95 protein-coding genes and 1 pseudogene are annotated in these 103355 nt (G+C 73.2%); 52 read left to right on the forward strand and 44 right to left on the reverse strand.

What is annotated here, in order from left to right:
• Positions 1–190: 190 nt before the first annotated feature.
• The 3 genes from ABZ444_RS30870 to ABZ444_RS30880 are packed head-to-tail and all read right to left on the reverse strand — an operon-like array spanning position 191 to position 7415.
• Positions 191–2959, reverse strand: a complete 2769-nt coding sequence (locus ABZ444_RS30870; protein WP_358004304.1) for a hypothetical protein — start codon at positions 2957–2959, stop codon at positions 191–193.
• The gene (locus ABZ444_RS30875) at positions 2956–6090 is read right to left on the reverse strand and encodes a hypothetical protein (RefSeq protein WP_358004307.1); all 3135 of its coding nucleotides are present in this window, start codon (positions 6088–6090) and stop codon (positions 2956–2958) included. The genes ABZ444_RS30870 and ABZ444_RS30875 overlap by 4 nt, the downstream gene beginning before the upstream one ends.
• Entirely contained in the window at positions 6087–7415 is a 1329-nt protein-coding gene (locus ABZ444_RS30880; RefSeq protein WP_358004310.1) for an SWIM zinc finger family protein, read from the reverse strand. Before ABZ444_RS30880 ends, ABZ444_RS30875 begins: the two co-directional genes overlap by 4 nt.
• Here ABZ444_RS30880 and ABZ444_RS30885 point away from each other — a divergent pair.
• Positions 7390–7656 (forward strand): hypothetical protein, encoded by a 267-nt coding sequence (locus tag ABZ444_RS30885; protein WP_357972357.1) that lies wholly within the window; start codon positions 7390–7392, stop codon positions 7654–7656. The two genes, ABZ444_RS30880 and ABZ444_RS30885, sit on opposite strands and share 26 nt — an antisense overlap.
• Positions 7657–7711: 55 nt before the next feature.
• Complete coding sequence (locus tag ABZ444_RS30890; RefSeq protein ID WP_358004313.1) at positions 7712–9391, forward strand: tetratricopeptide repeat protein; 1680 nt, start codon at positions 7712–7714, stop codon at positions 9389–9391.
• Between the two features lie 42 nt (positions 9392–9433).
• Here the strand turns inward: ABZ444_RS30890 and ABZ444_RS30895 are convergent, their stop codons facing one another.
• Positions 9434–10984 (reverse strand): alpha/beta hydrolase, encoded by a 1551-nt coding sequence (locus ABZ444_RS30895; RefSeq protein WP_358004316.1) that lies wholly within the window; start codon positions 10982–10984, stop codon positions 9434–9436.
• Between the two features lie 128 nt (positions 10985–11112).
• Positions 11113–14289: an amidohydrolase family protein gene (locus ABZ444_RS30900; RefSeq protein ID WP_358004319.1), complete on the reverse strand. Its 3177-nt coding sequence runs from the start codon at positions 14287–14289 to the stop codon at positions 11113–11115.
• 349 nt (positions 14290–14638) lie between these two features.
• Between ABZ444_RS30900 and ABZ444_RS30905 the strand changes: the two genes are divergently transcribed.
• Positions 14639–15079 carry a hypothetical protein gene (locus ABZ444_RS30905; protein WP_358004322.1) on the forward strand — a complete coding sequence of 147 codons (441 nt, stop codon included), beginning with the start codon at positions 14639–14641 and terminating at the stop codon, positions 15077–15079.
• A 27-nt stretch (positions 15080–15106) separates the two neighbouring features.
• On the opposite strand, the gene ABZ444_RS30910 is transcribed toward ABZ444_RS30905, so the two are convergent.
• Complete coding sequence (locus ABZ444_RS30910; protein WP_358004566.1) at positions 15107–15754, reverse strand: TetR/AcrR family transcriptional regulator; 648 nt, start codon at positions 15752–15754, stop codon at positions 15107–15109.
• A gap of 290 nt (positions 15755–16044) precedes the next feature.
• On the opposite strand from ABZ444_RS30910, the gene ABZ444_RS30915 reads away from it, so the two are divergent.
• The 4 genes from ABZ444_RS30915 (at position 16045) to ABZ444_RS30930 (ending at position 20065) form a co-directional block, all read left to right on the forward strand.
• A complete protein-coding gene (locus ABZ444_RS30915; protein WP_358004325.1) occupies positions 16045–17268 on the forward strand; it encodes an oxygenase MpaB family protein in 1224 nt (407 codons plus the stop codon).
• Between the two features lie 177 nt (positions 17269–17445).
• Positions 17446–18345 (forward strand): aminoglycoside phosphotransferase family protein, encoded by a 900-nt coding sequence (locus ABZ444_RS30920; RefSeq protein ID WP_358004328.1) that lies wholly within the window; start codon positions 17446–17448, stop codon positions 18343–18345.
• Between the two features lie 95 nt (positions 18346–18440).
• A complete protein-coding gene (locus ABZ444_RS30925) occupies positions 18441–18980 on the forward strand; it encodes an RNA polymerase sigma factor (RefSeq protein WP_358004331.1) in 540 nt (179 codons plus the stop codon).
• Positions 18977–20065 carry a CU044_5270 family protein gene (locus ABZ444_RS30930; RefSeq protein WP_358004334.1) on the forward strand — a complete coding sequence of 363 codons (1089 nt, stop codon included), beginning with the start codon at positions 18977–18979 and terminating at the stop codon, positions 20063–20065. Before ABZ444_RS30925 ends, ABZ444_RS30930 begins: the two co-directional genes overlap by 4 nt.
• Positions 20066–20113: 48 nt before the next feature.
• Here ABZ444_RS30930 and ABZ444_RS30935 read toward each other — a convergent pair whose 3' ends face one another.
• From ABZ444_RS30935 to ABZ444_RS30945, 3 genes are all read right to left on the reverse strand, one after another.
• Complete coding sequence (locus ABZ444_RS30935; RefSeq protein WP_358004337.1) at positions 20114–21343, reverse strand: alpha/beta fold hydrolase; 1230 nt, start codon at positions 21341–21343, stop codon at positions 20114–20116.
• Between the two features lie 13 nt (positions 21344–21356).
• Complete coding sequence (locus ABZ444_RS30940; RefSeq protein WP_358004340.1) at positions 21357–21815, reverse strand: MarR family transcriptional regulator; 459 nt, start codon at positions 21813–21815, stop codon at positions 21357–21359.
• A gap of 116 nt (positions 21816–21931) precedes the next feature.
• Entirely contained in the window at positions 21932–23107 is a 1176-nt protein-coding gene (locus tag ABZ444_RS30945) for an ROK family protein (RefSeq protein ID WP_358004343.1), read from the reverse strand.
• Positions 23108–23308: 201 nt separating this feature from the next.
• Between ABZ444_RS30945 and ABZ444_RS30950 the strand changes: the two genes are divergently transcribed.
• From ABZ444_RS30950 to ABZ444_RS30995, 10 genes are all read left to right on the forward strand, one after another.
• Entirely contained in the window at positions 23309–24949 is a 1641-nt protein-coding gene (locus ABZ444_RS30950; RefSeq protein WP_358004346.1) for a beta-N-acetylhexosaminidase, read from the forward strand.
• Positions 24946–27318: a phospholipase D-like domain-containing protein gene (locus ABZ444_RS30955; protein ID WP_358004349.1), complete on the forward strand. Its 2373-nt coding sequence runs from the start codon at positions 24946–24948 to the stop codon at positions 27316–27318. Before ABZ444_RS30950 ends, ABZ444_RS30955 begins: the two co-directional genes overlap by 4 nt.
• An 89-nt stretch (positions 27319–27407) precedes the next feature.
• Positions 27408–28655: a sugar ABC transporter substrate-binding protein gene (locus ABZ444_RS30960; RefSeq protein ID WP_358004352.1), complete on the forward strand. Its 1248-nt coding sequence runs from the start codon at positions 27408–27410 to the stop codon at positions 28653–28655.
• Positions 28656–28658: 3 nt separating this feature from the next.
• Positions 28659–29588, forward strand: a complete 930-nt coding sequence (locus ABZ444_RS30965) for a sugar ABC transporter permease (protein ID WP_358004355.1) — start codon at positions 28659–28661, stop codon at positions 29586–29588.
• On the forward strand, positions 29581–30390 hold the full coding sequence (locus ABZ444_RS30970) for a carbohydrate ABC transporter permease (RefSeq protein ID WP_352322804.1): 810 nt from the start codon (positions 29581–29583) through the stop codon (positions 30388–30390). Before ABZ444_RS30965 ends, ABZ444_RS30970 begins: the two co-directional genes overlap by 8 nt.
• A 46-nt stretch (positions 30391–30436) precedes the next feature.
• Positions 30437–32185 carry a bifunctional metallophosphatase/5'-nucleotidase gene (locus tag ABZ444_RS30975; protein WP_358004358.1) on the forward strand — a complete coding sequence of 583 codons (1749 nt, stop codon included), beginning with the start codon at positions 30437–30439 and terminating at the stop codon, positions 32183–32185.
• 80 nt (positions 32186–32265) lie between these two features.
• Entirely contained in the window at positions 32266–32709 is a 444-nt protein-coding gene (locus ABZ444_RS30980; protein WP_358004361.1) for a helix-turn-helix transcriptional regulator, read from the forward strand.
• Entirely contained in the window at positions 32706–33659 is a 954-nt protein-coding gene (locus tag ABZ444_RS30985; RefSeq protein WP_358004364.1) for a hypothetical protein, read from the forward strand. Before ABZ444_RS30980 ends, ABZ444_RS30985 begins: the two co-directional genes overlap by 4 nt.
• Positions 33660–33680: 21 nt before the next feature.
• Positions 33681–34427, forward strand: a complete 747-nt coding sequence (locus tag ABZ444_RS30990; protein WP_358004367.1) for an alpha/beta hydrolase — start codon at positions 33681–33683, stop codon at positions 34425–34427.
• Between the two features lie 24 nt (positions 34428–34451).
• Positions 34452–34703 carry a hypothetical protein gene (locus tag ABZ444_RS30995; RefSeq protein ID WP_358004370.1) on the forward strand — a complete coding sequence of 84 codons (252 nt, stop codon included), beginning with the start codon at positions 34452–34454 and terminating at the stop codon, positions 34701–34703.
• A 48-nt stretch (positions 34704–34751) separates the two neighbouring features.
• Here ABZ444_RS30995 and gdhA read toward each other — a convergent pair whose 3' ends face one another.
• Entirely contained in the window at positions 34752–36092 is a 1341-nt protein-coding gene (gdhA, locus tag ABZ444_RS31000; RefSeq protein WP_358004373.1) for an NADP-specific glutamate dehydrogenase, read from the reverse strand.
• Positions 36093–36263: 171 nt separating this feature from the next.
• On the opposite strand from gdhA, the gene ABZ444_RS31005 reads away from it, so the two are divergent.
• Both ABZ444_RS31005 and ABZ444_RS31010 read left to right on the forward strand, forming a co-directional pair.
• Positions 36264–36503, forward strand: coding sequence for a DUF2945 domain-containing protein (locus ABZ444_RS31005; RefSeq protein WP_357972288.1), 240 nt, complete (start codon positions 36264–36266; stop codon positions 36501–36503).
• Positions 36500–36826 carry a DUF3140 domain-containing protein gene (locus tag ABZ444_RS31010; RefSeq protein ID WP_358004376.1) on the forward strand — a complete coding sequence of 109 codons (327 nt, stop codon included), beginning with the start codon at positions 36500–36502 and terminating at the stop codon, positions 36824–36826. The genes ABZ444_RS31005 and ABZ444_RS31010 overlap by 4 nt, the downstream gene beginning before the upstream one ends.
• 23 nt (positions 36827–36849) lie before the next feature.
• Here the strand turns inward: ABZ444_RS31010 and ABZ444_RS31015 are convergent, their stop codons facing one another.
• The 4 genes from ABZ444_RS31015 to ABZ444_RS31030 all read right to left on the reverse strand — a co-directional run bounded on the left by ABZ444_RS31015 (position 36850) and on the right by ABZ444_RS31030 (position 40571).
• The gene (locus ABZ444_RS31015; RefSeq protein ID WP_358004379.1) at positions 36850–38019 is read right to left on the reverse strand and encodes an MFS transporter; all 1170 of its coding nucleotides are present in this window, start codon (positions 38017–38019) and stop codon (positions 36850–36852) included.
• A 146-nt stretch (positions 38020–38165) separates the two neighbouring features.
• On the reverse strand, positions 38166–38855 hold the full coding sequence (locus ABZ444_RS31020; RefSeq protein WP_358004383.1) for a GNAT family N-acetyltransferase: 690 nt from the start codon (positions 38853–38855) through the stop codon (positions 38166–38168).
• Positions 38856–38997: 142 nt separating this feature from the next.
• The gene (locus ABZ444_RS31025; RefSeq protein WP_358004386.1) at positions 38998–39411 is read right to left on the reverse strand and encodes an SRPBCC family protein; all 414 of its coding nucleotides are present in this window, start codon (positions 39409–39411) and stop codon (positions 38998–39000) included.
• A gap of 47 nt (positions 39412–39458) precedes the next feature.
• On the reverse strand, positions 39459–40571 hold the full coding sequence (locus ABZ444_RS31030) for a hypothetical protein (protein WP_358004389.1): 1113 nt from the start codon (positions 40569–40571) through the stop codon (positions 39459–39461).
• A gap of 184 nt (positions 40572–40755) precedes the next feature.
• On the opposite strand from ABZ444_RS31030, the pseudogene ABZ444_RS31035 reads away from it, so the two are divergent.
• A pseudogene (locus ABZ444_RS31035) lies at positions 40756–41103 on the forward strand (pyridoxal-phosphate dependent enzyme); the annotation flags it as partial.
• A 23-nt stretch (positions 41104–41126) separates the two neighbouring features.
• On the opposite strand, the gene ABZ444_RS31040 reads toward ABZ444_RS31035, so the two are convergent.
• Complete coding sequence (locus ABZ444_RS31040; protein ID WP_358004392.1) at positions 41127–42026, reverse strand: LysR substrate-binding domain-containing protein; 900 nt, start codon at positions 42024–42026, stop codon at positions 41127–41129.
• A 105-nt stretch (positions 42027–42131) separates the two neighbouring features.
• Here ABZ444_RS31040 and ABZ444_RS31045 point away from each other — a divergent pair, with 105 nt between their 5' ends.
• The 3 genes from ABZ444_RS31045 to ABZ444_RS31055 are packed head-to-tail and all read left to right on the forward strand — an operon-like array spanning position 42132 to position 45451.
• A complete protein-coding gene (locus ABZ444_RS31045) occupies positions 42132–42560 on the forward strand; it encodes a hypothetical protein (protein WP_358004395.1) in 429 nt (142 codons plus the stop codon).
• On the forward strand, positions 42553–44163 hold the full coding sequence (locus ABZ444_RS31050) for a multicopper oxidase family protein (protein WP_358004398.1): 1611 nt from the start codon (positions 42553–42555) through the stop codon (positions 44161–44163). Before ABZ444_RS31045 ends, ABZ444_RS31050 begins: the two co-directional genes overlap by 8 nt.
• Before the next feature lie 40 nt (positions 44164–44203).
• Complete coding sequence (locus ABZ444_RS31055) at positions 44204–45451, forward strand: FAD-dependent oxidoreductase (protein WP_358004401.1); 1248 nt, start codon at positions 44204–44206, stop codon at positions 45449–45451.
• Between the two features lie 13 nt (positions 45452–45464).
• Here the strand turns inward: ABZ444_RS31055 and ABZ444_RS31060 are convergent, their stop codons facing one another.
• The gene (locus ABZ444_RS31060; protein WP_358004404.1) at positions 45465–47756 is read right to left on the reverse strand and encodes a polysaccharide lyase 8 family protein; all 2292 of its coding nucleotides are present in this window, start codon (positions 47754–47756) and stop codon (positions 45465–45467) included.
• Positions 47757–47947: 191 nt separating this feature from the next.
• Between ABZ444_RS31060 and ABZ444_RS31065 the strand changes: the two genes are divergently transcribed.
• From ABZ444_RS31065 to ABZ444_RS31075, 3 genes are all read left to right on the forward strand, one after another.
• Entirely contained in the window at positions 47948–48178 is a 231-nt protein-coding gene (locus ABZ444_RS31065; RefSeq protein WP_358004407.1) for a DUF6289 family protein, read from the forward strand.
• A 75-nt stretch (positions 48179–48253) separates the two neighbouring features.
• Positions 48254–48829, forward strand: a complete 576-nt coding sequence (locus ABZ444_RS31070; protein ID WP_358004410.1) for an RNA polymerase sigma factor — start codon at positions 48254–48256, stop codon at positions 48827–48829.
• On the forward strand, positions 48822–49688 hold the full coding sequence (locus ABZ444_RS31075) for a hypothetical protein (protein WP_358004413.1): 867 nt from the start codon (positions 48822–48824) through the stop codon (positions 49686–49688). The genes ABZ444_RS31070 and ABZ444_RS31075 overlap by 8 nt, the downstream gene beginning before the upstream one ends.
• 5 nt (positions 49689–49693) lie before the next feature.
• On the opposite strand, the gene ABZ444_RS31080 is transcribed toward ABZ444_RS31075, so the two are convergent.
• Together ABZ444_RS31080 and ABZ444_RS31085 are read right to left on the reverse strand one after the other, a co-directional pair.
• Positions 49694–50707 (reverse strand): NAD(P)-dependent alcohol dehydrogenase, encoded by a 1014-nt coding sequence (locus ABZ444_RS31080; protein WP_358004416.1) that lies wholly within the window; start codon positions 50705–50707, stop codon positions 49694–49696.
• Positions 50707–51090, reverse strand: coding sequence for a nuclear transport factor 2 family protein (locus tag ABZ444_RS31085; protein ID WP_358004419.1), 384 nt, complete (start codon positions 51088–51090; stop codon positions 50707–50709). The genes ABZ444_RS31080 and ABZ444_RS31085 overlap by 1 nt, the downstream gene beginning before the upstream one ends.
• Positions 51091–51181: 91 nt before the next feature.
• Here ABZ444_RS31085 and ABZ444_RS31090 point away from each other — a divergent pair, with 91 nt between their 5' ends.
• Entirely contained in the window at positions 51182–51745 is a 564-nt protein-coding gene (locus tag ABZ444_RS31090) for a TetR/AcrR family transcriptional regulator (protein ID WP_358004422.1), read from the forward strand.
• Positions 51746–51782: 37 nt separating this feature from the next.
• Here the strand turns inward: ABZ444_RS31090 and ABZ444_RS31095 are convergent, their stop codons facing one another.
• The 6 genes from ABZ444_RS31095 to ABZ444_RS31120 form a co-directional block, all read right to left on the reverse strand.
• The gene (locus ABZ444_RS31095) at positions 51783–52652 is read right to left on the reverse strand and encodes a MaoC family dehydratase N-terminal domain-containing protein (protein WP_358004425.1); all 870 of its coding nucleotides are present in this window, start codon (positions 52650–52652) and stop codon (positions 51783–51785) included.
• 97 nt (positions 52653–52749) lie between these two features.
• Positions 52750–52956: a hypothetical protein gene (locus ABZ444_RS31100; RefSeq protein ID WP_358004428.1), complete on the reverse strand. Its 207-nt coding sequence runs from the start codon at positions 52954–52956 to the stop codon at positions 52750–52752.
• 81 nt (positions 52957–53037) lie between these two features.
• Complete coding sequence (locus ABZ444_RS31105; protein ID WP_358004430.1) at positions 53038–55038, reverse strand: sensor histidine kinase; 2001 nt, start codon at positions 55036–55038, stop codon at positions 53038–53040.
• Between the two features lie 103 nt (positions 55039–55141).
• A complete protein-coding gene (locus ABZ444_RS31110) occupies positions 55142–55507 on the reverse strand; it encodes a hypothetical protein (RefSeq protein WP_358004433.1) in 366 nt (121 codons plus the stop codon).
• Positions 55508–55592: 85 nt separating this feature from the next.
• Positions 55593–56480: a TIGR03620 family F420-dependent LLM class oxidoreductase gene (locus ABZ444_RS31115; protein ID WP_358004436.1), complete on the reverse strand. Its 888-nt coding sequence runs from the start codon at positions 56478–56480 to the stop codon at positions 55593–55595.
• Between the two features lie 104 nt (positions 56481–56584).
• Entirely contained in the window at positions 56585–56899 is a 315-nt protein-coding gene (locus ABZ444_RS31120; protein WP_358004439.1) for a metalloregulator ArsR/SmtB family transcription factor, read from the reverse strand.
• A gap of 219 nt (positions 56900–57118) precedes the next feature.
• Between ABZ444_RS31120 and ABZ444_RS31125 the strand changes: the two genes are divergently transcribed.
• Entirely contained in the window at positions 57119–58339 is a 1221-nt protein-coding gene (locus tag ABZ444_RS31125; protein ID WP_358004441.1) for a cytochrome P450, read from the forward strand.
• Between the two features lie 71 nt (positions 58340–58410).
• Positions 58411–59076, forward strand: coding sequence for a helix-turn-helix domain-containing protein (locus tag ABZ444_RS31130; protein ID WP_358004444.1), 666 nt, complete (start codon positions 58411–58413; stop codon positions 59074–59076).
• Here the strand turns inward: ABZ444_RS31130 and ABZ444_RS31135 are convergent.
• Complete coding sequence (locus tag ABZ444_RS31135) at positions 58996–59580, reverse strand: phospholipase (RefSeq protein ID WP_358004447.1); 585 nt, start codon at positions 59578–59580, stop codon at positions 58996–58998. The two genes, ABZ444_RS31130 and ABZ444_RS31135, sit on opposite strands and share 81 nt — an antisense overlap.
• A 168-nt stretch (positions 59581–59748) precedes the next feature.
• Positions 59749–60273: a hypothetical protein gene (locus tag ABZ444_RS31140; RefSeq protein WP_358004450.1), complete on the reverse strand. Its 525-nt coding sequence runs from the start codon at positions 60271–60273 to the stop codon at positions 59749–59751.
• Between the two features lie 652 nt (positions 60274–60925).
• Here ABZ444_RS31140 and ABZ444_RS31145 point away from each other — a divergent pair.
• Positions 60926–61420 carry a hypothetical protein gene (locus ABZ444_RS31145; RefSeq protein WP_358004453.1) on the forward strand — a complete coding sequence of 165 codons (495 nt, stop codon included), beginning with the start codon at positions 60926–60928 and terminating at the stop codon, positions 61418–61420.
• 32 nt (positions 61421–61452) lie between these two features.
• On the opposite strand, the gene ABZ444_RS31150 is transcribed toward ABZ444_RS31145, so the two are convergent.
• The 4 genes from ABZ444_RS31150 to ABZ444_RS31165 form a co-directional block, all read right to left on the reverse strand.
• Positions 61453–61875 (reverse strand): hypothetical protein, encoded by a 423-nt coding sequence (locus ABZ444_RS31150; protein ID WP_358004456.1) that lies wholly within the window; start codon positions 61873–61875, stop codon positions 61453–61455.
• Between the two features lie 54 nt (positions 61876–61929).
• On the reverse strand, positions 61930–63183 hold the full coding sequence (locus ABZ444_RS31155; RefSeq protein ID WP_358004459.1) for an alpha/beta hydrolase-fold protein: 1254 nt from the start codon (positions 63181–63183) through the stop codon (positions 61930–61932).
• Positions 63184–63286: 103 nt separating this feature from the next.
• Positions 63287–64852, reverse strand: a complete 1566-nt coding sequence (locus ABZ444_RS31160) for a sulfatase (protein WP_358004462.1) — start codon at positions 64850–64852, stop codon at positions 63287–63289.
• A gap of 329 nt (positions 64853–65181) precedes the next feature.
• On the reverse strand, positions 65182–65754 hold the full coding sequence (locus ABZ444_RS31165; RefSeq protein WP_358004465.1) for a TetR/AcrR family transcriptional regulator: 573 nt from the start codon (positions 65752–65754) through the stop codon (positions 65182–65184).
• Positions 65755–65843: 89 nt separating this feature from the next.
• Between ABZ444_RS31165 and ABZ444_RS31170 the strand changes: the two genes are divergently transcribed.
• From ABZ444_RS31170 to ABZ444_RS31220, 11 genes are all read left to right on the forward strand, one after another.
• On the forward strand, positions 65844–66254 hold the full coding sequence (locus ABZ444_RS31170) for an organic hydroperoxide resistance protein (protein ID WP_358004468.1): 411 nt from the start codon (positions 65844–65846) through the stop codon (positions 66252–66254).
• A gap of 70 nt (positions 66255–66324) precedes the next feature.
• Complete coding sequence (locus ABZ444_RS31175; RefSeq protein ID WP_358004471.1) at positions 66325–68562, forward strand: immune inhibitor A domain-containing protein; 2238 nt, start codon at positions 66325–66327, stop codon at positions 68560–68562.
• 116 nt (positions 68563–68678) lie between these two features.
• Complete coding sequence (locus ABZ444_RS31180; RefSeq protein ID WP_358004474.1) at positions 68679–69332, forward strand: hypothetical protein; 654 nt, start codon at positions 68679–68681, stop codon at positions 69330–69332.
• A 65-nt stretch (positions 69333–69397) separates the two neighbouring features.
• Positions 69398–69928 carry a PadR family transcriptional regulator gene (locus ABZ444_RS31185; protein WP_358004477.1) on the forward strand — a complete coding sequence of 177 codons (531 nt, stop codon included), beginning with the start codon at positions 69398–69400 and terminating at the stop codon, positions 69926–69928.
• The gene (locus ABZ444_RS31190) at positions 69925–70605 is read left to right on the forward strand and encodes an ABC transporter ATP-binding protein (RefSeq protein WP_358004480.1); all 681 of its coding nucleotides are present in this window, start codon (positions 69925–69927) and stop codon (positions 70603–70605) included. Before ABZ444_RS31185 ends, ABZ444_RS31190 begins: the two co-directional genes overlap by 4 nt.
• The gene (locus ABZ444_RS31195; protein WP_358004483.1) at positions 70602–72821 is read left to right on the forward strand and encodes an FtsX-like permease family protein; all 2220 of its coding nucleotides are present in this window, start codon (positions 70602–70604) and stop codon (positions 72819–72821) included. Before ABZ444_RS31190 ends, ABZ444_RS31195 begins: the two co-directional genes overlap by 4 nt.
• Before the next feature lie 7 nt (positions 72822–72828).
• Positions 72829–75132 carry a penicillin acylase family protein gene (locus ABZ444_RS31200; protein ID WP_358004486.1) on the forward strand — a complete coding sequence of 768 codons (2304 nt, stop codon included), beginning with the start codon at positions 72829–72831 and terminating at the stop codon, positions 75130–75132.
• 42 nt (positions 75133–75174) lie between these two features.
• Positions 75175–75957 carry a neutral zinc metallopeptidase gene (locus ABZ444_RS31205; protein ID WP_358004489.1) on the forward strand — a complete coding sequence of 261 codons (783 nt, stop codon included), beginning with the start codon at positions 75175–75177 and terminating at the stop codon, positions 75955–75957.
• An 82-nt stretch (positions 75958–76039) separates the two neighbouring features.
• Complete coding sequence (locus ABZ444_RS31210) at positions 76040–77377, forward strand: GAF domain-containing SpoIIE family protein phosphatase (protein WP_358004492.1); 1338 nt, start codon at positions 76040–76042, stop codon at positions 77375–77377.
• Positions 77378–77458: 81 nt separating this feature from the next.
• A complete protein-coding gene (locus tag ABZ444_RS31215; RefSeq protein WP_358004495.1) occupies positions 77459–78439 on the forward strand; it encodes a helix-turn-helix domain-containing protein in 981 nt (326 codons plus the stop codon).
• A 71-nt stretch (positions 78440–78510) separates the two neighbouring features.
• The gene (locus ABZ444_RS31220; RefSeq protein WP_358004498.1) at positions 78511–79119 is read left to right on the forward strand and encodes a cysteine hydrolase family protein; all 609 of its coding nucleotides are present in this window, start codon (positions 78511–78513) and stop codon (positions 79117–79119) included.
• An 18-nt stretch (positions 79120–79137) separates the two neighbouring features.
• Here the strand turns inward: ABZ444_RS31220 and ABZ444_RS31225 are convergent, their stop codons facing one another.
• Positions 79138–79575 carry a hypothetical protein gene (locus ABZ444_RS31225; protein WP_358004501.1) on the reverse strand — a complete coding sequence of 146 codons (438 nt, stop codon included), beginning with the start codon at positions 79573–79575 and terminating at the stop codon, positions 79138–79140.
• A 244-nt stretch (positions 79576–79819) separates the two neighbouring features.
• Here ABZ444_RS31225 and ABZ444_RS31230 point away from each other — a divergent pair, with 244 nt between their 5' ends.
• Positions 79820–80197, forward strand: coding sequence for an STAS domain-containing protein (locus tag ABZ444_RS31230; RefSeq protein WP_358004504.1), 378 nt, complete (start codon positions 79820–79822; stop codon positions 80195–80197).
• Positions 80198–80225: 28 nt separating this feature from the next.
• On the opposite strand, the gene ABZ444_RS31235 is transcribed toward ABZ444_RS31230, so the two are convergent.
• The 3 genes from ABZ444_RS31235 to ABZ444_RS31245 all read right to left on the reverse strand — a co-directional run bounded on the left by ABZ444_RS31235 (position 80226) and on the right by ABZ444_RS31245 (position 85546).
• Positions 80226–80588: a cupin domain-containing protein gene (locus ABZ444_RS31235; RefSeq protein WP_352360762.1), complete on the reverse strand. Its 363-nt coding sequence runs from the start codon at positions 80586–80588 to the stop codon at positions 80226–80228.
• A gap of 126 nt (positions 80589–80714) precedes the next feature.
• Entirely contained in the window at positions 80715–82253 is a 1539-nt protein-coding gene (locus ABZ444_RS31240; protein WP_358004507.1) for an alpha/beta fold hydrolase, read from the reverse strand.
• Positions 82254–82408: 155 nt separating this feature from the next.
• Positions 82409–85546, reverse strand: a complete 3138-nt coding sequence (locus ABZ444_RS31245) for a S8 family serine peptidase (RefSeq protein ID WP_358004510.1) — start codon at positions 85544–85546, stop codon at positions 82409–82411.
• A gap of 83 nt (positions 85547–85629) precedes the next feature.
• Between ABZ444_RS31245 and ABZ444_RS31250 the strand changes: the two genes are divergently transcribed.
• The 3 genes from ABZ444_RS31250 to ABZ444_RS31260 are packed head-to-tail and all read left to right on the forward strand — an operon-like array spanning position 85630 to position 87907.
• Positions 85630–86226 carry an RNA polymerase sigma factor gene (locus tag ABZ444_RS31250; RefSeq protein WP_358004513.1) on the forward strand — a complete coding sequence of 199 codons (597 nt, stop codon included), beginning with the start codon at positions 85630–85632 and terminating at the stop codon, positions 86224–86226.
• Positions 86219–87349, forward strand: a complete 1131-nt coding sequence (locus tag ABZ444_RS31255; RefSeq protein ID WP_358004515.1) for a CU044_5270 family protein — start codon at positions 86219–86221, stop codon at positions 87347–87349. The genes ABZ444_RS31250 and ABZ444_RS31255 overlap by 8 nt, the downstream gene beginning before the upstream one ends.
• A 60-nt stretch (positions 87350–87409) precedes the next feature.
• Positions 87410–87907, forward strand: a complete 498-nt coding sequence (locus ABZ444_RS31260) for a transglutaminase-like domain-containing protein (RefSeq protein WP_358004517.1) — start codon at positions 87410–87412, stop codon at positions 87905–87907.
• A gap of 28 nt (positions 87908–87935) precedes the next feature.
• Here ABZ444_RS31260 and ABZ444_RS31265 read toward each other — a convergent pair whose 3' ends face one another.
• From ABZ444_RS31265 to ABZ444_RS31275, 3 genes are all read right to left on the reverse strand, one after another.
• Entirely contained in the window at positions 87936–89024 is a 1089-nt protein-coding gene (locus ABZ444_RS31265) for a serine hydrolase domain-containing protein (RefSeq protein ID WP_358004519.1), read from the reverse strand.
• Between the two features lie 100 nt (positions 89025–89124).
• Positions 89125–89886, reverse strand: a complete 762-nt coding sequence (locus tag ABZ444_RS31270; RefSeq protein WP_358004522.1) for a 3-keto-5-aminohexanoate cleavage protein — start codon at positions 89884–89886, stop codon at positions 89125–89127.
• 65 nt (positions 89887–89951) lie between these two features.
• Positions 89952–90938, reverse strand: a complete 987-nt coding sequence (locus ABZ444_RS31275; protein ID WP_358004525.1) for an aldo/keto reductase — start codon at positions 90936–90938, stop codon at positions 89952–89954.
• Between the two features lie 132 nt (positions 90939–91070).
• Between ABZ444_RS31275 and ABZ444_RS31280 the strand changes: the two genes are divergently transcribed.
• The 6 genes from ABZ444_RS31280 (at position 91071) to ABZ444_RS31305 (ending at position 96106) form a co-directional block, all read left to right on the forward strand.
• Positions 91071–91859 carry an SDR family NAD(P)-dependent oxidoreductase gene (locus tag ABZ444_RS31280; protein ID WP_358004529.1) on the forward strand — a complete coding sequence of 263 codons (789 nt, stop codon included), beginning with the start codon at positions 91071–91073 and terminating at the stop codon, positions 91857–91859.
• Between the two features lie 26 nt (positions 91860–91885).
• Positions 91886–92434 (forward strand): TetR/AcrR family transcriptional regulator, encoded by a 549-nt coding sequence (locus ABZ444_RS31285; protein ID WP_358004532.1) that lies wholly within the window; start codon positions 91886–91888, stop codon positions 92432–92434.
• 201 nt (positions 92435–92635) lie between these two features.
• Positions 92636–93355, forward strand: coding sequence for a CrcB family protein (locus ABZ444_RS31290; protein WP_358004535.1), 720 nt, complete (start codon positions 92636–92638; stop codon positions 93353–93355).
• On the forward strand, positions 93352–93717 hold the full coding sequence (gene crcB / locus ABZ444_RS31295) for a fluoride efflux transporter CrcB (protein WP_358004538.1): 366 nt from the start codon (positions 93352–93354) through the stop codon (positions 93715–93717). Before ABZ444_RS31290 ends, crcB begins: the two co-directional genes overlap by 4 nt.
• Positions 93718–93825: 108 nt before the next feature.
• Positions 93826–94281: an ATP-binding protein gene (locus ABZ444_RS31300; RefSeq protein ID WP_358004541.1), complete on the forward strand. Its 456-nt coding sequence runs from the start codon at positions 93826–93828 to the stop codon at positions 94279–94281.
• A 76-nt stretch (positions 94282–94357) separates the two neighbouring features.
• On the forward strand, positions 94358–96106 hold the full coding sequence (locus ABZ444_RS31305) for a SpoIIE family protein phosphatase (protein WP_358004544.1): 1749 nt from the start codon (positions 94358–94360) through the stop codon (positions 96104–96106).
• A 29-nt stretch (positions 96107–96135) separates the two neighbouring features.
• On the opposite strand, the gene ABZ444_RS31310 is transcribed toward ABZ444_RS31305, so the two are convergent.
• From ABZ444_RS31310 to ABZ444_RS31340, 7 genes are all read right to left on the reverse strand, one after another.
• Positions 96136–96984: a phosphotransferase gene (locus ABZ444_RS31310; protein WP_358004547.1), complete on the reverse strand. Its 849-nt coding sequence runs from the start codon at positions 96982–96984 to the stop codon at positions 96136–96138.
• Positions 96981–98876, reverse strand: coding sequence for an alpha/beta fold hydrolase (locus ABZ444_RS31315; RefSeq protein ID WP_358004549.1), 1896 nt, complete (start codon positions 98874–98876; stop codon positions 96981–96983). Before ABZ444_RS31315 ends, ABZ444_RS31310 begins: the two co-directional genes overlap by 4 nt.
• A 55-nt stretch (positions 98877–98931) precedes the next feature.
• Positions 98932–99495, reverse strand: coding sequence for a TetR/AcrR family transcriptional regulator (locus tag ABZ444_RS31320; RefSeq protein WP_358004552.1), 564 nt, complete (start codon positions 99493–99495; stop codon positions 98932–98934).
• Between the two features lie 97 nt (positions 99496–99592).
• Positions 99593–99919 (reverse strand): TraR/DksA C4-type zinc finger protein, encoded by a 327-nt coding sequence (locus tag ABZ444_RS31325; protein ID WP_357972142.1) that lies wholly within the window; start codon positions 99917–99919, stop codon positions 99593–99595.
• Positions 99920–99951: 32 nt separating this feature from the next.
• On the reverse strand, positions 99952–100758 hold the full coding sequence (locus ABZ444_RS31330) for a rod shape-determining protein (RefSeq protein WP_358004555.1): 807 nt from the start codon (positions 100756–100758) through the stop codon (positions 99952–99954).
• Positions 100759–100997: 239 nt separating this feature from the next.
• On the reverse strand, positions 100998–101366 hold the full coding sequence (locus ABZ444_RS31335; protein ID WP_358004558.1) for a hypothetical protein: 369 nt from the start codon (positions 101364–101366) through the stop codon (positions 100998–101000).
• A 372-nt stretch (positions 101367–101738) separates the two neighbouring features.
• Complete coding sequence (locus ABZ444_RS31340; protein ID WP_358004561.1) at positions 101739–102170, reverse strand: hypothetical protein; 432 nt, start codon at positions 102168–102170, stop codon at positions 101739–101741.
• A gap of 360 nt (positions 102171–102530) precedes the next feature.
• Between ABZ444_RS31340 and ABZ444_RS31345 the strand changes: the two genes are divergently transcribed.
• Entirely contained in the window at positions 102531–103061 is a 531-nt protein-coding gene (locus tag ABZ444_RS31345) for a GNAT family N-acetyltransferase (protein WP_358004564.1), read from the forward strand.
• The last annotated feature ends 294 nt before the right edge of the window (positions 103062–103355 follow it).

A 103355-nucleotide genomic window follows, 5' to 3' on the forward strand; every position in this document is an offset into this window, starting at 1 on the left:
TTGTGAAATTAACTTCATCAGTCCCAAAAGGTGCCGGGCCGGGCCGACCCCGGCGCCGCTTCGGCATGTCCGGCACTGATCCCGGCGCCGCTTCGGCTTGGTCGGCGTTGATCCCGGCGCCGCTTCGGCTTGGTCGGCGTTGATCCCGGCGCCGCTTCGGCTTGGTCGGCGGGATCGGCGCCGGGCCGGTTCAGGGCTCCCGGGTCAGCGCCTGGTGGAGGCCCCGGCAGGCCCGGGTGAGCGAGGTCGAGCCGCGTCTGTCCGCGTGGGCGGCCACCTCCGGGATCCCGCCGCGCGCGCCGGCCCACATGGCGACCTCCGTGGCCAGCACGACGGCGTCGGTGTGCGCACCCCGGGCCCGCTCGCCCTCGCGCGGGAGGAGGACGGCCAGGAAATGGCGCAGGATCGTCCACACCTCGGCGTGCGCGCCCTGCCGGGCGGCCAGTTCCAGCGACGGCAGGGCGAGGCCGGCCCCTGAGCCGCTGCGGCGGCTCAGCATGCCCAGCAGGCGGCCCGTCTCGGCGGCGGGGAGCGCGCCCCTGGCCGCCAGTTCGAGCAGCGGGGGCACCGCGTCGTCGCCCTCCACCGTGAGCAGGTAGGCCAGTACCAGGGCCGTGGCCGGGCCGGACCCGCCTTCGGCCGGCGCCAGGCCGCGCAGGTCGTCGATGCCGGGCGGGACCGCGTGGTCGAGCAGGCCGAGCGCCAGATGGGCCGCAGCGAGCTCCCGGTGGTGGGGCGTCATGCCCGGCCAGAAGTCACGTGACCCGCGCCGGAAGCCACCCCTCCCGGAGGGCGCGGCCAGCAGGGCGTCGGCGTGGGCGAGGCCGGTGGGCTCGGCAGGCGGCCAGCTCACGGCGGCGATCCCACGCCGGTCGAGGGCATGGGCGTGGGGCGCCGAGCCGAGGTCGGGGGTCCAGGTCACCTCGACCCGCGGGGGAGGGGGCGCGCCGCGGCCGAGCCGGCGGGCCACCGTGGCGGCGGCCGCCGAGCCGATGCCCTTCGCCCGTTCTGCCAGGTCGGGGGCGGGATCGGGCGGGAGGCGCAGCAGGGCCTGTGCCAGATCGAACTGCAGCGGTTCGCGGCCGGAGCGCGCGCACCCGGCCAGGCGGGTGAGCAGGGTCTCGGGGTCGAGGTGGCCGTCGGCGCGGGTGGGCGTGGCCAGCAGGACCGGGGGCAGGGCGCCGGCCTTCGCGGCGCGCAACAGCTCGTCGAGGCGGGACAGCAGGAAGGCGTGGGGGCCGGCGCATCTTTCGGGGCGGGGGAGGCGGTTCCAGTCGGCGGGCGCCGGTCGGGCGCCGGGGTCGTAGGGGTCGGTCTCGACGTCGTCCGTCCGCAGCAGCTCCTCCTGCACGTCGTCGGGCAGCTCGTGCAGCGGGAGCATCGTACGCAGGCCGGGGAGCAGCCGGAAGGCCGTGGCCGCGAGGTTCACCATGCCGTCGTACAGGGCCTGTCCGAGGTCGTCGGGCGAGCCGGGCCCGCTCCGGTACGGCGGCCGCCGCCGCGGCGGACGCGAGCCGGGCGGCCCGGGATCCTCGCCCGGGTTGACGAGCTCCCTGGCCAGCGCGGTGCACCAGTCGCGCGGCGACTCCCACACCGGCATGTCGTAGAGCACCGGCCGCAGCTCCTCGCCGAACCGCCGGGCCAGCGTCTCCCGCAGCGGGCCGGGGTTCGCGTGGGCCTCCCGCACGACCGCCGCCAGCCACGCCTCGACGGCGATCCAGCCGGCCTCCGCCGGCGGTCCGGCCTCCGGGCCGCGGACGGGGAACGGGCCGGGGACGGTGGCATCGGGCAGTCGGCCAGGGGTGAAGTCGCCGGTCCGGCCCGCGCCGAAGCGTTCGTGGAGCCGCCGGGCCGCGGCCGGGGGCAGCAGCTCGGCCCCCTCCAGGATCGCGGCGGTGTCGGTGAGGTGGCCGGCGTACTTGAGGGTGAGGGCGACCGCGCGGTCGCGCACCTCGTGGGAGGCGTGCGCGAACGCGTTGGTCAGCGCCGTGACGTGGTCGTTCACCCGTTCCGGGTGGGCGCCGAGGTCGCGGTCGAGCCAGGTCAGGCCCTTCACCGCGAGCTTGGCCTCCGGGCGGAAGGTCATCGACTCGACGGCCTCGGCGACGTCCGCCGGGTCGAGCCGGGCCCCGCGCACCTGCCGCCAGGCCAGCTCGGCCACCGGGCCCGGCGCGGTGGCCAGCAGCCGCAGGTAGTCGCGCACCCGCCCGGCCGTCTCCGCCGGCGTGGGCGCCACGAGCGTGTGCAGCCGGACGAAGAAGCGCAGGTCACGCGCGTCGCCGCCGAGCAGGAAACGGCGCACGCAGCCCGCGATGACCTGCTCGCGCGGCAGCGCGCGGCCGGTCAGGGCCAGCCAGTGGGACGGCTCGGGGGTGAGCCTCTCCTCGGCCAGCGCCCGGCCCGCGCCGGCCGCCTCGAAGATCCGCGGAAGCAGGTGGGGCGTCAGCGGGTCGTCGGCCACGGCCGCCGCCGACAACCAGGCCGCCACCAGCGGCTCGTGGTCGGGCGGGGTGACCGCGCCGTCGCGCAGCAGCGCCAGGGCCAGCGGTACGGCCCGGTCGTCGGGACGGCGGACGCGGCGCGCGAGCCGGACCGCCAGGTCGGCCCGCCAGGCCGCCGGGCGGCCGGAGACCGCTCTGACCAGCCGGTCCGGGCTCGGCCCGCCGGACGTTCCGGGATCGAGGTCGCGCTTCATCAGCCAGGTGGCCGCGCCGGCCGGGCCGGGAACGGTCGCCGCGCCCACCATCATCAGCGCCTCGGCGGGGCCGGGGAGCTGGTCGAAGGCGTCCCAGCGGGCGGCGAGCAGCCGCGGGCGCAGCTCGCCGAGCAGGCCCGGCAGCTCGGCGGCGACGGCGGCCCGCTCGTCGCCGGTGAGGTTCGGCAACCGCGACGCCAGCCGCTCGGTGTCATGGGCGAGCACCAGGCGCCTGACCTCGGCGCGGACGTCGTCGGCGGTCATGACGTGGCTCCGGTGAGCTGGGCGTGGAGGCGCCGGCACGCGTGGGCGAAGCGGGTCGTCCGGCGGCTGCGCGCGAACTCGGCGACGACCGGGATCTCCCCGCGCGCGCCGGTCCAGAGCGCCACGTCGGTGGCGAAGGCGACGAGCCGGGTGTGGCTCACGGTGACGCGCCGCCCCTCGCCGGGCAACATCACGGGCAGCAGGGCCCGCATGACGCGCCACACCTCGTGGTGGCCACCGGCCTCGGCCAGCCGGGTCAGGGCCGCGATGGCGGGGGTGGTCTCCTGCCAGGTGCGGCGCAGCACCAGCGCGAGCTGGCGGCCGATCGCCTCGGCGGGCAGCTCGCCCCTGGCGGCCATGCGCAGCACCAGCGGGATCATGTCGGGCACGTCGCCGGCCAGGAGGAAGGCGAGGATCACCGCGGTGGACTCGCCCATCGGCCCCTGGGCGATCTCCAGGCCGGTGATCTCCGCCGGAGCGGTCCAGGTGCCCCAGTGGCCGCGAAGCAGGTAGGGCAGGAAGTTGACGGCCACGACCTCGCGGTGGGAGGGCAGAACGGCCGGCCACGCCCCCAGCGTGTGGCCGGACTCGCTGTCCATCCATTCGCGCGGTTCACGCAGCAGCACCTCGTCGATCAGCCGATGACCGGTCGGGGCCGTCACCCGCAGCACGGGCCGCAGCCTGACCTCGGTGAAGTGTTCCGGCTCACCGTCGCCGAACTCGACCATGGACGCGTTGACCATGTGACGCCACACGTGGCCGCACTCGGGGTCGGCCATGCCGTCACCGGCGAGCCGGCGGGCGGCCGACCGTGCCGCCTCCGACTCGACCTTGGCGGCCCGCTCGGCCGCCGCCGGATGGCGGCCCCGCGGCAGCCGCAGCAACGCCTGCGCCAGGTCGGCCGGGAGCGGCTCCACCCCGGCGGCGGCGCACGTCTCCAGCCGGCCGACCAGCACGTCGGGGTCGAGGTGGCCGCTCGTCCAGGTCGGCGTGGCCAGCAGCACCGGCGGGAGGGTGCCCTCGCGCAGGGCCGCGGCGAGCTCGGCGTAGCGGTGCAGCAGGAAGTCGTGGGGCGGGGCGATCCGGCCGAGGAGGGGCAGCCGGTTGCGCCGCCGCCACTCGTCCTGCTCGGACAGCGCCTCGGGCAGGTACGAACGCAGCCGCGGCGGGACGAACACGATGGTCACCTGCGCGAGCGGCTCGTCCGGGCCCGGCGGGGGCACCGGTTCCCCCAGCCGCATCGCCGCGATCCGGGTGGAGTCCACGCCGAGCGCGGCCATTTCGTCGTAGGCGTGGTCGAGGACGTGGTACGGCATGGCCTCCACGGAGTCGTCGTACCGGACGCCGGGCCTCTTCCGCACCGGGTGGAGATCGTCGGGTTCGTTCAGCCGGATCCGGCCTCCGGCGAAGGGGATCTCCTGGTCACCCTCGCGGGCCACCGCCTCGGCCGGGCCCTCGTCGCTGTTCCAGGTGATGACGAAGACGCGCAGCGGGGCGTCGTCGTCGAGGAAACGGCCGGGCCGGTAGCCGCCGCCCATCATGATCCGCCTGGTCGACGGCTCCGGTTCGGGCTCCTGCCCGCGGGTGACGGCGTGCACTCCCATGGAGTGGCCGGCGCGGTCCCAGAACCTCTCCGGCTGGATCGGCGGGAGCTCCGGCACGCTGCCGGGGGTGACGAGCTCGGCGGCCAGCGCCGCCTGCCAGTCGCCGGGATCGAGGCACACGTCCTTGAGCCGCCAGTGGCCGTGGGCCTGCTCGACGTGGAACGCGAGCGTGCTGCGCAGCTGCGCGCGGTCGTCGGCGACACCGGTGACGAAGGCCGCCAGCCAGCGCTCCTGGTCGATCCAGGGCTCGTGCCGGCCGGGGAAGATCGACGGCTCGGGGAAACGCCGCGCCTGCGAAGGTTCAGGCAGCGGCGGGAACTCCTTGGGCTCCAGCAGCTCCTCGACCGGGATCTCCCCGCCGAACCGCCCGGCCAGCTTCGCGCCCAGGTCCGCGGGGAGGTCGCGGACGGCGTCGAGGATCGCCTCGGCGTGCTCGGTGAGCAGGCCGGCGTGTTTGAGCGTCAGCTCGACCGCGCGGTTGCGCACGTCGAAGGACGTGTGCGCGTACGCCGTGGTCAGCGCGGTCACGAAGTCGGCGGCGGTCTCCGGCGTGGCCCGGATCGCCTGGTCGAGCCAGCGCAGGCCGGTGGCGGCGAGCTTGGCCTCGGCCCGGAAGGTGAGGGCGTCGACCGCCTCGACCAGGTCGGCGTGATCGAGCGGCATCGCGGCGCGTACCTGCGCGGCGGCCAGCTCGGCGACCGTGCCCGGCGCCGACGGCAACAACCGCAGGTAGTCGCGCAGGCGGGGAGCCGACTCCGCGGGCGTGGGATCGAGCAGCGTGTGCAGCCGGACGAAGAAACGCAGGTCCTGCTGCTCGCCACCGCGCAGGAACCGGCTCACGCAACCGTCGAGCGCCTGCTCCCTGGGCAGCGTGCGGGCGACGGCGGCCAGCCAGCGGGAGGGCCGGGGCTGCAGCGACTCCTCCCGCAGGACGCGGCCGGCGCCGTCGGCGTCGAAGACCCGGGGCAGCAGCACAGGGGCCAGCGGGTCGCCGGGCACGGTCGGCAGGGACAGCCAGGCGGCCACCAGCGGGTCATGGTCGGGCGGCACCGCGCCGGACTGGCGCAGCAGCTCCACGGCCAGCGGCGCGATGCGGTCGGCGGGACGGCGCACCCGCCGGGCCAGCCGGACCGCGACGTCCCGGCGCCATTCCGGGGGACGGGCGGCCGCCACCCGGCACACCTGGTCGACCCTGACGTCCGGCGCCCAGCGGCGGTTGACGTCGCGGCCGGTCATCCACGTCACCGCGGCGGCCGGGCCGGTGATGAGCCCGACGCCGGCCACCAGCAGCGCCCTGGCCATGCCGGTGAACAGCTTCTCGACCTCCCAGGAGACCATCTCCCCGAAGTCGTCGGGGTGCTCGGCGCGCACCTGCTCGGTGCGGACCCGGCGCAGCTCCTTGACCAGGCCGGGCAGCTGCCCGGCCAGCTCGGCGCGCTCCTGCTCGGTGAGCGTGACCAGCCGGTCGGCCAGGCGGCCGGCCTCCTTGCGGACGACGAGGTCGCGGATCTCCGTCCAGAGGGTCATCGGGAGACCTCCACGGCGGCGTGGGCGACGATCCGGGCGGCCAGCACGTGTTTGCACGGGCCACGGGAGCCGCGATGGTCCCACCACCACTCGCAGGTGCAGGAACCGTCGGCCAGCGAGACCTGACGCGTGCCGCCCGAGGTGCGGACGGTGGCCGACTCGCCGTCGAGCCGCACGGCGCCCGCCTCGACGAGCCTGCGCGCCTTGGCCAGCCGCGGGTTGAGCACGATCACGTTGTCCTTGTCGTAGGGCAGCTCGCGGTGGAAGTGGGCGGCCTCCGCCAGGTCGTAGCCGACCCGGCCGGCGACGCCGAGCTGCGTCAGCGCGGCCCGGACCCGGTCGGCGGGGATGCCGGCGCGGTCGGCCAGCAGGCCGATCTCGACCTCGGGCTCGAAGTTGAGCAGCATGCCGACCAGGTCGGCGTCGTTCTCGGCCTCGTCGGTGGCCAGGTCGTCGAGCACCGCGCCCTCGCCGGAGAAGCCGCGCCAGCGCTCGGGGGAGAGGGTGAGCGTGTAGCGCATGCCCGGCAGCTCCAGCTCCCAGGCGCTGGAGGCGGCGTCGGACGGGCCGTACACCCGCAGGGCCTTGGCGAAGCGGAGCAGCGGCAGGAGGGTGGCGAGCCGGTTGGGGCCGGCGAGCTGGACGGATCCGGGAACCCGGCGGTCGGAGACCTTCAGGTCGCGCCCCGCCTGCGCCACCCACACCGTGCCCTTCCTGGGCAGCCCGCGCAGGAAGCGCACCGCCGCCATGCCGGCCAGCTCGCCGCGCTGGTCCATGCCCGAGGCGATGACCTGCACCTCGGCGAACCCGCGCAGCCAGCGCTCGGGCAGCGGCACCTTCTTCTCCACCACCGCGCCGTCCGTCGTGGTCACGACCAGCTCGTCGAGGCCCACTCCCAGGTGCAGCGAGTCGCGCGCGCCGATGCGCGCCAGCGCCTCCCGCAGCGGGGCGTTCACGTCGACGTTGGTGGTGCCCCGGTCGAACACCTCGCCGTCGAGGGCGCCGTCCAGCAGGTCGAGCCGGGCGTACACGCCGCCGCAGGCCGAGAACGACTCGAACCGCAGACGGTCGCCGTTGCACGTCACCACCGGGTCGCGCACCCAGCCGGGCCGCTCCTGCGGCTGGTGGTAGCGGGCCAGCGCCACGTCGGCGACGCCGAGCAGGGCCGCCGCGGCGGGGGCGGCCTGGGTCACCACGCCGCTGAAGAAGCGGGGGGCCACGGCGGGGCCGGACAGGGCACGGCCGCCGGAGGTCGCGAACCCGAGGCGACCGTCGATGAGGGAGGAGGGCGCGGCGTACGTGTACGCCTGCGTCGCTGAAGTCATGGCCGGGACGATAGATCGCGCCACCGACAAGATCTTCGTGTCGCCTTCCGCCAATCTTGAGGCCAGATCATCTTTAATTCCGGATGGTCTACTCATTTCGGACACGCCGGTTTATGCTCTGGGCATCTTGAAGTGGATCACTCCCCGGGAGGCGCCCATGAAGAAGATGACCATCCGCCGCAAGAGCACGCAGCGCCTGATGTCCGGTGCCCGCCGGCTCTGGATCGAGTGGTGCTGGTAGGTGCCGAGACGGCGGGCGCTCTCGGGTGCCCGCCCCTGCGGCTCCCGGTGCGGCCGTGAACCGCTTCGACTGCCATCGCGGCCACGGTCCCTACGCCGGGGTCGCCGGATTCCTCGCCACGATCGCCGCCGAGCGTCCCCGCCTGGCCGCCCGCCATCGGGTCGAGCTGTACGCGATCGCCCCCTGGCTCGACCGCACGGCGCGGCCGGCCGCCGAGGAGGAGCCGATCAGGTTCCACCCCGCCCGCCGCACCGCCTGCCTGGCGTACGGCGCCGCCGAGTTCGCCGCCGCCTGGGCCGGCACCCTCCGCCGCCCGGTCACCGTCACCTTCGACCACGTCGCGAACGCCGACGAGACCACCGCCGAACTGCTGGACACCCTGGTCCCGCGGACCGCCGCCACCCCGCTGCGCCTGGACCTGCGTGACGACGGCCCCGCCGAGCCGCCGCCGCTCCCCACGGCCCCGGACGCCGTCCGCGCCGCCCTCGGCGACAGCCTGGCCCGCGGCTTCTACCACCACGCGGCCCGCGTCGCCGCCCACGGACGCGCCCTCGTCACCCCGGACGGCGACCTGCGGCAATGGTGGGCCTGCAGCACCGGCCTGGCCACCGCACTGGCGGCGCTGGAGCGCGCCGAGGAGGCGCTCGATCTCTACGACGAGGCCCGCGCCGCCACCGGCGACCTGAAGATCAACATGTCCGCCGCGTACGCCACAGCCATGTTGTACGCCCGCCACCTCCCGGCCGCCCGCCAGGACCCCGCGCGGGCGCGGCACTGGCTGGAACAGGCGCTCGAACTGGCACAGGGCGTGGACGACCCGCGCCACCAGGTGATCTCCACCGTCTTCTACGAGCAGGGCCTGGCCTTGCTGGACGCGAGGGCAGGCGCGCCCGACCAGGCGCTGCGGCTGGTCGACGACGGGCTGGCCAGGCTGACCGCGGTGCTCGCGCCGGGCGAGCACCCGCAGCACCTGGCCCGCCTGCGGCACAACCGCGCCCAGGTGCACCTGGCACTCGGCGACCCGGAGCGGGCCCTGGCCGACCTGGACAGCGTGATCGCCCACGATCCGGACAACAGCGAGTACTACGTGGACCGGGCCGCCCTGCACCGGGCGGCCGGTCGCGTCCAGCCCGCGATCAAGGACTACGGCACCGCCATCAGCCTGGGGCCGCACCTGCCCGAGGCCTACTACAACCGCGCCGTGCTCCACCTGGAACGGGGCCGCGACGAACGGGCCCGCGAGGACCTGGAGCACGCGCTCGCCATCGACCCCGGCCACCTGGACGCCCGGATCGCCCTGGTCAATGCCCACCTGGAGCGCGGCGCGCTCGACGCCGCCGAACGGGACGCGCTGGCCGGCCTCGCGCTGGCCCCCAAGGACCCCGCGCTGCTGTGCACGCTCGGCCTGATCCGCTCCGAGCGCGGCGAACCGGCCGAAGACCTGTTCACCCAGGCGCTGGAGGGCGACGAGACGCTGGTCGAGGCGTGGACCAACCGCGCCGCGGTCCGCTTCGAACGCGGTGAGGTGAGCGCCGCCGTGGCCGACCTGGACCGGGCGGTTGCCCTGTCGCCCGCGCCCGAGCCGCGCTACAACCGGGGCACCGCGCTGGCCCGGCTCGGCCGCTGGGAGGAGGCGGCCCGCGACTTCGCCGACGCGCTCGCCCAGCCCGGCCTGGACCGGGCGCTCCGCCGCGACCTGCGCGCCGAACTGGCCCGCTGCCAACGCTCCGGCTGACCCGCGGCGGGGCTCACCCCGCCGGTCGATCCGCGGCCGGGGTCACCCCCGGCCGGTCCCGTCGCAGGTGGTGTCCTCGCCGGGCAGGACGCCGTCCACCAGGTACCGGTTGACGGTGGCGTCCACGCAGGTGTCGCCCGCGGCGAGGTAGGCGCCGTGGCGGAAGGCGCCGCGCAGGGTGATCATGCGCGAGCCGGTCAGCGCCCGGTGCATGGACCGCTGGCCGGCGAAGGGCGTGACGGGGTCGCCGTCGGCCCCGACGACCAGCAGCGGGACGTCGTTGCCGAGCTCGGTGGGCGCCTCCACCGGTGCGCCCGGCCAGAAGGAGCAGGGGCCGAGGTTGCGGGTCATCGGCCCGAACAGCGGCTCGTCCGCGCGGTGGGCCTGGATGTCGCGGTAGTAGGACTCCAGGTCGCGGGAGGCGGCCCGGTCCGCGCAGAGGATCGGGGTGCCCGACCGGTCCTCGGCCGGCCCCGACCCGGTGAACAGGCCGTCGAGCGTCTCCATCAGCGACGCCGGGACGGTGACCGCGTCGCCGCGGGCGGCGCCGGCCAGCGTCCGCACCTCCGCGGCAAGGCCGGCGTACGCCTTGGCGCTGTCGTCGTAGAGGCGGATGAACAGCAGGTAGGGGACGTGGTGGGCGCCGATCCGGTACGCGCCGACGCGCAGCGGACGACGGGACGCGGCCCGGTTCACCCGCTGCACGGTGGCCAGGACGTCGGCCTCGGTGGCGCCCAGGCCGTACTCGGAGTCGCGGGCGGCGGCCCAGGAGGCCCAGTGCCTCAGCGCGGCGTCGATCGCCGGGCCGTTCGCGGACAGCAGGTCGGGGCCGTAGACGTCCGGGTCCACCGCGCTGTCCAGCACGAACCGGTCGGCGCGGCTACCGAACAGCTGCGCGTAGACGGCGCCCAGGTAGGTGCCGTAGGAGTAGCCGAGGTAGGACAATCTGGGCTCGCCGAGCGCGGCGCGGATGACGTCCATGTCGCGGGCGGTGTTGCGGGTGGAGGCGTGCGGAAGCAGGTCACGGTTGCCCTGGACGCATCCGGCGGCCAGCTCCTTCATGAGGGTCGCGCTCTCGTCGAACGTGCGGCGGGTCGGGCCGGCCGACCGGGTGGGGGTGTCGGTCGTCCACCGGCAGCGGATCGGCGTGCTGCGGCCGACGAAGCGCGGATCCATCCCGATCAGGTCGTAGCGGGCCGCGACGGCGGGCATGAGCCTGCCGAGCAGCGGCTGTCGCAGCCCGCTCCCGCCGGGACCACCGGGATTGATCAGCAGGACGCCCCGGCGCGCGCCGGGATCGGCCGCCTTGATCCGTGAGATCGCCACCGACACGGTCCGCCCCCGGGGCCTGCGGTAGTCCAGCGGGACGGTGACCTCGGCGCACTGGGCGCCCGCCGCGTCCAGAGCCGCGCCGGTGTCGTCGCCCGGACCGGTCGCGCAGCGGTGCCAGGCGAGCGCCTGGCGGTGGAACCTCGTCACGCCGCCGGTCCCGTTGTCACGCATGACGTCCGCCGACGCCTGGCCGGTGACCGCCATCCCCGCCATCAGGGTCGCGCTCGCGGCGACGGCTGTGACGACCTTTCGTGCACGCACAGAAAGCCCCCTCTTCTGATGATGTCGGCACCGACGCTAGGGGGAGTGCGGTTGATCTTGATCGGCCGAACGGCCGACCGGGATCGGCCGTTCGGACATTCCGGCGTCCTGACCCGGGCGGGATCCGTTCAGTGGCCGTCGCAGCAGGCGGTGCGGGCCTGGTCGAGGTGGGCGGGGGCGTTCCACCAGTGGCCCGCCGTGCTCGGATGGACGGGGACGCGGGCCTTGACCCCGCCGCCAGGCGCGGAGACCGCGGAGGCCGCCTGGTCGGTGGCGGTGGCGGACGGGTAGGGCGCGAGAAGCCGCTCGACGGTGTGATGCCTGCCGCCGACGACGACGGCGGTGACGTTGGCCGCGTCCTCGATGCGGGACAACGGGTCGCCGTCGACGATGGCCAGGTCGGCGTACATGCCCTTGGCGATCCGGCCCAGCGGGAGGCCCAGGTACGCCCCGGACGTGCTGGTCGCGGCGGAAAGCGTCTCGCGCGGGGTCAGGCCGTAGCGGACCATGGCCCGCAGGTTCATGTGCAGGCTGAGCCCGAGGTGGTCGATCGGCGCGTCGGTGCCGGCGGTGACCACGCCGCCGCCCCGGATCATCGCCGTGAGCTGCGCGACCTGGTTGGCGAGGTTCGTCCGGACCACCTGGACCGTCGCCGGGTCGGCGGTCTGCGCCGCGGTGACCGTCGCCCGGAGCGCGGCCATCCGCCAGTTCGGGTAGAGCCGGCGCACCCGTTCGTCGGTGACCAGCGAGGTGTCCTCCCGGTACAGGGTCGAGGAGTTGAACAGGGTGGGCGTCCTGGCCATCTTCGAGGCGTTGAACATGGAGATGACGTCGGAGTACGCCGAGCCGACGTTCGTGACGGTGCGCGAGTAGCCGAACCGGTTGGTGGCGCCGACGTGCTCGGTCTGGTCGCCGCCCATGGCGATCGCCGGATAGTGGTAGTGCGAGCTGACCGGCTTGCCCTGGCGGTGGGCCCAGTCGATGACCTCCCGGTGCCAGCCGACCGGCAGCCGCACGTAGCACTTCAGCAGGTCGTAGTCGAGGGCGGCGGCCCGCCGCAGTTCGAGCCGCAACTGCTCGTGCGAGTACGTCGGGCGCATGAAGTTGTAGTAGATGCGCGCCCCGTCGATGGCCTCGCCGGTGCCCAGGTAGCGCGGCGCGAGCCGGGCGCCGGACTGCACCGACTCCCGTTCCTCGACCATGTGGTACGCGGGCGAGCCCGGCGAGCGCGTGGTGGTGACGCCCAGGGCCAGCCACAGCGGCCCCTGCCGCGACCCGTAGGCGTAGCCCTGCATCTCGCGGTGGTGGTGGATGTCGATCAGGCCGGGCATGACGAACCTGTCGCGGGCGTCGATCAGGTCGCCGGGCCGTCCGTCCCGGTGCGGCTCGATCGCGGCGATGCGCTGGCCCCGTACGACGATGTCGACGTCACGGACGACGCGGCCCGAGACGCCGTCCCACATGCGGCCCGCGTGAATGACGACCTGGTCGGGGCCGGGGTCGTTGCGCCAGGTCAGCCGCACGGGGACCGGCCGGGCGGGTCTCCCGTCGAGGCTCGCCCTCTTGAGACGGCCCTCGTTCAGGTAGAGGAGGGTGGCCGAGTCGCCGGCCCAGACGGGGGCGTCGGAGACCTCCCGGGTGACCTGACGGGCCGCGCCGGTGGGCCGGCCGGTCCGGTCGACGGGCAGCACCCACAGGAGCGACTCCATGGCGAAGGCGAGCATCGTGCCGTCGGGTGACCAGACGGGGCCGTCGTCGCCGCGGGTCTGCAGGGACCGGTGGGGCGCGGGGTCGACGTACGTGCCGGCGCCCGTGGCCCGGTCCACGAGCAGGATCTTGGACAGCCCCTCCCGGTAGCGCCGCGAGTACGGCACCACCGCGGCCATCGCCAGGGTCCTGCCGTCGGGCGACCAGGTCGGGCGGCCCGGTTCGAAGGTCGCGTCGTAGATCTTCTGGCGGTCGCCGGTGGAGACCTCCACGACCCACAGGGCGCCGTCCTGGTCCAGGTAGGCGATCTCGTTCCCGTCCGGTGACCAGCGGACCGACAGGGCGGCGGAGTCGGTCAGCCGGGTCACCTGCCGGTCGGCGCCGGTGTCCAGGTCGCGGACCCAGACGTTGAGCGTGCCGGTGCGGTCGGTGACGAATGCCAGCCGCCGGCCGTCCGGGGAGAAATCCGGGTCGGCTTTCCACCAGCGGTCCCGGAAAAGCGGTTCGGGCGTTCCGTCGCCGCGCATGAGATAGATGTCGTTGAGCGCGCGGAAGGCGATGGCCGAGCCGTCCGGTGAAACGGCCGGACTGCCGATTCCGGCGACCGGGAACGAGCCCGGCTCGTCGAATACCCGGACCTTTTTCCGGTACTTGGGAGTGGTCGTCGTCAGCGCGGCGGTGAAGCCGACCGTGCCGGCGGTGGCGGAGCCGAGGCGGCGGACCTTGATGGTGCCCGCGGAGGTGTAGTAATAGCGTCCGTCCGCGGCGAACCGGGCGCGGAACGGGAACACCTCCTCGCCGGTGACCAGGGCGCCCGCGGTGCCGGCCAGGTCGTTGGCGCCCGAGTGGAAGTGGTGGTAGGCGAGGTCGGCGCCGTTCGGCAGCCAGGACGGCTGGTGGACGACCTGCCCGGCGGGCACCGTGACCGCGGTGGCGCGCGTGCCGGTGGCGACCTCGACGACGTCGATCCTGGTGTCGGCGACGACGAAGGCGATCCTGCGTCCGTCCGGCGACCAGGCCGGCTCGTACTCCTCGGCGGCGCCGTCGGTCAGCACGCGGCTCGCTCCGGTGGCGACGTCGAGCAGGTGGATGCCGTAGCTGCCGCCCGCGTCGGAGGAGTACGCGATGGTGCGGCCGTCCGGGCTGTGGCGGGGCTCGCGGTGGTCGAACGGGCCGGTGGTCAGCTTCCTGATCGCGGACCCGTCGGGCCGGATCGTCCACAGGTCGAAGACGCCGTCGCGGTACGACTGGAACACGATCGTCTCGCCGTCGGGGGACCAGTCGGGCTGGGCGACGTCGTACAGGTCGCTGGTGAGCCTGCGGGCGGCGCCCCCGGAGGACGAGCAGACCCACAGGACGCCGAGCAGGTCGAGGGCGAGCAGGCGGCCGTCGGGCGAGGGCGCGACGGCGAAGTCGGTGCCGGAGGTGACGGCCGTCCGGCCGGCGTCCCGCGCCACGCGGGCCCGCGCCGGTGCGGCCGGGACCAGCGCGGCGGCCAGCGCGGTGCCGCCACCCGCCAGGACGGCCCGCCGGGACGGCCCTGACATCGATCCGGACGGGGAGGGGAAGGCGTCGGAGGGAACCGGTGCGTGGGACATCGCGAATTTCCATTCCACTGTTCAGATGGTCGGCGAAAGGCTGAACGTGACGACGCGGATTCATGGTCCCAGGCGAATTGCCCAATCGCCTCGGAGTTCGTCTGATCGGCAATCGCTGCGTGGCTGGAATATGCCATTAGGAAGGTAGATATGTCGGTCAAAAGAATAAGTCAAGAGGGGCGGGCGGGACGGGGGCACTCGATGGGTCTTCCGCGTCCGACGGGGCGGAGGCGCGACAGGCGGTCGCAGAAGTGGGTCCAGCCCCACCCACCCGTACGGCCAGGCCCATGTTCCGGCCCGGCGGGTGCTTCCTAGGCTCGCTGCCACAACGACACGGAGGAGACAGATCATGACGAACACCGGCGACCTCACGACCGCGACGACGGCCCTAGGCGACGCCCGTACCCAGGAGGCCTTCGCCATGGTGAGGAAGTGCGTCACGCTCTTCGGGGCCGTCGGTGTCATCGTCCTCGGCGTGGTCGCGGTGATGGCGTTCACCGGCGGCGAGGCGTCCGCTTTCATGTGGATCCGGGGGGCCGTCCTGGTCGCGGCCGCTCCGCTGATCCACCGGATGACCGTCCGCGCTGCGGAGGGGTCGTACAAGGCGTTCGACCGGGTGCGCACCCTGTCCACCGTGCTGCCGATCGCGATCATCGGCGTGGACCTGATCCCCGGCCTCTGCCCGGCCTGGTACGCCGTGCTCCAGGGCCTGTCGGCGTCGGCCCTGGCCGGCGTCGCCGTCATCACCCGCGGCTCCGCGCTGCGCGCCGCCTTCCCCGGCGAGAAGTGACGCCCCCGGGCCCGCGCGGCAGGGGGGTCAGGCGGGCGGCCGGAGCATGGGCACGAGGAAGCGCCTGGCCACCTCGGCGAGCTGCCCGTCGTCGTCGAGGTCGATGACGGCGCTGGGGATCGCCAGGAAGGAGGTGGAGATGCGCACCATCATCTCCGCCACCAGGTCGGCGTCGAGGCCGTCGGACACGTTGCCCGCGCGTTGCTCCCGGCGGAGCTGGCCGGCGACGAACTGCCGCACCGTGGCGAGGGTCTGGCCGCCGTCGGTCATCATGGACGGCACGAGCAGGTCGGGCTCGGTGGCGATGAGACCGCCGATCAGCGGGTTGCCGCGGATGGCCCGCAACGAGCTGACGAAGCCGAGGACCACCCGGTCGGCCGGGGTGTGGGCCTGCTCTATGTCGATGAGGAACTGGTCGAAGTAACGGCGGAACTCCCGGCGCACCACATGCTCGACCAGCGTGTCCTTGGTGTCGAAGCGCCGGTAGACGGTGATCCGCGACACCTTGGCCAGGCGTGCGACGTCCTCCATGGTGGAGCGCCTGATGCCCATCCGGCAGAACTGCTCGTAGGCCGCGTCGAGGATGCGCGTCCGTAACTCGTCGGGGTCGCCGACGCGTTCGACGGCGTCGACGAAGGCGCGCTCCAGCAACGACTCCGAGCCCGACGGCGCCATGAAGCCGGACAGCACGGATTCCACGATCACCTCCTGGATCGATTCTGCCTCAGGGGCGGGTCTTGTGATGTCCATCACAACGTGCTCTCATGATGATACACAGACTCATGGTTTGTTTCTCAGTATCACCCACTTCTCGGCCCCGGACGAGAAGGAGGAAGCGGCGTGGGAGAACTCAGCAGGCGTGATTCCGGCGACGGCGCCGACACGCGCTCCCTGTTCGGTGGATCTCCGGCGAGCCGATCGAGACTGCCCTGAGCGGGACCCCCCATCTCGAAGGAGTGCAGAGCATGGCAGAGCTGAGCAGGCGCGAGATACTGATCTCGGGCAGCGCCCTCGGAGCCCTCGGCGCGCTGGGGATCACCTCCCCGGCCCAGGCCAAGACCCTCGCCGACGGCTGGGAGTGGCCCGCATCCGGCTCGGTCGAGGGCTCCGGCACCGGCGCCGACCCTCGATGGGTGTGGGACGACGTCGCCGACCCGCTCCTCGCCTCGCTGTTCGACCGCGGGCTCATCCCCGAGGTCAACCGGCTGCTCCACGACTGGAACCGCAACGACCAGCCCCTGCCCGCCGGGCTGCCGGCCGACCTGCGGGCCTTCATCGAGCAGGCGCGCCGGCTCCCGTCGTGGGCCGACCAGAGCAAGCTGGACGCCGCGTCGCGGTTCCACGCGCTCAAGGGCAACTACATCGTCGTGCTCACCATCGTCGGGGCCGGCATGCTGGCCACCGCCATCCCCAAGGAGGCGCGCGCGGTCTACTACTCCGCGGGCGGCGCCGACCTGAAGGACCGGGTCGCCAAGACGAACGTCCTGGCGTACGCGGTCAGGCCCCAGAACGCCTGGGGGCCCGGCGGGACGGCCGTGGTCGAGGCCGTCAAGACCCGGCTGGTGCACGCGGCCGTGCGGCACCTGCTCAAGTCGTCCCCCCACTGGCCGGGGCCCATCCCGATCAGCCAGGAGGACATGCTGGTCACGTGGCACACCCTGGCGACCTACTCCATGCGCGGGATGCGCGAGTGGAAGGTGCGCATCTCGGCCACCGAGTCCGCGGCGTACCTGCACTCGTTGCAACTGCTGGCGCACATGCTCGGCATCAGGGACGAGTTCATCCCCGCCACCTGGGAAACCTCCTACGCCCAGTCGGACATCGTGCTGCCCAGGAACATGGGGCCGACGCCGGAGGGCGTGGAGCTGAACGACATCCTGCGCGGCATGCTCGCGGAGCTGACCAGCCCCGGCAGCATCGACAGGCCGCTCGTCAACGCGTTCTCCAGGTACCTCACCGGCAACCAGGCGGCCGACTGGAACGGCATCCCGCGCCAGCCGCTGTGGGACCCGGTCGTCAAGACCGCCTGGCCGCTGCTGGTGGCGTTCAGGGAGGGCGTGATCGGGCTCCCGCTGGTGCCCGCCGCGGCCTGGCTCCTCGACGAGATGATCAAGAAGTGGACCACGTTCTACCTGACCAAGGGCGCGCAGACCAAGATCGTGATCCCGACCGGCAACCGCCCCGGCTGACCCCGGCGGGTCCGTCCGGGAACGCGTACAGGACAGCCCCGGAGGTCGCGGCGGGCCGGGCCACCGGCCCGCCGTCCCCGGTGGTCCTCGGATAATCGGGTCGACAGGCGGGCTCGCGGTGCACTGTGATGGTCCGGCCGCCCGCCGCACGGAGCGGGCCCGTCGCTGGAGTCGTCCTTGGCAGTCCCGGGCACCGCGCACGTCCGCCCCACGATCGACGCCGCCCTGGTCAGGAGGCTGATCGACACGCAGTTCCCGCAATGGGCCGCGTTGCCGCTGCGGCTGCTCGACCCGGCCGGCTCGGACCACGTGATCTACCGGCTGGGGGAGGAGCTGTCCGTCCGGCTGCCCCGCCACGCCGACGCCGTCGGGCAGGCCGACAAGGAACTCGAGTGGCTGCCCAGGCTCGCGCCGCGGCTGCCCCTGGCCGTCCCGGTGCCGGTGGAGGTGGGCGAGCCCGGCTTCGGCTACCCGTGGCGGTGGGCGGTGTCCCGCTGGCTGGAGGGCGAGGTGGCCACCGTCGAGGCGCTGGCCGACTCGTCCGCGGCCGCCGAGGGGCTGGCGGAGTTCCTGGTCGCCCTGCAGCGGTTCGCGCCCGGGTCCGTCCCGTCGCTGCAGGGCCGCCCGGACCTCGCCGGGCAGCCGCTGGCGGGCCGCGATCGCGCGACGCGGGCCGCCATCGCGGCGCTCGGCGGCGTGTTCGACCGCGCCGCCATGACCGGGCTGTGGGACGCGGCCATGAGCGCCCCCGGCTGGGACCGTGCGCCGGTCTGGTTCCACGGCGACTTCCACACCGGCAACGTGCTGACCGTCGACGGCCGCGTCAGCGCGGTCATCGACTTCGGCGGGCTCGGCATCGGCGACCCGGCCGCCGACCTGATGATCGCCTTCACCCTGATGTCGGCCGGCAGCCGGGCCGCCTTCCGCGCCGCGCTCGGCGTGGACGAGGCCACCTGGACCAGGGGCCGCGGCTGGGCCCTTGCCACCGGCCTGAACGCGTACACCGCCTACGCCGCCGTCAGCCCGAGGGTCGCCGCGCAGACCACCCGCCAAATCACCGAGGCCCTCGCCGGCTAGACCGGTTCGCGAGAGATCCGGAACCAGGATGTAAGAAAGCCGCCCTTCGGACCACATGTTCTACGAACGACTCATCCGCGACCGAAGGACACGGTTTGCCCGACCCACACGAGCGCTTCACCGTGCTCTACGACACCTACCGGCCGCGGGTGTACGCCTACGCGGCCGGCCGCGCCGGGCACCAGCTCGCGGAGGAAGTGGTCAGCGAGACCTTCCTGGTGGCCTGGCGGCGGCTGGACGACATTCCGGCCCACGCCGAGTTGCCGTGGCTCTTCCGCGTCGCCCGCAACGTCCTGCGCGACGACTTCCGGCAGACCGTACGGCGTCAGGCCCTGGAGGCCGAGCTGCGGACCTGGGTCGAGGAGGCCGCACTCGACGCGGGCGAACAGGCCACCGAGCGGGTCGCCGTACTGCGGGCGCTGGCCTCCTTGTCCGAGGCCGACAAGGAGCTGCTGACCCTGACCACCTGGCACGGCCTGTCCACCGCGGAGGCGGCCGAGGTGCTCGGCTGCACCAAGGCCGTCTTCTTCGTCCGGCTGCACCGGGCGCGTCGCCGGCTGCGGTCGGCGATGGAGGCCGGCGGCACCGCCACGTCCCCCCAGCCCGTCACCGTTCCAGGAAGGAAGCTCCGATGAGCCGCAAGCCCGACCCGATGGACCTGCTCGCCAAGGCCCGCCCGGCCTCGCTGGACCGCGGCTCGCGGCTCTCCGCCGCCGACGTGCTCGCCCTGGCCGCCCTCGACTCGCCCGGAGAGCCTGGTCGCCGGCGCCCGCGCCCGAGACGGAGCCTGCCGGCCACCCTGCGCTTCACCGCCGTCGCGGCCGTCGCGGTGGCGGCGGTCGTACTCGTGCGGAGCACGGACCACCGGCCCGCGGCGCCTGCCCCCGTGTCCGCCCGCACCGTGCTGCTCGCCGCCGCGCAGCGCATCGAGACCGCGACCCCGGTGACCGGCCGCTACTGGCACACCGTCGGGCAGAGCATGGCGCTGCAGAGCGCGGGACAGGGGCCCCCCGGCGGCGGGACCCCCAAGAGCGTCAGGTACCGGGTGACGTGCGCCCACGAGCTCTGGATGGCGAAGGCGGCGCGCGAGCCCAGCTGGCTGGTGGTCACCGCCCAGTCGGGCAAGCCGCTCACCCCGGTCGATGAGGAGATCTGGCGCGGGCAGGGCGCGTGGCGGCTCGGCGACTGCGCGGGAGCCGCCGTGCCCGGGGTGGGCGGGGTGCTGCCCGCGCCGCCGTTCGCCAACCGGCTCGACGACAGTCGCAACCCGGAGGTGTCCTACCCCCAGGTCGGTGCCGCGCACGTCACCACGGAACAGGTGATGGGCCTGCCGGACGATCCGGCGGCGCTCAAGAAGGTCCTCCAGCGGTGGACCGGGCCGATCGGTCAGCCGTCCGACGAGTCGTTGTTCGCGCAGGCCACCAGCCTGCTGTCCCAGCTGCCGACCACGCTCAAGGTGCGGGCCGGGCTCTACCGGATGCTCGCGGGCCTGCCGAGCGTGCGGAACATCGGCGCGACCGGCGACCCTCTGGGGCGCGTGGGGACGGGGATCGAGCTGCTGGGCGGATCGCGGCGGATCATCATCGACGACGCGTCCGGCCGGCTGCTGGCCGTGGAGGACCGGCTCTCCGACGGCGACCGGGCGCAGGTCACCGCGTGGACCGCGCTGACGGCGTCCGGCTGGACCGACGCGAGCCCGGTGCTGCCCAGGAAACTCTGACCCCCCGCCGGGACGCCGGCCGACTCGGTCGCGCACGGGAATGCGGCGTCAGCGGTGGGGGCGGAAGGTGCGGCGGAGGTCTGTCACCCATTCGTCGGGGATCTCCCACGGGATGAAGTGCCCGCCGCGCTCGTGGGAGGTGATGTCGGCGTGGTTGTACCAGGCGGCCCGGTCGCCGTCGAGGAAGCTCCGGATCCGCTGTTCGCCGGTCGTCACGCCGGGCGGGTTCTCGAAGTCGACGAACGTGATGCCCGTGGGCGCCTCGACGACCGGCCACCGGTCGTGCGACGGCGTCCAGGGGTAGCGGTTGTTGTTGGCGTAGGTGCGGATCGAGCTGTCGATCGTGTTGCCGGCCCAGAAGATCGTCGCGTGGGTGAGCAGGTCGTCTTTGGTGAACACGTTCTCGACGTCGCCGTGGTTGTCGGACCACTTCGTCCAGCGTTCCAGGATCCAGGCCAGCATGCCGGCGGGGGAGTCGGCCAGGCCGTGGCCGAGCGTGGACGGCGCCAGCATGTGCGCCGCCAGATGCACCGCGAACCGCCGGTCCAGCTCGACGAACCGGGCGTGCACGTCGGCGGGCAGGCCGTCCGGGATGGGCATGCCGCCGCTCAGGTCCCAGGCGCGGTCGCCGTTGAAGAAGGTGAGCTTCTGCGCCGAGCCGATGTGGATCGCGTACAGCTCGTCGGCGTACTTGTGGCCGAGTTGGCCGGTGACCAGCGCCCCGACGTCGCATCCGGCGGCGGCGTACCGGTCATGGCCGAGGACGCCGGTCATCAGCTCGTGCCACACGTCGGCGATCTTCCAGAAGTTCATGTCCGGCCGGCCGTCCAGCGGGGCCGAGAAGCCGAAACCCGGCAGCGACGGCACGATCACGTCGAACGCCTCCGCCGGATCCCCTCCGTGGGCGCCGGGGTCGGCGAGCGGGTCGATGACCTTCGACCAGTGCCAGAACGTCCAGGGCCAGCCGTGGCTGAGGATCAGCGGCACGGGGTCGGGGCCGACGCCGGGCTTGCGCATGAAGTGCACCGGCACGCCGCCGACGTCCACCCGGTGGTGCTCGTAGGCGTTGATCGCCCGCTCGGCCGCCCGCCAGTCGAAGCCGTCGGCCCAGTAGGCGACCAGCTCGCGCAGGTACTCGCCGCGCACGCCGTAGAAGCCGTCGTCGTTCCCGGCGGACGGCGACCATCGGGTCATGGTGAGCCTGCGGCGCAGGTCGTCGAGCACCTCGTCCGGTACGTGCAGCGGCTCCGGGCGCAACGGGAAGGGGCGATTCGTCAAGGGAACTGTCCTCCTAGTCTTCGACACGCGCGGCGATCTCGGTCAGGCGGCCGAGGACGCCCGCGTACCGGGCCAGCTCCGCGCGCTCGTCGTCGCTCAGGTGCGCCACCAGGCGGGCGACCCGCGCCACCCGGTCGGCGCGCCGGGAGCGCACGATGTCCCGGCCCTCCTCGGTGAGGGTCAGCAGGACGGCGCGGCCGTCGCGCGGGTCGGGGCGGCGCGAGACCAGCCCGTCCCGTTCGAGCCTGGCGACCAGGCTGGTGAGCGCGGGCTGCTTGAGCTGTTCCGTCGCCGTCAGGTCGGTGAGCCGCATCGGGCCCTTGCCCGCCAGCGTGTGCAGCACGGACAGGGTCGAGAAGCTGAGCCGCCTGACCGAGGGCAGCCGGATGAAGTACGCGTTGAAGTCCTCGATCGCGCCGACCAGCTCGTCGAGGTCGAGCGCGGGGCCGGGGTCCGCCTGAGAGGATGCCACGCCCTATTCATATCGAACTTCGATATAACTCCACGAAGGGCCCGGCAACGAAAAAGGCGCGAAGGGTCGCCAGGTTTCCCTGGGCCTTCGCGCCTTGGCTCGATATATTCGGTGGACTACACCATTAATGAGGAAGGGGGCTCCGCGACCGACAGGTCGATCTCCGGGTCGAAGAGCACCTTGGCCAGATGCTCGACGCCGTGGCACACGGCCCCGATGGCCACGCACTCGTCCCCGAGGACGGAGGCCCGCAACTCGGGCGTGCGCAGGCACATCGTCTCCAGCTCGACCCTCAGCGGCTCCATGAGCACGTCGGCCGACCGCGAGAACCCCCCGCCGAGCACCACCAGGTCGGGGTCGACGGTGAGGGCCATCGCGGTGGTGGCCAGCGCGAGCACCTTGACGTAGCGCAGGACGGCCCGGCGCGCCTCGACGTCACCCTGCCTGGCGGCCTCGAACACCGCTCCCGCGACCGCCTCCGGCGGCGTGCCGGGCTCGACCGACGGGACAGTCTGCAGCAGCTCGCCCACGTGACCGAGGTTGAACAGCGGATGCACGCCGATCTCCCCGGCGGCGCCGCCGCTGCCGCGCAGGGGGACCCCGTCGAGCACGACGGCCGCGCCGGCCCGGCGGCCGACGTGCAGGAAGATCAGGTTCCGCGCGTCGCGGGCGATGCCCCTGCGGCACTCGGCCAGCGCGGCGAGCCTGCTGTCGTTCTCCACCAGGACGGGGCAGCGCAGCCGGACGCCGAGGTGGTCGGCCAGCGGCACGTCCGACCAGTCCTGGATGGCCCGCGAGAGCACGACGCGCCCCTGCAGGTCGACATAGCCCGTGCTGCCCGCGACCGCGAGCCAGACGTCGGGGCCGGCGGTGCCCGAGCCGGTCAGGCAGGCGTCGATGGCCCGGTCCACGGCGGCCAGCCGCTCGGCGCGCGGCTGCTCGGGGGTGACCGGCTCGCGGGTGGTGTGCAGGACGTTGCCGTCGAGGTCGGCCACGACCACGAGCACCTTGTGCGCTCCTATGTCGAGCCCGAGCACCCGGCCCGCCTCCGCGTGGAACCGGTAGCGGCGCGCGGGCCTGCCCTTCTCGCCGCCGCTCGGATCCATCTGGACCACCCAGCCCAGCTCCATGAGGTCCTTGACCACCACCTTGATGGTGGCCCTGGCCAGGTCGGCGCGCTCGGCGAGCTGGGTCAGCGTCGCCGGCCCGCCGGCGCGCAGGGCCGAGAGCGCGGCGAGCGCGTTGAGCCGCCGGAGCCGCTGAAGGTCGCCGCCGGTCACGGAGAGCGTCACTGATGACCCTTCTTGACGAATCTTAATGGTGAGCTCCATCATAAATCCTGATCGAGGCGCTCACCGAGAAAAAAGAGGCCAGATCACGGGCATGGCCGCGGGCGGCTCGCGGCGACCGGAAGCCGAGCGCCATGCTACGACCCGCCGCCCGCCCTGTCACCGACCGACGATCCCGCCCCCCGAACCCCCCAGGGACCTGTCTTGCTGCTGCCACGACCCGTCCATGTGACCCCAGACGGCGGGGAACCCTTCGCCCTCACCGCGACCACAGTGATCGCCGCCCCTCCCGGACTGTCGCGGGTGGAGGGCTGGCTGCGGGCGGCGCTGTCGCCCGCGACCGGCCTGCCGCTGCCCGCCGGAGCGCCGGGCCCGGGGGCGATCGAGTTCGTCCTGACCGCCGGGCTCGGCCCGGAGGGCTACCGGCTGGCCGTACGCACCGACGGGGTGCGCGTCGAGGCGGGTGACGCGGCCGGGGCGTTCTACGGCGCGCAGACCCTGCGCCAGCTCCTCCCGCACGCGGCCTTCCGCAGGGGTGCGGTCGGCGAGCGGGACTGGCTGCTCGCCCCGGTCACCGTCGCCGACCGGCCGCGCTTCCGGTGGCGCGGCTGCCTGATCGACGTGGCCAGGCACTACCTGCCGAAGCCCGACCTGCTGCGGTACATCGACCTGCTGGCCGCCCACAAGCTCAACGTGCTGCATCTGCACCTCACCGACGACCAGGGCTGGCGGCTGGAGGTCAAGGGGTATCCGAAGCTCACCGAGGTCGGCGCCTGGCGCAGGGAGAGCCCGCTCGGGGACCGCCGGCACGGCGTGTTCGACGGCCGCCCGCACGGCGGCTTCTACACCCAGGACGACCTGCGCGAGATCGTGTCGTACGCGGCCGACCGGTTCGTCACCGTGGTGCCGGAGATCGAGCTGCCCGGTCACTCGCAGGCGGCCATCGCGGCCTACCCGGAGCTGGGCAACCTCGACGAACGACTGGAGGTCGCCACCGGGTGGGGCGTCTCTCCCCACGTGCTCAACGTCGAGGACACCACGCTCGCCTTCTACCGGGACGTGCTCGACCAGGTCATGGACATCTTCCCCGGCGAGTACGTCTGCGTCGGCGGCGACGAGTGCCCCAAGGAGCAGTGGCGGCAGAGCCCCTCGGCCCAGCGCCGCATCGCCGAGCTCGGCCTGCGCGACGAGGAGGAGCTGCAGGGCTGGTTCGTCCGCCAGTTCTCCGACCACCTGGCGGCGCGCGGGCGGCGGCTGCTCGGCTGGGACGAGATCATCGAGGGCGGCCTGCCGCCGGGGGCGACCGTGGCGTCCTGGCGCGGGACGTACGGCGCGGTCGCGGCGGCACGCGCCGGGCACGACGTGGTCACCTGCCCCTTCACCGAGCTCTACCTGGACTTCCGGCAGTCCGACCGGCCCGACGAGCCGGTCCCGATCGGCAACGTGATCTCGCTGCGCGACGTCCACGCCTTCGAGCCGGTGCCGCCGGAGCTGACCGAGGCCGAGGCCGGCCGGGTCCTCGGCGCGCAGGCCAACCTCTGGACCGAGCACATCGACTCGCCCCGCGGGCTCGACTACATGGCCTTCCCGCGGCTGTCGGCCTTCGCCGAGGTCGTGTGGAGCCCCGCCGGAGGCGACTTCGACGACTTCCGGGCGCGGCTGCACCACCACGAGCGCCGGCTCGCCGCGCTGGGCGTGGAGTACCGCAAGGAGACCGGTCCCGAGCCGTGGCAGACCCGGCCGGACGTCCGCGGCCGGCCCCGGGAGCGGGCGGAGACCGAGGCCGAGGTGGCGGCCTGGACCCGCGGCCTGCGGCGGAACCTGAGCGAAGGGAAGCGAGCATGATCAAGCGTCTGTCCGTCGTCCTCGTCGGCCTGTCCTGCCTGCTCGGCCTGGGCATCCCGGCCCAGGCGGCGGCTCCGGAGCTGTCGGCGTACTTCAGCAGGCCGAGCGTCGACGGCACGCTCGCCGATCCCCTGCCCGCGAAGGTGCTGGAGCTGATCGGGCTGGCCGCCCCGGACTCCACGCTGCGCGTGGCGACCTTCGTGCTGGAGATCAAGGCCGTCAAGGACGCGCTGGTGGCGGCGCACGCCCGGCGGGTCGACGTACGGGTGGTGTCCGAGGGTTCGGGGCACAACGCGTTCCTGGACGAGCTGGCCGCGGCCGGCGTGCCCGTCACGCTCTGCGACAAGGGCTGCAACGGGCCGGACACCGACATCAGCCACCACAAGTTCCTCGTGTTCAGCCGGCTCACGGACGGCAGGACCGACGTGGTCGTGCAGAGCTCGCAGAACCTCGCCCCCGACAACGGCCTGCACCAGAACATGCTGATCAGCTCGGGCGACGCCGCGCTGGCCGAGGGCTACCGGCAGGTGTTCGACACGCTCGTCTCCCAGGTGCGCACCTCCTGGCGGGCGCCGTTCACCGCCACCAGCGGCAAGGTCACGGTCTGGATGGAGCCCCGCGACACCGCCTACGACCAGAGCACCTACGGCAGCGCCGACCTGGTCGCGGCCATGATCCGGGACGTGGGCTGCCCCGGCGCGATCCGCGTGGTGCAGTCGCAGTTCGCCACGGACCGGCCGCTGGTCATCGCCGAGCTCAAGGCCAAGAAGCAGCGGGGCTGCGACGTCGAGGTGCTCGTGGCCGAGGGCAACCAGACGGTCGCGACCGCCGCGGAGCTAGCCAAGGGCGGCATCGTGGTGCACACCTTCCGGCCCGGCGGCTGCCACTACCCGGCCGGCGACACCTGCGCGCCGGACAGCATTCACTCCAAGATCATCCTGGTGGACGGGCCGTCGGCGGCGGCGGGCGGCGCGCGGCGCAGCTACGTCTACACCGGCTCCCACAACCTCAACGGCGGCTCCCTGACCGCCTCGGACGACTCCTTCGTCCGCGTCGACGACCCGGCCGTCTACGCGGCCTACGACGCCGACTTCGCCGCCATGAAGGACGAGGTCGTCAAGATCGTCCCCAGGGCCTTCCCCGGGGCCGAACTCCAGATGACCGCCAACGGCCCCGACGACCAGCGCGCGCCCAGGGCCGCCGCCGTGCGGTCCGGCTACACGGCCGTGGCCTGGGAGGACGACCGCGACCGCGCCTCGGTGGAGGGCACCGAGGTCTACGCGCGCATCTACCGCGACGGGCAGCCGGTGACCGGCCCCGTCAAGGTCTCGATGGGCGGCGTCGGCTGCGCCACCGGCTGGAACCACGTGCAGCCGTCGGCCGGCGTCGACGACGCGGGCAACGCCTACGTCGCCTGGGCCGAGGACGGCGACTGCCGGGGCGAGCACAACATCGCGGTGCGCAGGCTCTCGCCGACGGGCACGCTGAGCGCGACGATCTGGGCCAACGACCCGCAGTGGAGCGGCGACCAGACCCGGCCGAGGATCGCGGTCCGCGGCGCCGGCGGGTTCACGGTGGCCTGGGAGGACGGCCCGACCGGGACCGTCCGCGCGGCCGGCTACGCCTCGCTGACCGCCCGTTCCTTCGCGCCGCTCCAGGTGGGCACGGGGGACCGGCCCGACGTGGCCGTCGACGGCGCGGGCACCGCGACCGTGGTCTGGCAGCAGGCGCCCGACGTGTACGGCAGGCGGATCTCGGCGACCGGCGCGACCGTCGCCCCCGCCACCCGGATCAACACCAACGCCGCCACCCAGCACCTGGCCCCCGCCGTGGCGACGACCCCCGGCGGCGACAGCGTCGTGGTCTGGAGCGACAACGTGGCGGTCACCGGCGGCGACGTGACGACCGTCTGGCGGGTGCGGACGCGCGGCCTGACGCCCTCCCTGGGGCAGCGGTTCGCGGAGACCCCCGTCGCGTTCGGGAAGTACGCGCCGAACACGCCCTCCGACGGCGGCAAGGAGTACCCGCCGCTCTGCGGAAAGATGGACCAGACCTATCGCTGCGCCGTCCAGGGGTCGCCGTCCGTGGCCGTCGACGACACCGGGCGGTTCGTGGTCGGCTGGACCGAGTCCGACCTGTGGAACGCCGGCCGTTCCCACGAGGTGTACGCCCGCGGGTTCAACGCCGACGGGACGACGACCGGCCGCTTCCCCTGCGAGCGCATGAACCCGAACACCGCCGGCGACCAGTCGGGCACCGCCGTCGCCGCCGACGGCCGCGGGTTCCACCTCTTCTACGTCGAGGACTTCGACGCCAACGGATACGGCGACGTCGTGGCCAGGACCGGCTTCACCAACACCGGACTCTGAGCCCGCCGAGATCGAGACCCTGATCATCATCCCCCCGACGCCGTGCTCCGGCTTGCCCGCCGACGGCTTCTAGAGAAAAGGAAATGCCCGTGCGCCTGCGTATGGCACTCGCCGCCGCCCTGGCGATGACACTGGCCGGTTGTGGCTCCGGCTCCGACACCACCGCCACCAAGCCAGGAAAAGTCACGATCAGCTACGCGATCTGGGAGAAGAACGACCAGCCCAGCACCCAGAAGATCATCGACGCCTTCCAGAAGCAGCACCCCGACGTCACGGTCAAGCTTGAGATCACCCCGTGGGACCAGTACTGGACCAAGCTCCAGACCGCGGCCACCGGCGGCGCGGCCCCGGACGTCTTCTGGATGAACAGCCTCAACGTGCGCATGTACGCCAAGGGCGGGGTCATCGCCCCCTTCGAGAACGCCGACGTCAGCGCCTTCCCGCAGGCCATCGTGGACGGCTACCGCTATGAGGGCAAGCTGTACGGCATGCCGCGCGACGTCGGCGTCCCCGTGCTCTGGTACGACAAGGAGCTCTTCGACAAGGGCGGCGTCGCGTACCCGACCGCCGACTGGACCTGGGACGACCTCAAGGCCGCCGCCAAGAAGCTGACCGACCCGGCCAAGAAGCAGTACGGCCTGCTGGCCCCCCTGTGGGACCAGGGCGGCTTCTACCCGACGATGATCCAGGCCGGCGGCCACGTCATCTCCGCCGACGGCAAGAAGTCCGGCTTCGACGAGCCCGGCTCCATCCAAGGCCTGGAGTTCTGGACCGACATGATCAACAAGGACAAGGTGGCCCCGCCCGCCCAGGCGACCACCGACACCAGCCCCGTGCAGCTGTTCATGACCGGCAAGTACGCCATGTACTACGGCGGCTCGTGGCTGGCCACCACGTTCAAGGCCAACACCGAGCGCGGTGGCAAGGTCGACGTGGCGCCCCTGCCCAAGGGGCCGGCGCAGGAGGCCGTCATCCTGCTCGGCCTGGCCAACTCCGTCTCGGCCAAGAGCGAGCACCCGGCCGAGGCCGCGCAGTTCGCCGCGTTCCTCTCCTCCGACGAGGCCGAGAAGATCCTCAGCGACTCCGGCGGCGCCTCGGTCTCCTCGCGGGCCGGCACCCAGGACGGCTGGTTCGCCGCCTTCCCCGACTACCACCTGAAGGAGGCCTTCGACGCCTCGATCCCGAACGGCGTGCCGTACCCCGTCTCGCTCAACACCGCCAAGTGGCAGGACGTGCAGAACAAGCTCCTGGCCGAGGCGTGGGCGGGCAGGCGGCCGACCGCGGAGGCGGCCAAGGAGATCGCCGCGCAGATGAACGAGATCCTGGCCAAGGAGTAGCCGATGGTGCTGACCGAGGAACGGGCCGCCGTCAAGGCGGCGGCCCCGCCGGGGCGGCGGTCGCGACGCGACTGGCTGTGGGGTTACGGGCTGATCGCGCCCATGGCCCTCGGGCTGGCCGTGTTCTACCTGTGGCCGATCGTCCAGACGCTCTACCTCAGCTTCACCGAGTCGGGCGTGTTCGGCGGGCAGACGTGGGTGGGCCTGGACAACTTCGCCGCCCTCCTGCGCGACGAGGAGATGGCCGGCGCGCTGCGCAACACGCTGCTCTACTCCGTGCTCGTGCTGATCGGGGTGCCGCTGTCGATCGTGATCGCGGCGCTGCTGAACGTGCCGGGGCTGCGCGGGCTCGGCTTCTACCGCACGCTGTACTTCCTGCCGGTGGTCACCATGCCCGCGGCCGTCGGCCTGACCTGGCGCTACCTGTACAACGGCGACTTCGGGCCGATCAACTACCTGCTCGGCCTGGTCGGGATCGACGGGCCGTACTGGGTGTCCGACCCCGAGTCCGCGATCTACGCGGTCGCGGTGGTCGGGATCTGGACCTCGCTCGGGTACAACGCGGTGTTGTTCCTGGCCGGGCTGCAGGGCATCCCCAAGCACTACTACGAGGCCGCCTCGATCGACGGCGCGGGCCGGCTGCGGCAGTTCTTCCGCATCACCCTGCCGCTGCTCACGCCCACCACGTTCTTCGTCGTGGTGATCACGCTGATCAACACGCTGCAGGTCTTCGACCTGGTCTACCTCATGATCGACACCAAGAGCCCGGCGCTGGCGGGCAGCCGCACGATCGTCTACCTCTTCTACGAGCAGGGCTTCGTGCAGAACAGCCGCGGCTACGCCGCCGCGATCGCGGTCGTGCTGCTGGCCCTGATCCTCATGCTGACCGCCGTCCAGTTCCGACTGCAGAGGCGGTGGGTCCACTATGAGTAGGCGCTGGATCGTGCACGCGGTCCTGCTCACCGGCGGCCTGATCATGGTCATGCCGTTCGTCTGGCAGCTCGTGGTCTCGCTGCAGACCATGACCGAGTCGATGCGGGTGCCGCCCACGGCGGTCCCCTCCTGGCAGTGGCACAACTTCGCCGACGTGTTCCGGACCGTGCCGCTCGGGCGGCAGTTCCTCAACACCGTGGTCGTGACGGCCGCGGTGACGGCCGGGCAGCTGCTGTTGTGCTCGCTGGCGGCCTTCGCCTTCGCGCGGCTGGACTTCCCCGGGCGCGGGCCGGTCTTCATGTTGTTCCTGGCCGTGCTGATGGTGCCGGGGGAGCTGTTCCTGCTGCCGCGGTACGAGATCATGCAGGGGCTCGGGTGGCTCAACAGCCTCCAGGCGCTCATCGCCCCCGGCGTCTTCGGCGCCTTCGGCACGTTCCTGCTGCGGCAGTTCTTCAAGACCCTGCCCAAGGAGCTGGACGAGGCGGCGCGGCTGGACGGCGCCAACCCGCTGCAGATCTACTGGTGGATCATGTTGCCGCTGGTCCGGCCCGGCCTGCTGGCGCTCGGGCTGCTGACCGTCATGTGGTCCTGGAGCAGCCTGCTCTGGCCGCTGGTGGTCAACACCGACCCGGAGATGATGACGCTCTCCGCCGGGCTGGCCTCGCTGCGCGGCCAGTACCTGACCAACTACCCCATCCTCTTCGCCGGGTCCGTCGTGGCCTCGCTGCCGGTGATCGTTCTCTTCGTGGTCATGCAACGGCAGCTGATCGCCGGGATCGCGTTCACCGGCTCGAAGGGCTGATCCGCCAGTCTTTTCTCCCGCTATATCCCCTTATTTAGGAGTATGCGTGTCTTCGTTCCGTAAGTGGATCATTGTCGCCTTAGGCGTCACTCTGGCCTCGTCCGCCTCACCGGCACTGGCCGCGCCCAAGCCCGTGGACGTGCAGTTGCTGTCGATCACCGACTTCCACGGCTACATCACCCCGCAGAGCAGCGCCACCGACGGCACGATCAAGGATCCGCAGGGGAACACCCTGGTGGTGGGTGGCGCGCCGTACCTGGCGGCGCATCTCGACCGGCTCCGGCAGGGGCACGAGAACACGGTCACCTTCTCCAGCGGCGACAACTTCAGCGGCTGGCCCACCGAGGTGTCGTACCACGCCGACGAGCCCACGATCGAGTTCCTGAACAAGATCAAGGTGGAGTTCACCACGGTCGGGAACCACGAGCTGGACCGGTCCCTGGAGTTCCTGCGCGACCACATGGGCAAGGGGGAGTGCTTCGGCGAGGTCGGGCTCGACAGCTGCTTCACCGACTCCGACGGGCAGCCCTTCCAGGGCGCCGACTTCGACATCTCCACGGCCAACATCACCATGAAGGGCGACACCCGCCCGGTGCTCCCGCCGTACGTGATCAAGCGGTTCCAGGGCATCCCCGTCGGGTTCATCAACCTGACCACGCCCACCACCGTGGACGGCTCCACCTCCTACCAGCCGTCGCTGGACAACCTGCCGCTGGTGGAGACGGCCAACAAGTACGCCGAGATCCTCAAGCGGCGCGGCGTCAAGGCCATCGTCGCCAACGTGCACGAGGGCGGCAAGGCCGGCGAGGACTACAGCGGCTGCGGGGACCAGAAGGCCGGCCCCATCTGGGACTTCGCCAAGAACGCCTCGCCCGACATCGACGCCATCGTCACGGGCCACTGGCACTGGTACTTCAACTGCTCGATCCCCGACCCCGCGGGCAACCCCCGCCCGGTCGTCGAGGCCGCCAACCACGGCCGCCTCATCAGCGAGGTCAACCTCAAGCTCGACCGCCGTACCCGTGACGTCATCAGGACCGCGACCACCGCGGCCAACCACCCGGTGACCCGCGACATCGCCCCCGACCCCGCCATGGTGAAGCTGGTCGACCACTGGAACGCCATGCAGAAGGAGACCTACGCCAAGCCGTACGGGACCATCACCGGCGACCTCACCAGGACCCGCGACGTCACCGGGCAGAGCACGCTCGGCAACACCGTGGCCGACGTGGAGTACTTCGACTCCCAGCAGACCGAGGGCGGCAAGGCCGACCTGGCCATGGTGGCCGTGGCGCCGACCAAGGGCTCGAACTCGCTGCGCGGCGACCTCAAGTTCGCCAAGGGCGCCAACGCCGCCGACGCCGACGGCAAGGTGCTCATGGGCGAGTCGTGGGCCGCGTGGGGTTACGCCAACCCGGTGGTCACGGTGTCGGTCAAGGGCTCGCAGCTTGAGCAGGCCCTGGAGCAGCAGTGGCAGACGCAGGCCGACGGCACCGTGAAGTTCGCGCCGCTGGCCGTGTCGAAGAACGTGCGCTTCTCCTACTCGCCGAACCGGCCCGTGGGCGACCGGATCAACCCCGCCGACGTGGTCATCAACGGGCAGCCGCTGGACACCGGCAGGACCTACCGGCTCGCGGCGCTGGCGTACACGCTGCTCGGCGCCGACGGCTACACCGCCTTCGCCGGGTACACCGACGCGGTGCGCGGCAGCCGCGACTACGAGGCCATGCGGGCCTACCTGCGACAGGGGACGGTGACCCCGCCCGCTCTGGACCGGGCGGTGGCGCTGCCGTAGGGCTCCGGGTGCGGGGGGCCTCGCGGCCTCCCGCGCCCCGGAGTTGCGGCACGCTCAGATCATCGGTATATATCGTCGGTATGACTTCCAGGGCGATGCAGGAGCCGACGTTCCTCATCCTGACCGCGCTCGCGGCCGGGCCGCAGCACGGCTACGGCATCATCACCGACGTCGTGCGGATCTCCGGCGAGCGGGTGCGGCTGCGGGCCGGCACCCTCTACGCCGCCCTCGACCGGCTCCAGGCCGAAGGGCTGGTGGCGGCCGACCGGGAGGAGGTCGTCGACGGGCGGGCGCGGCGCTACTACCGGCTGACGTCCGACGGCGAGCTCCGGCTCGCGGCCGAGGCCGAGCAGTTGCGGCACAACGCCGACACGGCCACGGCCCGGCTGCGCGGCCGGGGAGCATGGCGGTCCCGCGGGGAGCTGGGATCGGCGTTCGCGGGGCCACCGGGGGCGCTCGGCAAGCTGTCCGCGACGTTCGGCGGCCTCCCGGTGGCGCTCGGCGGGCCGGGGAGGTCGTTGTGACGTCCCTGGAACGGCGTTGCCGGCGGCTGCTCGCCCGGTGGTACCCGGCCGACCACCGAGCCCTGCACGAGGAGGAGATGGTCGCGGTGCTGCTGGCCGGCGCGCGCCCCGGCCAAAGACGGCCCGGCGTGCGGGACACCTTCGACCTGGTGCGGGGCGGCCTGGCGATCCGGGTGCGGCGCGGGGCGGGCGCCCAGTGGCGGGCCGCGGTCGACGTCGCCGCCCTCCTCGTGCCCGTCGCGCTGCTGCTCAGCGCGCTCGCGCGGGCCGTCACGTTCGGAGCGGCGGCCTGGCAGCCGCCCTTCGTGGACGACGAGCTCCGGCAGTTCCTGCGCATCCTCACCTTCGCCCTGCCGTACGCGGTCGTGGTGCTGCTGGCCTGGCGCGGGAGGGCCGGCGCGGCGGCCGCCTGCGCGTGGGCGTACGCGCTGGTGATCCTCGGGGAGCACGTTTGGGGCAGCGTGTCCGCGTCGGTCACGTACACCGTGGTCGGCGACGGGGTGCTCCTGATCGGGGGCGTGCCGCTCGACGTCGGCGGGATGGCGATGTCGGCGCTGCCGCTGCTCCTGTGCGGGGCGATGCTGCTCCTCGCGCCTTCTCCCGGGCCCGGCGCGCTGGGCGGCCGGCGGCTGCTGTGGTGGATGGCCGTGCTCTTCGGCGGCGCGGTCGCCGGGGCGGCGATCTCGTCCCGGTGGGCCTATCCGCCCGTGTGGGCGCTGGCCGTGGTGGCCGCGGGGCTGGCGCTGCGGTCGCCGGTCGGGCGCCGCGCGCTGGTGGTGCTGCTGCCGATGGTCGGCGTCTACGCGGGTGGGCTGCCCGGAGTCGGCCACCTGCTGAACTCGGTGCTGCTGGGAGTGCTGGCGGCCGTGGTGCTGGGCGTGACGGCCTGGATGGCCAGGGTTGCCGGAAATGCCTCGGCGCCGTCTCGCATGGGACAAACCGGTCAGTGAATGACTGGTAACGTCTGCGCGATGACGATTTCTCATGACGTGGCAGGCGACGGACCGGCGCTGCTCCTCCTGCACGCGGGGGTCTGCGACCGGCGTATGTGGGACCCCCAGTGGGAGCCGCTGATCGCCGCCGGGTTCCGGGTGGTCCGGTGCGACCTGCGTGGCTTCGGGCAGAGCCCGCTGCCCACCGAGCCGTACAGCAACTCCGGCGACGTGCTGGGCCTCCTCGACAGCCTGGGCATCGACCGGTTCTTCCTGGTCGGCTGCTCCTACGGCGGGAAGGTGGCGCTGGAGGTCGCCGCGAGCAGCCCCGAGCGGGTGGAGGCGCTGGTCCTGCTGTCCGCCGCGCTGCCCTGGCGGGAGCCGAGCGCCGAGCTGCGCGCGGTCGGCGAGCGCGAGGACGCGCTGGTCGAGGCGGGCGACCTGGCGGGCGCCGCGCAGCTGATGGTCGACCGCTGGCTGGGCCCCGAGGGCGGCGAGGAGGCCGGGCAGGCCGTGCACGAGATGCAGCTTCGGGCCTACGAGCTCCAGCTCGCCGAGGGGGTCGTCGGCCCGGTCAAGGTCCAGGTGGACCCGGCGGCCGTGACGATGCCGTGCCTGGCCGTGTCGGGCGCGCACGACGTCGCCGACTTCCGGCACACCGAGGCCGACCTGCCCGCCGCCCGCAACGTCGAGCTGCCCTGGGCGGCCCACCTGGCGAGCATGGAACGGCCGGCCGAGGTCACCGAGCTGATCGTCGAGTTCCTGCGTGAACAGGCCCGCGCCTGACGCGCCAGGTCACGAGGAGGGGCAGTGAGCCGGCACGTCGACCGCGAACTCGTCCAGGGCGCGTACGAGCTGGACACGGTCGTCGCCGTGGGGGACCGAGAGCGCGGGGTCGTCCCGCCGTGCGGCCGTTGCCGTCAGGTGCTGCTGGACTACTTCCCGGCCCTCCAGGTCATCGTGGGCGACGGCGACGGTCTCCGTACGGTCGCCGTGGCCGACCTGCTGCCCGAGACCTACGTCTGGGCCGACCACCAACTGCCTCCCGGCACCCCGGACTGACCTCTCGCGCGGACCGCGCCGGCGAGGGCATGCGGGGTGCCGGCGCGGTCAGATGAGGCCCAGTGCGAGCATGGCGTCGGCGACCCGGCGGAAGCCGTCGATGTTGGCGCCCGCCACGTAGTTGCCCGGCATGCCGTACTCGTCGGCGGTCTCCAGGCAGCGGCCGTGGATGTCCTGCATGATCTCCTGGAGTCGGCGCTCGGAGAACTCGAACGTCCAGGAGTCGCGGCTGGCGTTCTGCTGCATCTCCAGCGCGCTGGTGGCCACGCCGCCCGCGTTGGCCGCCTTGCCCGGCCCGAACGCGACGCCCGCCTCCAGGAACACCTTGATGCCCTCCGGCGTGGTCGGCATGTTGGCCCCCTCGCCGACCGCGACGCAGCCGTTGTCCACCAGGAACGCGGCGTCCCGGCCGGTGATCTCGTTCTGCGTGGCGGACGGCATCGCCACCTCGCAGGGCACCTCCCACACGCTGCGGTCCGGGACGAAGACGGCCTGCTCGCCCCGGCGCTCCGCGTACGCCTCCAGGCGGCCCCGCTCGACCTGCTTGACCTGCTTGAGCAGGTCCAGGTCGATGCCCTTCTCGTCGAGCACGTAGCCGGAGGAGTCGGAGCAGGCCACCACGACGCCGCCGAGCTGCTCGATCTTCTCGATCGTGTAGACGGCCACGTTGCCGGAGCCCGACACGACGACCCGCTTGCCGTCGAACGACGTGCCGCGGGCCTTGAGCATCTCCTCCACGAAGAACGTGCAGCCGTAGCCGGTGGCCTCGGTGCGTACCTGGGCGCCGCCGTACACCAGGCCCTTGCCGGTGATCACGCCGGATTCGTAGCGGTTGGTGATGCGCTTGTACTGGCCGAAGAGGTAGCCGATCTCGCGCCCGCCGACGCCGATGTCACCGGCCGGGACGTCGGTGTACTCGCCGATGTGCCGGTAGAGCTCGGTCATGAAGCTCTGGCAGAAGCTCATCACCTCGCGGTCGGAGCGGCCCTTGGGGTCGAAGTCCGAGCCGCCCTTGCCGCCGCCGATGGGCAGGCCGGTCAGGCCGTTCTTGAAGATCTGCTCGAACCCGAGGAACTTGACGATGCCCAGGTAGACCGACGGGTGGAAGCGCAGCCCGCCCTTGTAGGGCCCGAGCGCGCTGTTGAACTCCACCCGGAAACCGCGGTTGATCTGCACCTCGCCCCGGTCGTCCAGCCACGGCACGCGGAAGATGATCTGCCGCTCGGGCTCGCAGATCCGCTCGATGATCTTCGATTCTGCGTACTCGGGATGCTTGCCGAGAACCGGGCCGATGCTTTCGAGCACCTCACGCACCGCCTGGTGGAACTCGACCTCGCCGGGGTTCCGGCGCAGGACGTTGTCGTAGGTCGACGACAGTTTCTCGTGCAAGAAGGGCTCCCTACATCACTGGTGCAATCGTGCTCACTTTACGATTCGGCCACGCGTGAGCAGCAGCCGCCCCGCCCCGAGGACGCCGGCGGCGGCGCCAGGACGGCGACGGTAAAGGAAGGTTTGCCCGGCCGACCGAGTGCGGCAGAAGGGCGGGGTAGCGCGGATCATATGACCGGCAAGCGCAAGGACGATCCGTCCGTGGGTGACGAGGTCTCCTGGAAGAGCCACGGGTCCACGGCCCGCGGCAAGGTGGAGAAGAAGATCACCAAGAGGACGAAGGAGGCCGGCCGTACCGTGGCGGCCTCGCCCGACGACCCGCAGTACGTCGTGCGCAGCGACAAGAGCGGGCGCGAGGCCGTGCACAAGCCGTCCGCCCTGCGCAAGGGCAAGGACAAGGGCGCGAAGTGAGCGGCGACCGGGACGTGGCGGCCGAGTTCGGCCAGGCCGTCAACATGACCGCGCACGAGCTGGAACGCTGGCTGGAGTCCGCGGAGTCGAAGGAGGTCGGCCAGAAGCAGGACGGCGGCGAGTCGACCGGCCACGCCTCCGGCCGGGAGATCGTCCGGCTCCTCCGCAAGGGCAGATCCTCCTGGACCGGCCACGACTACGAGCACATGACCAAGGTGATCGGCTACATCCACCGGCACCTGGCGCAGCGCCCGTCCGGTGACGTCCGGGAGACCCGGTGGCGCCACTCGCTGATGAACTGGGGGCACGACCCGCTCAAGTGAGGCGGACGAGCGGCGCTCGCCGCTCAGTCGTCGTGGGCGATGAGCATGAGCTGCCGCCACAGCAGCACCACGAACACCGCCGAACCGGCGAAGGCGAACCAGAAGGGCGCCGCGACGCCGAAACGGGTGGCCAGCACGCCGCCGATCAACGAGCCGACCACCAGGCCGGCGTAGACGCAGACGGTGTTGACGCTGCCCACCCGCCCCTGCAGCTCCTGCGGGACCGCGCGCTGGCGGACGGTGCCCGAGGTGGTGCCCCAGATGAAGGCGTGCGCGCCGAAGACCAGGAAGATGGCCCCGGCGACCCACGGGGAACGGGTCAGGGCCAGGCCCAGGTGGGTGAACGTCTCGACGATGAGCCCGATCCGCATCAAGGCGCCGAGGCTGACCCTGCGGGTGATGGTCCCGTACAGGCCGGTGCCGATCAGGCCGCCGATGCCGCCGATGGTGGTCATCAGCCCGAACCCCATCGCGCCGAGGCCGAGCTGCTCCTGGGTGTAGAGGACGAGGACCGACCAGGCCGCGCCGAAGGTGAAGTTGAAGATCAGGATGGTGAGCGCCAGCGTGCGGACCGCCGGGTGCCGCACGGTCCAGCTGAACCCGGCGACGAGCTCGCGCACGGTGTTCGGGCGCGGCGCGTCGTCCGGCCGGACCCGCGGTGGCAGGACGATCCGGGAGACCAGGACCATCCCCGCCAGCACCAGGAGCAGCTGGCTCGCGAACGGCCAGGTCAGGCCCAGCCCGAACAGCGCCGCGCCGATCGGCGGCCCGGCGAGCTGGTTGAGCGTGATGAACCCGGTGCCCAGGCGGGCGTTGGCGACGATCAGGTCGTCCCTGGCGACCATCATCGGCGTCAGGGTGGACGTCGCGTTGTCGGCGAACACCTCGGCGATGGACCGGAGCGTGAGCGCCGCCAGCGCCGTCGCCACGGTCACGGTGCCGGTCGCCATGAGCACGACGAGCGCCGCCAGCACCACGGCGCGTACGGCGTTCGCGACCAGCACGATCCTGCGGCGGTCGTACCGGTCGGACAGGACGCCGGCGTACAGGCTGAACATCAGCGGCGGCGCCCAGCTCACCAGGGCGGACAGCGAGATCATCAGCGGGTCGCGGGTCAGCGTCGCGATCAGCAGCGGGCCGGCGGCGGCCGCGATCCCGTCACCGAGATTCGTCAGCCAGCTCGACGTCAGCAACCATCGGAACCCTGTCCCCAACCGGGCCGGCAGGACCCGCTCCACCACTGTGACCACGAGCGCAAAACCATACGTTTCACCGAGCGTCCGGGGCAACGCGTTTTTCGCCAGGGCCCGAGCGCCCGCCCCCGGGCCGTCACGGGCCGTCACGGGGTGCGGAAACCTCGGAAGGTCACGGTCCTGCGGGTGCGGAAGCCGAGCCGCTCGTAGACGGCGATCGCGCCGGTGTTCGCCTCGGCCACGTGCAGGAACGGACGCTCGCCGCGAGCCACGATCCGCGATACGAGCGCGCCGACCAGGCGGCCCGCGTGGCCTCGGCCGCGTGCCTCGGGCGCGGTGCACACGGCGCTGATCTCGGTCCAGCCCGGTGGCCGCAGCCGCTCGCCCGCCATCGCGACCAGCTTTCCGCCGTCGAAGACGCCGAGGTAGGCGCCCATCTCGCGGGTACGCGCCCAGAACGGCCCCGGCTGCGTCCCGGCGACGAGGTCGAGCATGTCCGGGACGTCGTCCGCGCCCAGTTCGGTGACGTCGCCGGGCGCGGCGGGGATGGGGTCGCCGCCCCAGACCAGCTGGCGGCCGTCGAGGGCGAACACCGGTTCCCAGCCGGGCGGCGGCGTCGCCGGGGAGCTGAACAGGTCGGCCAGCTCGCCCGGCCCGAGCAGCCGGGCCAGGTCGGCCCACGCCCGCTCGTCCGGCTCGGCCGGGACCGAGGAGAAGGTCGCCACCTCCGCCCGGTACGTGGCCGCCGCGCCCAGCCGCCGGGCGAGGTGCGCGTGCCGGCCGCGCAGTGACGCGCCTACCGGGTCGTCGAGGGGGGTGGCGTCGCGGTCCGCCATCGTGATGTGCGCCTCTCGGGTGGTGCGGGGGAGCCGGCTGGAGGGACGGGGGGTCGTCCGGCGCCGGTCATCCTAGTGACCTCGCCACCGGTGCTCCTGTGCCGGGCCCCGAGCCGGGCCCCGAGCCGGGCCCTGGGCCGGGTCAGCGGTGGGACGCGGCCTCGATCGCCTGTCTCATCTCCGCCGCGCCGTACCGCATCCGCAGGCCGACCTCGGCGGCGCGCGCGTCGGGCAGCACGTCGGTGATCCAGATCAGCCGGCCGGCCCCCTCGCCCTCCGGGCGGACCTCGAAGGAGGCGTGATGGTGGGCCAGCGGCGGCCTCGCGCCCTCCACGACCGCGTAGGCCAGGCGGCGGGCGTCGTCGTCGATCGCCACGATCAGCTCGCGGATCACGTGCCCGTCGGGGAACGTCAGGAACCGCTCGTCGCCGTCCAGCCTGGTGTCCTCGACGCGGCCCGGGAGCAGCCGTTCGTGCACGGCTCCGACGTCACGCAGGACGTCCCAGATGTGGTCGGGGGAGGCGTCGATGACGACTTCGTGCCGGATGGAGGCCATGGGGGATCCTTTTCTTTACGTACTTCATAAAGAAGTACTTCGTTATGTTAGCGAACGTCCCAGTCCTCCCTTCGCGGCGGGTAGGCGAAGGTCTGGTGGTGGGCCCAGTCGCCGCGCACGACGCGGTAGTCGTGCGCGGCCTCGCTCGCGGGGTGGTCGGGGCCCACGTCGACCCGGTCGGCGACCGACCAGACGCCGTTGATCCGGTGCTCCACGGTGTAGAGGAACTCGTTGAACCCCGAGTCGGACACACACGTGTTGACGATGGTGAGCGCGCGCCGTCCCGCCGTCAGCCCCGGCGGGAGATCGACGATCTGGTTCCGCCACTTGTGCACGGCGTCCTCCAGCAGGGGCCGCCACCGCGCCGCCGGCGCGCCGTCGACGGTGATGGTCGCGTCCTGCAGGCCGACGCCGGCGTCGAGCCGGCGAGTCAGCCGTACGCCGGTGTTGGCCGGGCTGACGCTCACGGTGAACCGGCTCGACCCGCCGCGGGGGAACGCGCGGCCGTCGTCGGTGACGATGTGGCCGGGGTCCACGGCCTGACCGGACGCGCCTTCGGGCCGCGGCTCCGGCCGTCCCGTCAGCCGCAGGGCGAGGACGACGGCCAGCGCCAGCGCGGCGGCCACCGGCACGGCGATCCCGGCGAACAGGACGGCCCGCCGCGGCCCGCCGCCACCCAGGACCGACGCTGCCCGGCGTGGCGGGACCGGTCCCGCCACGCCGGGCGCGGCCGGCGGCGGGCCGTCGGACGCCGGCGAGCTGCCGGACGCCTGCGGGCCGTCGGACGCCTGTGGGCCGTCGGACGCCTGTGGGCCGCGATCGTCCCAGGCCCCGGCGGGCAGCCGGCTGATCCGCACCCGGTCCCAGGCCCGCTCCCACGCGGGGAGCTGGTGGTCGGGCACGCGGCACCCCCGCAGGAACGCCACCATGACCGCCTTCTTGGGAAAGCGCCGGCCGGCCAGCATGTCGGCGCACGTGCTGCGCGGCAACCTTGCGCCGCCCGACCTGTCGGCCCGCGCCTGCAACTCCCGCAGCGACACGTCGGCCCGGGCGAACTGTTCGGCCAGCAGCCGCACCAGGTCCTCGTGACAGGTCACCGACTCAGGGCCGGTGGCCTCCGCGGCGCCCGGCGGCGGCCCGCCGTCGTGGACCTCGCTCATCGCTCCCCACCCCGCCCTCTCTTGACCGGGCCGTAAGGCCACGCAGACCAGCGACAGAAAGTGTACGGACGGTCGCGCCGCGTGTCCGGATTCTCGGGTCCGGCCGTTGCTACGCTCCTGTGCCGTGCGGGAGACGCGGCTCGACACTGCTCGGATCCGGGCGGCACGCCCGATGATCGACCGCATGTTCCTCGACACCCCGCTGTTCCCCTGCCCGGCGCTGGAGCCCCACCTCGGGTGCGCGGTGAGCGTCACCGTCGTGGCCCCCCGCTCCGCGCCCGCCGCCAAGCTCGACCGCATCCGCGCCCTCGACGCCCGGCTGGAGCTCGTGGACGGCGACTTCGGCCTGGCCCGCGAGCGGGCGGCGGCCATGGCCGGGCACGACGGCATCCGGTTGGTCGAGGACAGCCTCGACGTCGAGACGTGCGAGGGCGCGGCGACCATCGGCCTGGAACTGGCCGGGGCCGTGCCGTCGTACGACGCCGTGCTGATCGCCCTGGGCGGCGGGGCGCTGGCCACCGGCGTGGGGCACGTGCTTAAGGAGCCCACGACCGCTCAGCGTTTCTCCTGGGGTTCGCCGGCCAGCCAGTCCCAGCTGGTGATGGTGGTGCGCATCAGGCGGGCGGCGGTGGACAGGTGGCTGTCGGCGCCCCAGAACAGGGTGAGCGTACGGCGGCAGTCGGGGTCGTCGACGTCCACCCAGGTGAGCGGGGCGCGGGTGGTGGAGCGGAGGGCGAGGGACGGGACGAGCCCGATGCCCAGCCCCGTGCTGATCAGGTCGGCGATGGCGCTGGGCTCGTCGCCCTCGCAGACGATCCGCGGCGTGCGGCCCCTGGCGGCGAAGAGCCGGTCGAGCAGCCGGCGTTGCCAGTGTCCTTTGCGGGCGGTGACGAAGGGCTGGTCGGCGAGGTCGTCGATGGTCACCGACGCACGGCCGGCCAGCGGGTGGTCGAGCGAGGTGACCAGCCCGACCGGCTCGTCCAGCAGTTCGGCCGCCTCCAGCCCGTCGGTGTGGATCGGCTGGGAGGCGACGCACAGGTCGAACTCCTGGGCGCGCAGGCGGCGGGTCATGTCGTCGGCGGGGGCCCAGTGGAGCTCGATCTCGACGGAGGGATGGGCGCGCTTGTAGGCCGCGAGCGGCCCGGTGAGGGTCAGGAAGGTCTCCGAGGCCAGGCGGACGGTGCCGAATCCCTCGCCGGCGGCCTCGGCGACGGCTCGCCGTCCGGCGTCGAGCTCGCCGAGCGCCCGTTCGGCGAAGCCGCGGAACAGCATGCCCGCGCCGTTCAGCCGGAGCCGGCCGCCGCGGTCGAACAGCGGCGTGCCCAGCTCGCTCTCCAGCCGCGCGATCGTCCGGCTCAGGGACGGCTGCGCGACGCGCAGCTCCTCGGCGGCGGCGCTGAGGTGTTCGAGCCGGGCCACCACCAGGAACTGGCGGAGCGCGTTCAGATCCATCATGCCTCCCAACGCATAACAGCATAGCAATATAGATCTTGGACAAGATAACTCGGGAGCCATAGCGTCGGAGGCGATTCACCAGGACGGACATGAGGAGGACCCCCGATGCTCAGCGTGCTCGACGGGCCGCGAGCCGATGCCACGCGCCGCACGGCACCCGTGGGCTGGACGTTGCGCGCGACGGTCAGCGCCCACATGGTGGCGATCGCCGGGCAGCCGGTGTTCGCCGGCGTGTACCTGACCGGCGACTACGACAGCCTGCGCTGGCACTCCATCGGCGCCGACGTGGTCACCTCCGTCGGTTACCTGCAGCTGATCGTGGCGATCGTGGTGTGGGCGCGCCTGCGCCGCAGCGGGCCGTTCCTGGCCACGGCGGCGGTGGTGGCGGCCGAGACGGCGCAGTACTTCGCCGGGCTCGACGGCGCGTTGTGGCTGCACATCCCGCTGGGGGTGGCGACCGTCGCCGCGCTCACGGTGCAGTTCATCGACGTGTGGCGCCGGCCCTTCCCGCGCCGGGCGGCCCGCGATGCCTGAGCTCGACCGGCCGGCCCGCGGCGTGACCAGGCGGCAGGCGCTCGGCATCGGCGGCGCGCTCGGGCTGATGGCGGCCACCGGGCTCGGCGCCTCGGCCGCGATGGCCCGGCGGCCCTCGATCACCGGCGCCGAGCTGCGCAGCGACCTGCCGCTGCCGCCGCCGTTCCAGGTGCCGCTGCCGATCCCCGCCGTGCTGGCGCCGTCCGGCACCGCGGGCGGCGCCGACCGTTACGAGATCGTCCAGCGCGAGACGACGCTGGAGATCCTGCCCGGCGTGCGGACCCGGGCCTGGACGTACGGGGGCACCTTCCCCGGGCCGACGATCGAGGCGCGCCGGGGCCGGCCGATCACCGTGACGCACCGCAACGACCTGCCCGTGCCGACCGTCGTCCACCTGCACGGCGGGCGCACCCCGGCCGCCTCCGACGGCTACCCGACCGACCTCGTGCTGCCCGAGGGCTGGACGGAGCCCACCATGCACATGGCACACGGCTCCGGCATGGGGAACATGCGCGACCCGCGGGCCGTGCTGAGCAGGCGGACCAGGGACTACACCTTCCCGCTGGACCAGCGGCCGACGTTGCTGTGGTACCACGACCACCGGATGGACTTCACCGCCCCGGCGATCTGGCGCGGCCTGGCCGGGCTGCAGATCGTTCGCGACGACGCCGAGCAGGCACTCGGCCTGCCCTCGGGGCCGCGCGAGCTGCCGCTCATGATCGCTGACCGGGCGTTCACCGCCGAGGGCGAGCTCGCCTACCCCGCCCTGGACCCCACCCTGCGGGAGCGGCCGGGCGTGCTCGAACCGTACATAGCCGGGGTGCTCGGCGACGTGATCCTGGTCAACGGCGCCCCCTGGCCCGTCCACGAGGTGGACGCGGCCCGCTACCGGCTGCGCCTGCTGAACGCCTCCAACGCCCGCCACTACGAGCTCGAAGCCGTGCTCGACGACGGGCGTCGGCTCGACCTCGTGCAGATCGGCGCCGACCAGGGGCTGCTCGCGGCCCCCGTCACCCACCAGGTCCTGCCGATCGCGCCGGCCGAGCGCTACGACGTGGTCGTGGACTTCGCCCGCGTCCCGGTCGGCGGGCGCGTCCGGATCGTCAACCGGCTCGGCTCGGGCCGTACCAGGGACGTGATGGCCTTCCGGGTCGCGCGCGCCGCGGCCGACGACAGCCGGGTCCCGCGCGTGTTGTCCACCGACCTGCCGGAGTGGCGGCGGGCTGACGCCGTACGGGTGCGCGAGCTCTCCTTCCGCGCCGGCCGGATGCACGACGGCCGCGGCTGGCTGATCGGCGGGCTGCCGTTCGACCCCGCCCGGTCCGACGTCACCGTGGGCCTCGGCGACGTCGAGGTGTGGCGGATGGTCGCCGACGTCCACCACCCCGTCCACCTGCACCTGGTCGGCTTCCGGGTGCTCTCGCGCAGCGGCCGGCCGCCGTTGCCCCATGACGCGGGGCTGAAGGACACCGTCTCCCTGCGTCCGGGCGAGTCGGTGGAGATCATCACCCGGTTCGACGGCTACCGCGGCCGTTACCTCTTCCACTGCCACAACGCCGAGCACGAGGACATGGCCATGATGGCCAACCTCCAGGTCGTCTGACCCCTCGTGCCACCCCGTCCCGTTCACAAGGAGCGTCCCCATGCCCGCCGATCCCGGCATCGTCATCATCGGCGCCAGCCTCGCCGGCGCGCAGGCCGCGCGGGCCCTGCGGCTCGACCACGGCTACGACGGGCCGATCACGCTCGTCGGCGACGAGCACCCCCTGCCCTACCAGCGTCCCGCGCTGTCGAAGGGCTACCTGCTGGGCACCACCGAGGCCGCCGAGCTCGACGTCCTGGACCCGCGGTTCTACGCCGCCCAGGACGTCGCCCTGGCCCTCGGCGCCCCCGCCACCCTGCTCGACCTCGACGGCCGGCGGGTGAAGCTGGGGCGCAACGTGGAGCTGCCGTTCGGCCAGGTGCTGATCGCCACCGGCGCCCGCCCGCGCCGCCTCCGGGTTCCGGGCGCCGACCTCGACGGCGTCCACTACCTGCGCGACCGCGAGGACAGCGAACGCCTCGGCGCGGCCCTGCGCGCGGCCTCCGCCGTCGTCGTGGTCGGCGCCGGCTGGCTCGGCTGCGAGGTCGCCGCCGCCGCCCGCGCGCTCGGCGTGCGCACGACCGTCGTCGACCCGCTGCCCACGCCGCTCTACCACGTGCTGGGCGACCGGATCGGCGGCGCCGTCGCCCGCCGGCACCTCGACCACGGCGTCGAGCTGCTCACCGGCGACGGCGTCGAGGCCGTGCTCGGGACGGGCTCGGTCGAGGCGGTACGCACGGTCGCCGGGCGGCGTGTCCCGGCCGACCTCGTCGTGGTCGCCGTGGGCGTCGTCCCCAACACCGAGCTGGCCGAGGCGGCGGGGCTGCGCGTCGACGGCGGCATCGTCACCGACGGCCACCTGCGCACCTCGCACCCGGCCGCGCTGGCCGCCGGCGACGTCGCCCGCCACCGGCACCCGCGCTACCTGAAACCGGTCCGGATCGAGCATTGGGACAACGCCGTCGTCCACGGGACCGCCGCCGCGGCCACGCTGGTGGGCGAGCCGGTCACCATCGACCACGTCCCGTACTTCTTCTCCACGCAGTACGGCTCCACCCTCGAATACGTCGGCCTCCCCACCACCTCCGACCGCGTCGTCACCAGGGGCGAGCCGGGCGAACCCGGGTTCACCGCCTTCTGGCTCGACCGCGGCGTCCCGGTGGCCGCCCTGACCATGGACGGCCAGGGCGCCGCCGGCCACCTCAGGGCCCTGGTGGCCGCCGGGCACACCGCCGATCCGCGCCGGCTGGCCGACCCCGGCGTCCCCGTGGCGGAGCTCCTGCCGCACGCCCCCGCCGGTGCCTCCTGAACGGCGGCCCGGTTCAGACGCGGACGACCGCCGTACGGGTGTGCCCGCGGCTGCCGCCGACCTCGACCTTGACCGCCCGCTTGGACCGGCGCACCCCCCGGTCGCCCTCCTTGACCGACCTGACCGGCCACGGCAGCTTGATCCGCACCTCGTCGGCGGTCCTGGACGGGTCGGAGACGGCCAGCCGGACCCGGTGGCGGCGGTCGTGACGGAGCAGCACGGCGCACGGGCCGTCGGCGGCCAGCGGCCCGTGCGGGGTCTCGACGGCCCCCGCGCGCCAGAACACGGCGGCGATCAGGTCGTCCCGGCTGACGGCCTGCACCGTGCGGGAGTTGGCCAGGATCTCGACCCGCCCGCGGTAGGCCGCGGTCTGCTCGGCGGTGGCGTCGGGCAACACGGCGTAGGCGTAGCGGGCCCGGCGCGGATCGACGCCGTGGTCGACCAGGATCGTCGTGTAGTGCCTGGTGACGGGGGTCCGGTCGCCGCCGGTGGTGGCACCGGTGTCGATGTCGCGCCAGCGGCCGGTGCGCCGCTCGCGGATCACCTTCGCCTCGGCGCCGTCGAGTAGCGCGTATCCGGCCACGCCGGACAGGTGGACCCAGCCGTCGCCGCGGGTCAGCGGGGGATGGGCGCCGTGGGTGTTGCGGTTCTCCACGACGGTCTCGACGCGGCGGCCGTCGGAGGCGGTGATGCCGGACCCGAGGGCGATCACGCCGTCGTCGAGCAGGAACCACGCCTTCCTGGCCCGCAGCGAGGAGCCGTCGGCGATCAGCCTCATCGCCGCCACGCCGTACTCGCCGTCGAGCGCCGCGCCGCCCGCCCACGGGGTGGGCGGCCGGCGGCGCGCGCCGTGCGGGAGGTCGGCGCGCCCGCGGGTGTCGACCGTGGTGCCCGGCAGCCGGTACGGGTCGATCGTCGGCCACAGGTCGTCGTTCCAGTGGGTCAGGTCGGCGGTGTAGAGGTACGTCATGCCGTCGCCGGTGTACCAGCCGTGCAGGTTCTCCTGGTTCATGCCCTCGGCCGCGCCGATGCGCTCCGAGCTCATCGCGATCGCGTACGCCCAGGTCGGACGCCGGTGCACGACCCGGTCCATGTCGGCGAAGACGTACGTGCCGGTCGTGCGGGGGCCGACCGGCACCGAGGCGTCCGCCAGCAGGGCCTGCGCCCGCGCGACGCTCGCCAGCGGGGCGACCGCGGCGTACGGGACGGCCTGGTTGCGGGTGAGCCAGCCCTTCACCATCGGCCGCCAGCGCCGGGCGTGGCGCTCGGGCGCCGTCTCCAGCAGCGTCAGGATGGCCTCGACCGCCTTCTGCCCCGAGTGGTGGTCGCGGTGGCCCTGCACCGAGATCTGCCGGCCGCGCACGCAGTCCATCATCAGCCCGTCGAAGATGAACGGTGTGAACGAGCGGTCGACGATGTCGTAGACGTTCCCGATGTCGCGGATCTCCCACGGTGATCTGGCGAGCATGGCGATCAGCTTGGCCACGCTCTCCAGGTAGTCCACGCCGTAGCTGCCGTTGTAGGGGAACACGCCGTGCTGGATGAAGGACCCGTCGCGGTAGAAGCCGTCGCCCGGCCCGCCGGTGCGGCGCAGCAGGTCGGAGACGGCCTTCCTGGCCCGTTTGAGCAGGCGGGCGTCGTGGGTGAGCAGCCCGCGCATCGCCACCGCCATGGCCTTGCTCGCCCGGTTGGCGCCGGTCTCGACCACGCCGGGATGGCTGACGCGGCGCTCGGGGTCGGGGCACCAGTGGCGCAGCGGACGCAGCCAGCGGCGCAGGTCGTCCTTGGGCAGTCCGTCGTAGAGCAGGGCGCAGGTGTCGGTCAGCGCGCGCGGGACGCCGATCTCCCACCAGTACCAGTTGCTGCCGCGGCGGTCGAGGCCCTCGCGGTAGGCGTGCTCGTACAGGAAGTCCAGCGCCCTGGCCGCGGTCTCGGCGACCCGCTGGTCCCGGTGCATGTCGGTGCCCGGCGTGGCCCAGCCGAGCGCCAGCGTGCGCATGCGGTTGTAGGCGCGGTTGAAGTTGCCCGTACGGGGGTCGTCGAGCGGCAGGTCGGGCCACAGGCTCGGCCGGCCGGGCGCGGGGTTCATCTTGCGCAGCACCGCGTTGGCCGAACCCTCGACGGCCTGCGTCTTGTCCAGGTACGCCGGGTCGTACGTGGCGCCGGCCAGCAGGCTCACCCATCGCTCCCGGGCCGCGTCGAACGCGGCGGCGCCGGCCGCCTCGGCCGGCTTCTCCCACAGAGCGACTCCGGCCACGGCCGCGGCCCCCAGCAGGGCGGACCGGCGGCTGAGGGGGTGGGTCATGGAAGCCTTTCGACAATCGGCCATCTACCAGATGAAAAGATCCTATGTCGGTGACAGGGGCGATCATTTCGCCTTCGCGATGGGGTACCCGGCATCAACCGCATTGAACTGCCATGAACCGTATTGAACTGTTCGCTCCGGCGATCGATCATCGAGGGCAGTAGCGCTTCCTCGCGTCAGAGAGGATCTCCATGATTCGCCGCGCATCGCTCGCCGTCCTGCTCGCCCTCGGCGCCCTCACCGTCGTCGGCTCGCCCGCCCAGGCCCGCGCCTGCCAGATCGACTTCCACTGCGAGACGTACTACTACAGCGACTCCACCCGCACCACGGTGGTCGGCGTCAAGTACGAGAACTGCGTGGGCGACGTGACGTGGGTGGGCACCCGCGGCTCGTACCCGGAGTTCCACGAAACCCCCTGCTAGGGCGCCGTCGCGAACCCCTGACGCCGTACCGGGCTAGTAATGGATGTAAGCCCGCAGTACGGCGATAGGACATCGATGGGCCCACCTGACCTGCTCGGCGAGGAGAGGGACGACGCGCTGCTGGTCGCGCGTTCCCTGGAGGATCCCGGCTGCTTCGGGGAGGTGTTCCGCAGGCACGCCCCGCCGTTGCACCGCTACGCCGCCCGCCGCCTCGGCGGCGACCTCGCCGACGACATCGTGGCGGAGACGTTCCACACGGCCTTCAGGATCCGCGCCCGCTACGACCCCGGCCGGGGCGAGGTGCGGCCGTGGTTGTGGCGGATCGCCACCAACCTGATCAGCCGGCACCACCGGTCCGAGCTGCGCATGTTGCGCGCGCTGACGCGCACCGGCGTGGACCCGGTGCTGGACGGCCACGCCGATCGCGTCGCCGAGCAGGTCAGCGCGCAGGCGGAGAGCCCTCGGCTGGCCGCCGCGCTGGCCGCCCTACGCAAGGGCGACCGCGACGTGCTGCTGCTCACCGCCTGGGGCGAGCTGAGCTACCAGCAGGTCGCCGACGTGCTGGACATCCCCGTGGGCACCGTGCGCTCGCGCCTGAACAGAGCCCGGACGAAGGTGCGCGAAGCGCTTGGAGGAACCGCCGATGCGTGAGATCGAGCAGGTCGAGCGGATGAGGGCGCAGATCCCGCTGCCCGACCCCGGCGAGCTGGCCGCCCGGATCGGCTGGCGGCCCGGGGAACGCGCGCGGCCACGGCGCGGGCGCGTGCGGCTGCTGGTGCTCGCGCCTGCGACGGCGATCCTCGCGGCCGTCCTGCTGGCGGTCCTGTCGGCGCTGCCGCCCGGAGTGGTGACGTCGTACGCCAACGCGGCCATCGCGGTCACCCGGGAGGGCGGCGCATGGGTGGCCAGGATCAAGGACCCGCTCGCCGAGTCCGCGAAGTACGCCGAGGCGTTCGCCGCCGTGGGCCTGGACGTCGAGCTCCAGCTCGTACCGGCCTCGCCCGCGCGGGTGGGGGACCTCGTCCTGGCCAGGGGCGTCCGGGCGGACGGCCAGTTCCAGGGGGGCCTCGAACCCGAAGGCTGCCGGATCGGCCAGGCGGGGTGCCACCTCACGTTCCGCGTTCCCGCCGGCTTCACGGGCCCGGTGCGTGCCCAGCTCGGCAGGCCCGCCGTCCGCGACGAGCTCTACCGGGCGGCCGCCGGGGCGACGGAGCGCGGCGAGAGGCTCGAAGGCGTCACGGTGAAGGACCGCCGGGTGGGCGAGGTACGCGCCGAGCTCCGCGGACGCGGCCTGGAGGCCGTCTACGAGCGGGTCCGCGACGATCCCGGCAACACGGAGATCAACTTCATCGACGGCATGAGAGGGGAGTTCCATCTCACCTACGAACCTGCCGGCGCCGCCGACGTCGGCGACGACTGGCTCGTCTGGGAGGCGCTGTCGTATCGCGAGGGCGTGGTGAAACTCCAGGTCACGCCCCGCCCGCTGCGCCCGGTCGGCGCCCGGGGCTGACCGGCTCACACGGTGATCACGACCTTGCCGAACGGCCCGCCCGACAGGTAGTGGCGGTAGGCGTCGGGCGCCTGGTCGAAAGGGAAGACGCGGTCGATGACCGGGCGCAGCCGGTGGGTCTCGATGAGCCGGTTCATGGCCAGGAACTGCGCGCGGCTGCCGACGGCGATGCCCCGGAGCGTGGCTCCCGCCCGGAAGACCGCCCGCGCGTCGAGGGGCGGCGGGTCGCCGAGGACGAACCCGACGCTGGCGACCTGGCCGCCGATCGCGCTGGCCGCCAGCGACAGCCCGAGGTCGCCGACGACGTCGATGACGTGGTCGGCGCCCTCGCCCGCGGTCAGCTCGCGCACCCTGGCCGCCCAGTCGGGGGTGGCCCGGTAGTCGACGACCTCGTCGGCGCCCAGCGCGTACAGGCGCTCGGCCTTGGCCGGGCTGCTGGTCGTGGCGATCACCCGGGCGCCCAGCGCCTTGGCGAACTGCAGCGCGAACAGCGACACCCCGCCGGTGCCCTGGGTGACGACGGTCCGGCCGGGCAGCGGGCCGGAGCCGTCGCCGGTCAGGGCGTTCCAGGCGGTGACCGCGGCGCAGGGGAGCGTCGCGGCCTCCTCGTAGGACAGGTGGGCCGGGATCGGCACGAGCGCGTGCTCGTCGAGCAGCGCGTACTCGGTGAGCATGCCGTCCAGCGAGCCGCCGAGCTGCGGCAGGTGCCGCAGGGCGAACGGGCCGTCCTGCCAGCTGGGGAACAGGGTGGCGGTGACCCGGTCGCCGACGCCGACCGACTCGACGCCGGGGCCGGTCGCGACGACCTCGCCGGCGCCGTCGGAGATAGGCACCACGTCCGGCTTCACCGGGAGCACGTAGTCGCCGCGCAGGATCAACAGCTCGCGGTAGCTGAGGGAGGTGGCGCGTACCGCGACCACCACCTGCCCGGGGCCGGGAGCCGGGACGGGGTGTTCCTTGATCGACAGGCCCTCGATGCCGGCTCCGCTGTCGACGTGGTAGCTGCGCATGACGTCCATCAGGCGGTGGCCAGGGGAACTTCGCCGGCGGTCTTGCTGAAGCCGAGTGCCTCGACGATCTGACCGTCGCGGACGCGCATGAGGTTCACGCCGCTGACCCAGTCGGAGGGGCCGGGGCCGTAGCGGTAGTGCCAGTGGATGGTGGCACGGTCACCGGCGACGATGACCTCCTGCGGCTCGAACGCACTGGTCAGGTCGTCCACGAGCGCGCCCCACCAGTCCAGGCACGCCTGGCGGCCGGTGACGCGCTCGCCGGTGGGGGCCGGCTGGACGGACTCCATCACGCAGTCCTCGGCGACCAGGTCGCCGAGCAGGCCGCGGTCACGCTCGACGAAGGCCCGGTTGAAGCGCTCCATGACGTCGGCGGTGGACGGGAAGGACACGGTTCCTCCAGAAGGAAGCGAGTAGATCGATCGGTCTATCTATGTATATCGACCGGTTGATCTACTCGTCAACCCGTGGCAACCTGAACGCATGACAGTTCGTACGGGACCGGGCCCCCGGGAGCGCCTGCTGACGGCCGCCGACCAGCTGATCTACAGCCAGGGCGTGAACGTCGGCGTCGACGCCCTGCTCAAGGCGGCCAACGTGGCCCGGCGCTCGCTGTACGAGCACTTCGGCGGCAAGGACGGCCTGATCGTCGAGGTGCTCAGGTCGGCCGCCGACGCCGACGCCGCCGACTACCGCCGTACCATGGACGCCGCCGGCCACGACCCGCGCGAGCGCCTGCTGGCCGTCTTCGACCGGATCGGCGAGATCGTCGCCATGCCCGGCTTCCACGGCTGCCGTTACCTGGCCGCCGACCTCGGCCTGACCGACCCCGGCCATCCCGCGCACGAGATCACCCGCGACTACCGCCGGCACGTGCACGAGCTGCTGGCGCGCGAGCTGACCGCGCTCGGCCACCCGCGCCCCGACCACGCCGCCGACCAGCTCCTCATCCTCATCGACGGCACCCTCGCCGTCGGCGCGACCCGCCCCGGCACCGGCCCGGCCGCCGCCGCCCGCGAGCTCGCCGAACACGTCATCGCCCCCTGACGGGCGGCGCGCGGTCTTCGGAGGTCGTGGGCGGCGCCTACCCGGCCGTCACGGTCAGGGTGGTGTGCGGGCCGGTCGTCGCGCCCTCCGGGCCTATCAGGTCGAGCGTGAAGCCGTCCGCCGTGCTGCGGCCCAGCAGCCGCGCCGGGTGCCCGCAGAACAGCGGCCGGTTGTTGCGGTGTGCGACCCGCGTCACCCGCTCGGGCCGTCTCTCCAGCCGCAGCGTCTCGGCCAGGGCGAGCGTCATCAGCGGCCCGTGCACCAGCAGGCCGGGATATCCCTCCACGCGGGTGGCGTACGGCCAGTCGTAGTGGATGCGGTGGGCGTTGGCGGTGGCGGCCGAGAACCGCATGAGCAGGGTCGGATCGGTGTCGAAGTGCCACTCCCAGGCGGCCGCCCTGCGGAACGGGGAACCGGCGGCACGCACCGCCACGGCCTCCTCGGCCGTCGCCGCCGGGCCGGTGGGCGCCACGGCCTCGCGGTAGATCAGGTCCTGCCGCTCCTCCAGCCCGGGACTGCCGTCCTGGCCGGTCAGCCGGGTGCGCACGACCACCACGACCAGCCGTCCCGACCGTCCGGACTTCTCGGCGACCGACTCCACCGTGCTCTGCCTGCGTACGGTCTCGCCGACCCGCAGCGGCCCGTGGAACACGACCTCGCCCCCGGCGAACATCCGCCGCGGCAGGCCGACGGGCGGCAGGAACGAGCCGCGTACGGGATGCCCGTCGCCCCCCAGCGCGGACGAGACGGGCCAGCGCGCCAGCGCCGCCCAATGCCAGAGCGGCGGCAGCTCCGCACCCGGCCCCGGGACCGGCACGCCGTCGTCGAACAGGGCCGCGAGCGCGGCGACCGGCGACGGATCGACCAGCTCGTCACTGACGACAGTGGACGGCTCCCACCCCTGCACGCTGCTACCCGCCCTCCGCCGTGACCGCCGCGAACCACGGTACGCCCAGGCCGGGCCCGGGGGGCAGTGCACGGTCGCCCCGGGGGGAGGGCGAACGTCAGCGGGCGGTGATGATGCCGCCGGGCAGCAGGGCGCCGAGGGTGGACGTGTCGTTGACCATGTTGAACACGTCCAGCACCGGCTGGAGCAGCGCGCCGACGGGCCCGCCGGCGGCCAGCGAGTCGGCCGCGGCCGGGGTGGTGAACGCGACGGTCAGCAGCGCGCCACCGGCCACGGCGCAGGCGATACGGCCCTTGAGCTTCATGGACACCTCCATGGGAGTTACCGAGAGTGATCGTCCAGCACTCTATGTGACAGGAGGGCGTCCGGCCGGTAAGGCGCACGGTCAGGGTTGGACGGGCAGCATGACCTCCACCGTGGTGCCCGCCCCCGGGGCGCCGCTGACCAGGCAGATCCCGCCCAGTTCGGCCGTGCGCTCGCGCATCGAGGTCAGACCGACGCCGGACCGGTGCTCCGGCGGCAGGCCCCTGCCGTCGTCGGCGACCAGCAGGCGCAGCGCGCCGGGCTCGCGGCGCAGCTCGACCCGGACGCGGGTGGCCCGCGCGTGCCGCCGCACGTTCGTCAGCGCCTCCTGCGCGATCCGGTAGACGGCCACCTCGACGGCGGCGGGCAGGCCGGTCAGGTCGCCCTCGGCGATCACCTCCGCCGCGGGGCCGTCCGGCGCGGCCAGCGCCCGTACGGCGGCGGCCAGGCCCAGGTCGTCCAGGGCGGGCGGGCGCAGGCCGTAGACCAGCTGCCGCAGGTCGCCCGTGACGGCGTCCATGCCGGTACGCAGCTCGCGCAGCAGCCCGTCGGCCGCCTCCGGCGAGCTCTTCAGGCTGAGCCGGGCCATGTTGACGGTCATGGCCAGCCCGCTGAGCGTCTGGCCGAGGCCGTCGTGCAGGTCCCGGCGCAGCCGGCGGCGCTCCTCCTCGCGGGCGGCCAGCATCCGTTCGCGAGAACGTTGCAGGTCGGCGGCCAGGCGGACCGCGTGGGCCACGTCGGCCGCGTACGGGACCAGCGTGTCCAGCACCCGCTCGTCGTGCGCGGCGGGGAAGCGGCGCGCGGCGGGCGGGCCGACCAGGAGCCGCCCCACCCATTCGCCGTGCCAGATCAGGGGCACCTCGCGCGGGGAGTCGCCGACCTGCCCGCGGTCCGTGCTCGCCACGCTGACCGGGTGGCCGGGCTCGCCGCTGGTCACCTCGACGGCGACGCCGCGTACCGCCAGGCCCTCGCGCAGGACGCCGATCACGGCCGCCAGCGCCTGCGCCGGATCGCCCCGGCGCACCTCCTGCGCCAGCCGCTCGGCCAGCACGCGCGGATCGCCCACCGGCCCGTAGAGCAGGCGGTCGACCGCGCGTTGCAGCGCCCGCCGCAACGGCTGGAAGAACGCGCCCGTGAGCAGCGCGGAGGCGAGCCCGGCGACCTGGTGGTACCCCGAGACCAGCAGGCTCGACAGCGTGGCCACCCCGAAGTAGACCCCGCCGACCACGGCCAGCAGCCCGGCGGCGACGAACGTCCGGCTGACGACGGTGTCGATGCCGTAGAGCCGGTAGCGGGTCACCGAGATCACCATCGACACGGGGATGATCGTCGCCCACCCGATCGACAACCAGTACAGCTCCGGCACGACGACGCCGGCGAGCATGAAGACGATGTACCCGCCGAAGGAGAACAGCGGCCAGCCGATCTGCCGCCGCACGACCGGGTCGGCCCGGCGGAAGCGCAGCAACATCGACCACGCCGCCAGCGGCAGCGTCGAGAGGATCCCGGTCCAGGCCACCACCGTCACCACCGGCCAGATCGGCGCCAGCTCCGGGACCTGTAACGGGTTGGGGATGACCGCGGGCAGCGGATAGCCCTCGGCCGGCGGGTCGGGACGCAGGAACATGTGGGCCAGCTCCACCGCGGTCGACACCGCGCCGAGCAGCACCACCAGACGCCAGCGCCGCGACGGCAGCCTGCTGTCGGGGGAGTACAGCGGCAGCAACATCTCCAGCAGCAGCCCGGACACCGCCCAGCCGACCTGCGCGGGGAACCTCAGCAGCCCCGCCAGCGCGAGGTCCCCGCCGGCCGCGGCGGCCAGCATCGCCGACTGGCAGAACGTGTTGACCGCGCCGCCGAGACCGCCCGCGCACATCAGCCACGCCAGCCTGAGCCGCGGCCGGTGCACGATGAGGAACGCGCTGAAGGCCGGGAAGGTGACCCCCGCCGCGGCCAGCGGGCTGAAGATCTCCGGCAGCCGCCACTCCGGCGGCAGCGCCGCGTACATCAGGACCGCCGCGAGCACCAGCACCGGCGAGACCACGGCCATGACGACGGCGACCACCCGGGCTGCCCACGCCATGCGTCCCCGCCTTCCGGCTGCCGTTCCCGCCCGACCCTAGCGTGCCCGCGGAACGGTCCGCCATGAGCGGGCCCGCCGGCCGGATCGGCCGGCGAGGGGCGGGTCAGCGCAGTGATCGCAGCAGGGCGCCCCGGTCGAGGGCGTCGACGGGCCACGTACGGGAGCGCAGGGTGCCCCGGTCGCGATAGGCACGCATGATCGCGACGTGTTCGGGCAACCGGACGAACCCCCGCAGATCCTCCTCGCTCCGCCACACCGACAGCGAGCCGACCCGGCGGCCGGCGAGGTCCACCCAGAGCCACATGCCCACCGCGCCCGGCAGGCCGGGCCAGTGGCGGCTCAGGGACCGGCCGTGCCGGGCGATGCCGGGCAGGTCGAGCAGCCGCCGCATGCGGAAGTCCGTCAGGGCGGCGACCAGCGGCCCCTGCCGGTCGCTCTCGGGGCCGGGGATCCAGCGTGAGGTCAGCATGCGGCGCACGGGCCGGCGGCGGTCTCGGACGTCATGCCGCCAAACTATATTAACGACCGATCGTTTGTATATCTGGAGGTGGTGTTCAGGCGCGGCCGGGGGAGAGGGCGCCGGCCAGCTCGCGCCAGTGGGGCATCGCCGTCCGGCCCGGCTCGATCCCGATCACCTGCACGGCGACGTGGTCGGCGCCCGCGTCCACGTGGGCACGCAGCTTGCTGACGACGGTGTCCAGGTCGCCCCAGAAGACGAAGTCGTCCACCAGGCGGTCGCTGCCGCCGCCGGTGATCTCGTCCTCCGCGTATCCGAGCCGCCGGAACTTCGCCACGTTGTACGGGGTGCCCAGGTAGGGGCGCAGGTGCTCGCGGGCGGCGGCGCGGGCCTTGGCGGGGTCGGTCTCGAACAGCACCGGATGCTCGACGGCCAGGAACGCGTCCGGGCCGAGGAGCCGCCGTGACTCGGCGGTGTGCGCGACGTTGACGTGGTAGGTCTGCGCGCCGGCCGCGCGGTCGCGGGCCAGTTCGAGCATCTTGGGTCCGTACGCGGCCAGCAGGCGGCGCACGCCTGACTTCGGGGCGGGGTTGACGGTCTCCAGCTCGTCCAGCTCGTCGAGGTAGGCCCGCATGGCCGTCAGCGGGGTCGTCCCGGGGCGGGGCTCGCCGCCGAAACCCAGGCCGAGGACGTGCCGGTCGGGGTAGGCGTCGGCCAGCAGCAGGGCGGCGCCGTACGTCCACCTGGCCTCGCGGGCCCAGATCTGGGCGATGCCGTTCACGATGTGCATCCGCCGCGTGCACGACAGCAGGAAGCCGGCGTGCGTGAGCGCCTCGCGGCCCAGGAGCTCGGGCATCCAGAACGCCCCCCACCCCTGCTCCTCCAGCTCCTGGATCGACTCGCGCATGTGCGCGGCAGGCACGTGCTCGAAGTCGAACGTGTAGATCCCGTACGTGCCGAAATCCAGGCCGTCGATGGTGCCCATGGGACATCCCCTTATCGTCATGTCGATCGCCAGGATGATAGACATATCGCGAAACGTCGATATATGGAAACCGGCCTCTGCCGTAGGGCGGGTACGGCCGGCTTCTACAACGTGCGGCCGAGTGTGGCGACGAGCTGGGCGATGCGCCGCTCGTCGCGCTTGTAGTGCGTCCACTTGCCCACGCGGGTGGCGCGTACCAGCCCCGCGCGCTGCAGCTCGCTCAGGTACGCCGACACCGTCGACTGTGCCAGGCCCACCCTGGCCTGGATGTGCGTCACGCACACCCCGACCTCCGCCGGGTCGGCGATCGCCCCCTCCAGGGAGAAGTGGCGCTCCGGCTCCCGCAACCACGACAGCAGCCGCAGCCGGGTCGGGTTCGCCAGTACCCGCAACGCCTCGGACAGCTCGGAATCGGTCATAAGTGGAGCCTCCGCCATGGATCAGATCATAGTGACTCATCGACGTATCGCGGTAATGCGATGCGTGCCAGCTCGGAGGGCCGCGCGGGTTTTCCCAAGGGGAGGCAACGCCTGGGTAGATTTCCCGCACCCGCAGTAATCCATCCAGTCAAGACGATTGCCTCAAATAAGGCGATCGCCTTATATTCCGAAGTGTCGGGCTTTCAAGCTGGAGGACGCATGACCGCTGACGCGATCCCCGATTTCCCCTTCGACCGCCCCACGGCGCTGGAACCGCCCCCACAACTCGCCGACCTGCGGGAGAAGTGCCCCGTGGCCCACGTACGCCTGCCCAGCGGCGACGTGGCGGCCCTGGTGACCAGGTACGACGACGCCCGCGCCGTCATGGCCGACCCCCGCTTCAGCCGCGACCTCGCCCGCGAGGGCGCCGCCCGGCTGTCCACCACCGAGGACGGCGGCCTGTTCAACCGGCGCAAGGACGCCGGCGACATCGGCGAGGGCGAGGGCCACATGCGCTGGCGGCGCCTGCTGAGCCGCTGGTTCACGGCCCGGAAGATGGAGGTCTGGCGCCCCCGGGTCCAGGCCATGGCCGAGGACCTCCTCGACTCCATGCTGGCCAAGGGCTCCCCGGGCAACCTGTCGTCCGGCCTGGCCCTGCCCCTGCCGGTACGGGTCATCTGCGCGCTGGTCGGCGCGCCGAGCTCGGACCAGGACAAGTTCGCGCACTGGTCGCGCACGATGCTGACCCTGACGCGCAACACGCAGGAGGAGGTCGACACGGCCTACCGGGAGTTCAACGCGTACGTGTCGGACCTGATCGACCGCAACCGCGCCGACCCCGGTGACGACCTGCTCAGCGAGCTGACCCAGATCACCGACGCCGAGGACGGCAGGCTCAGCCAGGACGAGCTCATCGCCACCGTGCGCGGGCTGCTGCTGGCCGGCCACGAGACCACGTCCAACATGATCGCCATCATGACGGCGATGTTGCTGTCCGACCGGCAGCGCTACGAGGCCGTGATCGACGACCCCGACCTGGTCCCGGGCACCGTGGAGGAGGTCCTGCGGCTGGACAGCACGTTGTCGGCCATCGGCGGCGTGCCCCGCTTCATCACCGAGGACGTCGAGCTGAGCGAGGTCACCGTGCCCGCCGGCAGCACGCTGATCCCCAACATCCCGGCGGCAAACCGCGACCCGGCCAAGTTCGCCGACCCCGACCGGTTCGACCCGCGCCGGGAGAACAGCGGCCAGCACCTCACCTTCGGCGCCGGCCGCCACTACTGCCTCGGCCAGCCGCTGGCCAGGGTGGAGCTGCAGGTCGTCCTGGACCTGCTGACGCGGCGGCTGCCCGGCCTGCGGCTCCGCGACGACCCCGGCGAGCTGCGGCTGCGCACGGGCGGCCTGTCCGGCGGCCTCCAGGACGTGTGGGTCACCTGGTGACCCGCTGACCTCCGCCGGTGGCATGGGATAGCGTTCGGGGACGGTGGTGGAAACGAGATCGAGGACCGGTCATGGACGTCAGTACGGCGGTCGCCGCGCCGTCTCCCCGCTCGATCCGGGCCAAGGACAGGATCATGCAGACCGCGGAGCGGCTCTACGCCGAGCACGGCTTCGCGCACGTGTCGATCAGGATGATCCGCGAGGCCGCGGGCCAGCGGAACAAGTCCGCCGTCCAATACCACTTCAGCACCCGTGACGAGCTGATCCACGCGATCCTGTCCCGTCACGCGGCCGCCGTCGACCGGCACCGCCTGCCGATGGTGGCCGCGCTGGAGACGTCGGGCGAGGTGTCGCTGCGCGACTGGATCACGTGCGCGATCGCGCCGAGCATCGAGCACCACATCGAGCTGGGCACCCCGTCCTGGTACGGGCGGTTCCTCGCCCAGGCCGTCGTGGAGCCGTCCCTGCGCGAGTACGCGGCGCGGGCGACGTTGAGCACGCCCTCGTTCCGCCGGCTGGAGCTGCTGCGCCCGCCGTCGATGCGCGACCGGGAGCGCGAGCTGTCCGAGCGGCAGGCGGCGATGATCCGGCTGCTCGTCGTCCACATGAGCGCCGAGCTGGAGGCCGACCTGGCGGCCGGCCACGCCGCCGCCGGTTCAGTCGAAGAATCCTGGCGGGCTCTGGGCGAACATCTTGTCACCGCCGTCTGCGGACTCAGCGGCGCCCTGCTGCCCTAGAGACTCTCTGTCCGGTACCCGCCCGATCCCCCCGCCGGTGCCGCGAGGGGCGCCGTAGTGGCGGACCGCCTGGTAGTACAGCTTGGCCAGCGCGTTGCAGCTCGGCTGACGGAAGAACGGGTACTGGGTGCACACCTGCTTGAGGTCGAAGAGGAACGCCCGGTCGATGTGCTCCTTGTTCGCCTGGAAGTCGCCGACGGCCTGGTAGTTCCGGTAGCCGAAGTCGTGTCGCCGGCACGCGATCGAGAAGTCGAAGCCGAGCGGCTGGTCGGGGCTGCTCGTACAGCCGTCGCTCGACCAGTCGAAGCCGAAGTCGGCCCACGACCCCCGGTCGGCCCAGGCGTCCCGCCAGGCCTCGGCGCTGGACGCGGTGGGTTGCGTGAACCCCGAGAGCGCGGTGAGCTTCTCCTCCAGCGTCACCGCCTGGGCCGGCGGCGCGACCGCGAGGGTGGCGACCAGCGAGAGAGCGAGCGGGACCGGCGCCACGAGAGCCCGTCTGACCATGGGAACCTGCCTGTTTCGACCGGGACGGGAACATGTCATGGTCAGGTTCACCCGCCGGCCCGCCGCGGCCTGGGAATTCCGGGAAAACCCGTGGCAAAGGTCGTGTCCGGTTTCTGAACCGCAGGCCGGCCGTTCATCGTCCGAGGCCGGGGTGGTCGGGCGTGGGCGTCAGCCCAGGCCGTCGGCGTGGTTCATCTCCTCGGCCTGGGCCAGGGCCTCGGCCAGCGGCGGGACGTCCCAGACCGTGCGTTCGGCGTCCGTGGTGACGGGATCGACGCGGTAGAGGGACCAGCGGCCGCCGGTGTCGACGTACTGGGTGCCGTAGCGCTGGGGCAGGCCCATGTGCAGCAGCCACCGGTCGAGGGCCGAGGCCGCCAGCCGGCGGGCGGGCCGGCAACCGGCGTCGGCCGCCCGCCGCGCCAGCTCGAAGGCCAGGTGGTAGTGCTCGGCCAGCCCGCCGTGCTGCATCACCGTGGCCAGGTGGTAGTAGTCGCCCGGCGAGCGGACCTCTCCGGCCGCGAACTTCTCCATGCATCGCGCCCGCCGGGCCAGGCCGCGCTCGCCGCCGTCGCCGGGCACGCCGTCGCGCCGGTCGTCCTGGTCGCGTTCGAACAAGTCACGCAGCTCCGGATCCCCGGGCGCCTCGCGGTCGGGGTCGGCGAGCTTGGCGAGGATTTCCGGAAGGCTGAACATTTGGCTGCGCGGCGCGGCCGACCATCTGCGCGCCGCTCGCGCGCGGCCCTTTCCAGTACGGTTATCCGCCACGTCTGCCAGCGTGCCGGGACAACCCGGGGCGCGCAAGACGGCGCCACGCCGCAATATAGGGAAAATGTAGGGCCGTCGCCCGTTGACGCTTTATTGGGCCGGGGCGATGATGGCCGCGAAAGGGGCGCCAGCGCCTCCGCCGGAAATGAGGGAATGTGTGACCCTGCTTAAGGATGCGAATACTCGACACCCCGGGGCGCCTGCCGGCGTGCCCGCCAGGCGCCGTTACGCGGCCGTGAGCTGCGGGTTCCTGGCAGGTGGTGGCAGGGGCTGAGCAGATGAAGCCCGCGCCTGGCACTCCGGCGCTCCTTCGCGCCGGCCCCGCCGAGTTCGCCGCCGATTTCCGGGCGCATGAATTCATGCCCTTCGGTCCGGAGGCCCCGCCCATTGACTCGGGGTGGTCCAGAATTCTAGAACGGTCATCGCCGGGAAGCGTTTCCGGTACAGCCGCTGATAACGCATGGTGGATGCGGATCGCGATATTACGCAGAAGCCGCGCGGGCAAATGGCTCGGCCGCGCGAAGAGGGCGTACGAGGAAGCGCATGGCATTCCGGGCCCGCCGCTCACCGGCGGCGCGGCATGAGTGATCTCGTCACCTCCGCCGCGGACGCCCTGCGCGCGCTCGACGAGGCGCTGCTCGGTCTGCTGAAGGCGCTCCCGCCCGAGGACCCCGGCGCGCGGGCGGAGCTCCGGGCCGACCTCGAGCGGGCGGGCGTCACGGACGAGGTCGCCGGCCGCTGCCTGCGCATCCTGCGGATGGTGTTGTCCGGCGAGCACGCGCGCCCGAGCGACTGGATCGGGGTGACGGCGGTGTTCCAGTGCGGTTTCTGCGGCTCGGCGCCCGACCCCGCCGACCTCGTCGTCGGCAAGTCGGTCTCGATCTGCCTGGGGTGCGCGCTGCTGGCGACGGCCGGGACCGTGCGGGGCGAGCGGGAGCCGGTGGAGCGGCCGTGCGCGTTCTGCGGCGCGCGGGCCGTCCCCGCCCACGTGGGAGCCGACGGGGACATGACGGTCTGCCGCGCCTGCGGCGAACTGGTGCTCTACATCATCGCCGGCAAGAAGCGCGCCGATTGACGCCCCGGAGGACGGCGGAGCGTGCGCGGGCATCAGCCGCCCTGGGTGTAGATGGTGCGCCACCGTGAGCACCGGCCGACGGGCCGCGCGGAGGTGCCGCGGCACACCTGCGCCCGGATCTGCAGCGCCCCGCCGACGTTCTTGCGGAAGGAGCCCGTGCCCGGCACGCAGTTGTAGACGCCGTGCGTGCGCCAGCGGCCGTTGCTCGCGCTCTGGTACCTGATCAGGACCCACGAGCAGCCCTTGCCGTGGTCGTCGTCGAGGGTGCCGGTCACGGCCAGGCCCGACTGGCCCGCCACGACCTTGCCCCGGGCGGTCGCCAGGCCGTCGGCCGAGTGCAGGGCGCCCCACCTCCAGCTCGCGGGGTCGGCGGCGGCCGCCGTGCTCAGCGCGGTCAGCGTGAGGACGGCGGCGCCCAGGGAGGTAAGGACGCGGATCGGAAGATGGTTCGTCACCGGTCCAGGACTACCGGCCGGTACTTGTGGCCGACTTGGAAGCGGGCTGAGGCGTCAGAGTGAGGGGCAGCGGGCGGGGGCGGTGCCGTAGGCGTACCGGAGGAAGTCGACCAGGTAGGCCGACCAGGCGTTCCAGTCGTGGCCGCCCCTGCTGTAGCAGTAGCGGTGGCCGACGCCGAGGCCGGTCAGCGTGGCGTCGAACTCGCTCGCGTACGCCCCGAGGATCGGCTCGCTGACGGCTGCGGCGTCGTCGCTCGCCCTGGTGTCGTAGCCGCACGCGGCGGGCGCGGGCTCGGTGCCGTCCGGGACGCGTGGGAGGCTCGCGCAGCCGCCGGCGTACAGGGCCAGCCGTCCGTCGTAGGGGGCGTACCTGCCCTGGGTGACCAGGTCGGCGGGGTTGGCGGCGGGCCAGTCGTCGACCGTGCGGCCGTGGAAGACCGTGGTGGTGTGCGGGCCGAACAGGGTGTCCAGGCGGTAGCGGCGCTGCACCTCCTGGTCGAGGACGGGCAGCGGGCTGCCGTTGTCGTACTTGTTGACGCGGAACTCGCCCAGGTCGGTCAGCTCGATCGCCGCGCCCGACTGCCACATGGAGTCGGAGATCGTGCGCTGTGCGGGCCTGGCGCGCAGGTCGATGCCGGGCGAGAAGGCACCGATCACCGAGAAGACGCCGGGATGCGCGGCCGCGTACCGCAGCGTGCCGTAGCCGCCCATGGACAGGCCCGCCAGGCCGCGTCCCGACCGGTCGGCGACGGTGTTGAAGTTCGCGTCGATCCACGGGATGAGCTGCTCGATGTGGTACGTCTCCCACTTCGGCGCGAAATATCCGTCCGTACGGCCGGCCCAGTCCGCGTACCAGCCGGTCATCCCGCCGGTCGGCATCACCACGATGCCGTCGAAGGAGCCCGCGGTCCGGACGAGGGAGACGAGGTCGGCCTTGGTGGTCCACGAGTCGTAGCCGTCGCCGCCGCCGTTGAGCAGGTAGAGCGCCCGGTAGGGGGTGGCGCGCGAGGGGTCGTAGTCCTTCGGCAGGTAGACGCGGACGGTGATCGGGCGCGACAGCGGGTCGATGACCGGGGTACCGCCGGACGCCTGGAAGATCGCCGTCGAGGTCATCGTGACGTCCCGCAGCTCCGAGTCGTCGCCCTGCGGGCGACGTCGCACGTCGAGGCAGGTGATGCCGTGGCCGTCGGGCCGGGGCAGCACGGCCGCGCACCCGGCCGCTGGTGTGGGCGCCGCCTGCGCCACCCCCGGGTTTGCGAACGTGCCTGCGAACATCAGTAATCCGGCAAGGGCGGACGTGAACCGCATCGTTCTCCTTCGGTTCGGGCTCCCGACCGCCCCAACTTACGAGGGGACCGGCGGCCGGCGCGTCAACCGCCGGACCGAAGGAGGTCAACTTCTGCCGTACTCCTCAGCGCAGGTGCGCGGCCGTCCAGCAGTCGGGCGCGCCGGGTCCGCCGCATGTCGTCAGCCCGCGCAGGACCCCGGCCAGGTACGCCGTCCGGGCGTTGCCGGGGTCGTTGGACTCCTGGTGGGGGTCGGTGACGGTGTTGTAGTACTCGGGCTTCGGGTCGCCCTCGTACTCGGCGTACAGCTCTCCTGCGGTCCGTACGGCGTTGTAGGTGGGCGGCTGCGCGTTGCCCTGCTTCAGCCGGTCGGCGTCGGGGTCGGGCCTGCCGGGCGTCCGCGGGTCGGGCTTGACGTGCTCGACCAGCGCCGCCTGCCGCCAGTCGGCGACCTGCCGGCCCTGGATGAGGGGGAGCAGGCTGCGGCCGTCCCGGCTGTCGCGGATCGCCGGGGCGAGGCCGGCCATGTCGAGGAAGGTCGCGAACAGGTCCACGTTCTGGGCGATCGCGCCGGTCACCCGCCGGTCGTGCTCTCCGGTGACCGGCCGCCTGACCAGCAGCGGGACCCGTACGTCGTGGTCGTAGGGGGTGGACTTGCCGCGTACCAGGCGGTGCTGGCCGAGGTGGAAGCCGTTGTCGCTGGCGAACACGACGTAGGTGTTGCGGCGCTCCGGCTCGGTCAGCGTGGACAGCACCCGTCCCACCATGTCGTCGACCGACTGGACCATGCGGATCCGGTCACGGAAGTCCTCGCGCAGCTCCTCGGCGCGCTTCGCCTCGATCGGCGCCCGGCGGACCCAGGACGGTTTGTCGGCGGTGTCCTCGTCGTAGGAGGGCAGGGTGGTCACGTCGATGCCGTCGCAGTCGGGGCCGCCGCAGTCGCCGTGCGGGAACTCGCCGGCCGGGAAGCGGTCCTTCGGGCGGTCGCGCGGCGCGGGCGGGAAACGCGGTTCGGTGTCGCCGGGCTTGACGTCCACCCGGTTGTGCGGGGAGAAGGGCGAGACCTGGAGGAAGAACGGCCGGTCGGGGGCGTGCTCGCGGGAGCGCTCGATGAAGCCGGTCGCGCGCTGGGCCAGCTCGTCGACCAGGTAGTCGCCCTTGGAGGGGGCGATCGGGCGCCGGTCGCCCGACTCCTCCCTGACGTAGCGGGTGAGCTGGTACCTGAACTCGTTGTAGCCGCCGCCCGCGGAGACGTGCCACTCGTCCCAGCCGGTCGGCACCTGGTAGCCGGGACGGGCGGGGTACTCGTTGATGTACTTGCCCAGGTAGCCCGTGCGGTAGCCGGCCTGGTGGAGGGAGGCGGCGTAGGTGCGGCTCTCGTGCCGGGCGAACGCCTCGTAGCCGCCGCGGTCGTAGCCCTGGTTGGTCCGTACGCCGGTGTTGTGCGGGAACTGGCCGGTGAACATCGAGGCGCGGGAGGGGCAGCAGAGCGAGTCGGACACGTAGTAGTCGGTGAACGTGGTGCCGCCCTCGGCGAGGCCGCGGACCGTGTCCATGTAGGGCAGCAGGTCGGCCGACAGGTCGTCGACGAGGAAGAAGATGATGTTGGGCCGGGCGGGGGTGTCGGCGGCCGCCGGAGGCGTGGGCGAGGCGATGAGCAGAGCGAGAACGACGGCCACCGCCGCAGCCACACTTCTCCTGATATTTCGGGACAACGACATGCCTGCCTCGTAAACGGTGCGAAAGGGAGCAACGGCGCTGCCCAGTAATACCAGACAAACTACCCACAAACCACCAAACCACCACCTCTCCCGCCCGCATCCCCCCAGCTCAACCAGCCTGTGGTGCGAAGGGCGAGGGGGTGGAGGGGGGAAGGGCGCCAAGGACACGGAGGCCACCAAGGCCCGGACAGGCGCGGACGGCGCGATGGGCGGAGGGCGCGCAGGGCGGTGGGCACGCAGAGCGGTGGACACGCAGGGGGGTGTGAGGCGTGCGGAGGTGTGGGGCGGGTGGGGGTGGGTCAGGGGGTGAGGATGCGGGTCAGGGTTTCCTTGACCGTGGCGCGGACGGTGGCCGGGTCGTCCAGGTCGAAGCCCACTACCAGGCCGTCTCTGACCAGGAGGAGGATGTCGGCGGTACGTTCGGCGTCGGTGTGGCCGTCGGCCGCCAGGAGGTCGCGGTACAGGTCGCGGTGCCAGCGCCGGTGCTCGGCGATGGCCTTCCGTACGGGATGCGCCGGATCCGGGTACTCGGCCGCCGTGTTGACGAACGGGCAGCCACGGTAACCGGCGCCGGACCCGAACTCGCACATGAACGCGAAGACGGCCGCCAGCGTCTCCCGGGGTGAGTCCGCGCGCAGCGTGTCGACCAGGGCCCGCTGCACCGCGCCCTGCTCGGCGATGTACGCCCGGACCAGCTCGTCCTTGCTCGGGAAGTGGTGGTAGAAGGTCGCCTTCGCGACGCCCGCCGCCGCGATGATCCGGTCGATCCCCACCGAGTGCACGCCCTCGGCGTAGAACAGCCGCGCCGCCGTCTCCAGGACCCGGATGCGGGCCGGGCTCGGGCGGAGGTCGTTCGCCGTCTCTGCGCTCACCCCTTGACGCTACCAGACAGACCTGTCTAGTCTCAGGCTCAACGAGCTAGACAGACAGGTCTGTCTAGCAGAACGAAGGGCAACCGGTCATGAGCATGTACACCGCCATCGCCACCTCGGCGGGCCGCGACGGGCGCGCGGTCTCCTCCGACGGCAGGCTGGACGTCAAGCTGGCCCTGCAGAAGGAGCTGGGCGGCGACGGCGAGGGCACCAACCCCGAGCAGCTCTTCGCCGCCGGCTACGCCGCCTGTTTCGCCTCGGCCATGCGGCTGGTGGCCGGACAGAGGCGGATCGACGTCTCCGACGCCTCCGTCACGGCGGAGATCGGCCTGTCGCCCAACGGCGCGGGCGGGTTCCAGCTCGACGCCACGCTCCGCGTCGAGCTGCCCGACGACATCGCCCCCGAGGTCGCCCGAGAGCTGGTCGAGGCCACCCACCAGGTCTGCCCCTACTCCAACGCCACCCGCGGCAACATCCCGGTCAACCTGATCGTCGAGTGACGGGATCCGCCTCCCGGAAGATCGGCCGGAGGTAGAGACGAGAGACTTGAAGTGTGACATGTTACATGCCATGCGAATCACTCTCTCCGCGGCGGCCGCCCTGCTGGCGATCGCCGCGCTCGGCGTCCCTCCCGTCTCCGCCGCGGCGGCGGAAACCGCGGCGCCACCCGCGAAAAAGGTGAGCAGGGAGATCTCCCCGCTCAGCCCGCAGCAACGCGAGCAGGCGGCGCTGCGCAGGCAGGCCGTCGAAGGCGTCTTATCCCCGGACGCGGCGGCGTCCAAGGCGCGGCCCGGCCGCTCGGTCAAGGTCGGCCACCGCTACGTCGAGCTCGCCCAGGAGCGCAAGGACCAGGTCTTCGTCGTCCTGGCCGAGTTCGGCGACAAGGTGGACAACGAGACGAAGATCGACGGCCAGATCAAGTACGGCGGCCGGCCCGGCCCCCGCCACAACGCGATCCCCGACCCGCGCGGCACCGACGACAACCACACCCTCTGGCGCCCCGACTTCGACCGCGCCTCCTACGCGAAGTCCTACTTCGCGACCGGCGGCAACTCCCTGCGCGACTACTACCGCCTCCAGTCCTCCGGCCGCTACGACCTCGACGGCTACGTCAGCGACTGGGTACGCGTGCCGTACAACGAGGCCCGCTACGGCAGCGACCGGTGCGCCCCCGAGGAGGGCGGCATCTGCTGGAACAACTGGGACCTGGTGCGCGACTCGGCCAACGCCTGGTACGAGGCCGAGAAGGCCAAGGGCAGGACGGTGGAGCAGATCCGCGCCGAACTGGCCAAGTATGACGTCTGGGACCGCTACGACCACGACAACGACGGCGACTTCGACGAGCCCGACGGCTACCTGGACCACTACCAGGTCGTGCACGCCGGCGTGGACGAGACCTGGGGCGGCGGCGCGCAGGGCGCGGACGCCGTCTGGGCCCACCGCTACTTCGCCTACTGGCCCGAGCGCGGCCAGGCCGGCCCCGAGGGCAACCGCAACGGCGGCACCCAGATCGGCGACACCGGCATCTGGGTCGGCGACTACCTGACGGCCGGGGAGAACAGCGGCGTCGGCCTGACCGCCCACGAGTTCGGCCACGACCTCGGCCTGCCGGACCTGTACGCGGGCGGCGGGGACAACTCGGTCAACTTCTGGTCGCTGATGTCGTCCGGCTCCTACCTGAGCTCGCGGACCGGCCCGCTCGGCGAGTACGCCGGCGACCTGGACGCCTGGAGCAAGCTCCAGCTCGGCTGGCTGGCCTACGACCGGGCGCGCGCGGCCACCCCCTCCACGCACACCCTCGGCGTCGGCTCCTACAACACCCGCGATCCGCAGGCGCTCGTGGTGGACCTGCCGGCGCGCGAGATCAGCACCCCGCTGGGCCGGCCGTACCAGGGGGAGTGGCAGTGGTGGAGCGGCAAGGGCGACAACCTTGAGCAGACGCTCACCCGGCAGATCGACCTCTCCCGGGCCACGGAGCCGACGCTCAAGGCGCACGCGGCGTACGCGATCGAGCAGGGTTACGACTACCTGTACGCCGAGGTCTCCCGCGACGGCGCGGCCTGGACGCCGGTCGGGCAGCCGCTCACCGGAAGCTCGGACTGGCGGGAGATCGCCTACGACCTGAGCCCGTACGCGGGCGGCAAGATCTGGTTCCGCTTCCGCTACTCGACCGACTCCAACACCTCCGAGTCCGGCTTCCGGGTGGACGACATCCAGGTGCCCGGCGTGTTCGCCGACGACGTCGAGCAGGGCGAGGGCGAGTGGACGGCGGTGGGCTTCGCCCGCAGCGGCGAGGTGGGCGTGCAGCGCTTCTCCCGCGCCTATCTCGCCGAGAACCGGCGCTACACCGGCTACAACGCCTACCTGCGGACCGGGCCGTACAACTTCGGGTGGACCGGCAGCCAGCGGGTCGAGCACTACCCGTACCAGCAGGGCGTGCTCATCTGGCTCTGGGACGCCTGGTACGGCGACAACACCACCCGCGACCACCCCGGCGAGGGCATGATCCTGCCCGTCGACGCCCGGCCCGAGCCGCTGCGCTGGGCCGGTGGGGCGGCGGCCGGGGCGCGGCTCCAGGTGTTCGACGCGCCGTTCGGCAACGCGCGCACGGACCGGCTCCGGCTGCACTCGGCGGGCGTTCCCGCCGTGTTCCCGGCTCGTCCGGGCGTCCCCGTGTTCGACGACCACCGTGGCGTCTACTGGCACCCCGATCTGCCGCAGCTCGGGGTGAAGGTGCCCGACACCGGCACCCGGATCGCCGTCCTGCGTGACGGGGACCGCGCGCTGGTGCGCGTCTCGGCGTCCTAGCGGCTTCGGCGCGGCCCGCGCGCGGGGACGCGGGCCGCAGATCACTGGGCGTTTACGACCGTTTTAGGTGGTCAAGGGCAGGGTTGTGGTGATATATCCCGTAGAGAGGAAAGATCATGACCTCTGGGCCTGACGGATTCGGCAAGGCGGAGACCCTGGGGCACGAACCGCCCAGGCGCCGACTCCCCCGTTCCGTACTGCTCGCCGCGACCACCGCGGTCGTCCTGGCCACCGGCGCCGGCGTGGCCGCCGCCTCGGCGCTCTCACCGGCGCCGTCGCCCACCGGCACGCCCCCGTCCGCCGGGAGCCCCTCGGCCGTCCCGTCGGGCTCGCCGTCCGACAAGGGACGCGGCTGGGGACGTGGGTTCGGCGGCCCGCCCGTCCACGGCGAGTTCGTCGTCCCCGACCGGCAGGGCGCGTACGTGACGGTGGCCACCCAGTACGGCGAGGTCACCGCCGTCGGCCAGGACTCCGTCACGGTCAAGAGCGAGGACGGCTACACCAAGCAGTACGCCGTCAACGCCGACACCCGGGTCAACCGCGACCAGGGCATCGACGCGATCAAGGCCGGCCAGAAGGTCATGGTCAGCGCCAAGGTCACCGGCGGCACGGCCACCGCCGTCACCGTCCACGACGTGACCGCCCGCGACGGCCGCGGCCGGCACGGCGACGACCACTGGGGGAACAGGGACGGCGAGAGGGACGGCGGCAAGGGCGGCCCCCGACACGGCGACCACCAGCCCGCGCCGTCACCCAGCTCCACCTCCTGAGGGACGCCGACCCAGTTTCTGCGATTATGCCCCCCGTATATACCCTCGGTATATAGTGCGGGGGCATGAGCGTTCCTCTTGCGCTGCTCGGCCTCCTTGAGCGGGAGCCGAGCCACGGCTACGACCTGAAGCGCGACTACGACACCTACTTCGGCCGCGGCAAGTCACTGCCCTTCGGCCAGGTGTACTCCACCCTCGGCCGGCTGGCCAGGGACGGCAAGGTCACCGCCGGGGAGAGCGAGCCCGGCGACGGCCCCGAGCGCAAGCGTTACGCGATCACCCCGATCGGCGCGCGTGAGGTCGAGGCGTGGCTGAGCGAGCCGGTCGCGGCCGAGCCGTACCTGCAGACCGTGCTGTTCACCAAGGTCGTGCTGGCGCTGATGCTGGGCCGCGACGCGGCGGCCTACCTCGACCTCCAGCGCGCCACGCACCTGCGGCGCATGCGCGAGTTCGCGCAGATCAAGCGGGGGGACTCGCTGGCCGACGCGCTGCTCGCCGACCACGGCATGTTCCATCTGGAAGCCGACCTGCGCTGGATCGACGTCACCCAGGCGCGGCTGGACGCGCTGGCCGAGCTGGTGCGGGGGGCGTCGTGATCCTGGAGGCGCGCGCGATCAGTCGCTCCTTCGGCCGCACCCCGGCGCTGCGCGAGGCCGGTCTGGAGGTGGCGGCCGGGGAGGTCGTGGCGGTCATGGGCCCCAGCGGCTCGGGCAAGTCGACCTTGCTGCACTGCCTGGCCGGGATCTTCACCCCCGACAGCGGCGAGGTCTGGTTCGACGGCCGCCGCCTGGACACCCTGAGCGACGACCGGCGCACCCGGCTGCGGCGCACCGCGTTCGGCTTCGTGTTCCAGTTCGGGCAGCTCGTGCCCGAGCTCACCGCGGCCGACAACGTCGCCCTGCCGCTGCTGCTCGCGCGTACCGGGCGCAAGAAGGCATACCGGCGGGCGGCGGGCTGGCTGGAGCGGCTGGAGCTGGCCGAGCTGGGCGGGCGGCGCATCGGCGAGCTGTCCGGCGGGCAGGCGCAGCGGGTGGCGATCGCCAGGGCGCTGGTGACCGGGCCGCGGGTGTTGTTCGCCGACGAGCCGACCGGCTCGCTCGACTCGCTGACCGGCGAGCACGTCATGGAACTGCTGGTCGGCCTGGCGCGTGAGGAGGGCACCACCGTGATCGTGGTGACCCACGACGCCCGCGTCGCCTCCTGCGCCGACCGGGAGGTCATCGTCCGCGACGGCCGGCTCACCGACCCCTTCGCCGGTCAGGTCGTACGGTGATCGCCCTCGGCCTGCGGCTGTCGCTGACCGGAGGCAGGGAGGCGGCCGCCCGGCTGGCGCTGATCGTCGCGGGCGTGGCGGTCGGCGTGGCGGTGCTGCTGACCACGCTCTCCCTGTTCAACGCCTTCCAGACGGCCAACGGGCGCACCTGCTGGGAGTGCACCCGCGGCACCGCCCCCAGCGGCTGGGCCCTCGACGCCACCGCCACCGGCGCCCTGTGGAACTACCACGAGGACTACTACGCCGGCCGCCCGATCAGGCGGCTCGACGCCGCCGCGCTCGGCGGCCAGGCTCCGGTCGTCCCCGGACTGTCCCGCATGCCCGCGCCCGGCCAGTACTACGTCTCCCCGGCGCTGGCCCGGCTGCTGGACTCGGCGCCGCGCGCGCAGCTCGCCGACCGCTTCCCCGGCACGAGGGCCGGGACGATCGGCCGCGCCGCGCTCGCCGGCCCCGACGACCTGACCATCGTGCTCGGCCGTACGCCCGAGCAGGTCGCCGCCCTGCTCGGCACCCGGCAGGTCGACACGACGGCCGACGAGCTCGCCGTCGACGCCAACGCCGACATCTACCACTTCGGGTTCGCGATCGCGGCCGTCGGCCTGCTGCTGCCGCTGCTCGTGCTGGTCAACACCGCCACCCGGCTGGCCGCCGCCCGCCGGGAGGCGCGCTTCGCCGCGATCCGGCTGGTGGGTGGCACCTCCCGGCAGGTCAACCTGTTCGCCGCGGTGGACTCTGCGATCGGCGCGCTGACCGGCACGCTCGCCGGGATCGTGCTCTTCCTCCTGGTACGCCCGGTCGTCGCCACCATCCGCGTCACCGGCTCCCGGTTCTTCCCCGACACGGTGACCCCGGCCGCCTGGCAGTACGCGGCCGTGCTCGCCGGCGTCCCGCTGCTGGCCGGGGTGAGCGCGCTGTGGTCGCTGCGGCGCGTCCGGATCTCGCCGCTGGGCGCGCTCAGGAAGGGCGCCCCACGTCCGCCGCGCGCCTGGCGGGCGATCCCGCTGCTGGCCGGGCTGGCGCTGTTCGCGGTGCCGATGTTCCAGACCGACGACCGCAAACCGGGCGCCGGGCCGGCCTCGGCGGGCCTGGCGCTGATCATGATCGGGCTGATCCTGGCCGGCCCCTGGCTGACGATGCTGGCCGCCCGCCTGGCCGCCCGGCTGACCAGCGGAGCGGCGACGTTGCTGGCCGCCCGGCGGCTGGCGGCCGACCCGAAGGCCGCCTTCAGGTCGGTGAGCGGGCTCGTCCTCGCGGTGTTCATCGGGACGGCGATCGCCGGGATCGTGCCCGCCGTGGTGGACGGCCAGCGGGCGGTGGCCGGCGGCACGCTGTCCGGCGTGCTGCGCGCCCCGCTCGGCGACCTCGGCGGCGGCGGGTTGTCGCCGCGGGCCGGGGCCGAGCTGGTGGCCCGGCTGCGCGCCTACCCGGGCGTCGGCGTGCTGCCGATCCACGCCGCGAAGGAGGAGGAGAACCGGGTGATCGACCCGGAGCGGCCGCCGCCGCCCCGGGCCGTCGTCGCGTGCGCCGACCTGGCCCGCTTCCCGGCGCTCGGACAGTGCCCGCCGGGCGCGCGGGCGGTCGCCGGGCGGTTCGACCGGGTGGTGGAGGCCGACAATCCGCTCACCATCGACAAGCTGATCCCCCTCGCCGGGCCGGACAGCGAGCCGGTCTCCGCCGACGGGCTCAACCTGGCCTCCGTGCTGGTCACCATGGCCGACCCGGCCACCCTGGAAGAGATCCGCACCCTGCTGGCCGGGCAGAGCACCGGCCCGCCGATGACGTTCGACGAGGTAGCCCAGGTCCGGGCGGCGCTCTACACGCAGGCCGAGAACATCGCGCTGGCCATGGTCGCGCTGACCCTGCTCGCGGGCGGCTGCAGCCTGCTGGTGGCGGTCGGCGGCGGGCTGGTGGAACGCCGGCAGCCGTTCACGCTGCTGCGGCTGGCCGGTACGCCCGGCTGCACCCTGGGCGCGGTCGTGCTGCTGGAGTCGGCGTTGCCGCTGGTCCTGGCGGCCGTCGTGGCGGCCGGGGCCGGGTTCGGGGTGGCGGCGCCGGTCATCGACGCCCTCGCCATGAAGGGGGCCTCCCTGGCGATGCCGGGGCCCGCCTACTTCGCCGGCGTCGGCGGCGGGCTGGTCGCCTCCCTGCTGGTGATCTCGACCGTCCTGCCGCTGCTGCGGCGCATGACCTCGCCCGACAACGCGCGTTTCGAATAGGAGCCACATGAAGCTGCGAACGCCCTGTGCGGCGATCGTGCTTGCTCTGGTCGCCGGCCTGCTCACGGGCTCGCCGTCCGCGGCCGCCGCAGGCCGCTACTCGGCCGAGATCCGGCGCACCGAGTACGGCATCCCGCACGTGTCCGCCAAGAACCACGGCGGCCTGGGCTTCGGCTACGGGTACGCCTTCGCCCAGGACAACCTGTGCGTGCTGGCCTCATGGGTGGTGACGTTACGCGGCGAACGATCGCGCCACTTCGGCCCGCAGGCCCGGTCCGACGACCCGGTGCGCCCGGTCGCCAACCTCACCAGCGACCTCTACCACCGCAGCGTCGCCGACTCCGGCGTCGTCCGGCGGCTGCTGGCCCGGCCCGCCCCCATCGGCCCGAGCGCGGAGCTGCGCGAGCTGGTCGACGGGTACGTGGCCGGCTACAACCGCTACCTCGACGACACCGGCGTGGCCAACCTGCCCGACCCCACCTGCCGCGGCAAGTCCTGGGTCGGCCCGATCACCGCCGGGGACGTCTGGGCCAACCTCCTCGACCTCGGCCGCATGTCGGGCGGCTCGGCGCTCAAGGAGGCCATCGTCGGCGGCGGGGACGACGGGGACGAGGGCCCGCGGCGCGCCCCCGGCAGCAACGGCTGGGCGCTGGGCCGCGAGGCCACCCGCGACGGCCACGGCATGCTGCTGGCCGACCCGCACTTCCCGTGGAACGGCGTCCGCCGCTTCTACCAGGTGCAGCTCACCATCCCCGGCGTGCTGGACGTCGCCGGGGGCAGCCTGTACGGCACCCCCGTCGTGCAGATCGGCCACAACAGGACCGTCGCCTGGACCCACACCGTCTCCCACGCCCAGCGGTTCACCCTCTACCGGCTCCAGCTGGCGCAGGGCGACCCCACCACCTACCTGGTCGACGGCCGGCCCGAGCCGATGGGCCGCCAGGAGGTCGTGGTGCCGCTCCAGGACGGCACCCTCGTCTCGCGCACCCTGTTCACCTCCCGCTACGGCCCGGTGCTGGCCGCCGGGCGCGGCGACGAGTACGCGTACGCGCTGGCCGACGTCAACGCCGCCAACCTGCGGGCGGCCGACGAGTGGCTGGCGATGGCCAAGGCCGGCGACCTGCGCGGACTGCGCGCCGCCCAGGACGCCCACCAGGGCCTGCCGTTCGTCTACACGCTGGCCACGGACGTCGGTGGGACGGCCTCCTTCGCCGACGCCTCCGTCGTCCCGCACGTCACCGACGCCCAGGCCCGCCGGTGCGCCAAGCCGTCGCCCGACCCGTCGATCGACGCCTTCGTCCTGGACGGCTCGACCTCGGCGTGCCTGTGGGGCAAGGACGCCGACGCGGTCGTGCCGGGCATCTTCGGCCCAGGCAACCGGCCCGGACTGACCCGCGCCGACTACGTCGCCAACTCCAACAACAGCCCGTGGATGACGAACCCGGCCGCCCCGCTGACCGGTTACGGCCAGGTCTGGGGCACCGTACGGACCGACGTGGAGCTGCGGCCCCGGGTGAGCCTGGACATGATCGACCGGCGGCTCAAGGGCACCGACGGGCTCGGCGCCCCCGGCTTCACCCTGGAGACGCTCCAGGCCACCGCGCGGAGCAAGCGCAACTACGGCTTCGAGCTCATGCGTCCGGACCTGGTGGCGTTGTGCCGGGGGCAGCGCGAGCTGCTGGCCTCCTCGGGGGAGCGGGTCGACGTACGGGACGCCTGCCGGACCCTGACCCGCTGGGACGGGCGCGCCACGCTGGACGGCGAGGGTGCCGTGCTGTGGCGGCGGTTCTTCGACGGACTGCAGGCCCCCGTCAGGCCCGGGGAGCCGCCGCAGAGGTGGTGGCGGGTGCCGTTCGACCCCGCCCAGCCGCTCACCACGCCGCGCGGCCTGAAGCGGGACGACCCCGCCGTGCGGCGCGCCCTGGCCGACGCCGTGCTGTTCTTCCGGGACAACCGCCTGCCCCTGACCCTCACCACCGGCCAGGCCCAGCACTACGCGTCGGTCCCGATCCCCGGCTGCACCGAGGGGGAGGGCTGCTTCGACCGCGTCCGCAACTCCGGCCCGCTCGGCAAGGACGGGCGCTACCCCGACGTGAACACCGGCTCCAGCTTCATGATGGCCGTCGAGCTCACCCCGGACGGGCCGCGCACCCGCACCGTCCTCACCTACTCCCTGTCCACCAACCCGGACTCGCCCCACCACACCGACCAGACCGCCCTGTTCTCCCGAGGAGGCTGGGTCACGGAACGGTTCACCGACGCCGAGATCCGCTCGGCCCCGCAACTGAACGTCACCACCGTGAGCGGCTGACCGCCTTGTGGCGGCCGCGTTCTGGCCTTATTGTCACCCTTCGTGAAACCCCTCATGATCTTGACGATGGCGGGCGTGCTCACGGCCTCCCTGGCCGGCACGGCCGCCGCCGAGAGCGCGGCCTACCCGGTCAAGCATCCCAAGCTGATCGCCAACCCCCTCTACGAGGCGGGCCCGCTGCCCACGACCACCTGCGCCGAGCCGCAGGTCAAGCGCCACAACCTCAAGCAGGCCCGCGCCTACGTGGACGCGGTCGTCGCCTGCCTGGAGAGCACCTGGCAGCAGCACCTGACCGCGGCCGGGCTGCCGTACGAGCCGGTGAAGGTGCGGCACATGAACCGCATCCCCAAGAAGTACTGCGGCCTGGCCGTGAACGACGACGACTCGCAGACGTGGTACTGCGCGAAGACCCGCACGCTGGTCTTCCAGATCGGCAAGGACTGGACCGACGACCCGAGCGACCTGTGGCTGCTCCACACGACGGCCGGGATGTACGCGTACCACGTGCAGAACCTCGTCGGGATCTCCGACGCCTACGACGTGATCCCGTACCCCACCAAGGCGGAAGGGCGTGAGCAGGACCGGCGTAAGAATCTCCAGACCGACTGCCTGGGCGGCGCCTTCGTCAAGAGCGTCTGGCCCCTGGAGGGCAGGTCGAAGAAGGACTGGGACTATTTCCTCACCCTCCCCGTAGGGAACAAGCTGGGCAAGTACAGCTCGTACGGCAAGACCTCCACGCTGCGCTCCTGGATCAAGCGTGGCTTCGCCACCGGCGATCCGGGCTCCTGCAACACCTGGGCGGCCGCCTCCTCCAAGGTGCTCTGAGCCGCCTCCCGCGGTGCCTGCGACCAGGTGTCATGCCGGTGACCGGGGGCATGACCTGGGCAAGGGCATCTCGGGGGGTGGGGTGGGCGGACAGCGGCCGGAGGGCGGCGCGGACGGCGGAGACCTGGGGCCGTTCGGCGCCGAGAAGCTCCGGCGGCTGCAGGCGAGCCTGACGCAGATCGAGGATCTGCACGGCCGGATGGCGCGCCTGCTGGAGGCGGTCCTCGCGATCAGTTCCGAGCTGGAGCTGAACACCGCGCTCCGCACGATCGTGGAGGTCTCGGCCGACCTGGTGGACGCCCAGTACGGCGCCCTCGGCGTGCTCAACGACGAGGGCGAGTTCGCCGACCTGTTCACCTACGGGGTCTCCGAAGGGGTGTACGAGGCCATCGGCCGCCTGCCGACCAGCCACGGCCTGCTCCAGGAGCTGATGGTCCGGCCCAGGCCGCTGCGCGTGGACGACGTGCTCGCCCACCCCAGCTTCCGCGACTACCCTTCCGGCCATCCGGTGATGCGCACCCTGCTGGGCACGCCGATCCTGGTCCGCGGCACCGTGTACGGCAACCTTTACTTCGCCGACAAACGGTCAGGCCTGCCGTTCACCGGCGACGACGAGCGGATCGTCGCGGCGCTGGCCAGCGCGGCCGGCGTCGCCATCGAGAACGCCCGCCTCTACGAGCGCATCCGCCGCAACACCGAGGAGTTCCAGCGCAGCCTGCTCCCGTCGCTGCCCGAGCTGAACGGCCTGTGGGCCTGCGCCCGCTACCTGCCCTCCAGCACCGTCCCGCGCATCGGCGGCGACTGGTACGACGCGATCGTCCTGCCCGACGGCGTGCCCTGCCTGATGGTCGGCGACGTGATGGGCCACGACCTGCGCTCGGCCACCGTCATGAGCCAGATCAGCAACATGCTGCGGGTGCTCGCCTACGAGCACTGCGAACCGCCCTCCCACATCCTGCGCCGCCTCGACGAGATCCTGCACGCCCTGCACGGCGGCCCGATGGCGACGGTGCTGCTGGCCCGCCTGGAGGAGTACGGCGGCACCGACTGGCGGCTGAGGTGGGCCACCGCCGGGCACCTGCCCCCGCTGCTGCTCCCCGTCGACGGCCCCGCCCGCTACCTGCGGGCCGAGGGGGGCCACCCGCTCGGCGTCACCCCCGACCTGCCCCGGCCCGACCACGAGCAGGTCATCCCGGCCGGGTCCACGCTGCTGCTCTACACCGACGGGCTCGTCGAGGACCCCGCGCACGGTCTCGACCGGGGCATGGAGAGCCTGATCCGCACCGCCTCCCGGCTGCGCCACCTGCCCCTGGAGGAGATGTGCGAGCTGCTGCTCGTCCACCGGGGCGACGGCTTCACCGACGACGTCGCGCTGCTGGCCCTGCGGCTCGGCGAACCGGCCGACCTGCACGCCGGCTGACCGGCCCTGGCCCGCTCGATGGCCAGATATGCCAGATAACTGTCGTTGCGGACATTCTGTCCGTTCGGTGAGAATCGGGGCATGCCCGCTGCTCACCGCGTCGTCATCGCGCTCTTCCCGGACGTCGACCTGCTCGACGTCACCGGCCCGGCCGAGGTGTTCGCCCTGGCCAACCGGGTCGCCGGTCGCGCTCTGTACGACGTGCGGCTGGCCGGGCCCCAGGGCGGCCAGGTCACCACGTCCGCCGGGGTGCGGCTGGTCGCCGATCTGGCGTTCGACCAGGTCGGCGACCAGGTGGACACCCTGGTGGTGCCCGGCGCGGTGACCGTCACACCCGACGGGCCGCGCGCCCTGACGGACGCCGAGGTGGTCGCCTGGGTACGGCGGACCGCTCCGGGCGCCCGCCGGGTGGCCTCGGTGTGCGTCGGCGCGCACATCCTGGCCGAGGCCGGCCTCCTGGACGGCCTGACCGCCACCACCCACTGGTCCACCGCCGGGCAACTGGCCGCCGACCACCCCCGGGTCACCGTCGACCCCGACCCGATCTTCCTGCGCTCCAGCGGCCGGATCTGGACGGGCGCGGGCATCAGCGCCTGCCTCGACCTGACCCTCGCGCTGGTGGCCGAGGACCACGGCGAGGAGACGGCCCTCGCGGTGGCCCGCGAACTGGTCGTCTACCTCAAGCGCCAGGGCGGTCAGAGCCAGTTCAGCGTCCCGCTGACCCGGGCCTCGGGCCGCCGCGACATCGACGACCTGCGCCTGTGGATCGCCGAGCACCTGGCCGAGGAGCTGACCACGGTCGAGCTGGCGGCGCGGATGGGGCTGAGCCAGCGCCAGTTCACCCGGGTTTTCCGGCAGCAGACCGGCTTCACCCCGGCCGCGTACGTCGAGTCGGCGCGCGTGGAGGTGGCGCGCCGGCTGCTGGAGACCACCGACCTGCCGCTGCCCCGGGTGGCCGCCGACAGCGGGCTCGGCTCGGTGGAGACCCTGCACCGCGCCTTCCGCCGCCGTCTGGGCACCGGCCCCGGCACCTACCGCCGCCGTTTCCACACGGTGGCCTGATCCCTTCTGTTCCCGCGTACGCCGCCCGAGCCGGGTGGCGGCGCGAGCCTGCCCGAAAGGAAACCCCTGCCATGAGCAGCATCGTCTCGCCCACCCTGCGCCAGGTCGTCGGCCTGCCGGCCGAGCCCGCCCGGCTGGCCGACTCGACCCTCGTGCTGATCGACTACCAGAACACCTACAGCACCGGCGTCATGGCCCTGCCGGACGCCGAGCGGGCCCTCGCGGCCGGCGCCCGCCTGCTGGAGCGCGCCCGCGCCGCCGGGGCCCGCGTCGTGCACGTCGTCAACGACGGCGGCCCCGGCAGCCCGTACGACGTCCGCGCCGAGATCGGGGCGATCAGCGCGCCGGTCGCGCCGCGCGACGGGGAGCCGGTGGTGGTCAAGACGTTCCCCGACGCCTTCCACCAGACCGATCTCCAGGACGTCCTGGCGGGTATGGAGGCCGGGCCCGACCTGGTCCTGGCGGGGTTCATGACGCACATGTGCGTCACGTTCACCGCCCAGGGGGCCTTCCGGCTGGGCTACCGCCCCACGGTCGTCGCCGACGCCTGCGCCACCCGTACGCCCGCCGGCCCCGGCGGCGCGCCGCTGCCCGCCGACGTGCTGCACGAGGCCGCCCTGACGACGATCGGCGACCTGTTCGGCCTGGTGGTCCCCACGACCGACGCCCTGCCCGCCTGACCCGGCCGGGCCGCGGGGTCAGCCGGTGACCGGGCGGCGGCGGCCGGCGACCAGTCGGTCGGCCGGCGTCCGGTGACGCGCGGCGGGGGCGGACTCGGGCTGCCGGTCGGCGGTGCGCCCGGTGGCCACGAGGCGGTCGGCGGGCTGGTCCGTCGTGGGGTGCCTGTCCTGGTCCGTGGCGGGCTGGTCGTCGGTCCGCTCGGCCAGCAGGCGGCGCAGTTCGCGGCGGCGGGCCAGCCTGCGGCCCGTCCCGGCGGCGATCAGGAAGGCGCCGAAGATGAACGCGGCGGCGGTGGCCGCCCCCGCGGCGAACAGCTCCAGGTCACCGACCCGGAAGGTGACGCCCATCAGCGTCAGTGCGGCGGTGGCGGTGGTCGTCGTCTGGGTGAACAGGACGACCACGGCGGCCGACCCGGCGGCCATGAGCAGCAGGCCGAGCAGGACCATGGTTCTCACTCTCCTCGAACGTCGGCGATCACGTTCCATTGCCGCTGCCCAGCATTTCTTTACTTATGTATGGGCATGCGTCCGGCGTCGAAGAAATGGCCGCGCATTCGCACCGGGAATGGCGTCGCGGAGCACCGCTAATTGTCTTGCGAAAAAATCCGCATTGAGCAGCGGCGCTGCGTCCGGCGGGCAGGTCGCGGGGTTTGTCGGCCGATGACCAGGGGAGAGCGGACCAAGGAGGGAAGTGATAGCAGTGAAAGTGGACACTTTCCGGCTCCTGGCGAACTCCGCCGGAGAAACAGTCGTTCTGCACCCGGCCGGGGACCTTGACCTGCACACCGCCGGCGCCATCGAGGATTGGGCGACCGGCTATCTCGACGGCACGCCGGCCGCCGTCACATTGATCGACCTGTCCGACGTCGGCTTCATGGATTCGGCCGGACTCGGCGCGCTGATCGGCGCGTGGAAACGCATCACCGCCACGGGACGGACGGTGATGGTCGCCGCGCCGACCCCGCAACCGGCCAGGCTGATGCGCATCACCGGCCTGGAAGGGCGTCTCGGCGTACGCGCCACCGTCGCCGAGGCGCTGGAGGAGATCATTCCCAGACGGTCGCACGCGCCCGCCTAGGCGGCGTCCGTCCGGAGCGCGCGCGGCGTCAGCCGTTCCTCGCCTTGGCGTAGTCGGCGGCGCCGCCCGCGAAGTCGTACAGGACGACCTGTTCGTCCCCGACCACCCAGGCGTCGTGTCCCGGCGGGCAGACGAAGACCTCGCCCGGCCCCGCCTCGGCCTCGGTGCCGTCGTCCATGCGCAGGCGCATCCGGCCCGAGACCACGAAGCCGTTGTGGTGCACCTGGCAGGACGATGTGCCGGCGATCGGCCTGACGGACTCCGACCAGCGCCATCCCGGCTCGAACGTGGCGACCCCGAAGGTCAGGCCGCTCAGCTCGCAGATCTCCAGGTGGCCCTTCGGGAAGTCGCGCCGTTCGTCGGGCTTGTCGATGCTCTTGACCTCGATCATGGCTCATCCCCCCTCATCAGCTACCTTCTTACGCTGAATTGTCCATACCGAGGGGTTCGCCAGGGCAAATATCCCTTTGTGGGGATGGGTACGGCCCGCGATGGGGCCGTACCCATGACGTGCGGACTATCCGGCCCAGGGCAGCGAGTCGGACGGCCACGCCCGCTTCGTCTGCTTCCTGAGCGTCTCCTCAGGCGTGCCCACGGCGCAGCGGCTGCCCTGCGGCGGAACCTTCAGGTCGATGAGGTACTGGTCGATGATGTCGGTCTGGCACTTGTCCTTGCCGTAGATACGGTGACCCCAGCCCTCGTACGTGAGCAGCACGGCCTTCGAGCCGAGCTGACGGGTGGCGTTGGCCGCCCAGATCCACGGCGTGGCCGGGTCGTGGATCGAGTTGCCGAGCAGCAGCGGGGCCTGGCCGGTGTAACGCAGCGAGTGCGGCGGGTTGACCGGGGCGCCCGAGTTGAGGCAGATGGGCAGATCGTCGGTCGGGTACGGGTGATACTTCGTGTCCGGTGCCAGGAGGCCGGCGGTACGCATGAGGTCGGCGTACTCGGCGTAGCTGTTCACCTTGAGGTTGTAGTCCTGGCAGAGGATCCGGGTCGGCAGTTCGGCGACGTCACCCTCCACCGGGCCCCGGCCGGGCAGCGGGGGCACCCATTCGGGGGCCGGGCCGCCGTTCAGCCAGTTGATCACTTCGCTCAGCGTGCGCCAGTCGGGCCCCTCGTTGCCCAGCGCGGCGTTGTAGATGACCTGCAGCTCGGTCATCCGCTGACCGGTGCTGGGGTAGACCAGCTCGCCACGGCGGGCCTTGTCCAGCAGGCTCTTCCAGATCGCGCGGATGTCGCGGCCGTTCAGCACGCAACTGGTGTCCTGCTCGCACCAGCCGACGAACTGGTCGAAGCCGTCCTCGACGGCCAGGGCCTCGGTGGCGAAGAAGCCCTTCACGCCGAGGCTGTGGTCCATGTTGCTGTCGAGGGCGAGCGCCCGGATGCGGCCGGGGAACAGCTCGGCGTACATCTGGCCGATCAGGGTGCCGTACGAGATGCCGTAGTAGGTGAGCTTCTCCTCGCCGAGGGCGGCGCGGAGGGCGTCCATGTCACGGGCCACGGAGACGGAGTCCACGTGGTCGTAGAGCGGGCCGGTACGGGCCCGGCAGTCCGGGTGCAGCTTCTTGGTGAAGGCGTTCCAGGCGTCGAAGTCGGCCTGGCTGCGCATGACGGTGGGCGGCATCTGGTTGTAGACCGACGCCGAGCAGATGACCGGGTGGCTGCGGCCCACGCCGCGCGGGTCGAAGCCGACGATGTCGAACCGCTGCTGCAGTTCCTCGGTGTAGGACCCGGGAGCGCCGTAGACGGCCTCCACGCCGGACCCGCCCGGACCGCCGGGGTTGATCACCAGCGAGCCGACCCTGGCGGCCGGGTCGGTGGCCTTGCGCCGGGCGACCGCGAGGTCGATCGACGGCCCGCTCGGCCTGGCCCAGTCGATGGGCACGGTCAGCTTGCCGCACTCGGCGCTGGGCTCCTCCTCGCAGGGCGCCCAGGTGATGGCGTTCGTCGTGGTGGTGGCGGGTTTCGCGGTCGTCGCCGCGTTCGCCGCCGGAACAGGGGTCAACGCCGCCAGCGCCACGAAGGCGGTGGCGAGCAGTGGGAGTCTTCTCCGCAAAATGGGGCTCCAATCAACGGTCGGTGCGCCCCCCGTGGGCATCCGGCCGAGCTTGATCATCGCGGTTTGTGGGTAGAAATGATGGCGAAATCGGAAATTTCCTCAAAGTCGCCCGTGCGCTCTGTGTGTCCCGAGCCCTCCGCCGAACCGGCGGCTCACCCGATCCGGTAGGCGCGGATCACTGTCTGCTCCACGGTGTTGCCCCCGGTGTCGGCGGCGCGGGCGCGCAGGGAGACGAAGCCCGCCCCGGCCGGATGGCGCAGCCGTACGGCGCCGCCCGCGACCTTCGCCGCCCGCCAGGTGCGGCCGTCGTCGTAGGAGACGTCCACGGCCGGCTCGCGCGCCGCCCCCGCCTGCCCGCGCACGGACACCGGCACCGCGAACGCCCGGCCGGCGGGCGCGCCGCTCGCCGGGTCCAGCGCGGGCGAGAAGGCGACGACCGGCAGCGGCAGCGCGCCGTCCCGGCCCTCGGCCGAGCGGAACGTCCAGGCGACCGCCGTACGGGTGGAGGGCAGCTCCGGGCCGCGCTCGGCCGACACCTCCAGCCGGTAGGCCGCCTCCCCGGCCGGCACGCCGAACCGCGCCCCCAGACCGGGCTCCTCCGCGACCAGCTCGCCGTCGCGGTAGAGGGCGGTCCGCGCCCCGGACACGCTCGACGTCCCCGGATGGCCGGCCCCGTCGGCGTACAGCGAGGGGAACGCGGAGATCACGTCGGCCGTGCGCGAGAAGGCAGGCGTGTCCGCCGCGGTGACCGGCGCGGGGCCGAAGACGCCGCGGTTCCAGGTCTCGTCGTAGGCGCGTCCCGCCTCGTACCTGAGGGCGGTCGAGGTCAGGTCGCCTCCCCAGGTCGCGCCCATTTCCGTGTAGACGTTCTGCCAGCGGAGGCCGCCGCCGGTGTTGACGTACTCGGTGTGCGTGAAGGGGGGCCGGAAGTCGGTCATGAACATGATGCCGAAGAACCGTCCCTCCGCGGGCCAGGCGGCGCTTGCGGCGCTCGCGTCCGTGCCGGCGGCCGGCGCGCCGTAGTCCCTGCGGATCGTGGCCAGGTCCGCGCGTCCGACCCGGCGGCTGAAACCGGTCGGCACCTGGCCCTGGACGAACCACGCCAGCCGGTACGCCTGCGCGCTGCCCGCCAGGTCGCCGTCCGGGCCCGGCACCGCCCACTGGCCGGCGACCTTGGTCAGCAGGTCGTACCGGCCGGACCCGACCTGCGCGGTGCGGATGCCCGGCGCGGCGTCGAACATGGTGGCCTCGGCGCCCAGGTAGTAGGGGGAGCCGTCCCGGGTGCGGCCGCCGTAGGTCACCTCGGTCATCAGGTGCCTGGCCGCCGGGTCGGGCGGCGCGATGGACACCGGCCGCGCCTGAGCCGGGTCCAGCCTCAGGGACCGATCCCGGTCCAGGCGCAGGCCGGGATGGACGAGCATGGTCAGACCTTCGCCGTCGGTGGTCCGGCTGTCGACGACGTAGATGCCCTTGGCCAGCCGCAGCGTGACCCTGCCGCCCGGCTGGACGGTGACCGGGTTCCAGTCCTTCCGGTCGACGTCGGTCCGGTAGAGGGTGGTCAGCGCGTCCGCGGCGCCCGGCCGGTCGAGGGTCAGGTCGTAGCTCTCGACCTCCTTGACCACGGCGAGCGGCGTACTCACGGTCGTGCCGTCCGCGGCGGTGGCCTCCAGGTAGCCGCCGAGCGGCCCGTCGGCCACGTCGCCGCGGGTGTCGGCGGTGACGGTCGCCTCCGCCCGGCCGCCCGCGGGGACGGTCAGCGTGGCGGGCGACACCTCGAACACGTCCGCGCCGGCCCGCGCCGACAGGCGCAGCGTCACCGGCTCCGGACCGTCGTTGCGGTAGGCGAGCTTCCTGGTGACCGGCTCGTCGTCGTCGTGCGGCCAGGCGAGCACGCCGAAGCTGACCGACGCGGGGGAGGTGGTCACCGTCTGGCCGATCGCGCGGCCCACGTCGAGGCGGCCCGCGCCCTGGGCGTGGATCCCGGTGCCGGGCTGCGGCCGGGCGGTGGCCATGAGGGCGGCCTTCAGCTGCTCGGGCGTCCAGTCCGGGCGCAGCCCGGCCAGGATCGCGGCCGATCCTGCGGCGTGCGGGGCCGCCATGGAGGTGCCCGACATCTCGACGTACGGGCCGTCGCCGGGGGAGTCCTTGCCGCGCGCGGCGCGGATGGCGACACCGGGCGCGGTGATGTCGGGCTTCAACGCCGAGTCGCCCACGCGGGGACCGGTGCTGGAGAAGACGGCCAGGCGGTCGGCACGGTCCACCGCGCCGACCGACAGGGCCGCGTCCGCGGTGGAGGGCGAGGCGACCGTGCCCGGCTTGCCGTAGTTGCCGGCGGCCGCGACGAACAGCACGCCGTACCGCTCGGTCAGCGTCCGGACGGCCTCCTCCAGCGGGTCCAGGCCCGGGGCGTCCGGCGAGCCGAGGCTGAGGTTGGCCACCTTGGCCCCCTGCTCGGCGGCCCACTGCATGCCGGCCAGGATCGCCGACTCCGCGCACCGGCGGTCGGCGCACACCTTGGCGTCCAGGAGGGTGGCGCCCGGCGCGACGCCGCGGTAGCGCTCGCCCGTCCCGGCGATGGTCGAGGCCACGTGGGTGCCGTGCCCGGTGAGGTCGGCCGCGGTGTCGGTGCCGGTGAAGTTCCGGCGGGCCGCCACCTTGCCGGCCAGGTCGGGGTGGGTGTCGTCGATGCCGGAGTCCAGGACGGCGACCTTCACCCCGGCGCCCGTGTAGCCCTTCTCCCAGGCGGCGGGGGCGCCGATCTGCTTGACACTGGCGTCCAGCGACAGGGTCGCCCGGCCGTCGAGCCAGATCTTCCCCGCGCCGGTGGAGAGCGAGGCCCTGAGGTCCGGCCAGGAGCCGCCGGCGGCGTCGAAGCGTACGGCGGCGCCGTTCACGGCGGGCAGGTCGCGGGTCACCGTCATGCCATGGGCGGCCAGGCCCGGCCGGCGGGCGGCGTCCGGGCCCGCGACGATGAGGGGCAGGGCGCCGGGGGCGTACTCCAGCAGGGTCGTCACGTCGAACAGGCGGGGGTCGAGCCGGCCGGCGGCCAGCAGGGGGACGGCGTCGCCGGGGACGACGCGGAGCCGGTCGCCGATCTTCTCCGTGCTGAAGACGACGCCCGTACGGCCCTTGCCCGGCGCGACGCGCACGCCGTCGGCGACGAGGCTCACCCGGTCGCCCGTGATCAGCGTCACGGTACGGGCGGTGCCGCCCGGCGGGGCCGGCAGGCCGGACGGGACGGCTCCGAGGAGCGCGATGGTCAGCGAGACCGCTGTCGTTCTGAGGATCACATGTCTTCTTGGCGGAATGCCCGCCCCCTCTTCACGGGCTGAGAGGGCGTGAAGAAGGACGGGCGCTTCCGCCAAGTAGGGGTGTGACACAAACCATGACGGTCGAGGACGAGCAGGCGATCGCCGAGTCCCTGCGCCTCCCCGAGAGGTTCGGGGTGCTCTACGACCGCTACTTTTCCGAGATCCACCGGTACGTCGCCGGCCGCCTCGGCACCCAGGCCGCCGACGACCTCACCGCGGAGATCTTCCTGGCCGCCTTCCACGGCCGGGCCGGCTTCGACTCCGGCCGCGGCGTGGTCCGCGGCTGGCTGTACGGCATCGCCACCAACGTCGTCGCCCAGCACCGCCGGAGCGAGCTGCGCCGGTTGCAGGCGATGCAACGGGCGCCGGAAGGGACGCTCACCGGCGAACAGGCCGAGGACGGGCACGAGGACCTGGTCGCCGGACGGCTGGCGGCGGCGGGCGTCAAGGACGACCTGGTGGCGGCGCTGCAGGCGATGCCGGACGCCGACCGCGACGTCCTGCTGCTCCTGGCGCTGGCCGACCTGAGCTATCAGGAGATCGGCCAGGCCCTCGACATCCCCGCAGGAACGGTCGGTTCCCGGCTGAACCGCATCAGAAGGAAGCTTCGCGCCGCCCTGGGCGGCGTCAACCCCTTGCTTGGAGACTCCCGTGGATGACCTGAACCAGGACCTGACCCTGATCCGCGACCTTTACGCGGCCCCGCCCCCCACCCCCGAGGTGCTGGCCGACGGCCGCGCCCGCCTCGCCGACGCCTACGCCTCCCCCTTGGACGCCGGCGTCCGCCGGGAGCAGCGGCGGCCGGCGCTGCGGGCGCTGCCGGACGGCGGAAGGAGCCGGGGGCGCCGGCGGCGCTGGCCGCTCGTGGGGGCGAGCCTGGCCGGGGCGGCCGCCGTCACCGTGGCCGCCACCTTCCTCACCGCACCCTCGACGCCGTCGGCACCCTCGGCATCCGCGGCGCCCGCCCGGCTCTCGGCCGGTGAGATCCTGCTGGCCGCCGCCGACTCGGTCACCCCCGCCGCGGGCGACGGCGCGTACTGGATGCGCGACGGCGTCGTCGGCCGGTACGAACGCGCGCCCGGCGGCCACTACACCCTCAGGACCAGCCGCTCGGTCGAGCTCTGGCTCCCCAAGGCGGCCGACCGCCCCACCTGGGTGATCCGCCAGGACCTCGGCGCCGAGCCGGCGACGCCCGAGGACGAGACGGCCTGGCGCGCCGCCGGCTCCCCCCGGACCTGGACCCTGAGCGGGGGGACGCCCCCGGTGAAGCTGCAGGCCGGCCCCGGCGAGCGCGACGCCGTCCGCGACGACAGCGGCAAGACCCTCACCCTGCTGGGCACGCCCATGACGCCCGCCACCCTGAACGCCCTGCCGACCACCCCGGAAGGGCTGCGCGACACCCTCGAACGCGTCGTGTCCAAGGGGTACGGCAAGGAGCGGGTGGACATGAACGCCCAGCTCTTCGAGACCGGCGTGCGGCTCGTCATGAACTTCCCGACCTCGCCTGAGGTGCGGGCGGCGACGTACCGGATGCTGGCCGCGCTCCCGGGGGCGAGCGCGGAGAGCGAGGCCACCGACCCGCTCGGCCGCAAGGGACAGGCGGTCAGCCGGCCGGGCGGGCCGGGTGAGCGGTACCGGTTCGTCGTGGACACCGCCACCGGCCTGCCGCTGGCCCTGGAGTCGACGGTCGGCCAGGACCGCTCGTACGAGGCGATCAGGACGGCCGCCTGGACCGACGAGGAGCCCCGCCTTCCGGCCCTGCGCCGCGACATGAACCGCTGACCCCGGCCCGCGACGGGGGCGGCGGCACGTCCCCGAAAGGGGCGGGTTACCGTGGCGGGCATGAGCGAAGGCGGATCATCAGGGCCCGGCACCGCCGCCACGGCCATCCTCGACTGGCCTCACCCCCGTGTCACCGCCCTGGCCGCGCGACTCCCCGGCGCGGGGACGCCGCCGCGTGCCCTGGTACGCGCCGCGCACACCCTGGTCAGCCGGACCATCCGCCCGGTGTACGCGATGAACGACGAGCAGCCGGTCTCCGTGACCGTCGCCCGCGGCCGGGGCTCGTGCAGCCAGCGCATGGCCGTGCTGGAGGCGCTGGCCCGCGGCCGGGGGATCGCCACCCGGGTCAGGGGCCGGGTGGTCGACGGCGCGTTCTGGCACTCGCGTTTCCCCCGGATGCGGCCGCTGGTGCCCGCCGACGTCATCCTGGCGTGGCCGGAGTTCCTGCTCGAAGAGGGCTGGGTGCCGATCTCCGAGCTGTTCCGGGAGCACGGCCGGACGTTGTGCCAGGTGGCCCGGCTGGTCGCCGACCCCGTGCTGAGCCGGCGGTCCGCCTAGCGGGCGCGCGGGGCCGCCGGAACTCCGGTCAGCGGGTGCACAGGGCGGTGTCGAAGGCGGCGATCAGGAGGTCGCGGGCCTTGCCGCCGTTGGCCGAGCCCGTGGTGTACACGGTGACCGTGCGGCCCGCGCGGTCGCGGCCGCTGAAGGTGGACACGCCAGGGACGTCGCCGCCGTGCCCCCACAACTTCCCGCCGCAGCTCAGCGGGATCTCCATGACGCCGTAGCCGTAGCGGGCGCCCTTGGGCCAGCCGGGCCGGTCGACGTCGACGTACGAACCGGACCTGACGGACTGCGCCCGCCAGAACGTGTTCAGGTCGCGCGGCGTCGAGACCAGCCCGCCACTGGCGCCGAACGCGTGGCCGGGCAGCCGGGTCAGGTCGACGACGCCGTCCTTGGGGCGCAGCGGGTGCACGCCGTAGGTGTGCGCGTGCGGGCCGCGGATGCCGGTCTCGCCCTTGGCCGGCCAGTACGTGTCCCGCATGCCCAGCGGCTTCAGCACCAGGTCGCGGCTGACCACGCGGAAGTCGCGCCCGGTCACCGCCTGCGCGACCAGGCCGAGGACCATGTAGTTGGTGTTGGAGTAGGCGAACCGGCCGCGGGGCGTCGGTTCGAGGGAGAGGGCCAGTTCGAGCAGGTCCTGCTTGCCGATCTTCGACCAGTCGGCGGCGGGGGTGAAGTCCGGCAGGCCGCTGGTCTGCTGCAGGAGCATCTTCACGGTGATGTCCCGCCCGTCGACGCCCTTGCCGCGGATGACCCCCGGCAGGTACGTCTCGACCGGCTCGTCCAGGTTCACCTTGCCCTGGTCGGCCAGCTTCAGCACGGTGGCCGCGATGATGGACTTGCTCACGCTGGCGATCCTGAACCGGCCGTCGGCGCCGGGCATGGGCTGCTTCGTGCCGCGCCGCGCGGTGCCGGACACGACCGTCGTGGTCCTGCCGTCCGGGTGGCGGATGTAGGCCACGGCGCCGGGCACGTCGGGGGAGGCGGTGAGGGCGTCCAGCCGCGACTGCAACGACGGCGCCCGGTCGGCGGCGAACGCCGGAGCCATCGGTGCGAGCGCCAGCGGGACGATCACGAGCAGGGCGAGTGCGCGCCGGGCGGCGGAGGAAGGCATCGGGACTCCTTGTAGCGTCGATCAAGCTATGTCCCGACTCTGGCGAATTGACGGCTCTGTCACAGTCACGGCACCACCCACCCTCATACGGGGGCTACCCCTACCACCCGGCGCGCTCTGCTCTCTCCCCGCCGGGGCGGGCGATGGCCAGGGCATGGCGGACGAGCGCGGCGTTGTCCTCGGCCGGGCCGCCGTCCGGATCGAGCAGCGTGTCCTCCAGGCCGATCCGGGTGGCCAGGCCCCGCCGTACGGCCTCCGCCACGAGCGGCCACGTCGCCGGCCCCTCACCGTGCAGCAGGCGGGGGGCGGGCGACCCGTCCAGGCGGTCGAGAACGGCCGCCGCCCGGGGGACCGCCTCCTCGGACGGCGCGTCGATCACCTCGACGAGGATGCGCGTCATCCGTCCGGCCAGCCCCGAGGCGGTCAGCGTCGCGGCGTCGGCCGGTGTCCACACCCCCGCCTCGACCCCGATCCCCGCCGCCAGCAACATCCGCGCCAGCTCGCCGAAGCCCGGCTCCGACAGGTTCACCGAGGCGAAGTCCGGACGGGCGCCGGCGGGCAGTTCCGCCCAGGCGGTCACCGCGTCCAGGCGGGCCGAGGCGTCGCCGCCCATGATCCACAGGCCGGTGGACACGCCCACGGGCAGCCCCGGCGCCGCCGCCCTGACGGCCGACGTCGCCGCCCCGACGTCGGCGGCGGCCAGCGACTCGCGCCCCGCCGCGTCACGCGGATGGACGTGCACCGCCCCCGCCCCCGCCCGCCGCACGGCCACGGCGTCGGCGGCCAGCTCGGCGGGCGTCAGGGGCAGCCGGGGGTGCTCGCCCGCCGCCCGGCTCCCGTTCAGACACGCTTTGATGAACATGAGCCCCATCCTTACCCGCGCGAACCGGGCCCAGGCGCGGCGTCGCTTGCCGGCGGCGGGCGGTCTCAGTGGGCGGCGTCCAGGCGGGCGCGCTGGTCGTCGGTCAGCTCCAGGTCCACGGCGGCCAGGCTCTCCTCCAGCTGGGCCACCGACGACGCCCCGACCAGCGGGATCACCGGGAACGCCGAGCCGATCTGCCAGGCCAGCACCACCTGGTTCATGCTCGCCCCGCACTCCTTCGCGACCTCGCGCAGCACCGCCAGGCGGGCCGGGGTGCCGGGGTGGTCGTAGTCCGGCGGCACCTGCTTGTCCTGCCGGGTGTAGGCCCCGCCGAGCAGCGGCGAGTAGGCGACCAGGGTGAGGTCGGGCTCGGCGCGCAGGTAGCTCAGCAGCTCGGCCCCGGCGTGGCCGAGGCTGCCGTCCTGGAAGATCGACTCCGGCACGTCGAAGCGCGGGCGCAGCAGGCTGTGCTGGTACTGCAGCACCTCGTACCCGGCCACCCCCGCGGCGGCGGCCAGGGCGCGGGCCCGCTCCACCCGCCAGATCGCGTGGTTGCTCGCCCCGAGCAGGCCGACCGTGCCCTCGGCCACCAGGGCGCCGAAGCCCTCGACGGTCTCGGCCACCTCCACCGTGCGGTCCTCGATGTGGGCGTAGAGCAGGTCGATGCGGTCCACGCCGAGGCGTTCGCGGCTGCGCTCGGCCGACTCCCTGATGATCTTGGCGGACAGGCCCTCGGCGTTGTCGACGTAGCTGGTGCCCGGCGCGAGCGGCCGCGCGCCCAGCTTGGTGGCGATCACGATCTCGTCCCCGGCGCCGCTGCTGCGCCGCCAGCGGCCGAGCAGCTCCTCGCTCTGCCCGCCCTGGCCACCGTCCACCCAGAAGGCGTAGTTGTCGGACGTGTCGATGAACGTCCCTCCGGCCTCGGCGTAGCGGTCGAGGATGGCGAACGACGTCTTCTCGTCGGTCACCGAGCCGAACAACATCGCCCCGAGGGCGAGTGCGCTCACCTCACGGCGGGTGTCCGGGTTCGTGCCGATCGTCCGGTACTTCATGCTGTCTCCCCAGTTCGTCACGTTCTGTACGAGGCCCCGGAACGGGAGTCTGGGTGCTGGAGCGAACTCCAGGTCAAGCCGGACCGGCCATCTTCTTGAAATTAGATCATTTCTCTAGAAAAATGCTCTGACATGTCCATCATGGTGGTGACCGGCGGCAACCGGGGCATCGGATACGCGGTGTGCGAACGGCTGGCCGGCGAAGGGCACCAGGTGCTGCTGGTCGCGCGCGACGCGGAGCAGGGCCGGCAGGCCGCCGCGCGGATCGGGGGCGACGTCCAGGCCGTGACGGGCGACCTCACCACGGCCGAGTCGGTCCGGCGGCTGGCCGGCGACCTGCGGGACCGCTGCCCGCGCATCGACGTGCTCGTGCACAACGCCGGCCTGTGGCCCGCCCGCCGCGTCCTGACCGAGGACGGGCTGGAGGAGTCGTTCGCGGTCAACCACCTGGCGCCGTTCCTGCTCAACCACCTGCTGGAGGACCGGCTCGGACGCGTGGTGCAGGTCACCGCCGGCCTGTACGCCAAGGGCCGGGCCGAACCCGGACGCACGGCCGTGGGCGCCGCCTTCTCGCCGATGCGCACGTACGCCGACACCAAGCTGTGCAACCTGCTCACCGTGCCCCTGTTCGCCGAACGCTGGCGGACGGCCGGGATCACGATCGACGCCGTGCACCCCGGTGTCATCCGCACCGGGCTCGGCGACCGCCGCGGCCCGCTCGGCTGGCTGCTCAAGGCCGCCAAGCGCAGCTGGGCCGCGCCCGAGGAAGGCGCGCGGCACGTCGTCTCCCTGGCCGGGGCTCCCGGCACCGGCCGGTACTTCGACCAGGACCGCCAGGTCCCGTTGCAGGGCCCGGCGCTGGACGCCGACCTGGCCCGGCACGTCTGGGACGAGGCCGAGGCGCTGGCCGCGGTGCGGTGACCCGGCACCGGCGCAGCGAGGAGACCGTGCGCAGGCTCCTGGACACCGCCCTGGAGGTCTACCCTGCCGACTTCACCCTCCGGGCGGTGACCACGCGCAGCGGCGTCAGCATGGGCAGCGTCTACCACCACTTCGGCAGCCTGGAAGGGCTGGCCGCCGCGCTGTACAGCCGGTGCATGGACGAGCTGCTCGACACGCTGCTCGCCGTCACCGAGGAGACCGCCGACGCCCGTGACGGCGTGCGCCGCGCCGTGACGGCCTACCTCGGCTTCACCGCTTCGCACCCGGACAAGGCCCGCTTCATCCACGCGGCGCCGTACGCGCTGGACCTCGGCCCGTACGCCGAGCGCATCGCCGCGGCCAAGGCGTCCCGGCTGGCCGGGCTGAACGCCTGGATCGGCGCGCGCATGGCGGAGGGGGCGGTCGCGCGGCTGCCGGCGGCGCAGGTGGAGATGCTGCTGATCGGGCCGGTGGCCGAGGTGAGCAGGCGGTGGCTGGCGGGCGCGCCGGACATCGACCTGGACGAGGCGGCCCGCGTCCTGCCCGACCGCATCTGGTTGTCGCTCAGCGGTTGACGCCGGGGGCCGTTTCCTGCGGGGGAGACTTCTCGGAGGTGGGGGCGAGGTGGTCGCCGGTATGATGGGGGCGGCTTCCCGTGCCGGGAGCCGCGGCGGTGGGGCCCGCCGCCTCCCGCCCGTCCGGGGGTAACCGCGGTGTCGCCGCCAACGGTCCCTGCCAGAGATGTGCCACGCTCATGTGCTGGTAGGAGATGCCTCATGACCCAAGCTCGTCCCCCCGAACCCGAACCCGGCCGTGCGCACGCCGCCGTCGAAGGCTCGGAGGCCGGATCCGGGCGTGCCGTCGAAGGCGTGGAGGTCGGTGGCGCGCACGTCGCCGGGGGTGCCGACGGCGTCGGGGGTGCGCGGGTCGATCCGCGGGCCGCGGTCGATCCCGACGTCGACCTCCATGTGCCCGCCCAGCGCGGCGAGCTGGCCCGTGCCCCGGTCGCCACGCCGGCCGTCATCGCGGCCGGCGGCGTGCTGGGCGCGCTCGCCCGCTACGCCGTCCTGACCGCCTTCCCGGTGCCGCCCGGCGGGTTCGCCTGGCCGACGCTGGCCGTCAACGTCACCGGCTGCCTGCTGATCGGGCTGCTGATGGTGGCCATCACCGAGGTCTGGCGGGCCCATCCGCTGACCCGGCCGTTCCTGGGGGTGGGGGTGCTGGGCGGGTTCACCACGTTCTCCACCTCCATCGCCGACGCCCACGGGGCGCTGGCCGCGGGCGAGCCGCGCACGGCCCTCGCCTACCTGGCGGTCACGCTGGTCACGGCGCTGGCCGCGGTCTTCCTGGGCCAGGTGCTCGGCCGGGGGCTGTTCGGCCGGTTCGCCACTGCCGCCGAGACCATTCCTGCCGAGACCGCCCCCGCCGAGACCGCCCCCGCCGAGACCGCCCCCGACCAGGCCGTCCGGGCTCCGCGCGGTGGGCGGCGTCCGTGACGACGCTGCTGCTGGTGGTGCTGGGGGCCGCCGTGGGTGCGCCCGCCCGTTACCTGATCGACCGCGCCGTCCAGGCCCGGCACGACAGCCTGTTCCCGTGGGGCACCTTCACCGTGAACGTGGCCGGGTCCGCGCTGCTCGGCTTCCTGCTGGCGCTGCCCGCCACCGGCGCGGCGCAGGCCCTCCTGGGCACGGGCCTGTGCGGGGCGCTGACCACGTACTCCACCTTCGGGTACGAGACCCTGCGGCTGCTGCAGAACGGCGCCCGCACCTACGCCGCGCTCAACGCCGCGGCCAGCATCGCGGCCGGCCTCGGAGCGGCCTGGTGCGGCATGGCCCTCGCCCAGGCCGTCATCCCGTGAGCCGTCCGGGAGCCGGTCCATGAGCGGTCGGCGCGTTTGACGATCGCTCGACGGGAAAGCTGAAGGGGGCCGGCGTACCCTTCCCGACGTCCGATAGACGAGACGATCATGCTTGTGGAGTTCGAGCTGCGCTGTCCCATCAGCGCCGATCTGGCGTTCATCCGCGACCTGGTGCGCATCCACGGCCACCACAGCGGACTGTCCGGCGAGCGGCTGGAGGACCTGGTGCTCGCGGTGAACGAGGCCGTCACCAATGTCCTCGACCATGGCGGCTCGGCCGGCCTGGTCACCGCGACCCGGGACCCGATCGGCGTCTGCGTGGAGATCCTGGACACCGCGGGCCGCCTGACCCCCGACCATCTCGACGCCGCCGGCGTCGACCCGACCGCGTCCCACGGCTTCGGCCTGTGGGTGATCCAGCAACTGTGCGACTCGGTCGCGCTGGAGGAGACCGGCCTCGGCTCGCGGCTGCGGCTGCGCATGCTGGTGCCCTCGGAAACCCCCGGCGCCGCCGATCGCCGCCTCAGCAGCACCATGGCCGGCGGCGCCTTCCCCTGGTCCTAGCCCGGCTGGTCCCGGCCCGGCACGTTCCCGGGTACACGAAGTCGGCATGTCAGTAATCATCCGATAACGTAGTGTGATGATGGCTGATCGGGGTGACGCCGGACACCGGCCGGACGGCTCCGGTTCCGGCGCCCAGCCGGCGGAGTGGCTGCTGCGGGCGGCCTTCGACGGCACGGGCATGGGCATCTACCTCACCGATCTCGCCGGCCGCATCACGTGGGTCAACCCCGGGGCGGTGGCCCTGCTCGGCTTTCCCGCCGACGAGCTGCGCGGCGCCGACGCGCACCAGACGCTGCACCGCCGCCTCGACGGCAGCCTCCCGCCCCGCTCCGCCTGCGAGCTGGTCACGGTGTGCCGGCAGGACCGGTCCGTACGCAGCGAGTTCGCCACCTTCGCCACCGCCGGCGGCCGGCTGCTCCCGGTCGCCTGGCTGGCCTCGCCCATCCACCACGACGGCGAGCCGGCCGGCGTCGTCGTGATCTTCATCGACGTCGTCGAACGCCTCGACGCGGCCGGCCGGCAGGCCGAAGAGCTCGTCCGCGCCCAGAAGCTGACCGAGCAGTTCCGCCTGCTGACCGAGATCAGCACCGTCCTCACCCAGACGCTGGACGTGCGCGAGGCGATGACGCGGCTCGGCCGGCTGCTGGTGCCGCGCCTGGCCGACTGGGCGGCGGTGGACATGTTCCTCGGGCCGCGCGAGCTGCGCCGACTGGCCATGGCCAGCACCGGGGCCGCGCCGGTGGACCCCTCGTGGTTCGCCGAGCTGCCGTCGTTGCCGAAGGGCCCCTCGCGGTCGGCGCTGGTCCGGGTGCTGCGCGGGGAGCAGGCCCTGCTGCTGGGCCCCGAGCAGATCGCCGCGCCGCCCGACGGGCCGCTGGCCGCCGCGCACGACTCCCTGTTCAACGTGCTGGGCGGCTCGTCGGCGATCGTGGCGCCGCTGCGTACGCCGCGCCGCGTGCTGGGCGCTCTGACGGTGGCGCGCACCGACCCGGCGCGGCCGTACACGGAGGCCGACGTGGAGCTGGTGGCCGACATCGCCCGCACCGCGGCCCTGGCCGCCGACAACGCCTGCCTTTTCGGCCAGCAGCGCGACATCGTCGACACCATGCAGCGCCACCTGCTGACCGCGCTGCCCCAGGTCGATCACCTGCAGCTCGCCGCCCGCTACCTGGCCGCCCCGGCCGGCTCCCAGGTGGGCGGCGACTGGTACGACGCGTTCGTGCTCCCCGACGGCGTCACCGCGCTGGCCATCGGCGACGTCGCCGGCCACGACCTGGAGGCCGCCGGGCAGATGGCCCAGCTCCGCAACATGCTGCGCGCCCTGGCCTGCGACCACAAGGAGTCGCCCAGCCTGATCCTCGACCGGCTCAACAAGGTCATGGCCGTGGCCAGCGACGCCCCCACGGCCTCGGCCATCCTGGCCAGGATCGAGCCTCCCCAGCCGGAGGGCGACCCGGACACGCGGATCCTGCGCTGGACCAGCGCCGGCCACCTGCCGCCGCTGCTGGTCACCGCGCACGGGCAGGCCCGCTACCTGGAGGAGGGCCAGTCGCTGCTGCTGGGCGTGCATCTCGACGACGTGACCCGCCACGACGCCCTGGCGCCGCTGCCGCCGGGCAGCACGCTGCTGCTCTACACCGACGGGCTGGTCGAGGTGCCCGGCGTCAACCTGGACACCAGCCTGGCCCGGCTGCGCCGGCACGCCGCGACGCTGGCCCGGCGCCCGCTCCAGGACTTCTGCGAGCAGGTGCTCGCGCTCGCGCCGTCGCCGCGTACCGACGACATCGCGCTGCTCGCCCTGCGCCTGCCGCCGCCCGGCCAGTAGGGCGGACGCCGCCTCCGGGGCAGGGGCGGTCAGGGGGCGGTGAGCGCGGCCTCGATCGCCGGGCCGTGGCGCTCCAGCCACGCCTCGCGCCGCTTGATCAGGTCGCCGACGCCCTCCTCCCACATCCGGGCCCAGCCGCCGCCGCGCTCCTCGGCGATCTGCCGCATCGAGAACCACGACCGCCGGGTACGCAGCACGGCCACCTCGACCAGGCGCGACCGGTCGACGCCGGACATCCCGTACGCGTCGGCGAGCAGGCGGCAGCGGCGCGGCACGTCCAGCCCGCGCAGGGGCGGGTCGGCGTCGGCCGGGTCGGCCAGCGGCGCCCAGTACACCATCGCGCTCACCAGCTCCTCCACCCGGGTGGCCGGCCTGGCGATGTCGAAGTCGATCAGCCCGGCCGCCACGCCGTCGCGGAACACGATGTTGTCCGGCGTGTAGTCCAGATGCCCGACCAGCTCCGGCGGGTACGGCGGCGCGGGCGGCATGCCCGGCGGCTCGGTGAACCCGAAGTCCGCCCGCACGCCGTCGGGCGGGACGAACCCCGCCACCGCCTCGTGGTAGGCCCGGATCAGCCGGCCCACGGAGGCCAGCCGCTCCTCCTCGGCCAGCCATGCGGGCCGCGGCCGTCCGGCGACCTCACCGGGGACGAAGGTCAGCACCTCGCGGCCGGCGGCGTCGATGCCGAGGAAACGCGGCGCGCCCGCGAACCCGGCCTCCTCCAGGTGCCCCAGCAGGGCGTGGACCAGCGGGGAATTGGGCCCCACGGGGCGGCGTACGGTGTCGCCGACGCGTACGACGCCTTCGGTGACGTCGCCGCCGGCGAGTGGGATCTCGGGTTGGGGCTCGGTGGGCTCGGTGTAGGTGACGGAGCTCATGGTTCCCTGGGGTGGTGAGGAAGTGGGCCGGTCATGATCTCAGTCATGGGCGGCGGAGGGCAATCGTCCACGGCGTGCTGGAGAAGGACCTGCCGCACGATCTCCGCGACGGCGGCCGGGTGGGTGAGGTGCGGGTGGTGCCCGGCCCCCGGGATGACCGTGCCCGGGGCGGCGTCGGGGGTCAGCGGGTCCAGCTCGCCCGCCACGAGGTGCACAGGTACGGGGCCACCGAGCAGCGTGCGGAGGGCGGCGCGTTCGGCGGGGCGCTGCGCGGCGCGCAGCGCGCGGGCGGTGCGCCGGGCGACCCCGGGACGGCGGAGCCCGGCAGCGGCGCTCGCGACCGCCCGCCGCGCCTCCTCGGACGGGGACGCCGGGCCGAGGAGGGTGGCCGTGAGCCGGTCGGGGCCCATCCTGCCGAGGAGAGGGGCCGCGAGGAGCTGGGTGAGCGCGGACGGCCGGCGCTGGAGGAAGTACGGGGACAGCAGGACCAGGGCGGCGATCCGGCCGGGATGGGCGGCGGCGTACCGCAGCGCCGGCGCGGCGGCGGCCGAGTGCGCGACGATCACCGGACGGGTGCGCACGGGCCCCAGCAACTCGGCCAGCCAGTCCGACGCCGCGCCCCCGGCGGACGAGGAACGCCCCAGCCCCGGCAGATCGGCGACGAGCGCAGGAAACCGGTCCGAACCAGTTCCGGGGCGGGCCGGGGGCGGGGTGCTGTCCAGCTCGTCGAGCACGCCGTGCCAGGAGTCGCCGTCGAGCGGAAGCCCGTGCAGCAGGACCACCCGCGGCGACGTACGCTCACCCACCACGTACGTACGCGAGCCCGCCACGCTGTGGAAACCACCGGGACGTGCGGCCGGAGCGGCCCCGAACCGGTCGGCGACCAGCCGGTCGGCCCAGCGGCGCAACGCTTCCCCCGCGGGTGGCCGGCGGAGCCCCGCGGACCCGGCGACCCGGTCGGCCGAGCCCGTGTCGTACCGGTCCTCGGTCAGGAAGCCCAGCGTCTCGGGCTCGGCGCCGGTCAGCACCGACGGCAGGCGGCGGATCACGCCCACTGGCACGCGTATACGCGGCGCGCGTACGCCGAGGTGCTCCGCGAGCAGCCGGATCAGGTCGGGCAGGTCGGGCGTGGCGGGATCGAGCACCCAGTGCAGGCCGCCGGGCTCGGGGTCGTGCTCGGGCACGGCGGCCATGAACCGGGCGAAATGGTCCACCGTCACCACCGGGACGAACGTGCGGGCGCCACCCGGCAGCAGGGGCAGCCGGCCCGCCCACAGATCGCGGACCAGCGAGGCCAGCCCGAGGTACTGGCCGGCCTCGCCGGTCAGCGAATGGCCGATGACGCTGCTCGGGTTCACCACGGTCAGCGGCACGCCGAGCCGCGCCGCGGCGACCCGTACGGCGGCGTCCCCCTCGGCCTTGGAGCCCTCGTACGCCCCTTTGTCCCGGTACAGGGCCGCCAGTTCGGCCTCCGGGAGCGGGTGGCGCGGCCGCGGGTCCAGCCCGACGCGGTAGCCCGACACGTGCACCAGCCGGCGCAACCCGGGACGGGCGGCGGCCCAGTTCAGCACGTTGAGCGCGCCTTCGACGTTGACCGCCCTGGCCTCCTCGTCTCCCATGCCGAAGCGGTAGACGCCGGCGGCGTTGAACACGTCCCGCACGCCCGCCGCCTCTTCGGCGGCCGCGCCCAGTCCGAGGCCGGGCCCGGCCGTGACGTCGCCCTCGACGACCGTGAGCCGCGTGGCGGGCACGCCGTGCTCGCGCAGCCAGCGGGCCGGCCCGTCGTCCGCGCGGCGGACGACTGCCGTCACGGCACGGCCCTGTTCCAGCAGGTGCAGGACCGTCCATCTGCCGATGAAGCCGGTCGCGCCGAACACCACGGCGTCTTCCATGTCGATTCCTCTCTAGACCGATCTGCATATTCTGTGGGTACGAAGAACCGCCGGTTCAGGCCAGCAGCCTGACGACCTGGCGGCGGACCCGTTCGACCGGCAGCCTGGAACGGCTCGCGCGGGCCAGCACCAGCGCGCCCTCGATCAGCGCCAGCACGGTCGCCGCCAGGTCGTCGGCCGCGTCGTGCCCCTCGGCGCGCAGGGCGTCGGCCAGCCTGCGCTGCCAGCCTTCGTAGATGCCGGCGCAGACGCGCTGCAGTTGCTCGTTGGAGGAGGCGATCTCCAGAGCCACGGTCGCCACCGGGCAGCCCTTGGCGTACCCGGCCGCCACCATCCTGTCGGCCAGCACGTCGAGGACAGCCGGCACGAGCTCGCGGGCGCCGGGCAGCGTGCCGGCCAGATCGTCGATCATGGCGTCGACCTCCCGGCCGGCGGCGGCCAGCGCCTCGCCCACCAGCTGGTCCTTGCCGCCGGGGAAGTGGTGGTAGAGCGACCCGCGCGGCGCGCCGGCCACCGCCAGCACCTCGTTGAGGCCGGTGCCGTGGCTGCCCTGGGCCTCCACCAGCGTCCGGGCCGCCGCGATGATGCGCGCCCGCGTCTCGTCCCCCTTGACCGCCATGCGATACACACTAGACCGGTCTGCATATTCCTGTCCATCCGGCCGTCGGCGGTGGACCGGCCGCCCGACGTCGCGAGGGGCGGCCGGTCCCGGGAGGTCAGGCGGCTTCGTACCGGCGCTGGCAGTTGATGCAGAACCGGGCCAGCGGCCGGATCTTGAGCCGTTCGAACGGGATGCCCGCCTCGCAGTGCGAGCAGCGGCCGTACGAGCCGGCCGTCAGCCGGTCGCGGGCCTGGGTGAGCTCGGCGATGGCCCGGTCGGCGGTGGCGAGGGAGGCCAGCAGCTCCTGCCAGGTGTCGTCCGCGCCGTTGCCGTCCTGGGCCGCGGCCTGCAGACCGAGCAGGTGGCGGCTGCGCCGCTCCAGCTGCTCGTCGATGTCCTGGCGCAGGGACTGGAGCTGCACGGTGCTGAGGTGGTCGGTCATGGTGGTTTCCTTTCCGCGCGGATTGCGGGGGTTCAGAGTGCGATGACGGGCGCCGCGGGGCGCAGGCACAGGCGCAGCAGGCCGCGGACGGTGGCGTGCTGCGGCTCCGCCGTGGCGTTGATCCGCGTGCGAAGGGCGGTGTGCAGGCGGTCCAGCAGCCGCGTCTGGAGCGCGCCCCCGCCGGTGACGGTCAGGCCGTTGTCCCGGACGGCCGGGCGCAGGTGGGCCGGCTGGCGGCGCAGCAGGCCCGCGGTCATCTCCACGACGCCGTCCAGCGCGTCCGGCAGCAGGCCCGTGCTGGTCGTGGCGCTGAGCTGGAGCGCCGCCGCGTCGCTGACCGCGCCGCCGCTGACGACGACGGCCTCAACGATGCCCGCCCCCACGTCCAGCAGCAGGTACGGCCCCGGCCCCGCGACATCCAGACCGGCGCCCGCGGCGGCGGCCAGCGGCGCCTCGACCAGCGTCACCTGGCAGCCGGCCGCCTCGGCGACGGCCGCGCGCACCGCCTGGCGGTCGCTGCCCGTCGCGGCCCTGGGCACCGCGGCCATCACGTGTTCCAGCGGCCGGCCGCCGGCCAGCCAGGCGTCCTGCAGCACGAGATGCACGAGCCGCAGGCAGGCGCCCGGGTCGACGACCATGCCCCGGCGGATCGGGCGGACCGGGATCCCGGCCGCGCTCTCCGGCGACGGGACGACGACCGCCGAGGGACGGTCGGCGATGGCGAACCCGTCCAGGGACAGCGAACGGGTGCGTGAGGTGCCCAGGTCGAGCACCACGTGGGCGCGGTGCACCGCGGACGTTCGCGGTGAGTGTTCGTGGACTGATCCGGCGTCGGACATGACGATGATCGGCTCCTTGCTCTGACGCGGAGGACTCGTACGCGAAAGACGAGAGAAAAGGGGCGCATCCCGCACGCGGGGACGCCACGACGGCGACCTCCGGCCGTACGGGAACGCGCGGGAACCCGCGGGCGGCCGGGCGACGCGTGGACCCGGCCGTGCGAAAGGCCGGGCGCGACGACCGGCCCCGCGGCGCGCTGGGCGGGCCGGGAGGCGGCGACTCGTGAAGAGGGAGGGAGCTAGATCAGCGGCGGGCTGCGCGAGCCCGCCGTGCGGTGCCCGACCTGCTGCGGGTCGCGGATCGCGGCCGCGTCGGAACCGGGCGCCGGGAGCAGCGGGAGGTGGGCGGCCTCGGCGTGCCGCGCGCCGCGCAGCGGCGGCCACAACGACAGCACGTGGTGCTCACGGCCGCTGGACGCCTGGGGCGGCAGGCTCGGCATCCGGTCGCCGCCCTTGTCCGGGGTCCATGCGTGACCGGCGGACAGGGGGCGCGGGGCAGTCTGGTCGTCGGCGTAGGAAGGGCCGGCGACCAGCAGGGACAGCAGGACCAGGCCCACCACGCAGCACAGCGCGATGGGGCCTCGTGGCGCTCTGCACGATCCCGTCATAAGGCCGACCATAGCCCAGCCGGTGAGAAAAGGCATTACCGTCCGTTTTCCCGTCCGGCGGTACGGCGCGGTCGACGGGGAGGCGCGGGGGCGGGGGTGCCGGAGGGGCTTGCGGTGCTGGTGGGGACAGGGGACCGCAGGGGGAGACGTGCGGGGCCGGGGCGTGCAGAGGCGGGGGCGTGCAGAGGCGGGGGCGTGCGGGGCGGCGGCGTGCGGGGCGGGGCTGCAGGGCGGGGTTCGCCGGGACATGGGCGCGTGGCCGGTCGCCGGACCGGGAGCCGGTCTTCGTCCGGACGGCCGGTGTGCGCATGTCGCCGGGAACCCCGCCGTTCAGCGTGTTGCTGTGTCAGCGGGAACCTCGCCCAGGGCTATTTAGAACCCGTCGAAGTTCTCGCCCCACTCGCCCCAGTCGTCGTCCTCGTTGTGGTCGTCGTGGCCACGGTCGTCGTGGTCGTCGTGGTCGTCGTGGTCGTGGTCGTGGTGGTCCGGCTTGTGGACGGCCGGGGGACCCTGCGGGCCACGCGGGCCCTGGGGACCACGCGGGCCTACACGGTGGTGGTGGTCGTGGTCGTGGTCGTGGTGGTGACCGCCGCCCCACCAGCCGCCCCAACGCGGGCCCCACCAGCGAGGACCGCAGTGACGCCAGCCGCAGCCGCCCCGGAGGACCGGCTTCTCATCGGCTGGGCTCTGATACGACGCCGTGCCGGCCGTGCTGGCCTGGGCTGCCGGCATCTGGCCGCCACCCAGCAGCAGGCACGCGCTCGTGGCGAGCACGGCCGTCGGCTTCTTCATCATTGATTTCATCGCGCTTTCCGTTCAGAAGTTTCCAGAACCGCCGCGGGACTTCTCGACTGCCGTCGGTCTCCGGCATGAGCAGTCTTACCCGCGCATTGAGTTCGGAGTTCTGACAAGACAGGCATGAGCTGCTAAAGCTTGACCAGATTTACCAGGCCCTTACAGCCGACTTGTCCAGGTTTATTGCGACAAGGAGTGGTGGTGTCGCTTTACTATGACTCGATCATTCCCTAGCACTGTCGCCCCGAAAATGCGGCGCTGCCGGGAACATGCGCTCCGGGCGTCCGGTGTCGCGGGCGCGGGGGTGCCGGTTTGGCCGGACGTCCGCTATCGTCACTGCCGTACTACGACTAGACAGTGAGGCGAAGCGTGACGGAACGTACGGACATGCGGCTGGAACTGCTGACCGGCGAGCAGGCGCTCGCGCGCCGGGCGGAGCTGATCGACCTCTATCGCGAGGTGTTCACCGGGCCGCCGTGGAACGAGGGGGAGGGCGAGGTCGCCGAGTTCGGCGTCCGGTTCGCCGCCGACGCGGCCCGGCCCGGTTTCCGCGCGGTGCTGGCCGTCGAGGGCGCGCGTCCGTGCGGGTTCGGGACGGCCTGGCCGACGTCGACCCCGCTGCCGCGGACCCGCAGCTACGGCAAGGTGCTCGCGGCGCTCGGCCCGGACGGGGTGTCCCGGATGCTGGCCGGCGCGCTCCAGGTGGACGAGCTGGCGGTCGCTCCGCGCGCCCGCGGCCGGGGTCTGGCGGGGCGCATTCTGGGCCTTCTGTGCGGCGAAAGCCGGAGCTGGCTGCTGACCTCCGTGAACGCGCCCGACGCCATTCGCCTGTACGAGCGTCTGGGCTGGCGGCGGGCGGGCGAGAACGAGGGAATTGTCGTATTCCTCAATCCCGAGTAACCGCGAAGTTTCGCGCATTCTCCGAACTAGTGCGGATATCCAGAACAAACCGCACCGATATCGAATATGTCGGACATCGCCGCCCCGAGGAAAGCAAACAAACCCCCTCGAACCAAGAGATAACCCACCCAAACGCCCCCCACGCCGCGCCCCCGCGCCCCCCACGCCGCGCCCCCGCGCCCCCCGCGTCGCGCCCCTGCGCCCCCCGCGTCCCATCGCGCTGCGCCCCCCGCGTCGCGCCCCTGCGCCCCCGCGTCCCATCGCGCTGCGCCCCCCGCGTCGCGCCCCTGCGCC

This window comes from Nonomuraea sp. NPDC005730, assembly GCF_040630865.1.
Lineage (GTDB): Bacteria > Actinomycetota > Actinomycetes > Streptosporangiales > Streptosporangiaceae > Nonomuraea.

Coding starts and splice junctions, on each gene's coding strand:
- ABZ444_RS30905 (WP_358004322.1), top strand. CDS start 14,639: ATGACGAACACCGGCGACCTCACGACCGCGACGACGGCCCTAGGCGAC.
- ABZ444_RS31055 (WP_358004401.1), top strand. CDS start 44,204: ATGCCCGCCGATCCCGGCATCGTCATCATCGGCGCCAGCCTCGCCGGC.
- ABZ444_RS30870 (WP_358004304.1), bottom strand. CDS start 2,959: ATGACCGCCGACGACGTCCGCGCCGAGGTCAGGCGCCTGGTGCTCGCC.
- ABZ444_RS31265 (WP_358004519.1), bottom strand. CDS start 89,024: ATGCCTTCCTCCGCCGCCCGGCGCGCACTCGCCCTGCTCGTGATCGTC.
- ABZ444_RS30930 (WP_358004334.1), top strand. CDS start 18,977: ATGAGCCGCAAGCCCGACCCGATGGACCTGCTCGCCAAGGCCCGCCCG.
- ABZ444_RS30910 (WP_358004566.1), bottom strand. CDS start 15,754: ATGGCGCCGTCGGGCTCGGAGTCGTTGCTGGAGCGCGCCTTCGTCGAC.
- ABZ444_RS31215 (WP_358004495.1), top strand. CDS start 77,459: ATGCCCGCTGCTCACCGCGTCGTCATCGCGCTCTTCCCGGACGTCGAC.
- ABZ444_RS31005 (WP_357972288.1), top strand. CDS start 36,264: ATGACCGGCAAGCGCAAGGACGATCCGTCCGTGGGTGACGAGGTCTCC.
- ABZ444_RS31090 (WP_358004422.1), top strand. CDS start 51,182: ATGACAGTTCGTACGGGACCGGGCCCCCGGGAGCGCCTGCTGACGGCC.
- ABZ444_RS31145 (WP_358004453.1), top strand. CDS start 60,926: ATGAGTGATCTCGTCACCTCCGCCGCGGACGCCCTGCGCGCGCTCGAC.
- ABZ444_RS31020 (WP_358004383.1), bottom strand. CDS start 38,855: ATGGCGGACCGCGACGCCACCCCCCTCGACGACCCGGTAGGCGCGTCA.
- ABZ444_RS31065 (WP_358004407.1), top strand. CDS start 47,948: ATGATTCGCCGCGCATCGCTCGCCGTCCTGCTCGCCCTCGGCGCCCTC.
- ABZ444_RS31115 (WP_358004436.1), bottom strand. CDS start 56,480: ATGGGCACCATCGACGGCCTGGATTTCGGCACGTACGGGATCTACACG.
- ABZ444_RS31275 (WP_358004525.1), bottom strand. CDS start 90,938: ATGAAGTACCGGACGATCGGCACGAACCCGGACACCCGCCGTGAGGTG.
- ABZ444_RS31185 (WP_358004477.1), top strand. CDS start 69,398: ATGAGCGTTCCTCTTGCGCTGCTCGGCCTCCTTGAGCGGGAGCCGAGC.
- ABZ444_RS31135 (WP_358004447.1), bottom strand. CDS start 59,580: ATGGTCAGACGGGCTCTCGTGGCGCCGGTCCCGCTCGCTCTCTCGCTG.
- ABZ444_RS31325 (WP_357972142.1), bottom strand. CDS start 99,919: ATGACCGACCACCTCAGCACCGTGCAGCTCCAGTCCCTGCGCCAGGAC.
- ABZ444_RS31155 (WP_358004459.1), bottom strand. CDS start 63,183: ATGCGGTTCACGTCCGCCCTTGCCGGATTACTGATGTTCGCAGGCACG.
- ABZ444_RS30990 (WP_358004367.1), top strand. CDS start 33,681: ATGACGATTTCTCATGACGTGGCAGGCGACGGACCGGCGCTGCTCCTC.
- ABZ444_RS31100 (WP_358004428.1), bottom strand. CDS start 52,956: ATGAAGCTCAAGGGCCGTATCGCCTGCGCCGTGGCCGGTGGCGCGCTG.
- ABZ444_RS31270 (WP_358004522.1), bottom strand. CDS start 89,886: ATGTTCATCAAAGCGTGTCTGAACGGGAGCCGGGCGGCGGGCGAGCAC.
- ABZ444_RS31175 (WP_358004471.1), top strand. CDS start 66,325: ATGCGAATCACTCTCTCCGCGGCGGCCGCCCTGCTGGCGATCGCCGCG.
- ABZ444_RS31060 (WP_358004404.1), bottom strand. CDS start 47,756: ATGACCCACCCCCTCAGCCGCCGGTCCGCCCTGCTGGGGGCCGCGGCC.
- ABZ444_RS31050 (WP_358004398.1), top strand. CDS start 42,553: ATGCCTGAGCTCGACCGGCCGGCCCGCGGCGTGACCAGGCGGCAGGCG.
- ABZ444_RS31130 (WP_358004444.1), top strand. CDS start 58,411: ATGGACGTCAGTACGGCGGTCGCCGCGCCGTCTCCCCGCTCGATCCGG.
- ABZ444_RS31305 (WP_358004544.1), top strand. CDS start 94,358: ATGATGGCTGATCGGGGTGACGCCGGACACCGGCCGGACGGCTCCGGT.
- ABZ444_RS31180 (WP_358004474.1), top strand. CDS start 68,679: ATGACCTCTGGGCCTGACGGATTCGGCAAGGCGGAGACCCTGGGGCAC.
- ABZ444_RS31075 (WP_358004413.1), top strand. CDS start 48,822: ATGCGTGAGATCGAGCAGGTCGAGCGGATGAGGGCGCAGATCCCGCTG.
- ABZ444_RS31290 (WP_358004535.1), top strand. CDS start 92,636: ATGACCCAAGCTCGTCCCCCCGAACCCGAACCCGGCCGTGCGCACGCC.
- ABZ444_RS31220 (WP_358004498.1), top strand. CDS start 78,511: ATGAGCAGCATCGTCTCGCCCACCCTGCGCCAGGTCGTCGGCCTGCCG.
- ABZ444_RS31140 (WP_358004450.1), bottom strand. CDS start 60,273: ATGTTCAGCCTTCCGGAAATCCTCGCCAAGCTCGCCGACCCCGACCGC.
- ABZ444_RS31235 (WP_352360762.1), bottom strand. CDS start 80,588: ATGATCGAGGTCAAGAGCATCGACAAGCCCGACGAACGGCGCGACTTC.
- ABZ444_RS30915 (WP_358004325.1), top strand. CDS start 16,045: ATGGCAGAGCTGAGCAGGCGCGAGATACTGATCTCGGGCAGCGCCCTC.
- ABZ444_RS30980 (WP_358004361.1), top strand. CDS start 32,266: ATGACTTCCAGGGCGATGCAGGAGCCGACGTTCCTCATCCTGACCGCG.
- ABZ444_RS31280 (WP_358004529.1), top strand. CDS start 91,071: ATGTCCATCATGGTGGTGACCGGCGGCAACCGGGGCATCGGATACGCG.
- ABZ444_RS31335 (WP_358004558.1), bottom strand. CDS start 101,366: ATGACGGGATCGTGCAGAGCGCCACGAGGCCCCATCGCGCTGTGCTGC.
- ABZ444_RS31025 (WP_358004386.1), bottom strand. CDS start 39,411: ATGGCCTCCATCCGGCACGAAGTCGTCATCGACGCCTCCCCCGACCAC.
- ABZ444_RS31105 (WP_358004430.1), bottom strand. CDS start 55,038: ATGGCGTGGGCAGCCCGGGTGGTCGCCGTCGTCATGGCCGTGGTCTCG.
- ABZ444_RS30880 (WP_358004310.1), bottom strand. CDS start 7,415: ATGACTTCAGCGACGCAGGCGTACACGTACGCCGCGCCCTCCTCCCTC.
- ABZ444_RS30965 (WP_358004355.1), top strand. CDS start 28,659: ATGGTGCTGACCGAGGAACGGGCCGCCGTCAAGGCGGCGGCCCCGCCG.
- ABZ444_RS31200 (WP_358004486.1), top strand. CDS start 72,829: ATGAAGCTGCGAACGCCCTGTGCGGCGATCGTGCTTGCTCTGGTCGCC.
- ABZ444_RS31125 (WP_358004441.1), top strand. CDS start 57,119: ATGACCGCTGACGCGATCCCCGATTTCCCCTTCGACCGCCCCACGGCG.
- ABZ444_RS31330 (WP_358004555.1), bottom strand. CDS start 100,758: ATGTCCGACGCCGGATCAGTCCACGAACACTCACCGCGAACGTCCGCG.
- ABZ444_RS30875 (WP_358004307.1), bottom strand. CDS start 6,090: ATGACCCTCTGGACGGAGATCCGCGACCTCGTCGTCCGCAAGGAGGCC.
- ABZ444_RS30970 (WP_352322804.1), top strand. CDS start 29,581: ATGAGTAGGCGCTGGATCGTGCACGCGGTCCTGCTCACCGGCGGCCTG.
- ABZ444_RS31320 (WP_358004552.1), bottom strand. CDS start 99,495: ATGGCGGTCAAGGGGGACGAGACGCGGGCGCGCATCATCGCGGCGGCC.
- ABZ444_RS31110 (WP_358004433.1), bottom strand. CDS start 55,507: ATGCTGACCTCACGCTGGATCCCCGGCCCCGAGAGCGACCGGCAGGGG.
- ABZ444_RS31080 (WP_358004416.1), bottom strand. CDS start 50,707: ATGGACGTCATGCGCAGCTACCACGTCGACAGCGGAGCCGGCATCGAG.
- ABZ444_RS31300 (WP_358004541.1), top strand. CDS start 93,826: ATGCTTGTGGAGTTCGAGCTGCGCTGTCCCATCAGCGCCGATCTGGCG.
- ABZ444_RS31260 (WP_358004517.1), top strand. CDS start 87,410: ATGAGCGAAGGCGGATCATCAGGGCCCGGCACCGCCGCCACGGCCATC.
- ABZ444_RS31045 (WP_358004395.1), top strand. CDS start 42,132: ATGCTCAGCGTGCTCGACGGGCCGCGAGCCGATGCCACGCGCCGCACG.
- ABZ444_RS31040 (WP_358004392.1), bottom strand. CDS start 42,026: ATGATGGATCTGAACGCGCTCCGCCAGTTCCTGGTGGTGGCCCGGCTC.
- ABZ444_RS30900 (WP_358004319.1), bottom strand. CDS start 14,289: ATGTCCCACGCACCGGTTCCCTCCGACGCCTTCCCCTCCCCGTCCGGA.
- ABZ444_RS31030 (WP_358004389.1), bottom strand. CDS start 40,571: ATGAGCGAGGTCCACGACGGCGGGCCGCCGCCGGGCGCCGCGGAGGCC.
- ABZ444_RS31310 (WP_358004547.1), bottom strand. CDS start 96,984: ATGAGCTCCGTCACCTACACCGAGCCCACCGAGCCCCAACCCGAGATC.
- ABZ444_RS31120 (WP_358004439.1), bottom strand. CDS start 56,899: ATGACCGATTCCGAGCTGTCCGAGGCGTTGCGGGTACTGGCGAACCCG.
- ABZ444_RS31315 (WP_358004549.1), bottom strand. CDS start 98,876: ATGGAAGACGCCGTGGTGTTCGGCGCGACCGGCTTCATCGGCAGATGG.
- ABZ444_RS31340 (WP_358004561.1), bottom strand. CDS start 102,170: ATGAAATCAATGATGAAGAAGCCGACGGCCGTGCTCGCCACGAGCGCG.
- ABZ444_RS31170 (WP_358004468.1), top strand. CDS start 65,844: ATGAGCATGTACACCGCCATCGCCACCTCGGCGGGCCGCGACGGGCGC.
- ABZ444_RS30955 (WP_358004349.1), top strand. CDS start 24,946: ATGATCAAGCGTCTGTCCGTCGTCCTCGTCGGCCTGTCCTGCCTGCTC.
- ABZ444_RS31070 (WP_358004410.1), top strand. CDS start 48,254: ATGGGCCCACCTGACCTGCTCGGCGAGGAGAGGGACGACGCGCTGCTG.